103 protein-coding genes and 5 pseudogenes (1 of these 108 running past the window's edge) are annotated in these 115,343 nt (G+C 67.7%); 43 read left to right on the forward strand and 65 right to left on the reverse strand.

Features of this window, described 5'->3' with window-relative positions:
- Positions 1-1,568, reverse strand: a 1,568-nt coding sequence (locus GOAMI_RS06555; protein ID WP_006435642.1) for an AMP-binding protein, incomplete at its 3' end; no start/stop codon positions are given.
- 413 nt (positions 1,569-1,981) lie between these two features.
- On the opposite strand from GOAMI_RS06555, the pseudogene GOAMI_RS06560 reads away from it, so the two are divergent.
- Positions 1,982-3,221 (forward strand): annotated as a pseudogene (locus GOAMI_RS06560) (HNH endonuclease).
- 157 nt (positions 3,222-3,378) lie between these two features.
- Here GOAMI_RS06560 and GOAMI_RS06565 read toward each other — a convergent pair.
- Positions 3,379-3,987, reverse strand: a complete 609-nt coding sequence (locus GOAMI_RS06565) for a type III secretion system chaperone family protein (RefSeq protein ID WP_006435646.1) — start codon at positions 3,985-3,987, stop codon at positions 3,379-3,381.
- Between the two features lie 40 nt (positions 3,988-4,027).
- Positions 4,028-5,395 (reverse strand): D-inositol-3-phosphate glycosyltransferase, encoded by a 1,368-nt coding sequence (gene mshA / locus GOAMI_RS06570; protein WP_006435647.1) that lies wholly within the window; start codon positions 5,393-5,395, stop codon positions 4,028-4,030.
- A gap of 149 nt (positions 5,396-5,544) precedes the next feature.
- Here mshA and GOAMI_RS06575 point away from each other — a divergent pair, with 149 nt between their 5' ends.
- Genes GOAMI_RS06575 through GOAMI_RS06585 form a run of 3 tightly spaced genes read left to right on the forward strand, consistent with a single transcriptional unit; the run spans position 5,545 to position 8,164 of the window.
- Positions 5,545-6,489 (forward strand): metal ABC transporter solute-binding protein, Zn/Mn family, encoded by a 945-nt coding sequence (locus GOAMI_RS06575; RefSeq protein WP_006435648.1) that lies wholly within the window; start codon positions 5,545-5,547, stop codon positions 6,487-6,489.
- Between the two features lie 5 nt (positions 6,490-6,494).
- A complete protein-coding gene (locus GOAMI_RS06580; protein WP_006435649.1) occupies positions 6,495-7,298 on the forward strand; it encodes a metal ABC transporter ATP-binding protein in 804 nt (267 codons plus the stop codon).
- Entirely contained in the window at positions 7,295-8,164 is an 870-nt protein-coding gene (locus GOAMI_RS06585; protein ID WP_006435650.1) for a metal ABC transporter permease, read from the forward strand. Before GOAMI_RS06580 ends, GOAMI_RS06585 begins: the two co-directional genes overlap by 4 nt.
- A gap of 28 nt (positions 8,165-8,192) precedes the next feature.
- Here GOAMI_RS06585 and GOAMI_RS06590 read toward each other — a convergent pair whose 3' ends face one another.
- Positions 8,193-8,735: a DUF2599 domain-containing protein gene (locus tag GOAMI_RS06590; protein ID WP_006435651.1), complete on the reverse strand. Its 543-nt coding sequence runs from the start codon at positions 8,733-8,735 to the stop codon at positions 8,193-8,195.
- Between the two features lie 72 nt (positions 8,736-8,807).
- Between GOAMI_RS06590 and GOAMI_RS06595 the strand changes: the two genes are divergently transcribed.
- Positions 8,808-9,899, forward strand: a complete 1,092-nt coding sequence (locus tag GOAMI_RS06595; protein WP_006435652.1) for a hypothetical protein — start codon at positions 8,808-8,810, stop codon at positions 9,897-9,899.
- A gap of 6 nt (positions 9,900-9,905) precedes the next feature.
- On the opposite strand, the gene GOAMI_RS06600 is transcribed toward GOAMI_RS06595, so the two are convergent.
- The 4 genes and pseudogenes from GOAMI_RS06600 to GOAMI_RS06615 all read right to left on the reverse strand — a co-directional run bounded on the left by GOAMI_RS06600 (position 9,906) and on the right by GOAMI_RS06615 (position 16,605).
- The gene (locus GOAMI_RS06600) at positions 9,906-11,564 is read right to left on the reverse strand and encodes a glycosyltransferase family protein (RefSeq protein ID WP_006435653.1); all 1,659 of its coding nucleotides are present in this window, start codon (positions 11,562-11,564) and stop codon (positions 9,906-9,908) included.
- A pseudogene (locus tag GOAMI_RS06605) lies at positions 11,561-13,141 on the reverse strand (glycosyltransferase). Before GOAMI_RS06605 ends, GOAMI_RS06600 begins: the two are co-directional and overlap by 4 nt.
- Entirely contained in the window at positions 13,138-14,688 is a 1,551-nt protein-coding gene (locus tag GOAMI_RS06610) for a hypothetical protein (RefSeq protein WP_006435656.1), read from the reverse strand. Before GOAMI_RS06610 ends, GOAMI_RS06605 begins: the two are co-directional and overlap by 4 nt.
- Positions 14,689-14,694: 6 nt before the next feature.
- Positions 14,695-16,605 (reverse strand): hypothetical protein, encoded by a 1,911-nt coding sequence (locus GOAMI_RS06615; protein ID WP_040004631.1) that lies wholly within the window; start codon positions 16,603-16,605, stop codon positions 14,695-14,697.
- Between the two features lie 249 nt (positions 16,606-16,854).
- Here GOAMI_RS06615 and GOAMI_RS06620 point away from each other — a divergent pair, with 249 nt between their 5' ends.
- Positions 16,855-17,658: an alpha/beta fold hydrolase gene (locus GOAMI_RS06620; protein WP_006435658.1), complete on the forward strand. Its 804-nt coding sequence runs from the start codon at positions 16,855-16,857 to the stop codon at positions 17,656-17,658.
- A 16-nt stretch (positions 17,659-17,674) separates the two neighbouring features.
- Here the strand turns inward: GOAMI_RS06620 and GOAMI_RS06625 are convergent, their stop codons facing one another.
- Positions 17,675-19,228, reverse strand: a complete 1,554-nt coding sequence (locus tag GOAMI_RS06625; RefSeq protein ID WP_006435659.1) for a carboxylesterase/lipase family protein — start codon at positions 19,226-19,228, stop codon at positions 17,675-17,677.
- 64 nt (positions 19,229-19,292) lie between these two features.
- Here GOAMI_RS06625 and GOAMI_RS06630 point away from each other — a divergent pair, with 64 nt between their 5' ends.
- Positions 19,293-20,087 carry a LamB/YcsF family protein gene (locus GOAMI_RS06630; protein WP_006435660.1) on the forward strand — a complete coding sequence of 265 codons (795 nt, stop codon included), beginning with the start codon at positions 19,293-19,295 and terminating at the stop codon, positions 20,085-20,087.
- Between the two features lie 13 nt (positions 20,088-20,100).
- Here GOAMI_RS06630 and rlmB read toward each other — a convergent pair whose 3' ends face one another.
- The 6 genes from rlmB to GOAMI_RS06660 all read right to left on the reverse strand — a co-directional run bounded on the left by rlmB (position 20,101) and on the right by GOAMI_RS06660 (position 28,034).
- Complete coding sequence (gene rlmB / locus GOAMI_RS06635; protein ID WP_006435661.1) at positions 20,101-21,051, reverse strand: 23S rRNA (guanosine(2251)-2'-O)-methyltransferase RlmB; 951 nt, start codon at positions 21,049-21,051, stop codon at positions 20,101-20,103.
- Entirely contained in the window at positions 21,051-22,442 is a 1,392-nt protein-coding gene (cysS, locus tag GOAMI_RS06640) for a cysteine--tRNA ligase (protein WP_006435662.1), read from the reverse strand. Before cysS ends, rlmB begins: the two co-directional genes overlap by 1 nt.
- Before the next feature lie 82 nt (positions 22,443-22,524).
- On the reverse strand, positions 22,525-23,856 hold the full coding sequence (locus GOAMI_RS06645) for a condensation domain-containing protein (RefSeq protein ID WP_006435663.1): 1,332 nt from the start codon (positions 23,854-23,856) through the stop codon (positions 22,525-22,527).
- Positions 23,853-25,325, reverse strand: a complete 1,473-nt coding sequence (locus GOAMI_RS06650; protein ID WP_006435664.1) for a condensation domain-containing protein — start codon at positions 25,323-25,325, stop codon at positions 23,853-23,855. Before GOAMI_RS06650 ends, GOAMI_RS06645 begins: the two co-directional genes overlap by 4 nt.
- Positions 25,325-26,848: a condensation domain-containing protein gene (locus tag GOAMI_RS06655; protein ID WP_006435665.1), complete on the reverse strand. Its 1,524-nt coding sequence runs from the start codon at positions 26,846-26,848 to the stop codon at positions 25,325-25,327. The genes GOAMI_RS06650 and GOAMI_RS06655 overlap by 1 nt, the downstream gene beginning before the upstream one ends.
- A 157-nt stretch (positions 26,849-27,005) precedes the next feature.
- Positions 27,006-28,034: an alpha/beta hydrolase gene (locus tag GOAMI_RS06660; RefSeq protein WP_040004632.1), complete on the reverse strand. Its 1,029-nt coding sequence runs from the start codon at positions 28,032-28,034 to the stop codon at positions 27,006-27,008.
- 377 nt (positions 28,035-28,411) lie between these two features.
- Here GOAMI_RS06660 and GOAMI_RS06665 point away from each other — a divergent pair, with 377 nt between their 5' ends.
- Entirely contained in the window at positions 28,412-29,764 is a 1,353-nt protein-coding gene (locus GOAMI_RS06665; protein ID WP_006435667.1) for a condensation domain-containing protein, read from the forward strand.
- Positions 29,761-30,996 carry a nucleotide disphospho-sugar-binding domain-containing protein gene (locus GOAMI_RS06670; protein ID WP_006435668.1) on the forward strand — a complete coding sequence of 412 codons (1,236 nt, stop codon included), beginning with the start codon at positions 29,761-29,763 and terminating at the stop codon, positions 30,994-30,996. Before GOAMI_RS06665 ends, GOAMI_RS06670 begins: the two co-directional genes overlap by 4 nt.
- Before the next feature lie 33 nt (positions 30,997-31,029).
- Here the strand turns inward: GOAMI_RS06670 and ispF are convergent, their stop codons facing one another.
- From ispF to GOAMI_RS06685, 3 genes are read right to left on the reverse strand one after another with little or no spacing between them, the layout of a single operon-like run.
- Positions 31,030-31,494 (reverse strand): 2-C-methyl-D-erythritol 2,4-cyclodiphosphate synthase, encoded by a 465-nt coding sequence (gene ispF, locus GOAMI_RS06675; RefSeq protein WP_006435669.1) that lies wholly within the window; start codon positions 31,492-31,494, stop codon positions 31,030-31,032.
- Entirely contained in the window at positions 31,491-32,207 is a 717-nt protein-coding gene (gene ispD / locus GOAMI_RS06680) for a 2-C-methyl-D-erythritol 4-phosphate cytidylyltransferase (protein WP_006435670.1), read from the reverse strand. The genes ispF and ispD overlap by 4 nt, the downstream gene beginning before the upstream one ends.
- Positions 32,208-32,237: 30 nt before the next feature.
- Complete coding sequence (locus GOAMI_RS06685; RefSeq protein WP_006435671.1) at positions 32,238-32,726, reverse strand: CarD family transcriptional regulator; 489 nt, start codon at positions 32,724-32,726, stop codon at positions 32,238-32,240.
- A 323-nt stretch (positions 32,727-33,049) separates the two neighbouring features.
- Between GOAMI_RS06685 and GOAMI_RS06690 the strand changes: the two genes are divergently transcribed.
- On the forward strand, positions 33,050-33,760 hold the full coding sequence (locus GOAMI_RS06690; RefSeq protein WP_024500070.1) for a hypothetical protein: 711 nt from the start codon (positions 33,050-33,052) through the stop codon (positions 33,758-33,760).
- Positions 33,761-33,843: 83 nt separating this feature from the next.
- A complete protein-coding gene (gene radA / locus GOAMI_RS06695; protein WP_006435674.1) occupies positions 33,844-35,223 on the forward strand; it encodes a DNA repair protein RadA in 1,380 nt (459 codons plus the stop codon).
- Between the two features lie 7 nt (positions 35,224-35,230).
- On the opposite strand, the gene GOAMI_RS06700 is transcribed toward radA, so the two are convergent.
- Entirely contained in the window at positions 35,231-35,761 is a 531-nt protein-coding gene (locus tag GOAMI_RS06700) for a PaaI family thioesterase (RefSeq protein ID WP_006435675.1), read from the reverse strand.
- 105 nt (positions 35,762-35,866) lie between these two features.
- On the opposite strand from GOAMI_RS06700, the gene disA reads away from it, so the two are divergent.
- Positions 35,867-36,952, forward strand: coding sequence for a DNA integrity scanning diadenylate cyclase DisA (disA, locus tag GOAMI_RS06705; protein ID WP_006435676.1), 1,086 nt, complete (start codon positions 35,867-35,869; stop codon positions 36,950-36,952).
- 22 nt (positions 36,953-36,974) lie between these two features.
- Here disA and GOAMI_RS06710 read toward each other — a convergent pair whose 3' ends face one another.
- Both GOAMI_RS06710 and GOAMI_RS06715 read right to left on the reverse strand, forming a co-directional pair.
- On the reverse strand, positions 36,975-37,745 hold the full coding sequence (locus GOAMI_RS06710; protein WP_006435677.1) for a hypothetical protein: 771 nt from the start codon (positions 37,743-37,745) through the stop codon (positions 36,975-36,977).
- A gap of 124 nt (positions 37,746-37,869) precedes the next feature.
- Complete coding sequence (locus tag GOAMI_RS06715; RefSeq protein ID WP_006435678.1) at positions 37,870-38,520, reverse strand: carbonic anhydrase; 651 nt, start codon at positions 38,518-38,520, stop codon at positions 37,870-37,872.
- On the opposite strand from GOAMI_RS06715, the gene GOAMI_RS06720 reads away from it, so the two are divergent.
- Positions 38,519-39,412 carry an iron-sulfur binding domain-containing protein gene (locus tag GOAMI_RS06720; RefSeq protein WP_006435679.1) on the forward strand — a complete coding sequence of 298 codons (894 nt, stop codon included), beginning with the start codon at positions 38,519-38,521 and terminating at the stop codon, positions 39,410-39,412. The two genes, GOAMI_RS06715 and GOAMI_RS06720, sit on opposite strands and share 2 nt — an antisense overlap.
- 166 nt (positions 39,413-39,578) lie before the next feature.
- Positions 39,579-40,532, forward strand: coding sequence for a hypothetical protein (locus GOAMI_RS06725; RefSeq protein ID WP_006435680.1), 954 nt, complete (start codon positions 39,579-39,581; stop codon positions 40,530-40,532).
- 61 nt (positions 40,533-40,593) lie between these two features.
- On the opposite strand, the gene GOAMI_RS06730 is transcribed toward GOAMI_RS06725, so the two are convergent.
- A complete protein-coding gene (locus GOAMI_RS06730) occupies positions 40,594-41,421 on the reverse strand; it encodes an alpha/beta fold hydrolase (protein ID WP_006435681.1) in 828 nt (275 codons plus the stop codon).
- 83 nt (positions 41,422-41,504) lie between these two features.
- Between GOAMI_RS06730 and GOAMI_RS06735 the strand changes: the two genes are divergently transcribed.
- From GOAMI_RS06735 to GOAMI_RS06750, 4 genes are all read left to right on the forward strand, one after another.
- Entirely contained in the window at positions 41,505-41,813 is a 309-nt protein-coding gene (locus tag GOAMI_RS06735) for an antibiotic biosynthesis monooxygenase family protein (RefSeq protein WP_006435682.1), read from the forward strand.
- Positions 41,814-41,867: 54 nt separating this feature from the next.
- Complete coding sequence (locus tag GOAMI_RS06740; RefSeq protein WP_040004634.1) at positions 41,868-42,503, forward strand: LON peptidase substrate-binding domain-containing protein; 636 nt, start codon at positions 41,868-41,870, stop codon at positions 42,501-42,503.
- A 131-nt stretch (positions 42,504-42,634) separates the two neighbouring features.
- Positions 42,635-44,134, forward strand: a complete 1,500-nt coding sequence (locus tag GOAMI_RS06745) for an aldehyde dehydrogenase (protein ID WP_006435686.1) — start codon at positions 42,635-42,637, stop codon at positions 44,132-44,134.
- A gap of 190 nt (positions 44,135-44,324) precedes the next feature.
- Positions 44,325-45,929: an HNH endonuclease signature motif containing protein gene (locus GOAMI_RS06750; RefSeq protein ID WP_006435688.1), complete on the forward strand. Its 1,605-nt coding sequence runs from the start codon at positions 44,325-44,327 to the stop codon at positions 45,927-45,929.
- 6 nt (positions 45,930-45,935) lie between these two features.
- Here GOAMI_RS06750 and cydC read toward each other — a convergent pair whose 3' ends face one another.
- The 5 genes from cydC to GOAMI_RS06775 form a co-directional block, all read right to left on the reverse strand.
- A complete protein-coding gene (gene cydC, locus GOAMI_RS06755; protein ID WP_006435689.1) occupies positions 45,936-47,654 on the reverse strand; it encodes a thiol reductant ABC exporter subunit CydC in 1,719 nt (572 codons plus the stop codon).
- The gene (gene cydD, locus GOAMI_RS06760) at positions 47,636-49,360 is read right to left on the reverse strand and encodes a thiol reductant ABC exporter subunit CydD (protein ID WP_006435690.1); all 1,725 of its coding nucleotides are present in this window, start codon (positions 49,358-49,360) and stop codon (positions 47,636-47,638) included. The genes cydC and cydD overlap by 19 nt, the downstream gene beginning before the upstream one ends.
- Positions 49,357-50,439: a cytochrome d ubiquinol oxidase subunit II gene (gene cydB, locus GOAMI_RS06765; protein WP_006435691.1), complete on the reverse strand. Its 1,083-nt coding sequence runs from the start codon at positions 50,437-50,439 to the stop codon at positions 49,357-49,359. The genes cydD and cydB overlap by 4 nt, the downstream gene beginning before the upstream one ends.
- Positions 50,440-50,465: 26 nt before the next feature.
- Complete coding sequence (locus GOAMI_RS06770) at positions 50,466-52,046, reverse strand: cytochrome ubiquinol oxidase subunit I (RefSeq protein ID WP_006435692.1); 1,581 nt, start codon at positions 52,044-52,046, stop codon at positions 50,466-50,468.
- A 206-nt stretch (positions 52,047-52,252) separates the two neighbouring features.
- Entirely contained in the window at positions 52,253-53,122 is an 870-nt protein-coding gene (locus GOAMI_RS06775; protein ID WP_006435693.1) for an aminodeoxychorismate lyase, read from the reverse strand.
- Positions 53,123-53,196: 74 nt separating this feature from the next.
- Here GOAMI_RS06775 and ygfZ point away from each other — a divergent pair, with 74 nt between their 5' ends.
- From ygfZ to GOAMI_RS22525, 3 genes are all read left to right on the forward strand, one after another.
- The gene (ygfZ, locus tag GOAMI_RS06780; RefSeq protein WP_006435694.1) at positions 53,197-54,375 is read left to right on the forward strand and encodes a CAF17-like 4Fe-4S cluster assembly/insertion protein YgfZ; all 1,179 of its coding nucleotides are present in this window, start codon (positions 53,197-53,199) and stop codon (positions 54,373-54,375) included.
- Between the two features lie 5 nt (positions 54,376-54,380).
- Positions 54,381-55,058 carry an MOSC domain-containing protein gene (locus GOAMI_RS06785; RefSeq protein WP_006435695.1) on the forward strand — a complete coding sequence of 226 codons (678 nt, stop codon included), beginning with the start codon at positions 54,381-54,383 and terminating at the stop codon, positions 55,056-55,058.
- Between the two features lie 94 nt (positions 55,059-55,152).
- Positions 55,153-55,329, forward strand: a complete 177-nt coding sequence (locus GOAMI_RS22525; protein WP_006435696.1) for a DUF3073 domain-containing protein — start codon at positions 55,153-55,155, stop codon at positions 55,327-55,329.
- Between the two features lie 340 nt (positions 55,330-55,669).
- Here the strand turns inward: GOAMI_RS22525 and purM are convergent, their stop codons facing one another.
- The 3 genes from purM to GOAMI_RS06800 all read right to left on the reverse strand — a co-directional run bounded on the left by purM (position 55,670) and on the right by GOAMI_RS06800 (position 59,054).
- On the reverse strand, positions 55,670-56,782 hold the full coding sequence (purM, locus tag GOAMI_RS06790) for a phosphoribosylformylglycinamidine cyclo-ligase (protein WP_040004635.1): 1,113 nt from the start codon (positions 56,780-56,782) through the stop codon (positions 55,670-55,672).
- An 83-nt stretch (positions 56,783-56,865) separates the two neighbouring features.
- Positions 56,866-58,473 (reverse strand): amidophosphoribosyltransferase, encoded by a 1,608-nt coding sequence (gene purF / locus GOAMI_RS06795; RefSeq protein ID WP_006435698.1) that lies wholly within the window; start codon positions 58,471-58,473, stop codon positions 56,866-56,868.
- A 161-nt stretch (positions 58,474-58,634) separates the two neighbouring features.
- Positions 58,635-59,054: a sterol carrier family protein gene (locus tag GOAMI_RS06800; RefSeq protein ID WP_040004636.1), complete on the reverse strand. Its 420-nt coding sequence runs from the start codon at positions 59,052-59,054 to the stop codon at positions 58,635-58,637.
- Between the two features lie 46 nt (positions 59,055-59,100).
- Between GOAMI_RS06800 and GOAMI_RS06805 the strand changes: the two genes are divergently transcribed.
- Positions 59,101-60,609: a glutamate-cysteine ligase family protein gene (locus tag GOAMI_RS06805; protein ID WP_006435700.1), complete on the forward strand. Its 1,509-nt coding sequence runs from the start codon at positions 59,101-59,103 to the stop codon at positions 60,607-60,609.
- 9 nt (positions 60,610-60,618) lie between these two features.
- On the opposite strand, the gene GOAMI_RS06810 is transcribed toward GOAMI_RS06805, so the two are convergent.
- Both GOAMI_RS06810 and GOAMI_RS06815 read right to left on the reverse strand, forming a co-directional pair.
- Complete coding sequence (locus tag GOAMI_RS06810; protein WP_040004637.1) at positions 60,619-61,695, reverse strand: NAD(P)H-dependent amine dehydrogenase family protein; 1,077 nt, start codon at positions 61,693-61,695, stop codon at positions 60,619-60,621.
- A 22-nt stretch (positions 61,696-61,717) separates the two neighbouring features.
- The gene (locus tag GOAMI_RS06815; RefSeq protein WP_006435702.1) at positions 61,718-62,353 is read right to left on the reverse strand and encodes a hypothetical protein; all 636 of its coding nucleotides are present in this window, start codon (positions 62,351-62,353) and stop codon (positions 61,718-61,720) included.
- A gap of 35 nt (positions 62,354-62,388) precedes the next feature.
- Here GOAMI_RS06815 and GOAMI_RS06820 point away from each other — a divergent pair, with 35 nt between their 5' ends.
- Complete coding sequence (locus GOAMI_RS06820; protein WP_006435703.1) at positions 62,389-63,333, forward strand: glycerophosphodiester phosphodiesterase; 945 nt, start codon at positions 62,389-62,391, stop codon at positions 63,331-63,333.
- Here the strand turns inward: GOAMI_RS06820 and GOAMI_RS23420 are convergent.
- The 3 genes from GOAMI_RS23420 to purL all read right to left on the reverse strand — a co-directional run bounded on the left by GOAMI_RS23420 (position 63,322) and on the right by purL (position 66,577).
- The gene (locus GOAMI_RS23420) at positions 63,322-63,738 is read right to left on the reverse strand and encodes a DUF2752 domain-containing protein (protein WP_006435704.1); all 417 of its coding nucleotides are present in this window, start codon (positions 63,736-63,738) and stop codon (positions 63,322-63,324) included. The two genes, GOAMI_RS06820 and GOAMI_RS23420, sit on opposite strands and share 12 nt — an antisense overlap.
- A 28-nt stretch (positions 63,739-63,766) precedes the next feature.
- Entirely contained in the window at positions 63,767-64,135 is a 369-nt protein-coding gene (locus GOAMI_RS06830) for a CD225/dispanin family protein (RefSeq protein WP_006435705.1), read from the reverse strand.
- A 147-nt stretch (positions 64,136-64,282) separates the two neighbouring features.
- Positions 64,283-66,577, reverse strand: a complete 2,295-nt coding sequence (gene purL, locus GOAMI_RS06835; RefSeq protein ID WP_006435706.1) for a phosphoribosylformylglycinamidine synthase subunit PurL — start codon at positions 66,575-66,577, stop codon at positions 64,283-64,285.
- Positions 66,578-66,787: 210 nt separating this feature from the next.
- Here purL and eccA point away from each other — a divergent pair, with 210 nt between their 5' ends.
- The 3 genes from eccA to GOAMI_RS06850 are packed head-to-tail and all read left to right on the forward strand — an operon-like array spanning position 66,788 to position 69,582.
- Positions 66,788-68,569: a type VII secretion AAA-ATPase EccA gene (gene eccA, locus GOAMI_RS06840; protein ID WP_006435707.1), complete on the forward strand. Its 1,782-nt coding sequence runs from the start codon at positions 66,788-66,790 to the stop codon at positions 68,567-68,569.
- 51 nt (positions 68,570-68,620) lie between these two features.
- Entirely contained in the window at positions 68,621-69,028 is a 408-nt protein-coding gene (locus GOAMI_RS06845) for a hypothetical protein (RefSeq protein WP_006435708.1), read from the forward strand.
- Positions 69,029-69,042: 14 nt separating this feature from the next.
- Positions 69,043-69,582 carry a hypothetical protein gene (locus tag GOAMI_RS06850; protein WP_006435709.1) on the forward strand — a complete coding sequence of 180 codons (540 nt, stop codon included), beginning with the start codon at positions 69,043-69,045 and terminating at the stop codon, positions 69,580-69,582.
- 45 nt (positions 69,583-69,627) lie between these two features.
- On the opposite strand, the gene GOAMI_RS06855 is transcribed toward GOAMI_RS06850, so the two are convergent.
- The 13 genes from GOAMI_RS06855 to cysD form a co-directional block, all read right to left on the reverse strand.
- A complete protein-coding gene (locus GOAMI_RS06855; protein WP_006435710.1) occupies positions 69,628-70,041 on the reverse strand; it encodes a cytochrome P450 in 414 nt (137 codons plus the stop codon).
- Complete coding sequence (locus GOAMI_RS06860) at positions 70,020-70,541, reverse strand: cytochrome P450 family protein (protein ID WP_006435711.1); 522 nt, start codon at positions 70,539-70,541, stop codon at positions 70,020-70,022. Before GOAMI_RS06860 ends, GOAMI_RS06855 begins: the two co-directional genes overlap by 22 nt.
- An 86-nt stretch (positions 70,542-70,627) precedes the next feature.
- Complete coding sequence (locus GOAMI_RS06865) at positions 70,628-71,269, reverse strand: TetR/AcrR family transcriptional regulator (RefSeq protein ID WP_006435712.1); 642 nt, start codon at positions 71,267-71,269, stop codon at positions 70,628-70,630.
- A 102-nt stretch (positions 71,270-71,371) separates the two neighbouring features.
- On the reverse strand, positions 71,372-72,070 hold the full coding sequence (locus tag GOAMI_RS06870; RefSeq protein ID WP_210738011.1) for a hypothetical protein: 699 nt from the start codon (positions 72,068-72,070) through the stop codon (positions 71,372-71,374).
- 73 nt (positions 72,071-72,143) lie between these two features.
- On the reverse strand, positions 72,144-73,133 hold the full coding sequence (locus GOAMI_RS06875) for an MlaD family protein (RefSeq protein ID WP_006435714.1): 990 nt from the start codon (positions 73,131-73,133) through the stop codon (positions 72,144-72,146).
- 79 nt (positions 73,134-73,212) lie between these two features.
- Complete coding sequence (locus tag GOAMI_RS06880) at positions 73,213-74,121, reverse strand: MlaD family protein (protein ID WP_255219184.1); 909 nt, start codon at positions 74,119-74,121, stop codon at positions 73,213-73,215.
- A 56-nt stretch (positions 74,122-74,177) separates the two neighbouring features.
- Positions 74,178-75,272, reverse strand: coding sequence for an MlaD family protein (locus GOAMI_RS06885; protein WP_006435716.1), 1,095 nt, complete (start codon positions 75,270-75,272; stop codon positions 74,178-74,180).
- The gene (locus GOAMI_RS06890; RefSeq protein ID WP_006435717.1) at positions 75,272-76,216 is read right to left on the reverse strand and encodes an MlaD family protein; all 945 of its coding nucleotides are present in this window, start codon (positions 76,214-76,216) and stop codon (positions 75,272-75,274) included. Before GOAMI_RS06890 ends, GOAMI_RS06885 begins: the two co-directional genes overlap by 1 nt.
- Entirely contained in the window at positions 76,110-77,345 is a 1,236-nt protein-coding gene (locus GOAMI_RS22530) for an MlaD family protein (protein WP_006435718.1), read from the reverse strand. The genes GOAMI_RS06890 and GOAMI_RS22530 overlap by 107 nt, the downstream gene beginning before the upstream one ends.
- Positions 77,346-77,502: 157 nt before the next feature.
- On the reverse strand, positions 77,503-79,128 hold the full coding sequence (locus GOAMI_RS06900) for a PEP-utilizing enzyme (protein ID WP_006435719.1): 1,626 nt from the start codon (positions 79,126-79,128) through the stop codon (positions 77,503-77,505).
- Between the two features lie 384 nt (positions 79,129-79,512).
- The gene (locus GOAMI_RS06905; protein WP_006435720.1) at positions 79,513-80,292 is read right to left on the reverse strand and encodes a 3'(2'),5'-bisphosphate nucleotidase CysQ; all 780 of its coding nucleotides are present in this window, start codon (positions 80,290-80,292) and stop codon (positions 79,513-79,515) included.
- Positions 80,293-80,383: 91 nt separating this feature from the next.
- Positions 80,384-82,264 carry an adenylyl-sulfate kinase gene (cysC, locus tag GOAMI_RS06910; RefSeq protein WP_006435721.1) on the reverse strand — a complete coding sequence of 627 codons (1,881 nt, stop codon included), beginning with the start codon at positions 82,262-82,264 and terminating at the stop codon, positions 80,384-80,386.
- Positions 82,264-83,178: a sulfate adenylyltransferase subunit CysD gene (gene cysD / locus GOAMI_RS06915; RefSeq protein ID WP_085950440.1), complete on the reverse strand. Its 915-nt coding sequence runs from the start codon at positions 83,176-83,178 to the stop codon at positions 82,264-82,266. The genes cysC and cysD overlap by 1 nt, the downstream gene beginning before the upstream one ends.
- Positions 83,179-83,259: 81 nt before the next feature.
- Here cysD and GOAMI_RS06920 point away from each other — a divergent pair, with 81 nt between their 5' ends.
- From GOAMI_RS06920 to GOAMI_RS06925, 3 genes and pseudogenes are all read left to right on the forward strand, one after another.
- On the forward strand, positions 83,260-84,189 hold the full coding sequence (locus tag GOAMI_RS06920) for an IclR family transcriptional regulator (RefSeq protein ID WP_006435723.1): 930 nt from the start codon (positions 83,260-83,262) through the stop codon (positions 84,187-84,189).
- Between the two features lie 346 nt (positions 84,190-84,535).
- A pseudogene (locus GOAMI_RS23735) lies at positions 84,536-84,628 on the forward strand (MarR family transcriptional regulator); the annotation flags it as partial.
- A gap of 231 nt (positions 84,629-84,859) precedes the next feature.
- Positions 84,860-86,527: an FAD-dependent oxidoreductase gene (locus tag GOAMI_RS06925; protein WP_006435724.1), complete on the forward strand. Its 1,668-nt coding sequence runs from the start codon at positions 84,860-84,862 to the stop codon at positions 86,525-86,527.
- Between the two features lie 31 nt (positions 86,528-86,558).
- Here GOAMI_RS06925 and GOAMI_RS06930 read toward each other — a convergent pair whose 3' ends face one another.
- Positions 86,559-87,671 (reverse strand): Gfo/Idh/MocA family protein, encoded by a 1,113-nt coding sequence (locus GOAMI_RS06930; RefSeq protein WP_006435725.1) that lies wholly within the window; start codon positions 87,669-87,671, stop codon positions 86,559-86,561.
- Between the two features lie 217 nt (positions 87,672-87,888).
- Between GOAMI_RS06930 and GOAMI_RS06935 the strand changes: the two genes are divergently transcribed.
- The 5 genes from GOAMI_RS06935 (at position 87,889) to GOAMI_RS06955 (ending at position 92,588) form a co-directional block, all read left to right on the forward strand.
- Complete coding sequence (locus tag GOAMI_RS06935) at positions 87,889-88,359, forward strand: hypothetical protein (RefSeq protein WP_006435726.1); 471 nt, start codon at positions 87,889-87,891, stop codon at positions 88,357-88,359.
- 65 nt (positions 88,360-88,424) lie between these two features.
- The gene (locus tag GOAMI_RS06940) at positions 88,425-89,354 is read left to right on the forward strand and encodes an enoyl-CoA hydratase (protein WP_040004639.1); all 930 of its coding nucleotides are present in this window, start codon (positions 88,425-88,427) and stop codon (positions 89,352-89,354) included.
- Position 89,355: 1 nt separating this feature from the next.
- Entirely contained in the window at positions 89,356-90,522 is a 1,167-nt protein-coding gene (locus GOAMI_RS06945) for an acyl-CoA dehydrogenase family protein (protein WP_006435728.1), read from the forward strand.
- Between the two features lie 6 nt (positions 90,523-90,528).
- Complete coding sequence (locus GOAMI_RS06950; protein WP_006435729.1) at positions 90,529-91,497, forward strand: acyl-CoA dehydrogenase family protein; 969 nt, start codon at positions 90,529-90,531, stop codon at positions 91,495-91,497.
- Positions 91,494-92,588 carry an acyl-CoA dehydrogenase family protein gene (locus tag GOAMI_RS06955; protein WP_006435730.1) on the forward strand — a complete coding sequence of 365 codons (1,095 nt, stop codon included), beginning with the start codon at positions 91,494-91,496 and terminating at the stop codon, positions 92,586-92,588. The genes GOAMI_RS06950 and GOAMI_RS06955 overlap by 4 nt, the downstream gene beginning before the upstream one ends.
- A gap of 6 nt (positions 92,589-92,594) precedes the next feature.
- Here the strand turns inward: GOAMI_RS06955 and GOAMI_RS06960 are convergent, their stop codons facing one another.
- The 7 genes from GOAMI_RS06960 to hsaA all read right to left on the reverse strand — a co-directional run bounded on the left by GOAMI_RS06960 (position 92,595) and on the right by hsaA (position 99,232).
- Complete coding sequence (locus tag GOAMI_RS06960) at positions 92,595-93,221, reverse strand: TMEM175 family protein (RefSeq protein ID WP_006435731.1); 627 nt, start codon at positions 93,219-93,221, stop codon at positions 92,595-92,597.
- A gap of 182 nt (positions 93,222-93,403) precedes the next feature.
- Positions 93,404-94,546, reverse strand: coding sequence for a sulfotransferase family protein (locus tag GOAMI_RS06965; protein WP_006435732.1), 1,143 nt, complete (start codon positions 94,544-94,546; stop codon positions 93,404-93,406).
- On the reverse strand, positions 94,539-95,330 hold the full coding sequence (locus GOAMI_RS06970) for an SDR family oxidoreductase (protein WP_006435733.1): 792 nt from the start codon (positions 95,328-95,330) through the stop codon (positions 94,539-94,541). The genes GOAMI_RS06965 and GOAMI_RS06970 overlap by 8 nt, the downstream gene beginning before the upstream one ends.
- Positions 95,327-96,523: a hypothetical protein gene (locus GOAMI_RS06975; protein WP_040004640.1), complete on the reverse strand. Its 1,197-nt coding sequence runs from the start codon at positions 96,521-96,523 to the stop codon at positions 95,327-95,329. Before GOAMI_RS06975 ends, GOAMI_RS06970 begins: the two co-directional genes overlap by 4 nt.
- Positions 96,520-97,092, reverse strand: coding sequence for a 3-hydroxy-9,10-secoandrosta-1,3,5(10)-triene-9,17-dione monooxygenase reductase subunit (gene hsaB, locus GOAMI_RS06980; protein WP_006435735.1), 573 nt, complete (start codon positions 97,090-97,092; stop codon positions 96,520-96,522). Before hsaB ends, GOAMI_RS06975 begins: the two co-directional genes overlap by 4 nt.
- 1 nt (position 97,093) lies before the next feature.
- A complete protein-coding gene (gene hsaC / locus GOAMI_RS06985; RefSeq protein WP_006435736.1) occupies positions 97,094-98,005 on the reverse strand; it encodes an iron-dependent extradiol dioxygenase HsaC in 912 nt (303 codons plus the stop codon).
- Positions 98,006-98,047: 42 nt separating this feature from the next.
- Positions 98,048-99,232, reverse strand: coding sequence for a 3-hydroxy-9,10-secoandrosta-1,3,5(10)-triene-9,17-dione monooxygenase oxygenase subunit (gene hsaA / locus GOAMI_RS06990; RefSeq protein WP_006435737.1), 1,185 nt, complete (start codon positions 99,230-99,232; stop codon positions 98,048-98,050).
- Between the two features lie 225 nt (positions 99,233-99,457).
- On the opposite strand from hsaA, the gene GOAMI_RS06995 reads away from it, so the two are divergent.
- From GOAMI_RS06995 to GOAMI_RS07005, 3 genes are all read left to right on the forward strand, one after another.
- Positions 99,458-100,669, forward strand: coding sequence for a 3-ketosteroid-9-alpha-monooxygenase, oxygenase component (locus GOAMI_RS06995; protein WP_006435738.1), 1,212 nt, complete (start codon positions 99,458-99,460; stop codon positions 100,667-100,669).
- A gap of 2 nt (positions 100,670-100,671) precedes the next feature.
- Positions 100,672-101,067 (forward strand): hypothetical protein, encoded by a 396-nt coding sequence (locus tag GOAMI_RS07000; protein WP_006435739.1) that lies wholly within the window; start codon positions 100,672-100,674, stop codon positions 101,065-101,067.
- Positions 101,068-101,196: 129 nt separating this feature from the next.
- Entirely contained in the window at positions 101,197-101,733 is a 537-nt protein-coding gene (locus GOAMI_RS07005) for a C40 family peptidase (protein WP_006435741.1), read from the forward strand.
- On the opposite strand, the gene GOAMI_RS07010 is transcribed toward GOAMI_RS07005, so the two are convergent.
- Complete coding sequence (locus GOAMI_RS07010; protein WP_006435742.1) at positions 101,708-102,274, reverse strand: hypothetical protein; 567 nt, start codon at positions 102,272-102,274, stop codon at positions 101,708-101,710. The genes GOAMI_RS07005 and GOAMI_RS07010 overlap by 26 nt on opposite strands.
- A 510-nt stretch (positions 102,275-102,784) precedes the next feature.
- Here GOAMI_RS07010 and GOAMI_RS07015 point away from each other — a divergent pair.
- Positions 102,785-103,579, forward strand: a complete 795-nt coding sequence (locus GOAMI_RS07015; protein ID WP_006435743.1) for a VOC family protein — start codon at positions 102,785-102,787, stop codon at positions 103,577-103,579.
- 46 nt (positions 103,580-103,625) lie between these two features.
- Here the strand turns inward: GOAMI_RS07015 and GOAMI_RS07020 are convergent, their stop codons facing one another.
- Both GOAMI_RS07020 and GOAMI_RS07025 read right to left on the reverse strand, forming a co-directional pair.
- Positions 103,626-103,853, reverse strand: coding sequence for an Rv3202a family protein (locus GOAMI_RS07020; RefSeq protein ID WP_006435744.1), 228 nt, complete (start codon positions 103,851-103,853; stop codon positions 103,626-103,628).
- Positions 103,854-104,024: 171 nt separating this feature from the next.
- On the reverse strand, positions 104,025-105,122 hold the full coding sequence (locus GOAMI_RS07025) for a TDT family transporter (RefSeq protein WP_081598208.1): 1,098 nt from the start codon (positions 105,120-105,122) through the stop codon (positions 104,025-104,027).
- A gap of 108 nt (positions 105,123-105,230) precedes the next feature.
- Between GOAMI_RS07025 and GOAMI_RS07030 the strand changes: the two are divergent.
- Positions 105,231-106,147 (forward strand): annotated as a pseudogene (locus GOAMI_RS07030) (LysR family transcriptional regulator).
- Between the two features lie 4 nt (positions 106,148-106,151).
- On the opposite strand, the gene GOAMI_RS07035 reads toward GOAMI_RS07030, so the two are convergent.
- The 6 genes and pseudogenes from GOAMI_RS07035 to GOAMI_RS07060 form a co-directional block, all read right to left on the reverse strand.
- On the reverse strand, positions 106,152-106,658 hold the full coding sequence (locus tag GOAMI_RS07035; RefSeq protein ID WP_006435747.1) for a nuclear transport factor 2 family protein: 507 nt from the start codon (positions 106,656-106,658) through the stop codon (positions 106,152-106,154).
- Positions 106,655-107,515: an LLM class F420-dependent oxidoreductase gene (locus GOAMI_RS07040; RefSeq protein WP_006435748.1), complete on the reverse strand. Its 861-nt coding sequence runs from the start codon at positions 107,513-107,515 to the stop codon at positions 106,655-106,657. The genes GOAMI_RS07035 and GOAMI_RS07040 overlap by 4 nt, the downstream gene beginning before the upstream one ends.
- A gap of 2 nt (positions 107,516-107,517) precedes the next feature.
- Positions 107,518-108,366 (reverse strand): annotated as a pseudogene (locus GOAMI_RS07045) (SDR family NAD(P)-dependent oxidoreductase).
- Positions 108,353-109,447, reverse strand: a complete 1,095-nt coding sequence (dmpG, locus tag GOAMI_RS07050) for a 4-hydroxy-2-oxovalerate aldolase (protein WP_040004641.1) — start codon at positions 109,445-109,447, stop codon at positions 108,353-108,355. The pseudogene GOAMI_RS07045 and the gene dmpG overlap by 14 nt, the downstream one beginning before the upstream one ends.
- Positions 109,444-110,349 (reverse strand): acetaldehyde dehydrogenase (acetylating), encoded by a 906-nt coding sequence (locus tag GOAMI_RS07055; RefSeq protein WP_006435751.1) that lies wholly within the window; start codon positions 110,347-110,349, stop codon positions 109,444-109,446. The genes dmpG and GOAMI_RS07055 overlap by 4 nt, the downstream gene beginning before the upstream one ends.
- A 36-nt stretch (positions 110,350-110,385) precedes the next feature.
- A complete protein-coding gene (locus GOAMI_RS07060) occupies positions 110,386-111,174 on the reverse strand; it encodes a 2-keto-4-pentenoate hydratase (protein WP_006435752.1) in 789 nt (262 codons plus the stop codon).
- Positions 111,175-111,298: 124 nt separating this feature from the next.
- On the opposite strand from GOAMI_RS07060, the gene GOAMI_RS07065 reads away from it, so the two are divergent.
- The 4 genes in view from GOAMI_RS07065 to kstD are tightly spaced (at most 53 nt apart) and all read left to right on the forward strand, a layout consistent with a single transcriptional unit that may run on beyond the window.
- On the forward strand, positions 111,299-112,105 hold the full coding sequence (locus GOAMI_RS07065; RefSeq protein WP_024500134.1) for an enoyl-CoA hydratase-related protein: 807 nt from the start codon (positions 111,299-111,301) through the stop codon (positions 112,103-112,105).
- A complete protein-coding gene (locus tag GOAMI_RS07070) occupies positions 112,102-113,229 on the forward strand; it encodes an acyl-CoA dehydrogenase family protein (protein WP_006435754.1) in 1,128 nt (375 codons plus the stop codon). Before GOAMI_RS07065 ends, GOAMI_RS07070 begins: the two co-directional genes overlap by 4 nt.
- Positions 113,226-114,308, forward strand: a complete 1,083-nt coding sequence (locus GOAMI_RS07075) for an acyl-CoA dehydrogenase family protein (protein WP_006435755.1) — start codon at positions 113,226-113,228, stop codon at positions 114,306-114,308. Before GOAMI_RS07070 ends, GOAMI_RS07075 begins: the two co-directional genes overlap by 4 nt.
- A gap of 53 nt (positions 114,309-114,361) precedes the next feature.
- Positions 114,362-115,343: the 5' portion of a 3-oxosteroid 1-dehydrogenase gene (gene kstD, locus GOAMI_RS07080; protein ID WP_006435756.1), read on the forward strand. It continues 749 nt past the right edge of the window; 982 of the gene's 1,731 nt are visible here — the first part of the coding sequence; it begins with the start codon at positions 114,362-114,364; the stop codon falls past the right edge of the window.

Genomic DNA, 115,343 nt, shown 5'->3' on the forward strand with positions numbered 1-115,343 from the left:
GACTTCGGGATCGCCTCGATGAACTCCACCGCACGAACCTTCTTGTGCGGAGCCACCTTCGACGCCACGAACCCCATCACCTCATCAGCGGTGAGCTGCGCATCCGGCTGCCGCACCACGAACGCCTTGGGGATCTCCTCCCCCGACTCCGCATCGATCACCCCGATCACCGCAACATCGGCGACCCCCTCATGGGTCAACAACAACGCCTCCAACTCCGCCGGCGGCACCTGATAACCCTTGTACTTGATGAGCTCCTTGAGCCGATCGACGATGTAGACACACCCCGTCGGATCGACCTGCGCCAGATCACCGGTGTGCAAAAACCCCTCGGCATCGATCGTGTCCGCGGTGGCCTGCTCGTTGTTGAGGTAACCGAGCATCACATTCGGGCCCTTCACCCACAGCTCGCCGGGTTCCGAGAGCCCTTCCTGCGGCAGCGGGAGGTCCTCGCCGGTGGCCGGATCGACGATCTTGTTCACCGTGTTCGGCACCGGCCAGCCGGTCGACGACAACGGCGGATCCTCACGCCCCAGCGTCGCCTGGGTGTCGAACGGGATGGTGTGGGACACCGGGGAGAGCTCGCTCATCCCGTAGCCCTGCAACATGTGCAGATCCAGACGCTTCGCCACCGCCTGACCGAGCTCGTCATCCAACGGGGCCGCCCCCGACATCATCGTGTGCAGCGAGGACAGATCGTAGTTGTCGACGATCGGGTGCTTGGCCAGCGCCACCGCCACCGGCGGCGCGATGTAGGCCATCGTCACCTTGTGGTTCTGGATGTTCTCCAGGAACTCGACGAGGTCGAAACGCGGCATGATGACCAGCGATCCGCGGGCGGCCAGAGCCGCGTTGAGCAACACCGTCATGCCGTAGATGTGGAAGAACGGCAACACCGCGATCACCACGTCGTCGGCGGTCATGCCCTGCAGCGGACGCAGCTGGGCGACGTTGGCCACGAGGTTGCGGTGAGACAGTGCAACGCCCTTGGGATTTCCGGTCGTCCCCGAGCTGTACGGCAGCACCGCGACATGGGTCTTCGGGTCGAAGGAGACATCCGGGGCGGGGAGATTCGCACCCAGCAGATCCACCGCGTTCGGGTGACCCGAGGCCTCCTGCCCCTCACCGTCGAGGACGATCAGGTTCTCCGCGGGCAGCCCGACCTCGTCGGCGGCCGCCTTGGCCTGTTCGAACATCGGCGATATCGTGACCAGCATCTTCGCACCCGAATCCCGCAACTGCTTGGCGATCTCGGGCGCGGTGAACAGTGCGTTGATCGTCGTCGCCGTCGCGCCGGCCCGCAGGATGCCGTGGAACACCGTCGCGAACGCCGGAATATTCGGCGACAGGATGCCCACCACGTCCCCGACCCCGATTCCGCGCGACGCGAGGGCCCCGGCGGCGGCCTCGATCTGCCCGACGAGCTGACCGTAGGTGGTCGTCGTACCCGACTTCGGGTCCACCAGGGCAATCCGTTCGCGGTCCTCGTCGGCGATCGACCCGAACAGGTAGTCGAAGACACTCACATCGGGGATCTCGACGTCGGGGAAAGGACTCGTGAAGCTCATGGCACCTCCAGTGGTGGGTGGGTTTCGCCTGCGCATCGTATCAACACTCGTTAATACGATGTGACCTGGACCTCTTTCATCGCCCAGTCTTCCCGAATCACCTCCGCGGCGTCGAGTATTTCGGGACGAGTCGCGCGGCCGAGAGTTCCGGACGGCACCATGAGAACCACCCGGCCACCACAGCCTCCACAGTCAGGCCGGTGCCGATCTCTCGACATTGCCGCCTGCCCCCGCCATCACGGCGCCAACTTCGCCCGGAATTCCGCGACTCGTGCACCTCGTGCGACTGGTGTTCACCAGTGGCGCGAGCATCCTTCACGAATGCGAAACACCCTGACACAAGCATGGTTTCGCCAACCAATCGGTTGTGGAGAAGCCTGGCCATCGAACGCATGTTCGAGTACATTGGAGTCATGGCGGAGCTCACCACACTTCTCGACCAGCTCATCGAGATCACCCCACCCACCGACGACCCCACCGGCCGAACAACTCTCGAACAACTCGACACCTGGCGGTTGATACGCAACGTCGCCGACCACCAGATCGCAACGCATGCAGAAAAACTCGATGATCTACGCGTTGCAGAAAGGCTGGTTCCACCACCAAGAAGCTGCTGATCGAGATGGGATTCGCCCCCGCAGTATCAACACGCACCACCCGCATCGCCGACGCGATGGACACATTGGGCAAGGTCGAGGCCTGCGCGGCCGACGGACGTCTCTCCGCCGAGGTCGTCGACGCCATGGTGCGCGGAATGTCGACCATCAAGAAACGCTCCCCCACACAGCTCTCCGACGGCGACCACGCCATCTACGAGACCGAGCTCCTCACCCAGGCCCTGTCCGGCGCCACACCCACCGAAATACAGAAACACGCCCAGACCATCGGCAACACCATCGCTGACGATCAGGGCGGCATCCCAGCCAGCGACGACCGCACCCTCGACACCCTCTCCCACCACACGACCGATGACAGTCGAGTCGAAATCCATGCCAACGTGACGCAACTCGTGGGCGAGAAGTTCATCGCGATGATCGACGAACGCAGCTCCCCCAGCCCGAACCCGACGGGTCGCCCGATCGACGCTCGGCCGCCCAGATCCGCGCGGACGCACTGGAGGTGCTGTTAGATCAAGCTGCCGCAGGTGCGGCGATGGACACCATCGGCACCCCCAGAACCCAAGTGGCGTTGACCATCCCCGCCGACGGCGGCAACCCAGCATTCCTACCCTGGACCGGACCGGTCACCCACGCCATCGCCAAACAACTGTCCTGCGACGGGACCCTCACCGAGATCATCATCGACGGCGAGACCGTGCCACTGCAGATGGGCCGCGAACGACGACTCTTCCCAGCCCACCTACGCAAGGCGATCATCATCCGCGACCAGACCTGCATCAAATGCGGTGCGCCGCCATCCCATACACAGGTCCATCACATCCAACACTGGACCGACGACGGTGACACCGACCTCGACAACGGCTGCCTGCTCTGCCAACGCTGCCACACCCAAGTCCACCACAACGGCTGGGACATCCTCCTCGGCTACGACCGCCACCCCTGGCTCATCCCACCCGCCGACATCGACCCTCAGCGCCGACCGCTACCCGCCTACAACCGCCGCATCATGCGCCTAGACGACATCGCCGCCTGACAAAACAGACTCACGCGCAGCGGGTTTCGATACGGCTCGTCGCAAGCTCCTCACCTACTCAACCAGCAGAGGCACCCGGCCACCAGCCGGGACCGCATCCGTTCCTTGACAACTCCACAGTGGAAATCCGGTTACCCGAGGTGGCCAGGAGGATTCCTCAGGCGCCGGAATCCTCCTGGTCGCTGGAGGTCTGAGCCCCCTCGACCACGGATTCGCCTGGGACATAACGCCCTTCGAGCGGAGCGCCGGCCTCGGGTAGCGCGTCCTTGTCGATGAGGTGCTCGAAAGCCAGGAGGTTGCGCAGGGATTCGCCACGCGAGACGCGCCACGCCCATTCGCGCTGGATCGAGGTGAGGAACCCGAGTTCGAGCAGGGTGTTGAAGTCACCGTCGGCCGCCTCGAGGACCTGCCCGAGGACGCGGTCGAGTTCATCCGAGCCGAGCGCGTCGGCCGAGATCCGGCCGACCAGGTAGATGTCCCCGGTGTTGTCGATGGTGTAGGCGACGCCGTACAGCCGACGGTTGCGCTTGAGGAGGTATCTGTAGACGCCGGTGTGGTTCTCGTCCGGCCGGCGACACACGAAGGCCTCGACCCTGACCCCGTGCTCACTGGCGGTGAGCAGCACCGTCGTCTTGAGTTTCTGCTCACCCGGCAGTTCCAGGATGACGTGGTCGACGTCGGCGCCACCGCCGCTCTTCCGCGAGTAGGCGATCTCGTTCTCGGTCAGTGTCTTTTCGAGCAGGTCGACGACCTCGGTGCGACTCACGACATCCTCTCAGCTGGGGAACGGGGTTCGGCGAGACCGTTCAGACGGTCACCCGGTTACGCCGCCGACGCCAGCGCCGGCGTACTCGTGCGGGCCCACCCGGGCCTTGCGCCGCCGCCTGTTCGGCCTCTGCGTGGGCGGCATCCGACTGGGCGGCGAAGGAGTGCATTGCGTGGCGGTAGCTCTCGATCAGCTGGTCAACCGTGTGCTCCCAGGAGAACCTCTCGGCGTGCCGACGGGCGTTGCGGCCGAGTTCAGCCAGCCGATCGGGTTGCGCGAGAAGCTTTTCCAGCGCATTCGTCCAGTCACCGACCGCGTGACCGTTGACCAGCACGCCGGTGCGGCCGTCGTCGACGGCGACGCCAAGACCTCCCACGTTGGCGGCGATGACCGGCGTCCCACAGGCCTGCGCCTCGATGGCCACGAGCCCGAAACTCTCGGAATGGCTCGGCACCGCGACCACATCTGACGCGCGGTACACCTGGACCAAGCGGTCCGACGGCTGCGGCGGGAGGAAGGTGACGGACTCGGAGATCCCGAGTTCGGCGACCTGATCCATCAGCGCGGTCGGCCGCTGAAGCCCGGAACCCGAAGGCCCGCCGACGATCAGGAGCCGCAGCTGTCGCCCGGACGCGGACGCATCCTTGATCAGGGGCGCGATCGCCGAGACCAGGAGGTCGGGCGCCTTGAGCGGCTGGATTCGTCCCACGAATGTCACGATCGTCTCGTCGGGGTCGAGGCCGAGGATCGATCTGGCTTCCGCCGACGATCCGGGGGTATAGCACTCGAGGTCGGCGCCCGGCGTCACCACGTCGATGCGGTCGGCGTCGGCGTCGTACATCGAGAGAAGTTCCACCGCTTCGGTTTCGGTGTTCGCGACCAGCCGATCGGCCTCGCCGACCACCTGCTGCTCGCCGATGACCCGCAGCTGCGGTTCGGCGGTGTCGCCCTCGGCCAGTGCGGCGTTCTTCACGGCGGCCAGGGTGTGGGCGGTGTGCACCAGCGGCACACCCCATCGGTCGCGCGCGAGCCAGCCGACCTGTCCCGACAGCCAGTAATGCGAGTGGATCACGTCGTAGTGGCCGGGCGCCTGCGCCGCCTCGGCCCGCAACACCCCCGTGGTGAAGGCACACAACTGAGCGGGGAGGTCGCGTTTGTCGAGGCCCTCGAACGGTCCGGCGACCACGTTACGGACGGTCACGCCCGGAGCGGCCGCGACCGAGTGCGCATCGGACGACGACGTCGCCCGGGTGAAGATCTCGACCTCGATACCGCGCCGCGCCAGCCGGATCGCGGTCTGCCACACGTAGACGTTCATCCCACCCGCGTCACCGGTGCCCGGCTGCGCCAACGGCGAGGTGTGCACGGAGATCAGCGCGACACGCCGCGGCAACGGGCTGGAGGTCATGGCCTCCACCTTAGAGAAATGGCGTCGACGGTGACGCGCGCCCTCCGCTTCCACCAGCGCTCACCCGAGCAGTCCCGCGGCTTCGCGTCCGGCCCGACGATCCCCTACACTGTTTTCGGTAACGATTGTCATTTGCGAAAAAGGGTGTCATGAGGAAATCGCTTCTGGCCGCGGCCGGAGTTCTGTCCGCCGCCGCGCTGGTGCTCACCGGTTGCTCGAGCGACTCCGGGAACGGAGACGGCACCCCGACCGTGGTGACGTCGACCAACGTCTGGGGCTCGGTCGCCTCCGCGGTCGCCGGCGACAAGGCCACCGTCACCGCCCTGTACACCAGCACCGATGGCGATCCCCATGAGTTCGAGCCGTCCGCCGCCGACACCGCGACGGTCGCCGACGCCGACATCCTCGTGATGAACGGCGGTCACTACGACGCCTACATGGAGCAGGCCGCGAAGTCCTCGGACGCGACCGTCGTCGATGCATTCGAACTCGCCGGCAGCGACGAGCACGATGCCGGCGACCACACCGACCATGGCGACGCAGGTCACGACCACGGCACCGAGAACGAGCACGTCTTCTACGACCTGCCGGTGGTCGCGGAGGTCGCCGGCAAGATCGCCGATGCGCTGTCCGAGCAGGACCCGGAGAACGCCGGGACCTACCGTGCGAACGCCGAGACCTTCACCTCCGGCATCGACGGTCTGCGGACCGAGCTCGCCGGCATCCGCAAGGCGCACGACGGCACGAAGGTCGCCCAGACGGAGCCGCTCGCGGGTTACCTGCTCACCGAGGCCGGCCTGGTCGACGCGGCTCCCGCCGGGTTCACCCAGGCCGTCGAGGAGGGTCAGTCGCCGTCCGCCGCGGACCGCGCCGCCATGCAGGATCTCCTCGCATCCCGCGGCGTCGCCGTCCTGATCTACAACGTCCAGGCCATCGACCCGGTGACCCAGGCGATGCTCGACGTCGCGAAATCCTCGAAGGTGCCGGTTGTCGAGTTCACCGAGACCCTCCCGGACGGCGTCACCGACTACCTCGCCTGGCAGCGCGCACAGATCGACGCGCTCGCGGCAGCCCTCGACACCGAGAAGAGGTGACCGCGATGACGGTGGGCACCGACCCGGTGGTGACGTTCTCGGGTGCGCGACTCGGCTTCGGCGACCGCGTGCTCTGGGACGACCTCGACCTGACGATCCGCCCGGGTGAGTTCGTCGCCGTGCTCGGTCCCAACGGCTCCGGCAAGACGTCCCTACTTCGTGTCCTGCTGCGTCAGTACCCTCTCGACAGCGGCGCCGTCGCGACCACCGGCGCGATCGGCTACATCCCGCAGCAACACGCCGATGACGCCGACCCCATGGCGATCCGCGGCCGGGACCTGGTCGGTTTCGGCGTCGACGGCAGCCGGTGGGGTCTCGGCCTGCGCGGCCGGTCGCGCAGGCGCGAACTCGTCGACCGGGCGCTCGCCGCGGTGGATTCGCTCCCCTACGCCGACGCACCGCTCGGCGTCCTCTCCGGCGGCGAACAGCAGCGACTGCGCGTGGCCCAGGCCGTCGTCAGCGATCCCGCCCTCCTCTTGTGCGACGAGCCGCTGGCGAGCCTGGATCCCACCAATCAGCAGGTCGTGGTCGACCTCATCGACCAGCGTCGACGTCAGGCCGGGACCGCGGTCGTGTTCGTCACGCATGAGATCAACCCGATCCTCCCCTACGTCGATCGTGTGCTCTACCTGGTCGGCGGGCGGTTCCGCATCGGCACCCCCGACGAGGTGATGACCACCGAGACGCTCAGCGAGCTGTACGGCAGCGACGTCGAGGTGCTCCGGGTCAATGGTCGACTCATCGTGATCGGCGGCGAGGACGCACACCACTGCGTCGACATCGCCGACGCCGGAAGCCAGTCCGCATGAGCGTGACCTCGCTGGCCGTCGAACGTCGGTTCAGCGACCTCTGGGACTTCTCCGAAACCGTGAACCTGCTCGGCTACGACTTCATGCAGCAGGCGCTGCTCGCGATGATGTTGCTCGGACTGCTCGGCGGGCTGCTGGGACCGCTGATCGTGGCGCGGCAGATGTCGTTCGCGGTCCACGGCTGCAGCGAGTTGTCCGTGACGGGTGCGGCGGCCGCTCTGCTGATCGGCTTCAGTGTCAATCTCGGTGGTGTCATCGGTGCGGTGATCGCGGCCGCGGTATTCGGGTTCCTCGGCAACAAGGCCCGCGAACGCGACTCCGTGATCGGTGTCGTGATGGCGTTCGGCCTCGGAATCGGTGTCCTGTTCCTCGCCCTCTACGGCCGCATCGGTACCGGTTTCGCGCTGCTGACCGGACAGGTCGTCAGCGTCGGGATCGACGGTCTCGTGGCGATCGCGATCACCACCGCCGTGGTCGTCGCGGTGCTGGCGGTGATCTATCGACCGCTCCTGTTCGCATCCACCGATCCGCGGGTCGCGCAGGCGCATGGCGTGCCCGTCCGGACGCTGTCCGTCGTCTTCGCGGTCATCATGGGACTCGCGGCGGCCCAGGGTGTCCAGATCATCGGCGCGCTGCTGGTGATGTCGCTGCTGATCACCCCGGGTGCGGCGGCGGCGCGGGTGACCGCGAATCCGGCTCGGGCTCTGGTGCTGTCGGTCGTCTTCGCCGAGATCGCCGCGGTCGGCGGGTTGCTGATGTCACTCGCGCCGAAACTCCCGGTCTCGGTGTTCGTCACGATCATCTCGTTCGTGATCTACGTCGTGTGCCGCTTCATCGGCTCACGCCGCGTGCACGCCACGCGCTAGTACTCCTGGGCGCTAGTACTCCTGGGCGTCAGTACTCCTCGGCGAACCCCGGATTGCAGCGGGCGCCGATCATGTCCTCTTCGGTGACGACGGGGCGTCCCGGTTCGAGGTTCCAGCTCGGTTTCTCGGGTTCGACGATCCGCGCGAAGCGCCAGTGGCACTCGAACTGCGCCTGCATGCCGGGGGTGTCGGCGCCGGCGTCGAGTCCGACGACCTCCCGCCACGCCGCGGCCATGGCCGTGGGGTCCTGCGTGTACCGCCCGGAAGTGGTCGGGAACACCGAGAGGCTGGGACCGACCTCGGTGTCGGTCCATTCGACGCGTTCGATGAAGGGTGCCCGGTAGACCACCGTCGGAGTGGTCGGCGAGTCGCTCGCCCCGTGGGTCGTCGTGGCCGCCCCCGCCGTGACACCGCTGGGCGTGACACTGCCCGGCGTCGTACTGCTCGGGGTGGCGCTGATCGGGGCACCGGTACCGGCGGGTTCGGTCGAACCACATCCGCCGAGGACGATCGCGACGCCGACACCACCGGCGCAGGCAGAAGCGAAGATCCGCGCCCTCGTTTGTGCCATCGACGTACTCCTCATGACGCCACCCTAGGCGACGAGTAGCCTGCAGCTGTGAGACACCGGCGCACGATGCGGATGCTCGCCGCCGCCCTCGTCGTCGTGCTCGGCGGACTGATCTGCATGACCGGCTGCGCCCTCACCCCGCTGGCCGGTCCACCGGAGTCCACCCAATCCCACCGAGTCCGCGCCACGCCCACCGGCCTCACCCTCGACGGGAAGCCGTGGTGGCCCGTCGGTTTCAACGCCTACCAGCTCGGCACGGACTGGTCGGTCAACACCGGTTGTGGCGCGGAGGTCGATCTCGACGACTATTTCGCGCAACTGCCGCCGCGCGCGCTCACCCGTTTCAACCTGTATTCGTCCTTTGTCGTCGACAAGCGCAGTGGGCTTATGGATTTCGGACCGCTCGACCGGGTCTTCGCGGCCGCCTCCCGTCATCGGCAGCTGGTGTTGCCGGTGCTCACGGGCGGATCGGGAGACTGCGAGGACGGCCGGTTCAAGGACCGTGGCTTCTATGTGAACGGCTGGCGCACCCAGAAGTCGCGAAGTCACCAGACCTATGCCGAGTGGGTGCAGACGGCCGTGACCCGGTGGCATGACGAACCGTCGATCATCGGCTGGGAACTGGTCGGCGAACCGGAGGCCAGCAGCTGCGGCACCGCCTGCGACTGGCGGAACCGGGTGTGCCCCGACGACGCCACCGCGGTGCTGCGAGGCTTCTTCGATCAGGCCGGTGCGCACCTCCGTTCCTTCGACGACGCACGACCGATCTTCTCCGGACTGGTGGGTGGCGACCAGTGCGGAATCGCCGGGGACGCCTATGCGGAGGTCGCCGGGTCGAGCGGGATCGATGTCCTCGACTTCCACGACTACAGCTCCGGCACGCACTCCGGACCGCGCGGCAGCAATCTGCCCACACGCATCACCCAGTCGCGTCAGCTCGGAAAACCACTGGTGGTCAACGAGATCGGCGTCGAAGCCGGATCGTGCCTGCCGCTGTCCACCCGGGCGCGGCAGCTCGACGCCATCATCACCCGCCAGCGCGACGCCGGAACCGCGGGCGCACTGCTGTGGTCGTATGTACCCGACCCCCGCACCTCGGAATGCACCTACGACATCGGCCCACACGATCCCGCGTGGAAGGTCGTCCGCGACCATGCGCGCTGATCGTCGTCATCTCATGATCTGATAGACACGCCAATCCGGCAGGTCCGCACCGTCGTTGCGCGCCTCGAGGACGAGCGCCCCGATCTGGGCACCGTTCTCGTACATGGTCGGATAACGCTGGTTGATCGCATCGGCCACACCTCGACCCTCGACCGGAGCGGTGAGGAAGTACCTGACACCGAGGTCCGCGGGAGCGTTGAGCCGTTGGGCGAAGTCCCGGTCCGACGGGATGACGAACTGTCGCGGCCGCTCGGACTGCACGACCACCGCGAATCCGTAGACGGTGTCACACAGGACCGAACCGTCCGGTAGGGCAAGCCCGTCGAGGTACTCGGCCAGAGCACGTTCGGTGGAGAACGAGCGGACCACGCGTTGTTCATCGAGATACTTCTGCTGAACCGAATCCGGTTGCGGGTTCACCACCGATCCCAGCGCGAACTCCTGCGGGGCGTACTTCGGTGACGTCATCCCCATCGCGGTCACGGGCAGCGCCGACGCCATCACCACGATGGCCACCGTGCACGCGATCGTGTACCCCCACCGCGATGCGTAGGGCCGCACAGGCGCCGGGTCCGCGTGGGCGCCCGCGCGACGCATCGGGATCGGCCGGCGCAGCGGTACCGACATCAACGCCACGATGGCGGCCAGGAGGATCACCGTCATGTAGAACCGCAGGAAGCCGAAGGTCGAACCCCGCGCGTAGCCGAAGACCTGGAAGGCCAATACCGCCACGATCACGAGCCCCGGCAACAGGGGTGACAGCCGGTGGCGCCGCGCACGCACGCCGATCAGCCCCACGACGAGGATCGGCAACAGCGGCGCGAGAATGGCCAACTCGGTGATGGAGAACCAGATGGCTTCGCTCGTCGTCGACGATCCGCTGCCGCCGGATTGCGCGATGATGGCGGCGTTGCCGTACTCGGAGGTGAACTGTGCGAACGCGTTCCCGGTGATCAGCCAGCCGGTCGCCGCCCAGGCGAGGAAGGCCAGCGCGCTCGGGGCGACGACGAGGGTGATGTCGACGAGGCTTCGCGACAGACGTTTTCGCCCGTCGCGGCGGCGGTAGGTGACCCATCCGACGACGCATCCGGCGGCCAGCGCGGCCGCCCCGCCGTCGTAGCGGGTGAGGTAGGACAGTGCGAGCGCGATTCCCGCGACGACAAGCTCGTGTACGTCATCGGTGGAGACCCAGCGGATCAGGCGGCGCGACGCCCAGGCGAGAAAGAACAGGTACGGCGCCTCGCTCATCCCGTTGGCGCCGTACAGCACGACCATCGGATTCGCTGCGTAACAGATCGTGAAGACCGCGGCGACAACCGGATCGAGACCCCGATCGCGAGCGATACCCGAGACCTGGACGACCGAACCGGCCATGAACATCGACGACATGATCACCGCCGACAGCGCGTGGGTGGTCATCTCCGGCCACCACGGGCTCAACGCGACGAGGGGCAGTTGCACCACCGCGGTCAGCGGGGTGAAGACGAAGCCGATGGCCGACAGACGCGGTGTCCGGCTGAACAACACGCTCTGCGCCGACTGGACCCTGGACAACGCGTCACCGAAGAAGAGATGCACCTCGGTCGCCAGGTACACCCCGACGACCAGATACGGCAACCAGGCGGCCAGGAAGATCAGGACCCCGACCCGAAGCCGCCGGTTCACGTGGCGCCTCCGGGCTCTTCCCCACTCGTGCCGTGTGCGCCCTGCTCACCGGGATCGTCCGCCGCGGATTCCTGATGGCTGGTCGACAGGCCGTGGAAGGTCTTCTCCCAGTATGACGGATTGACCAGGATCTGCCACATGCCCTTGATGGCCGCGACGCTCATCATCAGCCAGTACAGCGGGATCAGCAACGCCGAGAACAGCAGTTCGCTCCGGTCGTCCTCCCGGATCGCGATCAGGTTCATGTATATCGCCGCACCGTTGCCCAGCAGCATCGAGACGAGCGCGAGGTAGTAGATGGGTCCCGGGAAGAGGTCGACGACGATCAGCGGCTGCCCCGCGATCCACAGCGCGAGGATCAGCCAGAACACCATGTTGACGCACGCGATCACCGGCGTGCCCGCGATGAGCAGCGTGAAGCGGACGAACGCAACGGGTCCGAGGATGTGCCACAGCTTGACCGGGTGACGCATGTGCACGAGCCAGGTCTGCATGCAGCCCTTGTACCAACGGGATCGCTGGCGCACCCAGTTGATGGCGTCGACGTTGGCCTCTTCCAGCGTGATCGAGTCCAGCACGACCGTGCGGTAACCGTGGTCGGCGATCCGCACCCGAGGTCGGCGTCCTCGGTGACGTTGAAGGGCTCCCACGCCCCGATCCGGTCGAGCACATCGCGTTTGAAGTGATTCGACGTGCCGCCCAACGGAATCGGCGCCCGACTCACCATCATCCCGGGCAGCAGGAAGCCGAACCAGATCCCGTAGTCCGCGGTGAACCACTCGGTGAGCATGTTGTCGCGGACGTTGTGGAAGCTGAGCTTGCCCTGGACGCACACGACCGACTCGTCGTCGGAGTTGTTCAGCACGTAGACCGCACGACGCAGTTGCAGGGGATCGGGTTTGTCCTCGGCGTCGAAGATGGTGACGATGTCACCGGTCGCGAAGTGCATGCCGAAATTGCACGCCTTGGGTTTGGTTCGCGGTTGTGCCGGCGGTGTGAGGACCACGGTGACAAGGCCATTCGCCTCGACCCCGCGTGCGGCTTCGATCGTCGGCTCGTCGTCCTCCTCGAGCAGCAGGAGGACCTGGAGCTTCTCGCGGGGGTACTCGATGGTCTCCATGGCGGCGACGAGGTCGCCGACCACTTCGGGCTCACCGTATGCGGGGACGAGGACCGTGTAGCGGGGAAGTTCCTCGTCGGGGATCGACCGGGCCTGCTCGTCGCTGACCCGGATTGCCCCGTTCACCGGTCCCCGCCGGAAGATCACCAGCCGATCGGCGAGAGTGACGACGTAGGCGACGGTCGCCGTCGACACCAGCGCCGCGCAGGTGCCCACCGGGAAGAAGACCATCAGCACGGCGATGACGCCGAGCAGCGTGAACCCGATGATCTTCTGAATCCGGTTGAACGCCACCGATGCCGACATGTCCGCATCGGCCTCGCGCAACCGGTCGACGGCGTCGCGGAGCGCTTCCGCACGGTAGTCCTCGTCGGCGAGCAGTTCGGCGACCGGCCGCCGGGGCCGCGTGCTGCGCGCCACCCCCCGGCGCGTCGGCGTCGCGTTCGTCGATGGTCACGGCTCGGCCCTCGCGACCTCGACGAGTTGTGACCGCACCAGCCCGCCGGCGAGCCCCACCAGGAGATCGCGATCCTTGTACTGCGGGTCGGTGTCGAGGAGAACCGCGTTGCCGCGCAACAGGATCGTCATGAGCGAGGTGAGGTTTTCCAGGAGGGTGATCCGCGGTTCCGGGAAGTACGCCGCCGGCTCGTGATCGTCGACGGCCCAGATCATCACCTGTTGCGTGCGGCGCCCGTTGTTCCACCACCACGAGACCACCGTGTACGTCAGGTATCTCGCATCGTCGACCACGCTGCACATTTTTCCGCGAACCCCGAACGGCAACGCCACGTCGACGGGTTCGTTCGAGCGTTCGTCGGACAGGTCGTAGCGGAAGATGTCGGGATACACCTCGAGCGCGAGCGGTCGCCGGCTGTCGACGCTGTCGACGACGACGCGGCGGGGTCGGGCGAATTTGTCGAATGCCCGTGTCCCCCGGCTCTGGACGAGCACCTGGCGGGTGAGGACCGCACCGGGACCGTACAGGCGGGACACCCAGCCGTAGACGCGAACCGATTCCTGACGCCAGCCCGGTGGGATGTTGAGCTGCCCGCCGATCTCGAGCTGCGGGTATGTGTTGCTCTGCCAGGTACTGCCCACCGGCGGGGTGGGGATGAATGCCAGCAGGATGGCCGCGAGGACCACCACCAGCACGGGCCGCCCGACGAAGCCGACCGTCGGATCCTTGACCTCCCCTCGCACCGGCGGTGACCATCTCCGCCCGCCGCGTCGCCGGTAACTGACCAGCATGATCCCGGAGGTCGCGACGGCCGCGATCAGAGCCGGTCCGGGGACGAGCACATTGCGCGGCGCCTCGAGGGCGTTGAGCACCAGCAGTGCGAGAAGGCCCACCGCACCGGCGATGAGCGCCGCGACCGCCTTGCGCCGCCAGGTACGTCCCACCGCGACGACCGTGGCGGCGACGGCCATCAGCACGAGGGCGAATCCGGCGGCCATCGAGGTGCCGCCAAGCGCCAGCACCAACCCCCGCACCGGGATGGGGAAGATGAGCAGGAACACCAGCCAGGCCCACTTGTAGCGGGAGACCGGCCGCAGACCGAACAGCAGGATCGACGCTCCGAGCACGAACATCCACAGCGCCAGCAGATCCATGTGCGACGTCAGATAGGCCCGGCCGTAGCGCGGCGTGACGAGAAGCTTGCCGGCCACCGCCAGGACGATCACCACGATTCCGACGATCACGTCGGTCTGCCGGTCGTGGATGGGTGGCTCGTCGAAGTCGCGCCACGAGACCCCGACGACGGCGATCAGGCTCAGGACCACGAGCACGGGCACGGGCACGGGCACGGGCACGTACAGGATGAGTGTCTGGGCCCGCAGTTCGTCGATCACCGCCGCGATGGTGTTCCAGAAGCCGAGCACCGTGCACGTCACCAGCAGCACCCACCGGAACGCGATGACCCGCCATGGGTGATCGCCGAACAGCGGCGTCTCGGGACAGGAGAGTGTCGCCATGGCGACGACCTGTGAGGCGGTCAGGGCCATGCGCGCTCAGCCCCCGGAGGAGGTCCGCCGCCGGCGCCGCAGCAGGAAAGTCGCCAGTGCCGTCGCCACCACGACGCCCGCCGCGACGACGGTGACGGTGACCCACGAGGTCCCGCTCGACGACTCGGACGGATCCGGTGCCACCTCGTCGGCGACCACGACGACCGGCTGCTGGCCGGCCACCTGCAGGACGGCGTCGCCGCCGAGTGACGGCCAGCGGTCGGGGTCGGCGTCCAGCCAGGCCAGTACGGCATCGAGGTCCGCGGCGGTCCCCGTGGACGTCGCCAGCAGGACCGTCCGCCCGTCCTCCCGCGCCACCTGCAGCGATCCGAAGCGTGCGGCCGGGGCGAGGACGACGTCGGAACGCTGCCCGTCGGCTCCGAGCACGGAGAGTGTGCCCCCGTCTGCCTCGATGGGCAGCGGGAGTTCGGGTACGTCCCGTCCGTCGGCGGCAACGATCACGACCGGCCCGTTCGTGGACATCGCGTCGGCGACCGGCATGACGTCGACGCCGAGCCGGACCGCCGACAGTCGCTGCAGTCCGGTCATCAGCGCGACCGCGCGGCGGACGTCGTCGACCCCGCCGTCGGTCCAGGCCAGCGCCGTACGGGGCATGAGGGCCTGCGGAAGTGATGCGAAACCGGACGGCTGCGGCGGGTCGGCGACCTCGGATCTGACCTCACCGGTCGAGGAGAGACTCAGCGATGCCCGCGTCCCGGTTCCGCATCCTTCGCCGACGTCGGGATGGTTGTAGGTCACCGTGACCTCGGTGAACCGCGCCAGGAGATCCGGCGGGATGTCGACCCACGTGTTGTACCTGCCGGACGGGTCCGCCGGCACGGAGGCGATCACCCGCGGCCCGACGGTCACCGCGATCTGACCGCCGAGCGGGGTGTAGGTGCCCGACAACTGGACTCGGACGTCCTCGGAAGGTCGTCCCAGTCTCGCCTGGTCGATCCCGAAGGAGATCGACGGCCATCCCGCGGCGGCGGTGACCAGTTGATCGCTGACACCCAGGTCGGCCAGTGTGTTGACCGCCGGCGCGAGTTGCGGTGCGGCAAACGGTGCTCCGGCCACGGCGGCCGAACTGATCGCGATGCTCGACAGCTCCGAGGTGAGGAACTGCACCTGCGTCGCCAGCTCCTCGGGGTTGCCGCCGATTCGCAACACCGGCCATCCTGCTCCCGGTCCGAGGCTCAGGCCGGCCGGCGCATCGGTACTGATGACGACCTGCCGTTCGAGCGGGCCGACGGCAGCGGCCGGCCTGGTCTCGTTCCGGGGCAGCGACGCGGTCCGGATGTCGACGGCCGCCGAACCGTAGTTCGCGACCACCGCGGTCGCGAGTTGCACGGCCGCGGCACCTTCCGCGGGTTTCACATCCTCGGGGACGTAGATGGTCAGGGCGCGCAGGATCGGGGGCAGGAATCCGGCGACTCTCGCCGGTGTCGCCTCGCGTCCGCCGTAGGCCACGACCGCGTTGACGATCCGGAATCGGTTGTCGGCGTCGAAGTCACAGGAACCGGCCGTGCGCAGGTAGGTGCGCAGGACGATGTCGGCGGAATTCCGGTCGAGGCGCACGCCTCGAAGGGGCAGGGCGATCGGCGAATTCACCGCCGGGTCGATCGGCGTCCGCGAGATGAGTCGATCACCTTGCAGCACATCGACATTCCCACAGGTGACGAACGACGGGAACTGGGCGGTCCCGCGGATCTCGGTGGGGGTGAGGTTCGGCGGCACGGCGAGCGAGAGGCTGACCTCTCCCTGTTGTCCTGGAAAAGCGATCGTCGACGACGAGCCGAGATATCGAAGACTCAACGGCGGTGGCGGGTCACCGGACGCGGCGGCCGCGGGTGGCGCAGAGAGGACCCCCACCGAGGCGCTACCCGCGGTCAGCAGGCCCGCCAACCCGACGCCCACCGCATGTTTCCAGCGACTTACGCAGGACACGTGCAACTCTCGCTTCTCCTCACGTGACCCCAACCACTCACATCACACCACCCCTGAGTACAGAAGCTAACGCAGGGAGTCCGTTTCGATACCTTTTCGCCCGATCTGAGCACCGATGTCGTTGCGAGTCGCGAACGTTCCACGGGGCCGCACCGATGTCTGCGACGATGGCCTCAGAGCACCCGAGAACACCCGAGAACACCCGACCCGAGGACCAGCATGCGCCCAGTTCACGTCGGCGACGAGATCGACGGCGGCGTGTATGTGGATGTCGCCGGGACGACGCTGTGGCACTTCATCGAAGGCAACCCTCAGGGCGCCCCAACCGTGCTCCTGCACGGCATCTTCGCCTCGGCGGCGTCCTGGGGCGCGCAGGTCCCCGATTTCCTCGATGCCGGGCTGTTGCTGTTCATGCCCGAACGGCCCGGTCACGGGCACAGTCCCGACACCGACAGCGATTTCACCTGTGCGTCCATCGCCGCACGCACGATCGCCTATCTCGAAACGGTCGTCGGACGTCCGGCGAATCTCGTCGGCTGGGGCGACAGTGCGGCCGTCGCACTCGTCATCGCGCGGGACCGTCCCGATCTGGTGAACCGCGTGGTGGCCGTCGGCGGTTACCTCAATCCCGGTGGTCGCCGGATCGACCGATTCGTCCAACTGGTGATGGACCGCAATCCGGTGACTGTCGAGTACCTGCGTACCCACCACGACGAGATATCCCCCGATGGTCCCGAGCACTTCACCGTCGTCTACGACAAGACGATCCGGATGCTCGCCTCCGAACCCGACTATGCGGTGGCCGATTTCGCCGACGTACCGGCATCGGTGCTGCTGGTGGTCGCCGATCGTGGGCTGGTACGCATGGAGCACGCGCTGGAGATCGTCCGAACGCTGCCGCACGCTCGGCTCGCGGTGCTGCCGGGGACCCACATCCTCCCGGTGGAGGCACCCGAAACGTTCAACCCACTGGTGCTGTCGTTCCTCGCGGCCGATCCGCCCACCGAGTGGCTAACGGAGTGACCGGTCGCGTCGGCGGTCAGGCCTGCGATGGTGCGTGCACCCGGTTCCAGGCCTGGCGCCGCAGGGTGTCGGGATCGGTGACGACGCGGTCCGGGTCGTTGATGACCAGGACCTTCCGCTCGGCGGTCGTGTAGGCCGGCCAGCCGAGACCGGGGTCGCCGGTGCGGGCGAAAGCAGCCCAGCGGCCCTGCACGCTGTCGGTGACACGACGCGTGCCCGGCCAGTCCGCGATCGCGAGTCCCGCGCCCATCGGCGCGCGGTAGGCACCGAACACGGTGAACAGTTCCGTCGCGTGGGTCGCGCCGAAGCCCGTCGCGTCCAGGACCTTGGTCCGATAGTCATAGCGGTACATGTAGGTCGGCGCGACCTTGCTGTGCCCGTCGGCGAAGGCACTCATCGGCGCCCAGAAGATCGAGTCACCGGCCAGGCGGATCCGATCGCGGTCGCCGTTGGAGTAGTGGGCGGCGATCTCGCGGCGGACCTCCTCGTCCTTCACCCGCATCAGCATGCGTTCGGAATCGGGCAGGACGTTCCAGAGTTTCGCGAAGAGTCTCCCCTCGTCCTTGTTGCTGCCGATCACCAGCGGCACCGGCAGCGTCAGGCCGTCGGCGGCCGCAGCGAGCGGCGAGCGCGGCAGCAGATCACCGTCGACGACGGGCGCGAACGGGATGGACCCGCCCGAGGACTTGGTCGCGAACCGCATGAGACGATTGCCCGCTTCGAGCAGCAATGCGGGATTGGGGGTGGTGAGAAGGCGTTGCGCCTCGGCCGGGTCGAGGGGGTCCTCGGTCCGCTCCATCGAGGTGTTCCGACGTTGCGGATCGCGGAGGATCCGGACGAACTCGTCGGCGTAGACGGTCGCGGCGTCCTGCTCGACCACGAGTTCCGGGGCGGGACTCTGCGCGATGGCGTGATGGAACAGGCCGGTGGCCTCCGGAGCGGACAGCAGGGCGAGCACCGACGACCCACCGGCGCTCTCGCCGAAGACGGTCACGTTGTCGGGGTCACCGCCGAACGCGGCGATGTTGTCCTGCACCCATCGCAGCGCGGCGATCTGGTCGCGCAGACCCGCGTTGGTGTCGAACGGCCGGTCGTCCGTGGCGAACTGCGAGAGATCGAGGAAACCGAAGGGACCGAAACGGTATTGGATCGTCACGACGACGACGTCCTGGGCACGGGCCAGGAAGGCGCCGTCGTAGAGCGGGGTCGCGGCGGTGCCGAGGATGAAGGCGCCGCCGTGGATGAAGACCATCACCGGCCGCGGCCTCGACGACGCGACGTCGGGTGAGAAGACGTTGAGCGTGAGGCAGTCCTCGGCCATCGGCGCGAACTTCCCCGGCGCGACGGCGGTGAACCGCTTCTCCTGGATGGCGGCCTTGGCGAGTTTGGTGCAGTCACGCACGCCGGGCCAGTCGTGGGCCGGTTCGGGTGCGCAAAACCGGCGGTGGGCCACCGGGGGCGCGGCGAACGGAATGCCTCGCCAGCTGATCGTGCCGCGGCGCAGCCGCCTTCCCCGTGCGCCACCGACGACGCCGTTGACCGTGGTGACCTTGGTGTCGAGCAGTGCCATACCCCCACCGTAGACGAATCGCCTGTTACGTCTGCTCAACCGGCGCAGATCTAGAATGTTGCCCATGACCGCCGACAAGGCCCGCTCCGACAAGGCCACCGTCGAACCGGCACGCGCTCGCATCGATCTCAACGCCGACCTCGGCGAGGGAGTCGGCGACGACGAGACGATGCTGACCATCGTGACCAGCGCCAACATCGCGTGCGGTTTCCACGCGGGAACTCCCGCAGACCTGCTGGCGACGTGCCGGGCGGCCGTGGCCGCCGGTGTCCGCATCGGCGCGCAGGTCTCCTATCCCGACCGCGCCGGCTTCGGCCGCCGGTTCATGGAGATGTCGACGCCGGACCTGATCGCCGATCTCGTCTATCAGATCGGCGCGCTCGACGCCCTCGCCCGATCCGTCGGCGGGTCGGTGACCTACGTGAAACCCCATGGCGCGCTGTACAACACGGTCGTCCACCACGAGCAACAGGCCGACGCGGTGGTCGCTGCGGTGCGCGACGTGAACCCGGGTCTGGCGATGATGGGGCTACCGAACTCGGAGATTCTGGCCCGTGCCGAACGCGCCGGGCTGCGGGTCATCACCGAGGCCTTCGCCGACCGCGCCTACACCCCCACGGGGACACTCGTTCCGCGCACCGAGCGTGGGGCCGTCCTCTCCGACAGCGCGGAGATCGCACGGCGGGTCGTCGAGATGACCACCACCGGACGCCTGACGGCGATCGACGGCACGGTGGTCGCGGTCGACGCCGATTCGATCTGTCTGCACGGCGACACCCAGGGCGCGGTCGGCCACGCCCGTGCGGTTCGCGAAGCACTCGCGCAGGCCGGTGTCGAGATCGGTCTCACCCGGTCGTGAACCGGCGCGCGGACTACCGCCGGCGCTGGCGTGCGAATTCGGCGAGCACGACGCCCGCCGCGACCGACGCGTTGAGGCTCTCGACCTCCCCGGCCATGGGGATCGACAGGATCGAGTCGCAGCTCTCGCGCACGAGGCGCGACAGGCCCTTGCCCTCCGATCCCACGACGATCACCGTCGGACCGGTGCCGTCGTAGTCGTCGAGGGTCACGTCGCCGCCGGCGTCCAGACCCACGAGCTGGGCCCCGGAGTCGGCCCAGTCCTTGAGCGTCCGGGTGAGGTTGGTGGCACGCGCGACCGGGAGTCGTGCGGCGGCACCGGCGCTGGTCCGCCAGGCCACCGCGGTCACGCTCGCGCTGCGTCGCGCCGGGATCACCACGCCGTGCCCGCCGAAGGCGGCCACCGAGCGGATCACCGCACCCAGGTTGCGCGGGTCGGTGATGTTGTCGAGCGCCACCAGCAGCGGCGGGGTGCCGCTGGCCTTGGCGTCGGCCATCAGATCGTCCGGATGGGTGTACTCGTACTCCGGCACCTGCAGGGCGATGCCCTGATGCATTCCGTTGGTGGACAACCGGTCCAGCTCCGGCTTGCCGACCTCGAGGATGGAGATCGCCTGATCGCCGGCGATCTTGACCGCCTCGGCGACACGCTCGTCTGGTTCGGAGTTGGTGGCGATGTAGAGCGCCGTCGCGGGCACGCCCGCACGCAGGCACTCGACGACGGGGTTGCGGCCGAGCACGTACTCGGGACCCTCGTCCTTCCCGCGCACGCCGCCCCGGCCGGTGCCCGACTTCGCCGCGGCCTTCGCCCGCTTGTGAGCGGGGTGGTACGGGCGGTCGACCGCCTTCGGGGTGGCGCCCCGGGCCTCGAGACCGCGTCGCCGCTGGCCGCCGGACCCGACGACCTGCCCCTTCTTGGTGCCCGACTTGCGGATCGCACCCTTACGCTTGGAATTTCCTGCCATCACGCCTCACCCTTCAATGCCCACTGTGCACCATCAGGGGTGTCGGTCACCTCGATGCCGGCCTCGGCCAGACGATCCCGGACCGCATCCGCGGTCGCCCAGTCCTTGGCGGAACGCGCGTCGGCGCGCCGTTGCAGTTCGGCGCGCACCAGCACGTCCAGTGCAGAGGTGGCGGCCGAGTCGTCGGCCGCACCGGCCCACTGATCGTCGAGCGGGTCGACGCCGAGGATCCCCATCATGCCCCGCACCGACGATGCGGCGGCCAGCGCGGCCGCCCCGTCACCCGATTCGAGTGCGGTGTTGCCCTGACGGACGACGTTGTGCACGACCGCGAGAGCCGCCGGGACGCCGAGATCGTCGTCGAGCGCGTCACCGAAATCGGGGTCGATGTCGCCGACGGCCACATCGCCCACGCGGGCGGCGACACGTTCGACGAAGGACTCCACCCGCCGGTAACCGGCGGCCGCCTCGGTGAGCGCACCCGGCGAGTACTCCAGCATCGACCGGTAGTGCGCACTGCCGAGGTAGTACCGCAGTTCGACGGCACGGACGCGCTGCAGCATCGCGGGGATCGACACCACGTTGCCCAGCGACTTGCTCATCTTCTCGCCACCCATGGTGACCCAGCCGTTGTGCAGCCAGTACCGCGCGAACGGGTCTCCGGCGCCGTGCGCCTGGGCGATCTCGTTCTCGTGGTGCGGGAACACCAGATCCATTCCGCCGCAGTGGATGTCGAACTCTGCCCCCAGCAGGCTGGTGGCCATCGCCGAGCACTCCAGATGCCAGCCGGGGCGTCCGGGACCCCAGGGGGTCGGCCACGACGGCTCATCGGGCTTGGCCGCCTTCCACAGCGTGAAGTCGCGGTGATCGCGCTTGCCGGTGCCCGCGCTCTCGCCCTGGTGCACGTCGTCGAGCTTGTGCCCGGACAGTGCACCGTAGTCGGGGAGGCTCCGGACGTCGAAGTAGACGTTGCCGTCGGCGACGTAGGCGTGGCCACGCTCGATCAGGCGCTGCATGTACTCGACCATCTGGGTCACGAACCCGGTCGCCCGCGGTTCTGCCGACGGCGGCAGGACGCCGAGCGCGCGGTAGGCGTCGTCGAAGGCGCGCTCGTGCGTGGCGGCCCACTCCCACCAGGGACGGCCCGCGTCGGCGGCCTTGCGGAGGATCTTGTCGTCGATGTCGGTGACGTTGCGGACGAACAGCACGTCGAGGCCCTGGTGGCTCAACCAGCGGCGCAGGATGTCGAAGGCGATACCGCTGCGGACGTGGCCGATATGGGGAACACCCTGCACCGTCGCGCCGCACAGGTACACCGATGCCTGGCCTGGGCGCAGCGGCACGAAGTCGCGCACCTCTCGGGAGCTGGTGTCATAAAGGCGCAGGGTCACGACCGGCCATCCTACCGGACCACGGACGGGCCACCGACCGCCCGAGTGGCCGGACCAGACCCGTTCCGCAGCCGGAATGCCATCAGCCCGCGTCGGCGGCGAGAACCGGCTCGAGGACGGTGCCGACCAGCGCTTGCATCGTGTCGAGTGTGTCGGTGAGGACCGCCACGGCCCGGTCGGTGTGCGGGTACCGCACCCGGACGTGGATGCCGTCGCGGTCACGCCAGAACCACCACTGGGCGGTGTCGGTCGGCTTCTGACTCGATATCTGCCGGACGACGACGTCGCCACGCGGCATGGGCAGCCGCGTGTAGTCGACGTAGGACATCATGAAGACGTCACTTCGGCCGGGGCGCAGGCGATCGCCGAAGGCCGCGTATACCGGCGTCAGTCCGATCTCCGCCAGCGGGAGCGCCGCCGCGAGGCGTCGCGTGTTCCGGTACATGGCCGCGTACAGGTCGCCGGTCGCGCTGATCAGCATCGGCGCGTTGCCCACCGACCAACTCACGCAGCCCGGCCCCGCCCCGGCCCCGGTGGGCACCACGGTGGCCACCTCATCGGGTCCGCCGGCGGCGTTGATGGCCATGCCGGCACAGGTGAGCACGGCCGGATAGGTACGGGCCCCGCGCCGGTGGACCGTCGAGCTGAACGTCGCGGCGTCGTCGCCGGACATCAGCGTCCGGACCATCGTGTGGACGGGGAGGCTCTCCCCGGCGGCGACCCCGAGGTCGAGCGGGAATTCGGGAACCGTCCAACCGGTCGCGGCGAGGAACTGCTCCCAGCCGCTCAGGCGGGGATCGTCGGCGGTCACCGATGCCTCGGCTTCCGCGACGATCCGGAGTGCGTCGAGGCCGGACTCCGCCGGTGCCGGCGCGCGACCGGCGAGCAGCTCGCAGATCTCGGTCGACACGACGGCCAGTGATCGCGCGTCGACGTAGCAGTGGTCGAAGGCGCACACCAGCGTCGTGCCGCCGGGGCGGGTCACCGCCGCGAGGAAGTGCGGCATCGGTTCGAAGGGATTGCAGGTCGCGCCGATGTACCCGGCCAGTCGCGAGACGAATGCCGATGCCGAGAGCCCGTCGTCCGCCTGCCGGAACTCTTCTTTGACGTCGACGCCCGGATGCAACAGGCGGGTGACGACGTCACCGGTCTGCACGTAGTGACTGCGGAGCGCGTCGTGGCGGGCGATCATCGTCCCGACGGCCTCGCAGATCTGGTCGAGATCGATTTGTTCCGGGAAATCCAGGGTGAGCGCCATCCAGCCCGGCTGCCCCGCGGCGATCGACGCGAGGTGGAATCGCTCGTTCTCCGACACCGGTACGCTCGACCGGGCGGCCGCCCCGCCCGGTACGGCACGCCAGCACACCAGTTCTCCCGGCTCGACCGCCCACGATTCGGAACTCGAGAGCTTCATCGCACAACCGATTCCGTCGCGTACCCGGCCGCATCCGCGTACTCGGCCAGGATTTCGCGCAGGGTCGCGAACTGCTCGAGGATCGACGTTCGCGCCACGTCGTTGTCGGGGATCTGCGACACCACGTCGAGTCCCGTCGCCGTCCGCGTGAACCAGAGGTTGGCGTTGCGCGTGGGACCGAGTCCGGTCAACAGCTGTGTCCCGTTCAGAACCGGGTCGTCACCGATCGGCAGGCGGCGGAGGTCGGTGTAGGACACCATGTACGGACTTCCGTCGAGTCCGCGGAAGACGCCCTCTCCGGCGAGTTGCGCGAGCACCGCGTGCGCGGGGATCTCGGCCGCGCCGCGGGCGAGTCGAACGCTCTGGGCGGCCGCGCGCACCAGGTCGTCGAAATCGACGTCTCCGATGTTCGGTACCTCGACGGCGATCGGCGCGAAGTTGCACAGCCAGCCCTGCGTCCAGAAGTGCTCCGGCGCACGGGTGGCCAGCACGGTCGACACGAAGAACCGGTCACGACCGGTCATTCGGCGGTGCCACTCCGCGAGCGCCGCGTAGATGAGCCCGGAGAAGCTGCCGTCGGTCGCGGCGATCCGGGCATCGCAGCGGGCGAGGGTCTCGGCGTCGAGCAGCACTGTCTGGGCCGTGACCGACGGCTTCGGCAGCCCGTCGGTCAGCCCGAGGTCGAGCGGACAGCTCGGCGTACGACCGTCGTTGTGCACCAGTGCGTCCCGCCAGACCGCGACACGATCGTCGGCGGGGTCGAGTGACGCCGCGATCCGGCGTTCCGCCAGTATCGCGTCCCCGAAGGAGCCGGCCGCCGCCAGCTCCGCGGGCTCGCCGGCACAGTGGCCCCGGTACAGCTCGACGATCTCGAACATCGCGAGGACCAACGAATATCCGTCGCCCCGGACATGATCCGTCGAGGCGAGGAACGTGAACCCGTTGTCGTCGCAGGTCGCGCCCCACCACGAACCCGGAACCAGATCGGACCAAGCGGTCTCGGCGGCCCGGCCGCCCACCCAGTCACCGAGTTCGGCGTCGTGCACGTGGACGGATTCACGGTCCGCGGTGACGATCTCGACCTCGTCCGGTGGCGACACCCATCGCTCGTGCCCTGCCGGACCCGAGCGATAGTGCGCGCGCAACTCCTCATGGCGCCGAACGAAGTCGGTCAGCGCGGCCGACATGGCATCGGGCACCAAGGGAGTATCGAATCGTGTTGCGGCCACGATGAATCCGTGGTGCGCCTCGCCCTCCCGGCGTTTGGCCGCCATCGTCGCCAGATGGTCGGATTGCAGGAACGACACCCCGTCGCCCCAGCGTTGCGCTGCTTTCGCAACACGGTCCGGATCGCGCAGCTCCCACTCGACGGCCCGCCCACCGGTCAGGTGTGGGCGGAGCCGAGCGACCAGCGACCCGGAATCGCTGAACCGGGGAGGGATGTCGCGTGACTGCAGCGTTCCCGACATCAGCTGCCGAGGACCCCTGTCGGGCTTCCGGCGGACAGGACCGCGCGGTCGATACCGGTGGGTCCGTCCACCGCACCCGCACGGTAGGAATACTCGCAATCGCCCTCGGCGACTATATCCTTCAGCGTCGCATGGAACGTGGACAGGAAGACCTCGACAGCAGGTGCGTTCGCGGCCGGGAAACGGGCGGACACGTTGACGCCGGTGGGGATGCGGTTGATCCAGAAGTAGACCTCGTCGGCGTCGCGGGTCGCGCTGCGCAGCACCCGTGCCGCACGCGGCTCCCACTCGGTCGAGCCCTCCGCGTGTCGAAGGTCGATGTGGGACACCACGAATCCCGGAGGTGTCACGTCCCCACCGATCAGCTCGGCGACCGGCGCGAACGGGGCAGCGCCCACATCCTTGTACTGGGCCGCGGTGGCCGCGACGGCGGTCAGCGCGTCGGTGAACTTCAGCGGCCGGCCCGGGCGGACGGCCACCGGGATGATCCCGACGAACCAGCCCACCGCCTCGCCCCACTCGATCGCGTTGCGGGTGTGGATCGGACTGATGAAACGGAGATCCGCGGAACCGGTCAGGGCCGCCGACGTCATCGACAGCGCGGTGTAGATGCCGGCGGTCATCGACGACCCGGCCGCCTTGCAGATCGCGTCGAACCGCTTGGTGTCGGCGGCGTCGAGCAGCCAGTGCGACAGGGTGGCCTGGAAGCCCTCCTCCGGGGTCCGCTGAGCCGCGATGGTGCGCGGTGCATCGGCGGGGACGTCGAACTGCGGGAACCGCGGGATCGACTCCGGCTGTACGGCGGTGGTGGTGTCGTCGAAGAAGGTGCGCCACTGGCTCACCGCGGCGTTGTTGGCGTCGATCTGCTCACCGAGACGACGCTCCGCGTCACTGAAGTCCAGGTAGCTGCCGAACGCCGCGAGTCCGTGCGGCTCGCCGGTGACCTCGGCGAGGTACAGCGCGGTCAGTTCGCGGATCGCGAACACCTGGGTGTAGGCGTCCATCACCGTGTGATCGGCGGCGAACACGACGAGGAAACCCTCGTCGTCGCCGGGCGTCTCGACCGTCACCGCAAGGCAGTGCGGCCACGTCAGCGGGGTGACGGTGGTGTTGAAGTACTCGGTGACGAGTTCGGAGACCTCGGCGGGTTCCAGATCGGACCCGAAGGCCCGCTCACGCACCGCGATCGTGTCGGCGGCGACGGTGATGCGGGTCAGGTCGCCCTGCGGGTGCCCGGCGTCGTGGACGCGCACCGAGGTCCGGAACGCCTCATGCCTGCGGTACCACGCAACGAGCGTGCGCGAGAACGCATCACGATCGAGCGGACGCTGAATCCGGAAAGCGGTCCCGATCCACTGGCTGTACCAGTCGGAGCCCTCACGAACCGCCCGTCGGGCGTGCTCGAGGTGCATGTACGACAGTTGTCGCGAATCGCTCTGCCACTCGGACGCGTCAACCGCGGGCTCCCAGGCGGTGACGGTTCCGCCGGGCATCGAGTAGTCAGTCAGTTCGGTGTATTCCATCACAACCTCTCGTGTTGTCACACGTTCTGGACCCCTGATGGTCCATGCTCGGCTCCTCCCCTGAAGCCGCCCCGGCGCATCGAGTACCGGTCAGTTCCGCCGGCGACAGCCGTCGGAGACCCACCTCCTCATCCGTCCGTAAACGATCCGCGCACGGTCACAAACCCAATCCGCGGGCAATCGTGGGCCAGGACTGGCGCTGCTGGTCCACCCAGTACGGCCACGAGTGCGTGCCGGGATCGACATATCGGATGGTGGCGGGAATCTTCAACTGTCCGAGTCGGGCCTGCAGCTGCTGCGTACACCACAGCGCGCCGAGCTCGATCGCACCACCCACGACCTGACGATCGGTCGGATCGTCGTTGCCAGGATAACCGGGAGCGTCGTACTTGCCAGGCCGTCCGGTCCCGGTGGAGACGTAGACCTCGGTGCCTCTCAGACCGGCGGCCCGCAAGAGAACGTCGTGCGCGGCCCAGGCGGGGTCGGACGGCGGCCCCCACATGTTGTCGGGGTTGCCACCGAAGGCGGTCACGATGCCTCGCGGGTATGCCTGACCAGCAGGTCCGGTGGTCGTGAAGCACCCGCTGTAGGCGGCGACCGTGTCGTAGAAACCGGGGTTCCGGACGGCGAGGACCAGCGCGGCGCCGGCCCCCATGGACAGTCCGGCGAGACCACGTGCACCGTTGCCGTCGAAGCGTTCGTCGATCAGCGGGGGCAACTCGCGCGTGAGAAATGTCTCCCATTTGTAGCGACCGAGCACAGGATCGTCGCGCTGCCAGTCGGTGTAGAGACTGCCGTTGCCCGCGATGGGCATGACGACGTTGACGTTCTTGTCGGCGTAGAAGCCCGCGACGTCGGTCTTCAGAGTCCAGATGCTCTTCTCCGGGTTCTCCTCACCCAGACCACCCAGCAGGTACAGCGACGGGCGGGGCCCAGCCGATGCCTCAGGTGTCACGACCTGCACCTTGACGGTCTTCTGCATGGCTGCGGAGTAGACGTACACACCGTGGGAGTGCGGGCCTTCCGCCACGACGCGCTCGATGGTCGAACGAGTCGGCGCCGCATTCGCCCCGCCCGCCTGCGCCAGACCGGCAAAGGCCGTCAGCGCAGCCGCCAGTATGGCGATGAGAGCGGTGGTCTGCGATGCCACGCGGCGATCTGATGTACGGCGGGCGGCACCCGTCATGTCGTCGCGTCCTCCGGATTCTGCGAAAGGATCAATGGAATGACCCGATGGCAACAAGATGCTGAAGGCCACCGAAGTTAGGCGCACCTCACAGTGATGACGACAGTAACCTGCTTCGCGGCGAATTGATAGTTGGACAAACGAAAAAACTCCCGGGCGATCAGCGAAAATCAGGGACGTATCGCCCGCTCGGGGTGATTCGACACCGAGCCGCCGTGGACCCGGAGAACCCGAGGGCCTCGGGTAGGGTTGCGGTGTCCTGTCGGCCTGTACGGCCGTGCGCCGCACCGCAGCCGCCGGGACCGATGACCGTGATTTCTGGACCATCGTCTACATCGATCACCGACTTTTTGCATGCACGAACGGCAGCTGCAGACATGAAACTCGCACCCTTCGGCCGGTCCACCCGGGTCAGCCGGGACGTCCCTGTGGATCGGCTCACACCCGACGACGACCTCTTCGTGAAGATGGACGTCGTGCTCGATCTTCCCGTCGTCACGCAGACGCTCTGGCGGTTCCCCGGCACGATCGACGTCGACGCCATCGCGTCGGTGGCCGAGCGACTGCGTCGTGGACGTCTCGGCCGGCTGGTCGGGAGTCACCGCGGGCCGGGACGGGCCTACTGGCGCTACACGCACGACGCAGGCGACTTCGCCATCGACACCGAGCCCCTGCCGGCCGGCGGAGAAGAGGCGTGGGGTCGCGCCCGGGCTCTCGACCCGCTCGACATCGTGAACGGTCCCGCCTGGCGGCTGTCCGTCGCCCGTACCGTCGACGATGCCTCGGTCGTGGTATCGCTGACGATCGCTCACGTCATCGCCGACGGCGGTGCGGGTACCTCCGCGATCGTCGAGGCGGTCAACGCCACCCCCTATCTCCCCGGAACCACGCCCGGGATCGCCGACGACGTGTTCGACGCAGTGGACCTGCTCCGCACCGCGGGCACGACCGCCTACCGCGTGTGGCGCGAGAGCCGGGGGGGATCACCGGAGTCACCCGCCCGGGTGACAGACAACCCCGCCCCCGACACCGACCTGACCGGGGCCGAAGCCACGCCGAACGCGACCGTGCTCATCCCGCACGCCGACTACGCGGCAGCGGCGACGTCGCGCGGTGGCACGGACAACAGTCTGTTCGCAGCATTGATGGTCGGCATCCTGAAACGCTGCGGCCGGGTTTCCGACGGCGACGTGGTTCCGGTGTCGCTGCCGGTCTCCACCCGTACGGATGGCGACCGACGCGCCAACGCGACCTCGGGTGCGACGGCTTTCGTCGAGGTTGCGCCCGGCCGGTACGAGGACTTGACCGATGTCCGCGTCGCCTGCAAAGAGGCCTACGGCCGTCTGGCGGAGAAGTCCAGCGCGGTGGCCAACAGCGCGGTCATCCTGCAGGCAGTGAACGACTCCATCGCCCGACGCCTCGCGGCCAACGCCTCTACCCCGCTGTGTCTGGCGTCGAACCTCGGTCCGATGCCCGACGAGTTCGTCACGCTCGGCACCGGCACCCGCGCCACGATGGCGATCCGGGCCGTCACCGTGACCGAGGACGTGACCCAACTGCGCGACCGCAAGGGCGGTATCAGCGGATGGCTCGGGATCAACGGCGACCACGTGATGTTGAGTGTCAGCTCGCTCGACCCGGTGCGCATCCCCGACGCCTCAGCGATGCGCGGTCTGCTGACCGACGAGCTCGCAGCCTGGGGACTGCACGGAACCGGTTGGGGCGCATGAGGGTTTCGTTCACTGTTCACGGCAGCCGCGGCGACATCCAGCCGGCGGTGGCCGTCGGCGCCGAACTCGCCCGGCGCGGGCACGAGGTCCGGTTCGCGGTCCCCGAGGATCTGGTCGAGCTGACGGCCGCCACCGGCCTGGACACCCGGGTGCTCGCGCCCTCGACGGGCGAGTTGTTGGCCAGTCCGCTGGTCAAGCAGCGACTGAAGTCGAAGAACCCGAAGGTGCGACTCGCGGCCCTACGCGAGGTCGCCGACCACGGTCGCGCCACCTCGGAGCAGGTGATGAGTGAACTCGCGGATGTCTCGGACATTCTCGTGACCGGACCGCTGGCACAGGACCGCGCCGATGCGATCGCCGAGAGCCGCGGGATCCCGTTCGCGCCGTTGCACTACTGCCCCTTGCGGCCCAATGCGGGAGTGGACGTCGGATACCGAAGCAACCCGCGCCCGGTCTCCCGGGCGTTGTGGTGGCTGGCCGACCAGACGTACTGGATGACCACGCGCTCGGCGGATCGCCGACTGCGAAGCGAACTCGACCTCCCGCCGGCGAAAGGCCCACTGGGAAGCCGACTTCGGCGTCAGGGCAGACCGGAGGTCCAGGCCTACGATGCCGCCCTCTTCCCCGGACTGGAGAGCGACTGGGGGCCGCAACGTCCGCTCGTCGGATTCCTGTTGCCGGACAAGGACACTCGTGCCGCACTCCTGAACGGCGACGACGCCACCTCACATGCGGTCGAGTGGGCGACCGCCGGCGAGGAACCCGTCTACGTCGGCTTCGGCAGCATGAAGATCACCGCCGAACAGATCGGAGGAATCGTCACCACTCTCCTCGATCGCGGGCTGCGGGTCATCGGGCACACCGATCACGAACTCCCCCGACGTGAGCGGCTTCTACACCTCGACCAACCGGTCGACCACGAGGCCCTGTTGCCCCGGTGTCGCGGCGCGGTGCACCACGGGGGCGCCGGCACCACTGCGGCGGCGACCCGGGCGGGTATCCCGTCGGTGATCGCCTGGCTCAGTGCGGATCAGCCGATGTGGGCGGCAGCCCTTCGGCGGGCAGGCGCCGGCTCCGGAAACAAGCTGGCACGTTTCGGTCCGTCCGACCTCGACCCGCTCACCGATCCGGCGGTGGCCGCCGCGGCCGCGCGTCTCGGCCGAGAACTCACGCCGCCGGCCGATGCCGTCGACCGTGCCTGCGAGATCTTGCTGGACGCGGCGTCACGCTGAGCCAACTCCCCGCGCTGCGGTCGACGAACCGAACTAGACGTCGTCGAGAAGCGCGGTGGCGACCGCGGCGATCCCCTCGCCCCGACCGGTCATGCCGAGACCATCGGTGGTCGTCGCCGACACGGACACGGGTCCGCCGACGGCCGCCGACAGCACTTCCTGCGCCTCCGCACGACGCGGACCGATCTTGGGACGGTTGCCGATCACCTGGACGGCGGCGTTCACGACGCGAAACCCTTCGGCGGCGATCAGCTCGGCCACATGGGTGAGCATCGCGACTCCCGAGACGCCCTCCCATTCGGGCCGTCCGGTGCCGAACACCGAGCCGACGTCGCCGAGTCCGGCGGCCGAGAGCACCGCGTCACACAGTGCGTGAGCGCCGACGTCGCCGTCGGAATGGCCCTCACAACCGGGCTCGTCGGGAAAGCGCAGGCCGACCATCCAGCATTCGGCCGAGGAGTCGACCCGATGCGCGTCGGTACCGATCCCGACCCTCATCGTCGGGCCTCGGGGCCGGATGCAGGTTCGCCGACGACGCTCCGGACGATACGGAGGTCCCACGGTGTGGTGATCTTCATGGCGAGAGGGTCTCCCGGGACGACGTGAACGGGGATTCCGCAGCGTTCGGCGAGGCCGGCGTCGTCGGTCGCGAGACCGGAGTCGTCGGCGTGTGCCCGCAGCAACGCCTCGCGGGTGAAACCCTGCGGGGTCTGCACGGCGCGGAGTTCCTCGCGGTCGACGGTCCGGGTCACGAGTTCGAGGCCGTTCGCGTCCGGCGCGACCTGCTTGAGGGTGTCGACGACGGGCAACCCGGGCACCACGGCTGGGTGACCGGCGGCCACGGCTTGCACGACGCTCGTGAAGACATGAGCGGGTGTGAGCGGCCGCGCCGCGTCATGGACGAGGAGTATCTGCGCAGCGTCCGCCGCGGCGATACCCGCGCGCACCGAGTCGGACCGGTGGGCGCCACCCGACACGACGACGACCCCGGGGAGCAGCTCTCGAGCACGCTCCACGAGGTCGGCCGGTACTACGACGACGATCGACGCCCCGAGCGAGTCGGGGATGTTGTCGACGCAACGCTCGATGATCGTGACGCCGCACAGGTCGACGAAAGCCTTGGGAACCGGCTCGCCGAGTCGGGTTCCCGACCCGGCAGCCGGGATGATGACGCAGACTCTTGCGCCGGAATCACCCGGCGTGGTGGTCAATTGGGTTCCTGAGCCAGGCACGACCCGACGTCAGGAGGCGGCAGCGAGGACCTCGTCCAGAATGCTGGTCGCCTTCTCGTCATCGGTGTTCTGCGCGAGCGACAGTTCGTCCACGAGGACCCGACGGGCACGGGTCAGCATCCGCTTCTCACCGGCCGACAGTCCGCGGTCCTGCTCACGACGCCACAGGTCGCGCACGATCTCGGCGACCTTGATGATGTCGCCCGAGATGAGCTTCTCCTGGTTCGCCTTGAAGCGCCGTGCCCAGTTGGTCGGCTCTTCGGTGTGCGGGGCCCGCAGCACCTGGAAGACCTGGTCGAGACCCTCCTGCCCGACCACGTCGCGGACGCCCACGTATTCCAGCTTCGTCGAGGGAATCTGAACGGTCATGTCACCGTCGGCAACCTTGAGAACAAGGTATTCGATCTGCTCACCCTTGATGGTCCGGGTAACGATGTCTTCGACCCGAGCAGCACCGTGATGGGGGTAAACGACGGTGTCGCCAACTTTGAAATTCAATGTTCCTTGCCCCTTTCGAGTGAACCCAGTCTAGCACGGGCGTTCCGGGGGCCCCACCCAACGGTGCAGGTCAACGCGGTGAACCGGTTTCAGTGCCGCCTCTTGCGAGGTGGCAAGGGGTGCCGTAGCAGCGTGTTGGGCATCACGCAACACCTGGCCCGGGGCAGCCGTCCGGACCCCTTCGCCGACCCGGTGGACACGCCCGTGCGGACACGAATCGGGCACCCGGGCGGACTTTTCCGCACGGCCCCCACTACGCTGCGTAGTGCAGGGTTTCGCGCGCTGCAATTCGACTTCGTTTGACCTGGGAGGATCGGGTGTCAGTGCTTCCACTATCCGCACGGCGGTCGGCGGTTCGGCCATCTCGTCTGGCCACCGCAGTAGCCACGATCGGCATCGCCGTTGCCCTGGGCACCACCGGTTGCGGTGCGGGACAGATCTCGCAGACCGCCAACCAGCTGCCCGCCGTCAACGGCGCGAACGTCAACATCGACTCGCTGCAGCTGCGGGACGTGCAGATCGTCTACCCGGAGAAGGACGCACCGACCGTCTTCGGCAACGGCGGGCCCTTCGAGATCGCGTTCGTCGTCGCGAACTCCGACCCGACGGTCTACTACCGCCTGAAGGAGATCAAGCCCGAGAAGGGGTCGATCGAGTTCGTCGAGGGCAGCGACTCCGCCGATCGCGTCATCCCGCCGGGCCAGGCCCTGCGCGGCGGCACACCCGTCGGCGCCACGCGTGACGGCGAGAAGAAGGTCACCGCCGAGCTGACCAACGCCGGTGACACCGTCGCCAGCGGACTGACCACCGAACTGACGTTCGTCTTCGAGAAGCGCGAGAGCAACGGCTCGTGGGTCCCCGCCGGTGAGACCACCGTGCAGACCCCGGTCGATGCCGGCGCGAAGCTCGAGCGCCAGGACGTCGCCCGCAACGCGGAGCCGACGTTCTACAACCAGGGCCACGGCGAGGGCGGCCACGGCGAGGGCGAAGGCGGCGCTCCGGAGACCGGAAACGAAGAGGGCGGCGGGCACTGACCCCTCCCCGGAACACACACGACGAGGCCTGGCATCCGCCGGGCCTCGTCTGTTTTGTCGGTGCGCCCGCCTAGGCTGACCGGGTGGCAAAACCCAAATCCTCGTATCGCTGCGCCGGTTGCGGTCACCAGGTCGCCAAATGGGTCGGACGCTGCCCCGAATGCGGCGAGTGGGGATCGATCGACGAGGTCGCCGGCGTGCCCACGTCCTCGCGGACGACCGCCGCGGTGGCACCGTCGAGCCCGGCTCTGCGCATCACCGAGGTCGACGCAGAGTCGTCGGCGGCGGTGCCGACCGGTATCGGTGAGCTCGACCGCGTCCTCGGGCGCGGCGTCGTCCCGGGGTCGGTCATCCTGCTCGCCGGAGAACCCGGTGTGGGCAAGTCGACGCTGCTGCTCGAAGCCGTCAAACACTGGGCCGCCAAGGATCGCGTCGCGCTGTACATCACCGGCGAGGAGTCGGCCGGACAGGTCCGGATGCGGGCCGAGCGCACCGGCGCGGTGCACCCCAACGTCTACCTCGCCGCCGAGACCGATCTCGCGACCATCCTCGGCCACGCCGACACCGTGCGGCCGACGCTGATGATCATCGACTCGGTCCAGACCGTCGTGGCCTCCGGCGCCGACGGCGTCACCGGTGGCGTCACGCAGATCCGTGCCGTCACCACCGCGCTGGTCTCGCTGGCGAAGAACCGGGGCATCGCGGTGATCCTGGTGGGCCACGTGACCAAGGAGGGCGCGGTCGCCGGTCCCCGCTCACTCGAGCACCTCGTCGATGTCGTACTCGCCTTCGAGGGCGACAAGCACTCGACGCTGCGCATGGTCCGGGGCGTGAAGAACCGCTTCGGCGCCGCCGACGAGGTCGGCTGCTTCGAACAGCGCGACGACGGCATCCACCAGGTTCCCGATTCGTCGGGAATCTTTCTGCACCAACGGGATTCGGATGTGAGCGGCAGCGTCACCATGGTGACGATGGACGGCAAACGCGCGCTTGTCGGCGAGGTCCAGGCACTCGCCAACGGCACCGAGATGTCCAACCCCCGTCGGGCGGTGTCAGGTCTGGACTTCAACCGGGTGGCGATGGTCCTCGCCGTCCTCCAGGCACGCGCCGGCCGCAAGGAACTGGCGAAGTCCGAGGTCTACCTCTCGACGGTCGGCGGCATGCGTGTGACCGAACCCGCCGCCGATCTCGCGATCGCGCTCTCGGTCTATTCGACCCTGACCCAGCGACCGGTCCCCCAGTCGACCGTCGTCATCGGGGAGGTCGGTCTCGGCGGCGAGATCCGTCGGGTCTCCGCGGTCGCTCGCCGCCTGGCGGAGGCCAAGCGACTCGGTTTCCGGGAGGCGATCATCCCCGCGGCCACCGACGAGGAACTCCCGAAGGGCATTCGCATCCTCCGGGTCGCCAACCTCGGCGACGCCGTTCACCTGCGCGACTCCGACCCGGTGGACGCGCCGTTCTGACCCCTCGTCAGAGCTGCGGTTTGCCGCCCAGATACTCCGCCGCCTTCGCACTGTTCTCGACGTGCTCGGCGAAGTGCTCCCGGACGTCGACGGTCACGAACACACCGTTCGCGCGCGCCACCGGCCGCCCCGGATCACCCAGGTGCGCAACACCTTCGGTGTAGATCTTGCGCCGCTGCCGGCCCAGGATCTCCGCGCGGATATGAAGCGTCTTGCCCACCGGGATCGGCTGCAAGAAATCAACCTGGAGGTGGACGGTCACCCCGGGCGGGCCGAGGAGTCGCGGCGTCATACCCATGACGTCGTCCAGCGCACTGGAGAGGATGCCGCCGTGGATCACGCCCGGCCCACCCTCCATCCACTGCTCGACAGGCATCTTCGCCTCCACGGTGAAGCCCTCGCCGGCGTACATCTCGAGGTGCAGACCGTGCGGGGATTCCGCGCCGCAGCCGAAGCACATCAGGTTGTGTGGTCGCATGACCTCACCGGGCTTGGCCGTCTTCGGATGACGCTCGAGCACGTCGAGCTCGTCGGGCACCACAAAACTGCTGTTCTTCACATCCCGGTACCCTAGTCACCGTCGACGACCCGCGCAGACGCGAGTCGCCCGTCCCGGGGAGACTCGGCTGCCGAAGGGGAAACAGTGCTGACCGATGCGGTGAAGTCCGAGCTCACGCGCGAGACCCTGGCGCGCGTCGCGCCGGGCACCCCGCTGCGCGACGGCCTGGAACGGATCCTGCGTGGCGGCACCGGCGCCCTGATCGTGCTCGGGCACGACTCAGACGTGGAGAAGATCTGCGACGGCGGCTTCCACCTCGACGTCGAATTCGCCCCGACGCGGCTGCGCGAACTGGCGAAGATGGACGGGGCGGTGGTGCTGTCGACCGACGGCAAGCGCATCGTGCGCGCCAACGTCCAGCTCGTGCCGGATCCGTCGATCCCCACCGAGGAGTCGGGTACCCGGCACCGCAACGCCGAACGCACCGCGATCCAGACCGGCCATCCGGTGATCTCGGTCAGTGCCTCGATGTCGATCGTCAGCGTCTACGTCGACGGCGCCCGCCGCGTCGTGGAGAGCCCCGACCCCATCCTCTCGCGCGCGAACGTCGCCCTGGCGACCCTGGAGCGGTACAAGGCACGCCTCGACGAGGTCATCGCCGCGCTGTCGCGAGCCGAGATCGAGGACTACGTGCTGCTGCGCGACGCCATGTCGACCGCACAGCGCATGGAGATGGTGCGGCGCGTGTCGGTGGAGATCGAAGAGTACGTCCTCGAACTCGGCACCAACGGCCGGCAGGTGAGCCTGCAGCTCGAGGAGCTCATCAGCGACAACGACACGATGCGCGAACTCCTCGTCCGCGACTACTTCGCCAGCCCCGAACCGGCCACCGCCGAGGATGTACGCCAAGCCCTCGAGGTCATCGAGGGACTCAGCGACGCCGATCTGCTCGACCTCACCCAGCTCGCCGGCGCCTTCGGCTACCCGACGACCATCGAGGCCCAGGACAACGCCATGAGTCCGCGCGGCTACCGGCTGCTCGCCCGCATCTCACGGTTGCAGTTCGCGCACGTGGACCGGCTCGTTCGCAGCTTCGGCACCCTGCAGGCGCTGCTTGCCAGCACGTCGGCCGACCTGCAGGCCGTCGAGGGCATCGGGAGCATCTGGGCGAGGCACATCCGCGAGGGACTGTCCCGCCTCGCGGAGACGAGCATCGAGCGCTACGACTAGCGGCCCGACGAGAACGAAACGATCAGGGCTCTTGCGCCGGGGCGACCACGTTGAAGGTGATCGGGAACGACTCGCGCTCCCCGATCTTGCCGATGGCCGAGTACGAACCGGCGGGCACCTGAGTCCGCGGGCGCTCACAGCCGGGGCTACTGGTGGTACCCGACCAGGTGATGGTGTCCTTGACCTGCTGTGCGGGCTTGAGAACCACGTTGTTCACCGTGTCCAGCGGTGAACAGTCCCGCGCCGACCACAGGGTGCGCGATCCGTCGAGAGTCCGGACGATGACGTTCTGGACCGACTTGCCCACGTCGCGGGTGCATTCGGACAGCCCGGCATTGGTGGTGACGATCGTGAAGACCGGTTGCTGACCGATCGTGTATGTCGGCTTGTCGGTGTAGAGGACCACCGAGATCGCCTGATCCGGACAGAGGTTGGGGCCCGCGGGACCTCCCGGTGCGCCGGCCGGACTCGCCGATTCCGGAGGTGAGGACGCCGATGCGGGCGCACCGCCCGGCGCTCCTCCACCCGCGGGAGCATTGCCGCCCGGAGCACCACCGGCACCGGCGTCGCCGGCGGCGGGCGGTTCGGACGACGGCGGTGCCGACTCCGAGGACGGAGCCGCACTGCTCGACGCGGACGAGGTGGCCGCAGTGTTCTGCGGAGCGTCTCCACCGGAGGTCATCCACACGATGAGGGCGACGACCAGCCCCACGATGACCAGCGCACCACCCCCGGCGACAACGCGTCGTCGCCAGTAGATCTCGGGTGGCAGCGGGCCCTGGGGTTCGATCACGCCCACAACGCTAACGGCCGGGTCTTGACTTCCGGTTGATCACGTGCGGCGTGTCGCGGCCGAAAAGCGGCCCCGAACAGGCAAAGTCTAGAGTTCGCCTTCAGGCTCGGGGCCGCTCGGAGGGTCAGGCGCTCTCGGGCACCGCTTCGGCCCGGGGATGCTCGCCGATGTCGCCGAAGACGCCCTGGAGGCTCACCCGGCCCTCGCTCAGCTTGTACGTCAAGCCGACGATCGCCAGGTTGCCGGTGCTGATGCGGTCGGCGATGATCCGGCTGCGCTGCATGAGCAGGCGTCCGGTCTCGACGACGTGACGGGCCTCGAACTCGTCGACCCGGGTCAGGCCCTCACTGCGTCCGGCCAGAATGCTCGGCGTGACGCGTTCGACGACGTCGCGGATGTAGCCGCCGGGGATCTGGAGGTCGTCGAGGGCGTCGAGGGTCGCCTTCACCGCGCCACAGCTGTCGTGGCCGAGGAGGACGATCAGCGGGACGTCGAGAATCTCGACGGCGTACTCGAGCGAGCCCATCACCGCCGAGTCGATGACGTGACCGGCGGTGCGGACCACGAACATGTCGCCGAGTCCCTGGTCGAAGATGATCTCGGCGGCCAGGCGGGAGTCCGCGCAGCCGAACAGCACCACGTGCGGGTACTGCCCGTCGGCGAGACGTGTTCGATCCTCGATACCCTGGCTCGGATGTTGAGATTCTCCGGCCACAAAACGGTCGTTTCCATCGCGCAGAATGCGCCAGGCCTCACGTGGTGTCTTTCCGATCATGCTCAATAGTGTGCCACCCGAGCGATTGATCGGTTGGTTCGATACCCACGAGCGCGACCTGCCGTGGCGGGATCCGGCCTGTACCGGGTGGCAGATCCTCGTCAGCGAGATCATGCTCCAGCAGACCCCGGTGTCCCGCGTCCTGGAGCCGTGGCGGGCCTGGGTCGAGCGATGGCCGGTGCCGTCGGCGATGGCCGCCGAATCCGCCGGCGAGGTTCTCCGTGCCTGGGGCAAACTCGGCTATCCCCGACGCGCGCTACGCCTCCACGAGTGCTCGAAGGTCCTCGCGAGCGATCACGACGACCGGGTGCCCGAGGACGTCGAGACGATGCTGACCCTCCCCGGAATCGGTGACTACACCGCACGGGCGGTCGCCTGCTTCGCCTACGGTCAGGCCGTTCCCGTCGTCGACACCAACGTCCGCCGGGTGATCGCGCGGGCGGTGCACGGTCGCGAGCAGCCGGGCAACCCGTCGCGCCGCGACCTCGACGACGCCGAGGTGCTCCTCCCCCGCTCCGCCGCCACCGGCTACGCAGCCAGCGCACCGCGGTTCTCGGCGGCACTCATGGAACTCGGCGCGCTGGTGTGCACGGCCCGGAACCCCAAGTGCGACAACTGTCCTCTGGTCGACTGCACCTGGGTCCGACTCGGCCGGCCCGCTCACACCGGCCCACCGCGGAAGACCCAGAAGTTCGCCGGCACCGACCGCCAGGTCCGTGGCCTGCTGCTGGATGTACTGCGCGGCACCACCGGTGCGGTGGAGCGGGCGAAGCTCGACGTGGTGTGGACGAGCGACACCGCACAGCGCGACCGCGCCCTCGACTCCCTGCTCGTCGACGGTCTCGTCGAGATCACCGCCGACGGCCGTTACTGTCTGGCGGGCGAGTGCTGAGTCCGCCCGACCACCGGCGTCACCGCAGGTCGGGAAACACCGGGCGACGCCGAGAAGACAGCTCGCCCACGAGCGCCCATAATTCGTGCCAACATCGATGACCAGTCATTTGATCGTTCGGGCATAGTCTCCCGCTACACCCGAATCGTTGCTAATGTCCCGATCCATGAGTCAGCCGCCGTATCCTCCTGTCCCGCCGTCGGACCCGAACCAGCCGGGCCAGCCTCCGCAGTACGGTCAGCAGCCCCCGCCCCCGCCCCAGTACGGGCAGCAGCCCGGGTACGGGCAGCAACCGCCTCAGTACGGCCAGCAGCCCGAGTACGGCCAGCCGCAGTACGGCCAGGCACCGCCCCCGCCGCCCCCGGGCGTACCGCAGTACGGGGAAATGGGCGCCTACCCCGGTGGTCCGGGCGTCCCCGGCACCAAGGTCGATGTGGGCGAGGCGTTCTCCTGGGCCTTCAACAAGTTCAAGAACAACGTGGGCGCGATGATCCTGCCTGGTCTCGCGGTGTTCTTGCTCGGTGCTGCACTCATCGCGGTGGGATTCTCGGCGGTGGCACTCTTCGGCACCACCGAGAGGGTCGACTACGGCAACGGTTTCTACTACGAGGAAACGTCGCTGGGCTTCGGTGGTTCGGTCCTGCTCGCGCTCGTGTACGCCGTGTTCATCGTGGGCCTCCTCTACATCCAGGCGAGCATCATCTCGGGCGCGGTGCGCGTTGCCAACGGCGAACCGGTGACCGCGAAGTCGTTCCTGACCCCGATCCGATTCGGGCCGGTCGTCGGCACCGCGATCCTGGTCGGCATCATCACCGCGATCGGCTACGCACTGTGCATCATCCCCGGCATCATCGCGATGTTCTTCCTGATGTTCTCGGTGGTCGCGACCATCGACAAGAGCCTCTCGCCCATCAACGCGATGAAGACGTCGTTCGAGCTGACCAAGTCGAAGGTCGGCGACTCGATCATCACGTTGCTCGTCACCTACGCCATCAACCTCGTCGGCGTACTCGTCTGCTACGTCGGACTGATCGTCGCCGCCCCGGTCGCCCAGCTGTTCCTGGTGCACTGCTGGCGTCGACTCAACGGCGCACCGATTGCACCCGCCGATCCCGCCTGATCCTCATCCACCTCTCGGGGCGCGCACGAGCCATCGTGTGCGCCCCGACCCATATGGCGGGTCAGGTGTCGAGCCCCGACAGAAACGCCTCCACCGCACCGCGATACACGTGCGGCGCATCGTCGTGGACGAGGTGTCCGGCACCGTCGACGCGCAGATACTGCGCGTGCTCGTTGACCTCGCACATGCGACGCATCTGGCCGGGCGGTGTCACCGTGTACTCGGCTTCGATGACCAGCGACGGCACCGCGACCGCCTGCCACTGCGACCAGAAGTCGCGGACCCCCCACTCGTCGGCGATCGCGCGCCACAACGGGATCCGGCCGTGCAGCCGGCCGTCGTCGAAGGCCTCGTAGAAGTACCGGCCGGCAACCGGGCCGAACATCGCGACCGCCTCGTCGACGGAATCGAAACGCTCGGGCCACGACTCGAACCACGGCGTCCAGTTGGTGGTGGTCCGGCCACGGAAGTCGGGGGCCATGTCCTCGACCACGAGCGCCGTGACGAGCTCCGGGTACTCGGACGCCGCGCACCAGGCGTGGAGCGCCCCCATCGAGTGCCCGATGAGGACCGCCGGCCCGCGGTCGATCCAGGTGAGGATCTCGGCGAGGTCGGCTACGAACCGTTCGGTCGCGAGTTCTGTTGCGCTGCCAGGCTCTTCGACGTCGGCCCCGGTGTGGAAGGCGGCGTCGTAGGTGAACACCCGGCCGTAACGACGCAACCACGGCACCTGCCTCCGCCACGTGCGACCCCGCCCCATCAGCCCGTGCAACAGCACGATCGGCCGCGTCGGCGTATCGACGTCGAGCGAACCGCGTGCGTCCTCCGCGACCCTCGGCCCGCCGTGGTCGCGGAGCCCGATCTCGCCGATCGCCTGGATGTCGAGCATGGCCGAAACTGTAGCCGCCCGAACCACCCCTCGGAGCCGGGCAACACCGTCACGGCCGCAACCACAACGCCTATGGTGGACGCATGTCTGTTGTGAAGATCAATGCAATCACCGTTCCCGACGGCGCCGGGCCCGAGCTGGAGAAGCGGTTCGCCAACCGCGCCCATTCCGTCGACGGGTCCAAGGGCTTCCTCGGGTTCCAGCTGCTCCGTCCGGTCAAGGGTGACGACCGCTACTTCGTGGTGACGCAGTGGGAGTCCGAGGAGGATTTCCAGGCGTGGGCATCCGGCCCGGCCCGTGAGGCGCATGCCGGCGAGCGGGCCAAGCCCGTCGCCTCGGGTGCCGACCTGCTCGAGTTCGAGGTCGTCCTCGACGCGCGCCCCAAGGCCTGACGGAGTGGCCCTCTGAGCCCGTCCATTCCGGCCGGCGAGCGATTCGTCTCGCCGATCTTTCCGCTCGGCACCGCATTGCTGCCGGGCGGCGAGCTGCCGCTGCGAGTCTTCGAGCCGCGCTACCGGCAGATGCTGACCGACCACATCGAGGAGTCCGACGGGCGATCGACCGTACGTTTCGGCGTCGTGTTGATCGCCCGCGGCTCCGAGGTCGGCGGCGGCGAGGTGCGTCGCGGGGTCGGCACGATGGCGCGCGCCGACGTCACCGAACGGCACCCGGACGGCCGGGCCCTGCTGTCCGGCAGCGGCACCCATCGTTTCCGGGTCGTCGAATGGCTGCCCGACGATCCTTATCCGCTGGCACGTGTCGAGGTGCTACCCGAGCCCTCCCCCACCGACGCCGATCTCGAACGCCTGCATTCGATCGACCAGCGCCTCCGCGCGGTCATGCGCCAGACCTTCGAGGCCGCGGGCAAGGACGTCGACACGATCTTCGCCGCACTCGACATCATCGACGCCGATCCGCTCACGGCCGACCTCTCACCCGTGTACCGCTGGGCCAACCGGCTCCAGATCGAACCGCACGATCAGCAACGACTCCTCGAGGCCGTCGATCCGTCCGGACAGCTGGACGTCCTCGACGACGTCATGGAGGGCCTCGAGGCCCGCGCCGCGTTCGGACGGGGCTGATTCCGCGACGCCCCTGGCGCCAAAGTTAGAACGTGTTCTAGTATTGCGTGTGCCGTAGTTCACACTTGCCCGCGCGGCCTGAATCCGCTGCTGACCGGCAAGGCCCCGTCCTCCTGAGGAGCACACGCGTAATGACCGAGACCGTGGAGTCCCACACCGCACCACCCACCGGCGGCGGGGATCAGCCCCAGTTGCTCATCGGCGGCCGATGGGTCGACCCGCATTCCAGCGAGACCCTCGAGGTCTTCTCCCCCGCCACCGGCGAACGTGTCGGATCGGTGCCGAACGCCGACGCGACCGACGTCGACGCCGCCGTACGGGCGGCCCGCGCGGCCTTCGACTCCGGCGTCTGGAGTTCAACGCCCCCGGCACAGCGCGCCGACATCATCGCCAAGGTCGCCGACCTCATCGACGAGCGTGGGGACGAGATCACCGCCCTGGTGTCCGCCGAGATGGGTGCGCCGCCCAGCGCCATCAGCACCCTGCAGCAGCTGCCCGGCACCGGCGTCCTGCGCGCATATGCCAACGCCGCCCGCGACTACCAGTGGGAGGAATATCGGACCGGCCTGTTCGGCACCACACGCATCACCCGCGAGCCGGTGGGCGTCGTCGGCGCGATCTGCGCCTGGAACGTCCCGCTGTTCATCACCTGCAACAAGATGGGCGCGGCGCTCGCCGCCGGCTGTTCGGTGGTACTCAAGCCCGCCCCGGAGACGCCGCTCACCGGTAACTACGTGGCCCAGCTCTTCATCGAGGCCGGCGTGCCCGCCGACGCCATCTCGGTCGTCACCGGCGGCACCGAGACCGGCCAGGCACTCGTCGCACATCCCGACGTCGACAAGATCACCTTCACCGGGTCGACCGCCGCGGGCAAGGCCATCGGCGCCGCGTGCGCCGAGACCCTGAAGCGCTGCTCGCTGGAGCTGGGCGGCAAGTCCGCGGCCATCGTGCTCGACGACGTCGACATCGCCGCGAACGCCTTCATGCTCACCTTCCTCGGCCTGTTCAACACCGGCCAGGCCTGTGTGGCGCAGACCCGAATCCTGGTGCCGCGCAGCCGCCAGGACGAGATCGTGGCGGCGATGGTCGATGCGGCGAAGGCCATGAAGGTCGGCCTGCCCTCCGACCCGGAGGCCCAGCTCGGCCCGCTGATCACCGAGAAGCAGCGCCAGAAGGTCGAGGAGTACATCGAACTCGGCAAGAAGGCCGGTGCGACACCGGCTCTCGAGAGTGAACGTCCCGCCGGACTCGACTCGGGATACTTCCTCACCCCGACGATCTTCACGGGTGTCACCAACGACATGGCCATCGCCCAGGAAGAGATCTTCGGTCCCGTCCTGTCGGTGATCGCCTACGACGACGTCGACGAGGCCATCGCCATCGCCAACGACTCCAGCTACGGACTCGCCGGCACGGTGTGGACCGACGACGTCGAGCGCGGTATCGAGATCTCCACCAAGATCCGGACGGGAACCTTCGGGATCAATTGGTACGCAATCGATCCCGAGTCACCGTTCGGTGGTTACAAGAACTCCGGCATCGGCCGCGAGAACGGCCGCGAGGGCTTGGAGTCCTTCCTCGAGCACAAGTCGACGATGCTGCCGATGGGTTACGAGGTCGCGAGCAGCTAGACCCTCCCCTCTCACAGGAGATCCGGGGCCGGACGCCATGCGTCCGGCCCCGATTCCGTTGTGCCCGGGGCTGCACAGCCTCTGTCACCGCACCTGTGGATGGACATCTGTTCTTGTCGGTGGGGTGTTCTACCTTGGTTGGTGACAGATTCGACCATCCAGGTTGGGCTGTAGACGTTGTGGGGGCAGCGTGTCAGACAAGTGGACCGATCTACCGGCCGAGTTTCTCGCCGGGGTCGATCCTGCCCATCCCGAATCGTCCGACACCGCAACCCATATGGAACGGATGCGGTCGATCCGCCACGGCGAAGCCTTCCTGGCCTGGTGTCGCTACCAGTCGATCGCCACCGTCTACGACCAACTCGTCCTCAACAGCCGCGGCGGGTTCTTCATCGACCGCTACACCGAGATGGTCACCCGAGTGTGCCGCGAAGACGCCATCACCCGCTACCAGGCCGATCAGTGGGTCGGCGAAGCACTCGCGCTGCGCGACCGGCTACCCAAAGTACTAACCACCCTGCGCGACGGCATCCTCTCACGCCAGTTGATCCAGACCGTCGTCTCCCGCACCGACCTCATCACCGACGACGACACCATCGCCGACCTCGACACCGAGATCGAACACATCCTGCGCAGCCGCAAGGGCGCGTGGACCACGGTGCGACTGCGCGACATGGTCGATCGCCTGGTCTTCCGTCACGACCCCGACGCGGTGCGGGAACGTCGCCGCGAAGCCTTGGACAAACGCGGCATGTGGACGGAGAACTTCGCCGACGGCACCGGCGAGATCACCGGCGTCATGGCCGCCGAAAACGTGCGCATCGCCGAGAAAGCAGTGAAAGCGTTGGCCGACACCGTCTGCGCCCAGGATGGTCGCACCCGGAACCAACGGAACTCTGATGCCATGTTCGCACTGTTGACCGGCACCGTCTTCGAGTGTCAGTGCCAGCGGGAGGACTGCGACGCCGACATCCCCGACCCGGCCGAGGTTGTCCGCTCGGTGAGCACCGAGATCGTCATCCACGCCGTCACCGACCCCGCCACCCTCGACGGTGCCCCCGGTATCGCCTGGGTCAACGGCCACGGCGTCATCTCCGACGAACACATTCGCGACCTCGCCAACCGGCCCGACGCCACCATCAAACCCATCACCCCAGTCCGTACCCCACCCATAGGTGTTGCCGCAGAACGACCCACGACAAACGCGTCAGACACTCCCGTCGAACCAAACCCGAGCAGTGCTCCGTCGACCGATGCCGTGATCGTCTACCCCGGTGCGCAATCCGCCGATCCGTACCGACCCACCACCGCCTGCGCCGACTTCGTGCGAGTCCGTGACGGCTACTGCACCGAACCCGGCTGCGCGTGTTCAGCCTTCGACAGCGACCTCGACCACGTCACCGAGTACGACCGCACCAACCCCACCCAGGGTGGTGCGACGTCGAGTGAGAACCTCAACGCCAAATGCCGGTTCGGGCACCTGCACAAAACCTTCGGCGACTGGATCGATGCCCAGTACCGCGACGACGACGGCCACCTGGTCACCGAATACCGCACCCCCGAAGGCTTCACCATCCTCGGTGACGCCGAAACCCTCGAAGACCTCTTCCCCAACCTGCGACGCATCCGCTACGAACAACCACCCCAGGCACCACCCACACCCCGAGTCATCACCGGGGACGACGCCCCCTCCACCGACAACCGGCTCGCGCGGAAACACGCACGCCGGCGGGCCGAACGCGCCCGCAACAAGAAACAACGCCTCACCGACCAGGCAGACCCGCCACCGTTCTGACTTCGGTCAGCGCGTGGAGACCGCCGGAGCCAACTCCACCACCTGCGCTCCACCGACATCCGCCGGAAGCTGGTGCGTCACGACCACCACGATGCGATCGGGACCGAAGAGATCGTCTTCGACACCGAGGAGCCGGCGGAGCAAGCCGGTGGCGTCGTCGGCCGAGAGGTGTTCGGTCGGTTCGTCGAGCAGGACCATCGGAGCCGGGTGGAGCAGCGCGCGAGCCAACAGCAGGCGCCGGCGCTCGCCGCCGCTGACAGCTTCCGCCCCGCCGGACAGTGTGGTGTCCAGACCGTCCGGAAGCCGCGCGACCCAACCGTCGAGGCCGACCGTCGTCAACGCGTCGAGAATCTCTTCGTCGGTGGCGTCACCCCGCGCAACCCGCAGGTTCTCGCGGACCGACGTCGAGAAGATGTGCGCCTCCTCCGCGAAATAGCAACCGGCCGAACGAAGCCCGACCGGCGAACGGCTCGACACGTCGACACAGGTGACGTTCCCGTCCACCGGGTTGAGCAGGCCCCCGATGGTGAGCAGCAACGTGGATTTCCCTACGCCGCTGGGTCCGACCACGGCCAGCCGCGACCCCGGTCGCAGATCGAGGTCGAGGCCGCCAGCGGGTCCGAGAACGTTCCGTTGCGCGCGCCCCCATCGCAATCCGTCGGCAGATACCTCGACCATCCCGCGGTGTACCGCCACGTCCGCGCCGGAGGGTTCGGACCCCGTCGGATCGGCATGGGCGCCGTCGACGAGCGCCATGACCCGCGCCGCGCTCTGGCGACTGCGTTCGATCTGGAGTCCGGCCTCGGTCAGCGGCGCGGTCGACTCGAAGGCCGACAGCGGCAGGAGGACCAGGACGCCGAGGATCATCGGGGTGAGCCCCTCCCCGGAGGCCACGTCCGCGAGCGAACCGGTTGTCTGCGAGGCCAACTGGATGGCGATCACACACGCCGCCACCAACGACGCTCCCATTGCGAGCGGGGTGGCCGCGGCGGCCGCCGCCTCCAGTCGTCGACCGCGGTCGGTGGCCGCGAGGTGCCGACGGTCGGCGTCCGCGGCGGTGGCGAGCAACGCACCGCGACGACGCGCGACGACGAGTTCTGATGCGTGCCACAGCGCCGTCGTCGTGGCCTCCGCCGACTCCGTGGCAGCGCGCGAGCCGTCCCGGAGCGCGGAGGCTGCACCGCGCGCCGCGAGCCACGGGGCGACACCGCCGCTGATGACGAGAGCGACCGCGAGCACCCCCGCGGCGGGCAGCGACACCAACGCCATCACGACGACCGCGGCCACCGCCGTCGTCACGCCCACACCGATGGGGATCAGACCGCGGATGAGGGCATTGCCGATCTCGTCGATGTCATCGCCGGTGCGGGTCAACAGATCTCCGCGCCGGAGCCTGACCGAGTAGGCCGGTGAACCGGTCGCGAGGGCGGTGTACACCCGTTCGCGGGCGGTCGTCATCGCGCGCAGGGCGAGGTCGTGGGTGGCGAGACGTTCGAGGTAGCGGAACAGACCACGAGAGATGCCCAGTGCGCGAACGGCGGTGATCGCGACCGACAGGTACAGCACCGGCGGCATCTGCCAGGCACGGGTGATCAGCCACGCCGACAGGGCCGCGAGACCGAGTGCCGAGAGCGAACCGCCGACGCCGAGCAGCAGGGCCTTGGTGACCGCACCCCGGCGCAGCCCGAGGAATCCCAGCGCCCGGATCAGTGGGTCGTCGCGCATGGCACACCTCCGTCGAATTCGACCACCTGGTCGGCGAACTCACGTGCGACGCCGCGATGGGCCACCACGACGACCGTGTCCCCGGCGCGCGCTCGCTCCCGGAGCGCGGTGAGCACCGCACGTTCGGAGTCCTCGTCGAGATGGGCGGTCGGCTCGTCGAGCAGCAGCAGCGGGGCCGGCGACGCCAGGACGCGGGTGAGGGCGAGACGCTGTCGCTGTCCGGCGGAGAGGCCGACGCCGCCCGCACCGAGCCGGGTGTCGAGCCGTTTCGGCAGTTCGAGCACCACGGAGTCGAAACCGCTTGCCACGGCCGCTCGTTCGGCGGCGTCGCGGTCCAGCACCCCGAAGAGTTCCACGTTCTCGCCGACCGTGCCCGGCACGACGACGGGCTGCTGAGGGAGCCACGCGATCTGTTCGTGCAGGGACTCGGGATCGGCGTGATCGACGGGGATGGACCCGATGAGTACCGAACCGTCGTCCGGTGCCAGCAGACCCATGATCGCGGCCAGCGTGGTCGATTTGCCCGACCCGTTCGGGCCGGTGAACAGGGTGAGCGAGCCGGGCTGGATCGTCGCCCGCAGGGACTCCGGAGCCCAGCCGTCGCGACCGTGCACCCCGAGGTCGAGGATCGTGATCGGCGCGCCCGCGACCGTGACGCCCCGGCCACCGGTGACCGGCATCGTCGCGGACCCCTTGGGCGAGTCGATCAGCTCCAAGACCTGACCCGCAGCGGTCAGACCGTCGGTGGAGTTGTGGAACTGTGCGCCGACGCGACGCAGTGGAAGATAGGCCTCCGGCGCCAGAATCAGTGCGAAAACACCTGCGTAGAGGGACATCTCGCCGAACACCAGACGCAGGCCGATGCCCACCGCGACCAAGGCCACGCACAGCGTCGCGAGCAGTTCGAGAACCGCGCCGGACAGGAAGGCCACCCGTAGCGAGCTCATCGTGGAACGCCGGTGCGACTCGCCGAGTTCGGCGACCTGGGCGGTCGGGGCCTCGGCGCGGTTCAACGCCCGCAGCGTGGGCAGACCCGCGATGAGATCGAGCAACTGCGCCGTCAGCCTGCTCATCGTCGCCAGCTTGCGGCTGGTGCGATCCCTGGTCATGAGGCCCACCAGGATCATGAAGATCGGGATGAGTGGCAAGGTGATCAGGATGATCAGCGCCGAGGGCCAGTCGGCGAAGGCGATCACCACGGTCACAGTGGGGGTGAGGATCACCGCGGTCACGAGCGCGGGCAGATAGCCGGAGAGGTACGGCCCGAGCGCGTCGAGTCCCCGCAACAACACGGTGGCCGCCTGCTCGCGCAGGAGGGTCAGCAGCGTGCGCGGCGAGGTACGACGCGGATCGGTGAGCACGTCGAGTGCCTCGGCGCGCAGCTCCGCGATCGCCTGTTGGGCCGCGCGGTGCGCGTACCGGTCGTGCCCGTAGGCCATTCCGGCGCGCGCCGCCATGGCCGCGATCAGGACCGCCAGATGCGCCCATTGCGCATCGAACGACCGCAGATCCGGGAGGACGATCAGCTCCGACAGGATCGAGGCCGCCATCGCCGCCGCGACGATGATCGCGATGACCTCGGCGATTGCGAACACCGCCGTGACCAGGACGTAGCGCTGCGTGGTCGGCGAGTACCGCAGCAGGCGCGGATCGACGGGCGGCCGGGCCCGCCGCCGCGTGTCCGCCGACGGTTCCTGCGGCGTCACTCGCCGAAGGCGCGCAAAGATCGCAACCCCGACGGCTTGGGCATGATCTCCACGGACAGACGCTTGCGGAACACCCAGTAGGTCCAGGCCTGGTACGCGATCACGACAGGTGTGACCAGAGCCGCGGCCCAGGTCATGACGACGAGGGTGTAGTGACTCGAGGACGTGTTGTCGATGGTCAGGTCATATGCCGGGTTGAGCGTCGACGGCAGCACCTCGGGGTAGAGCGACCCGAACAGGGCCGCCACGGTGCCCACGATGGCGATCGAGGTGGCGGCAAACGCCAGGCCCTCCTTGCGCACCTGCGTGGCACCCACCATCACCAGGGCGGCGACCGCCGCGATCAGCACCGGAATCCAGGTCCACGCACTGCCGTAGGCGAACTGTGTCCACAGCAGGAACGCCCCCGCGACGACCAGCGTCGGGATCGACAACCGCGACGCGTAACGCATCGAATCCTCGCGGAGCGCGCCGTCGGTCTTCAACGACAGGAAGACGGCGCCGTGCGTCAGAAAGGCCAGCAGCGTGGTCAGGCCGCCCAGCAGGGCGTACGGGTTGAACAAATCGAGGAATCCACCCGTGTACTGCGCGTCGGCGTCGATCGGCAGACCGCGGACGACATTGGCGAAGGCGATGCCCCACACGATGGCCGGGATCCACGAGCCGAGTCCGATCCCGACGTCGCACCACATCCGCCATCTCGGGTTGTCGATCTTGCCGCGCCACTCGATGGCGCAGACGCGCGTGATGAGGCCGATCAGGATCAGGAACAACGCGAAATAGAAGGCGGAGAACATGGTGGCGTACCAACCGCCGAATGCGGCGAACAACGCTCCGCCGGCGGTGATCAGCCACACCTCGTTGCCGTCCCAGACGGGGCCGATCGTGTTGAGCAGCACCCGCCGACGGGTGTCGGGATCGGCGGCCGGTTCATCGGGCGCCACCCGTGCATCGCCGCCGGTGTGGCTGCGGCCCAGGAAGGGCATCAGCATGCCGACGCCGTAGTCGAACCCCTCGAGGACGAAGTAGCCCACGAACAGCATCGCGATGATCAGGAACCAGAACTCCGGAAGTCCCACTGGTCTCTCCTATGGTTACGTGGCCGTCAGTACGCGAACGAGAGCTGTTTGGGCTCATCGCTGTCGGCGTCTGGGTCGGAATATCCCGGTGGCCTGGAGTCGTAGGTCGCCGGCCCCTCGATGACGTATCGCCGCTGGAGCATGAACCACACGACACCCAGCGCGCCGTAGAGCAGGGTGAAGCCGATCAGCGTCACCCACACCGTCGCCGACGTGTGGTTCGAAACACCGTTCTGGACGAGCATGTTGATCCGCAGCGGGTCGAGGTCGTTCTCCCAGTTGGGTGCGACGACCCACGGCTGACGTCCCATCTCGGTGAAGATCCAGCCGGAACTGTTGGCCAAGAACGGTGTCGGGATCATCCACAGCGCGAGAGTGCCGAACTTGCGGGATTCCACGACTCGCTTGCGACGCGTGAGCCACAGCCCCCCGAGCGCCACCACGACCGACCCGAGAGCCCAGGTGATCATCGCCCGGAAACTCCAGTAGGTGACGAACAGGTTCGGGGCGAAGTTCTGTCCTGCGGGCACACCCGGTTGTCCTGCGAGCGCCTCGGTGTACTGCTGTTGCAGCTCCTCGACGCCCTGCAGGGTGCTGTCGAAACTGTGATCGGCCAGGAACGACAGCATCTTCGGAATCTCGATGACGTGTTCGATGTTGTCGCAGTTGTTCTGTCGTCCGATGGCCAGCACGGAGAACCCGGCACCGGTCTGGGTCTCGCACAGTGATTCCGCCGCAGCCATTTTCATCGGCTGCTGGTTGAACATGATCTGCGACTGGATGTCGCCGGTGATGAACAGACCGACGCCGGAGACCATCACGACCCAGAGAGCCAACCGGGTGACCGGCCGCCAGAAGCGGCGGGCGTCGAGTTCGAGATCCTCGGGCGTGGCGTCGATGTGACTCGGCGAGGTCGTCTTGGGCATCTCCGAGGTGTCACCGGTCTCGATGGCCTCACGGAGTTTCTTTGCGCGCCACATGTTCCGGGCCATCCACCAGCAACCGATGGCGGCGACGAAGGTGCCTGCGGTGAGGAAAGCACCGGCGATCACGTGCGGGAACGCCGCCAGCGTCGTGCTGTTCGTGATCACCGCCCAGAAGTCGTTCATCCTCGGCCGGTCCCGCGTCTCGTCCCACACGACGCCCACCGGGTGTTGCATGAACGAGTTCGCCGCGATGATGAAGTACGCCGAGGCGATGACTCCCGCCGAGGCCAGCCAGATGCACGCCAGGTGGACCCTACGCGGCAACCGGTCCCAGCCGAAAATCCAGAGTCCGATGAAGGTGGACTCGAGGAAGAACGCGACGAGCCCCTCCATCGCGAGCGGGGCGCCGAAGACGTCCGCGACGAATCGGCTGTACTCGCTCCAGTTCATGCCGAACTGGAACTCCTGCACGATGCCGGTCGCGACGCCCAACGCGAAGTTGATCAGGAAGAGTTTGCCGAAGAACTTCGTCGCGCGAAGCCACTGTTCGTTGCCGGTCACATGCCAAACCGTCTGCATCACCGCGATCATCGGCGCGAGGCCGATGGTCAGCGGCACCAGGATGAAGTGGTAGACGGTCGTGATACCGAATTGCCATCTGGAGACGTCCAGAGCGTCCATATCTCCTCGAATCAGGTCACCGGCTCAGCCGGCAGGTGCCGAAGTCTCCTACTACTTCCGGTAGTAGGCACTGATCGCGACGTTACGCCTGGTCATCGGCCTCTTTCAAGCGCCAAAGGTCCCATCGTGCCGCCGCTCCTGGTGCATTCGCTCTCACCCGGGACCCGGTGTGACCCGGGCCCGGGATCAGATATGAGTGACCGGGATCAATTGTCTTCCACGGCAATGGCGCGGTCCACCAAACCGGAGAATCTGTCGGCGTCGGTCGGCACCGGCATCACGTACCGGTTGAGGTGAGTGACCCGGGCCGCGAGGGTCACACTGCTGACGAGCCAGACCGAGTCGGCCGCCACGAGATCCTCCGGGCGCAGGATCTCGATCTTCGTCTTCCAGCCCTCCGCGTCCGCGAGGTCGAAGACCGCGCGAGCGGTCGTCGAGGCGAGGATGCCGATCTCCGTCGGCGGGGTCACCAGCGTGTCCCCGTACACCGCCACCACGGTCGACCGCGGGCCCTCGAGAACCGCTCCCTCGCTGCTGACGAAGATGACGTCGTCGTAACCCTCGGAGGCCGCGTGACGCAGGGCGGCCATGTTGGTGGCATAGCTCAGGGTCTTCGCACCGAGCAGCTGCCACGGCGCCTTGGCGGCCAGGTCGATGGAGAAGCCACGCTCGAGGGTGATCACCGAGACACCGTCGGCCCGTGCGGAAGCGACACGTTCGGGCACCGCTTCCACGGTCAGATAGGCCGTCGGGGCATATCCGTGTTCACGCCCGCGGGTGTAGACCAGCCGCACCAGGGCCTCGTCCGACGTCCCGTGCTCCTCGCTCCACAGCTCGGCCGCCCTGTCGATGGCGCCGCGCCATTGGTCGAGATCGGGCGCCGGTAGCTCCATCGCCGTCGCGCTGCGGGCGAGACGTTCGAGGTGCAGGCGGACACCACGCGGCCGGCCGGCGCGGATGAGCAGGGTCTCGAAGACGCCGTCGCCGCGGACCACGGCGAGGTCGTCGGCATGGAGAAAAGGTGCTTCGGCATCGTGTTGGGTGCCGTCGAGAGTGAGCAGGATCGAATCCGACATGGGTATGAGGCTCCCACGAGGGCCCGCACCCTGCTCCACACACCTGGCGCCCAGCAGACCCGTAGAATCGACCCGTGAGCCGTTCACCCATCCTGACCAGGCATTCCGAGGGCGGGGCGGTCCCCGGCCCCGGCGAGTTCCACTCGTCGGAGACCCCGTGGCACTTCGGTGATCCACTCGGCGAGCAGCGAACCGCCGCCACCGGGGTGATCATCGTCGACCGCTCCGACCGTTCGGTCATCGAGATCCCGGGCGACGAACGCCTGAGCTGGTTGCACACCATCTCGAGCCAGCACATCGCCAAACTCCCCGACCGCCGGAGCGCGGAGAACCTCTCCCTCGACGCGAACGGCCGCGTGGAGGAGCACTTCGTCCTGACCGACATCGACGGCGTCACCTGGATCGACACCGAGGGCGCACGGGGCGAGGCGCTGATCACCTTCCTCACCAAGATGGTGTTCTGGGCCAAAGCCGAGCCGGCCACACGGACCGACATGAAGGTCCTCACCCTCGTCGGTCCCGGCGCGGTGACCGGCCCGGTCGCCGAGCTCCTCGAGATCGACGCCGACGCTGAGGTCTACCAGGCGGGCAGCCTGCCCGAGACGCATCACGAGGACGAGCCGCTGGGTTTCTGGCGACGCATGCCGCCGCTCGGCGAGCACCGCGATCTGCCCGTGGTCGACCTCGTCGTGCCCGAATTCGTCCTGCTCCGCTGGTGGGACGCGCTGACCGAGGCGGGCGCCCGGATGGCCGGCAGCTGGGCATACGACGCGCTGCGCGTCGCCGCCCGTCGCCCCCGCCTCGGCGCCGACACCGACGAACGGACGATCCCGCACGAGGTCGACTGGATCGGCGGCCCGGCCGAACAGGGCGCCGTCCACCTCGACAAGGGGTGCTACCGCGGCCAGGAGACGGTCGCCCGTGTCCACAATCTCGGCAAGTCCCCGCGACGCCTGGTGCTGCTGCACCTCGACGGCAGCTCGGATCGGCGCCCGACGACCGGCGACCCGGTCACCGCGGGCGGCCGGACCGTCGGACGTCTGGGCACCGTCATCGACCATTACGAGTGGGGTCCCATCGCGCTCGCGCTCGTCAAGCGCAACGTCGGCGCCGACACCGAGCTCATGATCGGGGCCGAGGAACCGGTCAGTGCGCGTATCGACCCCGACTCCATCCGAGAGGACGAACACGTGCAGGCCGGCCGCGCCGCCGTCGAGCGGTTGCGCAGCGGCGCCACCGGCCCCGGCCTCTGAGGCGCGTGGGCACCGGTACCGTTCTGGCCGTCTGCGCGGCCGGCCAGGACGTCGTCCTCGACGGCATCGGCCCGTCCGCCATCGACAAGCGTCCGCTGACCGGCCGCGCCGAAGTGCACGAGTTGGGGCTCGCCGCCGACCACCAGCGCAACCGCAAGTACCACGGTGGCGTCGACCAGGCGGTCTACGCATACGCCGAACGCGACGCACGACGCTGGGCCGGCGAACTCGGACGTGACCTTGCTTACGGCTGGTTCGGCGAGAACCTCCGCATCGATGGGATCGACGTCACCGACGCCTTCGTCGGCGAGCGGTGGCAGGTGGGTGAGGACGGTCTCGTCCTCGAGACCACCATTCCGCGCGTCCCGTGCCGCACCTTCGCGGTCTGGGCGGGCGAGCCCAGGTGGGTAAAGCGGTTCATGGAACAGGCCGATTTCGGCGCCTACCTGCGGGTTCTGCAGCCGGGAACGGTGGCGGCCGGCGATTCCGTGACCGTCATCCACCGTCCGGACCACGGCGTGCGTGTCCGGCATCTCCTCGCCGACGGCGATCCCGAGGCGATCCGCGGGCTCCTCGAGCACGACGATCTGCCCGCCAAGGTGCGACGTGAGGCACTACGCGTCGTGACCAGGACGGACACACGCCGCGGCGTGGCGAGGCAGGGCGAGGCACACAAATCCTAGAGGCGCGCTAGACTGGTCAGCACGACAGAATTTCTTCAAGAGAACGGGGCCGCCAAATCGTTGGCCGCCCCGTCATTTTGCGAGGGGGTCCCGAATGGGCCGCGGCCGGGCAAAGGCAAAGCAGACGAAGGTTGCTCGTCAGCTGAAGTACTCCACTCCGAACACCGATCTCGAAAGCCTGCAGCGCGAGCTGTCCGGGCAGACCAGCTCGGTAGATCGTCCGGATCCGGTGGATGAGTGGGTGGACGAGGACGAGTGGCGACGCGCCTGAGGCGCGCCACTCGTGGATGCCGTCCTCATCAGCGGCACCCGACCCCACCCCACGCACGACCTCTCCGCTCAGCGGACCCGCGGTAACGCGGGTTGATGATTTCGTACGTATCAGACGGCCGCATGTGAAGTGCGGCCGTCTGGTGCGTGCGGGGTCGTTCTGGAGCCAGACAGCGGTGCTCGTCGCGGTGACAACCGACGATGCGCATCGCTGCTGTGTGCTGCCCTCGGCGTGGGGGTGATGCGCGCCGACGAACCCACGACAAACCAGAAGCGGCGGGAACCGGAAGGTCCCGCCGCTTTGGCGTTGTCGTGCGAGAGATGTTGCGAGTCCGCGACTCTCAGAAGCGCGGGTGCTCGCCGACCAGCGAGACGCGCGCGCCGGCCTCGGTGTTCTTGGGTTCGTTGGAACGCTTGATCGTGCCCAGCACCCAGTTGTCGACGTGCCGCGCCGTCAGAACCGCCTGTGCGCGGTCGGTGTCCTCCGGGGCGACGACCGCGACCATGCCGACACCCATGTTGAAGGTGCGCTCCATCTCGAGCTGCTCGACGCGTCCGCGTTGCGCGATGAGGGCGAAGATCGGGGCGGGGGTCCACGTGTTGCGCTCCAACTCGGCCACGAGGCCCTGAGGGATGACGCGCGCCAGGTTCTCCGCGAGTCCGCCGCCGGTGATGTGCGCGAAGGTGCGCACGTCGGCCTCGGCGATCAGCGCCAGGCAGTCGCGGGCGTAGATCCGGGTCGGCTCGAGCAGTTCCTCGCCGAGCGAGCGACCGAATTCCTCGACGTGGCCGAACAGATCCATGTGGCCCCACTCGAGCAACACCTTGCGGGCGAGGGAGTATCCGTTGGAATGCAGGCCCGACGACCCCATGGCGATGACGACGTCGCCGGCCCGGACGCTGTCCGGCGTGAGGACCTTGTCGGCTTCCACGACACCGACCGCAGTGGCCGAGAGGTCGTAGTGGTTGTCCTGCATGAGCCCGGGATGCTCGGCCGTCTCGCCGCCGAGCAGCGCGCACCCCGCCTCCACGCAGCCGTCGGCGATGCCGGCGACGATCTCCGCGACGGTCTCCGGGACGACCTTGCCCACGGCGATGTAATCCTGGAGGAACAGCGGTTCGGCACCGCAGACGACGAGGTCGTCGACGCACATGGCGACGAGGTCACGTCCGACGGTGTCGTGCTTGTCGATGGCCTGCGCGACCGCGAGTTTGGTGCCCACCCCGTCGCTGGCGGCGGCGAGGACCGGTTCGTGATAGTTGCCCTTCAGCGCGAACAGGCCGGAGAATCCGCCGAGTCCGCCGAGGACCTCGGGGCGCGAAGCCCGCTTGGCGTGCGGTGTGATGAGCTCAACAGCCCGCTCACCGGCGTCGATGTCGACTCCGGCCGCCGCGTACGAGGCCTGCGGAGTACCGCCGGTCTTCTCGTCGGCAGCCGCATCCCGCTCCGTCATCTCCGCAAGCACCCCTTGGTCAAAAGTCGTTCTCGGCGTGTTCGCCGACGATCACACGGTACCGGAGTGCCCGGCCCCCGAATTCAGGGACGCATCACTGCGCTGACGTTGTCGTTGGGCTTGGTCAACGGGTCGACCGTCCCGTCGTGGGCAGCGGAGGCAAGCATCTGCTCGAGGACCGCCTTGCCCATGGAGGTCTCCTCGGGCAGTTCGATCGGGTAGTTGCCGTCGAAGCAGGCCGCGCAGAGCGACGAGGCGGGCTGCTCGGTCGCGCCGATCATCTCATCGATGCTGATGTAGCCGAGCGAGTCGGCGCCGATGGCCTGGCGCACTCCCTCGACCATGCCCTCCTCGGACTCCATGCCGTTGGCGATGAGTTCGGCCGGAGAGGCGAAGTCGATGCCGTAGAAGCACGGCCAGCGCACCGGGCTGGAGGCGATCCGCACGTGCACCTCGGCGGCACCGGCCTCGCGCAGCATCCGGATGAGGGCGCGCTGGGTGTTGCCGCGCACGATCGAGTCGTCGACGACGACGAGGCGTTTGCCGCGGATGACCTCACGCAGCGGATTGAGCTTGAGGCGGATGCCGAGCTGACGGATGGTCTGCGACGGCTGGATGAAGGTGCGGCCCACGTAGGCGTTCTTCATCAGGCCCTGCCCGTAGGGGATGCCGGAGCCCTGGGCGAAGCCGACGGCCGCGGGCACACCCGACTCCGGCACCGGGATGACCAGGTCGCCCTCGGCGGGGTGTTCCTTCGCCAGCCGGCGGCCGATCTCCACGCGGGTGGAGTGCACCGAACGCCCGTGGATGTTCGAGTCCGGGCGGGCCAGGTAGACGTACTCGAAGACGCAGCCGCGGGGTGTCGGCTCGGCGAAGCGCTTGGTCCGGACACCGTCGGCGTCGATGGCCAGCAGCTCACCGGGCTCGATGTCGCGGACGAACGAGGCGCCGACGATGTCGAGGGCGGCGGTCTCCGAGGCGACCACCCAGCCCCGGTCGAGGCGGCCCAGCGAGAGCGGCCGCACGCCGTGCGGGTCGCGCGCCGCGTAGAGGGTGTGCTCGTCCATGAAGGTCAGGCAGAACGCGCCCTTGAGGGTGGGCAGCAGTTCCATCGCGGCCTGCTCGATCGAGCTGTCGGCGGCACCGTGCGCCAGGAGGGCGCCCACGACGTCGGAGTCCGATGTCGCCGCAGAGCTCTTGATGCCCTTCTCCCGGGCGCGGGCGGCCAGGTCGGCGGTGTTGACGAGGTTTCCGTTGTGCCCCAGCGCGACGCCGGTCCCGGCATCGGTGGTGCGGAAGATCGGCTGCGAGTTCTCCCAGGTGGTGGAGCCCGTGGTGGAGTACCGACAGTGCCCGATGGCGACGTGGCCGCTCATCGCACCGAGTGTCTGTTCGTCGAACACCTGGCTGACGAGTCCCAGGTCTTTGAAGACGACGACCTGGCTGCCGTCGCCGACCGCGATACCCGCGGCTTCCTGTCCGCGATGCTGCAGCGCGTAGAGGCCGTAGTAGGTGAGTTTGGCGACATCCTCGCCGGGCGCCCAGACACCGAAGACGCCGCATTCCTCGCGTGGCTCGTTCTCGGGCTGGTCCGACGGAGCCGGGCCGGGCGCGCAGGCACCGGCCGCAGCGCATCCGCCCGCCGGGGTGGGAGCGAGCAGGTTCACGTTGGCGATCGGATGATCAGTCATCGACTAGCTCCCCTGGGCTGCGAATCGGACTACACGTCAATGGGTTGGGAGACAACTGGGAGTTTACGTGCCGGTTGCCTCGCAGTGCGAATCTTGCAGCGGTGTGGGACGGGGCGTAATTCCACGTCGGGCTCCCGGAGTGACCGATCACACTCGCCCGATCAGTCCTCTCGCCGGCCACCGGGTCCGAGCGGGATCAGGGGCAACAGCTCGGCTATCAGCTCGGCGCGGTGTCCCGAGGCGTCGACCCGACCGGCGGCCAGTGCCGCGTCGTACGTCAGCAGCCCGGTCACCAGCAGCAGCCAGGTGCGCGGCGAGGTCTCCACGACGTTGGGTGGCGTCCCTCTCGTGTGCCGCGGTCCCTCGATGCACTGCAACGCCACGAACGGCGGGACCCTGACCTCGACCGAGTTGCCCGGGGCGAGGTGTTCGAGCGTGCGGGCGGTGAGGCGGACGGCAGCGGCGAGGGCGGGCCGCGGCGGTGCGGGTGACGCCTCGTCGGCGAGCCAGTCCGCCACCGCGAGTACTGCGGCACGGACCTCGGCCGGGTCGGATCTCTTACGCGGGGGCACGCCAGTCATCTTGCAACAAGGTTCACGACGCCCGGATTGGGGCAGTATGTGACGCATGGGCGCGGAAGTGACCAAACAGGAGTTCACCGGCGAGGATCGCGTGAGGTTCCGCCGTCAGGTCAGTCGGGGGACCGACGCGATCGCGCGGATGCTGGCCGACGGGTTGTTCACCGACCAGGGGCGCCCACCGAAGCCGCTGCTCGGTATGGAGGTCGAACTCAATCTCATCGACGAGCAGATGCGTCCGGCCATGGCCAACGCCACCGTCCTCGAGGCGATCGCCGACCCCGACTATCAGACCGAACTCGGACAGTTCAACATCGAGATCAACGTCTCGCCCCGACCTTTCACCATCGATGACACGATCTCGCTGGAGCAGGCGTTGCGGACGTCGCTCAACCGTGCGGAGGAACGCGCCGCCCGCACGAACAACCACCTCGTCATGATCGGGATGCTCCCGACCCTGAAGTCCGAACACTTCGCCCACCACTGGATCTCGGCCAACCCCCGCTACGACCTGCTCAACGAGCAGATCTTCAACGCGCGCGGCGAGGACATCGAGATCGACATCAGCGGCGTACCGCTGGGCGACGGCCATCACACCGAGCGTCTGCACACCTCCACCGATTCGATCCTGCCCGAGGCCGCGTGCACCTCACTGCAGCTGCATCTGCGGGTGGCCCCGGAAGATTTCGCCGCACACTGGAACGCCGCCCAGGCGATCGCCGGGGTGCAGGTTGCGCTGGCCGGCAACTCCCCTTTCCTTGCCGAGACCGCACTGTGGCACGAGAGCCGCATCCCGGTCTTCGAACAGGCCACCGACACCCGGCCGCTGGAGCTGAAGAACCAGGGGGTCCGGCCACGCGTGTGGTTCGGCGAACGCTGGATCAACACCATCTTCGATCTCTTCGAGGAGAACACCCGGTACTTTCCCGCACTGCTGCCGGTGTCGACCGACGTCGACCCGCTCGCCGAGCTCGACGCGGGTCGCATCCCCACTCTCGACGAGCTGCGGCTGCACAACGGCACCGTGTACCGCTGGAACCGGCCGGTGTACGACATCCACGAGGGTCAGGCGCATCTGCGCGTCGAGAACCGGGTGCTGCCCGCCGGGCCCACGGTCGTCGACACGATGGCCAACGCCGCCTTCTACTACGGGGTCGTGCGCGGGCTCGTGGAGTCCGACCGTCCACTGTGGTCGCAGATGTCGTTCAACGCGGCCGCGGAGAACCTGCAGTCCGGCGCCCGTTTCGGCATGGAGGCGCAACTCTATTGGCCCGATGTGGGCTGGGTGCGCCCGGACGAACTCGTGCTCCGTCGCCTGCTGACCCTCGCCGAGAAGGGCCTTCGCGCTTACGGTGTCTCCGACAAGGCGCGCAAGAGGTACCTGTCGGTGATCGAGGGACGTTGCGTCACCCGCCGGACCGGATCGGTGTGGCAGCGCGAGGCCGTCGCCGCCCGGGAGAAAGCCGGCGAGAGCCGGGCAGAGGCACTGACCGGCATGCTGTCCGACTATGTGACGCACATGCACGAGGGTGAACCCGTCCACACGTGGGAAGTGTGACAGCGCAACCTATTCGGCGACCAGACCCCGTCCGGTGATGAGCGGCAGGTCGAGGGCGGTCACCAACCCGGGCTTCGCATCGACCACGGCGGCAACCGAATTCACCAGCCGCATGGCCGTGACGATCATCCCCGACACGTTGTGGTCGCCGTTCTCACCGTGATGGCCGAACTCGACGGTCATCTCCGGTTCGCCGGAGATGGCGATCCGGTAGCAGCCGTCGCCCTCGTGCGGGGTCGGCCAATCGGGGCACTGGTCCGCGTGTGTGCGCGTGTAGTGCTCCAGCACAACACGATCCACGCCATTGACCTGCCCGGCGACTTCGAACCGCAACGCCGCCATCGTGCCCTTCGGGATCTCCACCGACACCGTCGAGTAGTCGCGGTCCGCCTCGACCCGCTCGACCCGTTCGACGAGCGGCTCGTCGAGGGTGAGGTCGAGTCCGGCCGCGATCTGCCGCACCACACTGCCCCATCCCATCGAAAGGATTCCGGGTGACAGCAACAACGGCGTGGTGTCCATGGGCTTCCCGAATCCGAAGAGGTCCCGCATGACGACCGGCTGGTAGTACGTCGAGTAGTCGGCGATCTCCTGGCACCGCACCTCGTCGATGCGCTGCGAGAGGCTCGTCATCGACAGCGGCAGCACATCATTGGCGAAACCGGGATCGATACCGTTGACGTGAAGACTGGCACCGCCGGATGCGCCGGCCGCGGCGATCCGCTCCAGCAACCCGTCCGGCAGGATGCCCTGTGGGAACTGCAGCACCACCGGGCCGCTCGACACCACGTTGATCCCGCTCTCCACGAAGAAGATCAGGTCCTCGATCGACTCCATCACGCGGTCGTCGGTCATCGCGGTGTGCACGATGCAGTCGGGCGTCAGGGCGATCAGCGCGTCCCGGTCGTCGGTCGCGGCGACGCCGAGGTCGCGTCCGAGGTCCGCCAGTTCGCCGGCGTCCTTTCCGACCTTCTCCGGATTCGAGACCCACACCCCGACCAGTTCGAGGTCGGGATGGGCGTCGATCCCGGCGATCGCATGTCTTCCGACGGTTCCGGTCGACCACTCGACCACGCGCAGAGCCATGCCCCTCAAACTAGAACACGTTTCAAGTCCGCAAGGCGCGTTCGGTGAGAACGGGTCGTGACCGCCACCAGAGGCCGGTGACCACCGCGACGATCGCGGCCATGCAGACGCCGGCCAGGACGAAGGCGGCCGCCATCGCCACGGCGGGGGTGGACTCGTCGATGAACGGGCCGGGCAGGAAGGTGAAGACCAGCCCCACCGTCCAGGCGGCCGCATTCACCGGTATCCACTTCCACGCGCCGGGAAGCCGGTTCCGCAGGACGACGTACTGCGCCGAGGGGATGCTGGTCAGCAGTACCGCGGCGCCCGCACCGAACAGGAACCAGGTGAGGGGATTCCCGAAGTCGATGTCCGCTCCCAGATCGACGAGACTCGACGGCGCCATCCCCAACGACCACGCGAGCATCCCGCCGACCGCGGTCGCCGGGACCCATCGCGCCGGCGGGACCTGCCACGACGTACCGCGAAGGGCGACCGCCTGACCGAATCCGAGAAGCGCGCCCTCGCCGGCCCCGCAGGCGACCATGAGCAACCAGGCCCATCCGGGCGAGAGCCCGGCGGTGCCGGAGATCGCGAACCCGGCCACCGGGATGAGGAATCCGGTCGACTCGGCCGCCGTCACAACACCGACCCACCGGGGCATCGAGAACGCCGCCACGTGCCAGACCCTACCGAGACTAGGCTCGGAAGACGATGTCCCAGATCAGCACACCTGCTCCCGATCCCTCCTCGGCACCCCTGTACATCGACTTCGACGGGCACCGGACCATGCTCAAGTGGCACCGCGGGCGTCGACGCGCCGACGATCCGGCCTTCACCGCCACCCGCATCGTCGAGGGCATGCGGCACGGCGCGAGCATCGAGGTGGACCTGGTCATCCACGCCGACCGGGGCTTCGCGATCCTCCACGACCGCGTCGTCGACCACGCCACCACCGGCACCGGGGTCATCTCGGCACTGCCCGCCGCCTACCTTCGCGGACTGTCCTTGCGCGACAACCAGGGAAAGGCGCTCCGGGAGCCGGTCCTGCTCCTCGAGGACCTGACCGAATTGTTCTCGACGGTCGACATCGCGCCGACGTCGATCCTCCAGCTCGATTTCAAAGAAGACGACGCCGCGCTCGATCCACGGGCGGTGGACACCTTCGCGCGGAGCGTCGAGCCGTTGGCGTCGCACTTCATCCTGTCGTGCGGCGATGCGGCCGCCGTGGCCCGCCTGACGTCGGTCGCCCCCGGAATCCGCGTCGGCTACGACCCCTGCCACCACGGTGCCGCCGACGCCGCGATCCGGTCCGGGGAATTCGACGGCTTCGTCGCGCGCGCCCTGTCCGCATCACCGGACGCCGAGATGATCTACCTCGAGAACCGGCTGATCCTCGCCGCGGACCGGCGCGGCCACGACCTCGTCGGCGCATTCCATCGACACGACCGGCTCGTCGACGGCTACACCGTCACCCGCATCGGACCGCGCGCCGTCCCGGAGATCAAGCGGCTCTTGGAGCTACGGGTCGACCAGATCACCACCGACGACCCGGAGGGGCTCGCCGCACTCGATCTCGACGCCACCCCGGCGGGCACCGGGTCGCGGCTGATCCGCTGGTTCCGACGCACCGGATCAGCCGGCCGGTCAGACGTGTAGGGACCAGAATGGTTCCACCGGAATGTTCCGGACGACGAACCAGATGAGCACCACGACGAGCACGACGACGGCGGAATAGCGCATGTTCTGCCAGCTGCGAATCCTTCGTCCGGTCCAGAGCCGCAGACAATACGCACCAAAGGCGAAGAGCAGCAATCCGATCGCGGCCACCCCGGCCGCGTTGTAGTGCAGGGCCGCGGACAGGTCGCCGTGCAGGAGCGAGTAGAGCGCACGCTGCGAGCCGCAACCCGGGCAGGTCACGTTGAACACCAGCTTCGTCGGACACATCGGTAGTACCCCGCCAGGTGTGGTGGGGTCGCCCAACAGCACTGCGCCACAGCAGATCCCGGTCGCGGCGACAACTGCCGCCGGACCGAGGACCCGATGATTCGAGAGGGCCGACACCCGTGAGAGAACTGCCCTTTCGAACCGCTCAGTACGTGGACGTGGTCGCTGCTGTGCCGAAGAGGACGACAAAGAAGAGGACATAGGCCACGACGATCAGGATCGAACCGACAACACCGGCGATCGCACCCCACATCGCCCATTTCTTGGCATCATCGGCGGCTTTCTGGGCACCTGCGAAATCTCCTGCAGCCCACAGTTTGCTGACCGACGTGGACTTGACGATCGCCACGATGCCCAACGGCAGGCAGCACAGGACCGTGGTCAGGATCGCCCACACGAGGTTGTTGTCCGGCTCGGGTCCGGGCGGCGGGCCACCCACGTATGCGCCGTACGGCTGTCCGTAACCACCCTGGCCGTAGTTCGGCGGCTGGTTCGGATCATAGGGATAGCTCATCTGCGCCCTTTCGACTCTCTCTGAGAACCCCAGGAGCGTAACCGACCCTCAGCCTGTTGGGCGGTTCCGGAAATCAGATTGCTTCCAACGATGTACACGCAACGTTCCCGCAGGCGAGAACGTTGCGTGTGACAACGATCGGGGCTACTACGGGGTGTCGCCGAAGAGGCGAGGCAACGTCGCCTCGCGCACCTCGCGCAGCTCGGTCAGCGGCACCGAGAAGTAGTCCTGGACCTCGACCTCGTCGCTGCCCTGATCGACCACGCCTATGCGCGTCCACGGCATACCGCGGGCGTCGAGCATCGCGGCGAAGCGCGACTCCTCGGTACGCGGCACGGCGACCAGCACGCGTCCGGAGGATTCGGAGAACAGCCAGACGAAGGGGTCGGCATCCTCGGGCAGCAGGATTCGGCAACCGGTCTCGCCGGCGAGGGCCGCCTCGACGACGGTCTGGATGAGGCCGCCCTCGCTGAGATCATGTGCGGCCGAGATCAGTCCGTCGCGCGAGGCGGCGGTCAGGATCTCCGACAGCAGCCGTTCGCGTTCGAGATCGACCTGCGGGGGCACACCACCGAGGTGGTCGTAGGCGACCTGCGCCCAGATGGAGCCGTCGAACTCGTCGCGCGTCTCGCCGAGCAGGATCAGCGTCTCCCCCGGTTCGGTGCCGAAGCCCGCCGGGATGCGGCGATGGACGTCGTCGATCACACCGAGGACACCGATCACCGGCGTCGGGAGGATCGCCGTCGCGCCGGTCTGGTTGTAGAAGCTCACGTTGCCGCCGGTGACCGGGATGCCCAGCTGTGCGCAGCCGTCGGCGAGTCCACGGACCGCCTGCTGGAACTGCCACATCACCGCCGGGTCCTCGGGCGAACCGAAGTTGAGGCAGTTGGTGACCGCCTTGGGGGTCGCGCCCGAGACGGCGACGTTGCGGTAGGCCTCTGCCAGCGCGAGCTGCGCACCTCGATACGGGTCGAGGAAGGTGTAGCGACCCGACGCGTCGGTCGCCAGAGCGATTCCGCGTCCGGTCTTCTCGTCGATGCGGATCATGCCGGAGTCGGCGTTCTCGGCCAGGACGGTGTTGCCGCGGACATAGCGGTCGTACTGGTCGGTGATGAACTTGCGGCTGCACAGCGCCGGGCTGGCGAGCATCTTCAGTAGCGTCTCGCGCAGCTGATCCGGCGTGTCCGGACGCTGCAGCGGCTCCGTGGTCGACGCGATCACGGTGTCCTGCCAGTCCGGACGTGCCACCGGGCGCTCGTAGACCGGGCCCTCGTGGGCGACGGTGCGCGGCGGCACGTCCACCACGGTCTCGCCGTGCCAGGTGATGACCAGATGGTCACCGTCGGTGACCTCACCGATCACGGTGGCCAGCACGTCCCACTTCTTGCACACGGCGAGGAAGGCGTCGACATTCTCCGGGGCGACGACGGCGCACATGCGTTCCTGCGACTCGCTGGAGAGCACCTCGGCCGGGGTCATGCCCTCGGCACGCACCGGCACCTGCTCCAGCTCGATGTGCATGCCGCCGTCCCCCGCTGCGGCGAGTTCGCTGGTGGCGCAGGACAATCCCGCGCCGCCGAGGTCCTGGATGCCCACCACGAGTCCGGCGTGGTAGAGCTCGAGGCAGCACTCGATGAGCACCTTCTCGGTGAACGGATCGCCCACCTGAACGCTCGGCAGCTTCTTACGGCTCGGACCGCCACCCTCGGCATCGTCGAAGGTCTCCGACGCGAGCACGGACACGCCGCCGATGCCGTCGAGTCCGGTGCGCGCACCGAACAGGATGATCTTGTTGCCGGTGCCCGATGCGAACGCCAGGTGAAGGTCTTCGGTTCGCAGCACGCCCGCGCACAGGGCGTTGACCAACGGGTTGCCCGCGTAGCTGGCGTCGAAGACGGTCTCGCCGCCGATGTTGGGCAGTCCGAGCGAGTTGCCGTAGCCGCCGACACCGCGCACCACGCCGTCGACGACGCGGCGGGTGTCGGGGGCGTCGGCGGGACCGAACCGCAGCTGGTCCATGACCGCGATCGGCCGCGCACCCATCGCCATGATGTCGCGGACGATGCCGCCCACACCGGTCGCCGCACCCTGGTAGGGCTCCACATAGCTGGGATGGTTGTGCGACTCGACCTTGAAGGTCACCGCCCACCCGTCGCCCACGTCGACGACGCCGGCATTCTCACCGATACCGGCGAGCATGTTGGCGCGCATCTCCTCGGTGGTGGTCTCGCCGAAGTACCGGAGGTGGACCTTCGACGACTTGTAGCTGCAGTGCTCGGACCACATCACCGAGTACATGGCGAGCTCGGCGTCGGTGGGCCGACGGCCCAGGATCTCGCGGATTCGCGCGTACTCGTCGTCCTTGAGACCGAGTTCGCGGAACGGTTGCGGATGATCCGGGGTCGAGGAAGCGGCTGAGACGGTATCCACCTGGGCACTCACGCAGACAAGTCTAGGCGGGCCCGGGCCGTCGGAGGCGACGGGGCGGACCTCAGGCGTTCGGCGTGCCCTCTCCCCCTGGGAGATCTGTGGCCGGGACCGGCCCGGTCTCGGGATAGTCTGTTCACTCGAGCCGTGCAGGGCGCGGGACGTGCACGGGGGTGCAGGCACGCCGGCGACGCGCCGGGCACGACGTTGACACAGGGGGACGAGATGGCCGATGTCCGCAAGGCGAGGGCACTCTTCGAGCTGGGCGTCCTGTCCTTGAACATCCCCGTCGACGGTCAGGAGCCGATCAACAACCCCGCACAGGCCGCCAAGGCGTTCACCCGCGCCACCGAGTGGGATCCCTCGCTCGGTGACGCCTGGATCGGCCGCCTCGCCTGCGGGGACAGGAGCGACGAGGTCCTGCTGGGACTGTATCGGGCACGAGCGACGATCGGCGCCGAACAGCGTCGGCTCGGCCTTCCCCCGGGCACCATCGCAGGTCGCTGGGACACCGGACTGCACATCGACTACCCGGCGATCACCGCCGTCGACGCCACTGCCGCATTTGCGTCCAGTCTGATCCGCGGTGCCGACTACTCGGGCGCCGAGGAGGCGCTCGACGAGATCCCGCCCGCCCATCGGTTGCCGATCGTGGAGTTCGTCCGCGCTCACCTCCACTACCGAACACAACGATGGCCCGATGTGCTGACCGCCCTCACCCGCTCGGACCGGTGGGGCGACACGGTCATGCAGTCTGTGGCCGACTTCATGGCCGGATCAGCGTGCGTGCACCTGGGGATGCTCGGCGAGGGCATGCGTCGCCTGCAGAACGCCATCGACGGTCCGGTCGCGGGCTGTTCGGTCAGCGCGATGTACGCCTACGGCCTGGCGCTTCGCGAGCAGGGTCACGAGGAGAAGGCCAAGGCCATGCTCGAGCAGGTCTACGCGCGCAATCCGGCGCACACCGCGGCGGCGCAGGCCATGCGGTCCCCGACGATCCGCGTCCTCCGCACCACGCCCGAGGAGATCGCCGCACGCACCGACCGCTGGGACCCCGCCTCGGTGCCGGACCGCAATCAGACCACGGTGTCGCCGGTCGGAGCCGAAGGCGTCGAGAACGAGCTGGTGACCGATGCCCAGCGCGAACTGGAACAACAGATCGGACTCGAGTCGGTCAAGCAGCAGGTCGCCAAGCTGCAGTCGGCTGCCACCCTCGCCCGGGTCCGCGCCGACCGCGGACTCTCGACCTCGGCGCGCAGCCTGCACCTGGCCTTCACCGGGCCGCCCGGTACCGGCAAGACGACCGTCGCCCGGATCGTCGCCAAGATCTATTGCGGGCTCGGCTTCATCAAATCCGACAAGGTGGTCGAGGCGACCCGGCGCGACCTGGTCGGCGAACACCTCGGCTCCACCGCCATCAAGACGTCGGCGCTCATCGACTCGGCCATGGACGGCGTCCTGTTCATCGACGAGGCGTACACCCTGATCCAGAAGGGTTTGTCGGGTGGCGACGCGTTCGGTCGCGAGGCCGTGGACACGCTGCTGGCGCGGATGGAGGACGACCGGGATCGTCTGGTCGTGATCATCGCGGGCTACGACTCGGAGATCGACCGGTTTCTCGCTGCCAACGACGGACTCGCGTCGCGTTTCGCACGTCGGGTCCGATTCGACTCGTACACCCCTCGAGAGCTCGCGCAGATCGGCGAGTTCATCGCGCGCAAACGCGATTCGGTCCTCACCCCGGAGGCGGTCGCCGAACTGGAGCAGGCGTGCGCGCCGCTCTACCACGATGTCCGCGACCACGATGGCGGCACGCGTCGGGCCACAGATCTGGCCGGCAACGGCCGATTCATCCGCAACATCGTCGAGGCCGCCGAGGAGGAGCGCGAGTTCCGGCTCAGCACGGCCGGCGACCTCGCCTCGTTGTCCGCAGACGATCTGATGCGTATCGAACTCGACGACATCCGGTCCGCCATCTCCGGCGTGCTGTCGGGTTTGAGGCGCTAGCGGCCCTCGCCCGTCCGGCCACTTCCGCTCGTTTCCCCAGAGAGGTTTCCCATGCTCATGTCCTGCACCCGCTTGATCCGATCCGGCCTGCTCGCCGGCGCCCTCGCCCTGACCCTGTCGCTGGCCGGATGCTCGTCCGACGACGCCGAACCCGCACCGTCCGCGACCACCGCGAAACAGACCGCCGGCACCGAGCAGACCACCGGAGACACGGGGCAGCCCACAAGAGAACCTGCCACCTCGGGAGCACCGTCGAGCGCCGTCCAGAGTTCCACCGCCAAGGCCCTGAGCTGCCGCGACTTCCGGGCACTCGAAGACGATGGGCGTGCGGCCGCCGTGGCGGCACTCGGGGTGAAGTCCAACGCCGATCAGGTCGCCACCGTCGCGGCGACGGTCTGCCTCAGCCGTCTCGACGACAAGGTCGCCGATGTTGTCGGTGAGCTCGTGCCCACACGCTGATACGTTCGTTGACCATGAGTGTCCGACCGTGGTCCCTCCTGCACGGCCCGTTGTTCTCCCGCGGCCGTCCACTGGACCGCGAACACGCCGCGCCCCGCATCAGCGCGTACATCTACGGCAACATCCTGATCCTGGCGGCGCTGATCCCGCTGCACCTCAACGACGATTTCGTCGGCATCCTGATCGTGCTCGGCACAGCCGCGTCGACCTTCATCGCACATGTCTTCGCCGAGGCGGTGGCGCGACGGGTCCACGACGGCACCGTCCACCCCACGAAGACGACGGTGCTGCACCACCTTCGGGATTCGGTGCCGATCCTCTCGTCGGCGTCGGTGCCGTGTCTCATCCTGGCGGCGGCATGGGTCGGCTGGCTCGAACCGCGCACCGCCCAGCTCGCCGCCGAGATCGTGATCCTGCTGCGCATCGGCGGAACCGTCTTCGTCATCGACCGCCTGAACAACGAAAGACCCAACCGCGCAACGCTGATCGGGGCAACCGCGGTCACCGTGCTGGCAACCGCCATCGTCGTCGTGAAGGTGTTCCTGACGCACTGATGTTCATGGCGCACCGACCAGCGGTGTCTGCGGCCGACCCGCGGATCAGCTGCGCGCGGTGAAGCTCATCGGCATCGAATGCCAGCCCTGGGTGGGCCAGGTGCCGCGCTCGGGGGTCCCGTCGACCTTGAAGGTGTCGATGCGCTCCAGCCAGGTACTGAGGATCGCACGTATCTCGATGCGCGCCAGACCTTCCCCGAGACACCGGTGATTTCCGGAACCGAAGCTGGTCAGCTGGGTCTTGCCCGGCCGATCGATGTCGACGGAATCGGCGTCGGCGAAGACGTCCTCGTCCCGGCTTCCCGACGCCCACATCTGCAGTACGCGCTCGCCGGCGCAGATCGTCCGACCCCCGATCTCCACGTCCCGAGTCGCCGTACGCGCGGTGGCCTGCGTGGGGGCGAAGACACGCGCGAACTCGCCGACCGCCTTGGTGATCAGTTTGGGGTTGGCGCGCAACTGCTCTCGTAGCTCGTGATTCTCGGCCAGATGCGCCAGCGTGGCGCTCGTGACGTCGGCGGTGGTCTCGAACCGCCGACGATCAGCAGTATGAAGGTGCCGAAGATCTCCTCATTGGTCAGCGGCCGTCCGTCGATGTCGGCCTCCATCAGCGCCGACATCAGATCGTCGCCGCCGGGCTCAGCCTTGGTCTTCTCCATCCGGAAGAAGGGAGCGACCAGGGCACGGTAGTCGGCGTGCTGGGGCGGATCGGACTGGACCGGAAGCCATGGAAAGACTCCCCCGGTCCTGTCCGGAACGACGAACACCTCTGCTGCACTGAAGGTTTCCGGATCGCCGGCAACCTGTTCGATGTCGGCGTGTTTGAAGACCGCCCACGCGCCGCCGAACTGCTCGGTCCAGGCAACCGGGCACTTGCCGCGCATTTCCTTCTGGACCGCGAAAGGGTCTGCAAGGTTCGCCTCGGACAGCGGATCCCAGTCTGATGTGACATTGGCCATGAGGGGGATTCCTAAATCTATTGGGCTTCAACGACACACCTAGTGTGGCAACGATCACCCCAACAGTCAAGGGACAACTTTGTACCTTATTCGGCGGGGTCCCGGCCGGTGTCCGCGCCGAGCGAGATTCCGTGCATGATCAGCGACGACATGTGTCGCACAACGACTTCGTCGTCAGCGTCTATCGAACCCAGTACCGAGGAGTCCATACTGACGTAGCCCATCACCATGCTGATGAGCGCTCGCACCGTGATGTCGGCATGCTCCGCCGGATACCCGTGCGCGGCGATGGTGCGCACCGCGATCTCCAGCACCGCGCTCATGCCCTCATCGATCGTCTCCCAAACCTGCTTGCGCACTTCCGGTTCCAGCTGTTCGCCGGAGAACATCAACAGTCGGAGGACACCGGTGTGATTGCGGCTGTTCTCGAACAGGTCGGAGATGAACTCGTATACGAGCTCCAGTTCGGGCGGTTCCTCGGCTAGACGATCGGCCCAGCGGCTGGTCCAACTGTCGGCGAACTGCAGCAGCGGCTTGGTCATCACCTCCGCGAAAAGATCGGCCTTGGTGGCGAAATGCCGAGTGAGGACCGACCTGGTGACGCCGGCACGACTGGCGATGGCCGCCATCGTCGCACCCTTGTAGCCGAGGTGACTGAACTCCTCCTCGGCCGCGACCACGATCAGGGCCTGCAGGTCCGACGAACGTCGCCGAGTGGTGGGGCTCATGGATTGACGACGTTGGCTACTCATGGATCCGATGATGCACCACGCCGCCGTCCGCTGTCATCGACGCCGATCACACCGGTCCCAGATCATTCCGTCACCGATTCATCGGCCTCCGGTCGGCAGTTCGGCATTGACTCCGGAGATGTCGATGATCTTCCAGTCCTTCGACTTGTCCAGTCGCAGCTTGTATGTCGCAGTCGACTGGATACCGTCGGGAGCCTGGGTGTTCTTCGTGGTGACGCCGACGAAACAGTCCACGGAGTACACGTCGCCGTCGACCGACGTGGTGACCGCGGCTATCGGCTCCGCCGTCGACGTCCACTGCAACGGTGTGACGATCTGCTCCATCGACGTGGCTGCCTGGGTCAATCGGGCGGCCATCTCCTCCGAGGTCCCCTCGGTCAGTCGGGATCGCCAGGCCGGCAGGTCCTTGAAGTCGATCGCGGCGGCACCCTTCGCATAGTCCAGAGCAACCTTCTCGGCCTGCGATTCCGCCGTCGCAGCCGCCTGCGTCGCGGCCAATTCCTCACTGCGCGAGTGCAACTGCCAGCTGACGAAGGCAAGGGCCGCGACCAGGGCGAGGATCACGCCGCCGACGATCACCGACCGCAGGGACACCTGATGCCCGCGCGCCCGGTCCCCCGCGGCGTCGCCCGGCACTTCCGTACCGGAGCCGCGAGCACCGCCGGCAGAGGTCGCCGGTTCCGATCCTTTCTCCAGCACTGCGATACCCGACGTCGTCGTGCTCGCTGTGCCGTCCTCGCCCTTCGTGTCGTCCCTGCGTTCTGGGTCGTTTTCCATGGTCCGCACCATTTCTCATCCGTTCGTGTGGCTGGCTGCTGTCATCTGCCGAGTTCTTCCGGCAGGTCGTGTATCAGGACCCGGGCACCCCCACTTCGACTTGGAGCGACCCGTTCCGGACCGCGCCCAGCGCACGGCCGAGCACCGCGCTCGGGTCGACCGTGCGCAACGCGCCGGCGCTGGCGCTGACCGTCGGCAGGAGGTTGTCGCCGATCACCTTGAGATCTGCGGCGGTGTTGTCCAGGAACTTCTGGAGTTCCATCAGGAACGGTCCGGCACCATCCTCGATTCCGGTGGCCAGCGGCCCGCCGCGGAACACCGCGAACTTCAGCGCGTCCTGGAGGACACCGAGATTCCGGCCGAACCCCTCGGCGGCCGGGGCAGCCCCGCGGAACGCGGCCGGGATCTCTCCGCTCCTCATGAGCAGCGGCTGCAGGGCGCTGAGCAGCGTGGTGAGATTGTCGGCCTGACCACCGATCGGCGAGGCCAGACGCTCACCGGCGCGGTTGATACTGCCCAGCACGTACTGTTCGTCATCGGTGCACACCCCGCCATCCGTGCACGGACCGGGCAACGCCACGTCGAGGGTCTCGAAGATCTTTCCCACGCTCTTGGGGTCGACCTGTTCCAGCAGTCGGGTGACACGCTCGGACAGATCCTTGAACGTGGACGGATCATCGACCTGCGACCGGCCGATCACCGCATCCTCGGCGATGTACGGGCCGGTCGCCACCGCCGGGGTGACCGCCACGTAGGGCTCACCGAGCGCCGACAGGGTCTCGATCCGGAACGTGCTCTCGGTGGGGATCTGATACTCCGGACGGTATTTCATACCGATCGTGACGCCACGCGCAGACGGACGGACCGATGCCACGGTGCCGATCTCGACGCCGCGCAACAGCACTCGTGCTCCGGGGACGAGACCGTTGCCGTCCGAGACCTCCATGGTGGCCCTCCGGTCGTCGCTCTCCCGGCTGACCGGGAGCCCGAGGGTCCCCATGTAGACGAAGGCCAGAACACCGATCACGAGCATCCCGGCAATCGACAGCATCGACTTCTTCATCGCACCGCTCCCAGCATCCGCAAGAGGTTCTCCACATCGCCGATCAGCTGTTCACCGCCACCTCGTGCCGTCACCGACGTCACATCGACCGATGGGTTGGATGCGAACGGAAGCGACACATTACGGAGGAAGTCCGAGGTCTTGATCGCCAATCGCGGTCCATCGTCCACGATCCCACGGACGCCGTCGGACGTGGCCGCGAGAGAAGCATCGGCACCAGCCAGATCCCGCCCTCGAAGATGCTGCCGATCGAGGGCAGCAGATAGGCGATGTGGACCAGGAAGCTGTCGGCATCACGCCGCCAGTAGGTCGCCGCCTCGGCGCCGAAGATCTTGGTCAGCTCGTCATGGCGCTCACCGATCGCCGCGGCCGAAGCGTTCATGCCGGTCAGGAAACGATCGATTTCACCGGTATTGCGTCCCAGGTCTCGCAGATCCACCGACGTGACCGTCGCGAGCCGGCGCAGATCCGGGCGCTTGGGCATCACGTTGTTGATACGCGCCATCGCGTCCTGGATCTGGGTGATGGTTCCGCCGTTGACGAAGTTGGCCAGTACCGCCAGTGTGTCCTCGAGCGGGGGTGGCGACACCGTGCGTTCCACGCCGATGACCGACCCCGGCTCGAGATACCCCCGGGCACCGGTCGAACCGTCGTCTCCGCCGCCCGCCGGCGGGACGAAGGCGATGTAGGTGTCACCGAGAAGGGTGTTCTGCCGGATGACGGCATCGGTGTCAGCAGGAATGCGCGTGCCCTTGCGGATTCGCGCCACGACCTCCACGTAGTCGTCGGTCAGCTCGGGCCCGGTCACCTCGCCGATACGCTGTCCATCGGCGACGACATCGGCACCGTTCGGCAGCGACAGGACACTGGCGAATCGGACCGACACCTCGTAGCCGTCGCCCGTTCCGGGACGTACCGACGGCAGGTCATCGGGACCGATCGCGCACCCCGCGAGCACGATCGTCATGACCATCGCCGGAATTGCCACCGGCACACCCCGGCGGATCGTCCGCCGACCCAGGCGAGAGAACCATGCACTCCGTCTCATGACCGACCCCCCAGCAGGACCATGTCCAACAATGCGTCACCCCGGAACTCGCTGACCGCACCACGTCTCGTACAGGTGTTGGGTCGCAGCCTGTTCGCCTGAGCGCACAGTTCCGGGGAGACGTCGGACACGCGAACCGTGGGCGGTGTGTAGCGGACCGAGAATCCGCGCCCCTGGCCGTGTGTCTGCTGGCGCACCGCCTGCGCAACCGCGGGGATGGTCGAGACCAGCGACGAGATGTCCGGCGCGCGAGCGGCCGCCAGGGAGATCGCCTGGGTCACCGGACCATGCACGACCGGCCAGATGTCACCACCGTAGTTCCGCTCGATGTCGTACAGGGTCGCCACGGTCCAGGCGACGCCCTTGGTCAGTTCCGTCGCACCGGTCCAGAGTTCGGTGCCGACCTCGAGGATGTTCGGCGCCTGGGTGAGGATGGACTCGATCGCACCCCAGTTCTTCAGCGCATCCTCGCTCAGCGGTGCCATGTCGGAGATGACACTGCCGATGTCGGCGATCACCTTGTCCGGGTTCTGCGCCGCCTCCGCCGCATTCGTCATGACGTCGCGGGCGTGCGGCCCCACCCCGCGGAGCGCGTCGGCGAGTCCGGTCACGGCTCCCCGGACATTCTGGCCCTCACCTGCGGGGGCCAGGTCGTCGACGAAATCCGCTGCGGAAGCGGATATCTCCGAAATCGTCTTGGGCGTGTAACTGTTGGTGAGGGCGATGCATCGGTCCCCGGTGAGCCGAGGACCCGAGGCATAGTTCCCCACGAGCTCCAGACTCCGGTCGGCCAGCAGCGACTTGGACCGGATCACCGCCTTCACATCCGCGGGAATCGCACGGGGCGTGTCGATCTCGAAGGTGACCAGGACGCGGTCGCCACGTGGCTGCACCGCGGCGACCCGGCCGATGCGGTATCCCATCTGTGTGACCGGATTGTCGGCGTACAGACCGGTGACATCCGGCATCTCGGCGCAGAATTCCCCGGTGGTGGGCGGGAGTTCATCGGCGGCCAGCGCGGTGCCGGCACAGCCGGACAGCGCGAGAGCTGCCACGACCCCGATGATTCCCAGGTTCGGACGTCGCATCATCAGCACTTCCTCCCGGCGACCGGGATACAGATATCGGAGGCGAGCACGGTCCCGCCTTTGAGTTCCTTGATCCCCTCGGGACCGAGCCAGCCCGCCAGCTGATCTCGCAGCGCGGTCAGCTTGTCGACGCCCGGTCCCATCGTGTTCTGCGCGGTCTCGGCGATCTGCCGGAACTGATTGATCGCCGCGACGACCTGATCGCTGTGATCCAGGTAGTAGGCCTCGAGCGGTTGGATCGACATCAGAATCCGTCCGAGCCGCGCATACGCCTCGTTGAACCCCACGTGAGTGTTGTTGTAGGTCGAGAGCACGATGTCGGTCTGTCGCAGCAGATCGAAGATGAATGCCCGGTTGGCCTCGAACACCTCGAGGTACTCGGTGCTCAGCGCCGCGATCGCGTCGACCTGTGATCGCTGGCGGGCGATGACACCGGTGACGCTCCGCATTCCGTCGACCATGTCCCGCAAGGACGGCGACTGCCCGTCCAGGGCATCGGCGACCTGACCGAGATTGCCGTCGATGTCCGTGGCGTCGACGTTGTCGGTGACCGTCGGCACCTCTTGGATCACGTCCCCGATGCTGTAGGGAACGCTGACCGCACTGGACTGAATCCAGTTGTCCCCCAGTGGAACATCCCCCAGCGGAATGAGCGTCGCGGCGTAGCCGCCGACCGGTGTCAACATCCGGACCTCGACACGGGAGCGATCCCCGATGAAGATCTCCTCATCCACCTCGGCGGTCACCCGGACCTCGTTGGCGCCGAGTTCGAGGCCGGTCACCTTGCCGACGTTGAGCCCGGCGACGCGCACGTCCTGCCCGACCGCCACCGACGACACGTCATCGGTGAGGAAGGTGAACTGCTTCTTCCCCGGGGGATTGACGTAGACGACGACGATCACGGCGGCGACGACGATCACCGCGACCAGCAGCGCCGCCCCGATCATGACCTCCCGCCCGACCCGCTTGGTCAAACGTCCCAGCATGGCCGGTGTCATCCTGCGCGCATACGACGACCTCGCTTCCGTCGAGCAGCAGCTCGACATCGGACGGCAGATCCGCGAGCCCGTTCGCACAACTGCGTCCGGAGTGATCGATGCCGGCCGGGACCTGGAGACCGGCAACCGCCACCGGGATCATCCGGAGCGCCTCGGCGGCTTGCGGAATCGAGCTGAACGCATCGGTGAGCAGCTTGTCGACGTCGAGCCCGGGCCGCAGTCCGAGGTTGCCCATCAGCCGGTCGATCGGCTCGGTGAAGGCGGGTCCGTAGCGATCCGTCTTGTAGAACTCCTCCAGAACGGTCATTCCATTGGCGACCGGGATCTTGACCGAGTGAAGGAACTCCATGACCTCCGGGGTCCGGCCTCCCATGGTGTCGGCGATCCGCGCCATGTTGGCGGTGAGCGTGGAGATCAACCGTTCACGGTCCGTCGCGAACCGGGACAGTTTCGCCACGTTGTCGAGCATCGGCGCCAGTCCGCTGCCGTCTCCCTGCAGGATGGCCAACGCGTTGTCGGTGAACTCGTTGACCTCGTCGGTGCGCATCGTCGCGAGTACCGGCTGCAGGCCGTTGAACAGTTCGGTGATGTCGAAAGAGCCCGTCGTGCGGCTGAGCGGGACCGTGTCCACCGGCCGTCCGGCCGGCCCGAAAGCGACGTCGACATATCTTGCGCCCGTGAGATTCTGGTACTTCACGGTCAGCCGCGAGTTCTCCGTCAGCCGATACGACTCGTCGAGGGTGAAGTCGACCTCGGCCACGCTGCGCCCGTCGACGCGGACGATGCGCGTGTCGGTGATCTTCCCGATCCGCACCCCCTTGGTGCGCACGTCGCCGTTGATCCGCAGTCCGGAGATGTCGGAGAACTCGGCCCGGTAGGTCCTCGTCGGCTGCTCGACCGGCCGCCCCAGCGTCGCCAGGCTCTCACGCGGTGCGCGCCGTAGATACTTCACGATGGGCGTCAACGGGTTTCGCACGCGACGCCGCCGTCCGGCGCGCTTCTCCTCGTGCGTCGGCGAGTCGACCGGCAGCGCCGGGCTCACCGGCGCAACCGACCTCAGGGCGGTCGTGGCTGTCATGGTCACCTTTCCGGGAATGGGCATCGACAACTGGTCGTGCGCTGGGACTGTTCGAGCACGGCTGGATGAGAATCGGGATGTATGACGAGCGGCTTCGGCGAGTGTGCGTCTGCCTCGCGGACGGGCGTGATGCCCCGGCGTGGGGCGGGTTCTCCGGTCAGCCGGCGGCGACCGCCTTGCCATCGCGAGCACGCTCGGTGACCTTGACCAGATTGCGTTCACCGTCGACCAGGATCCGGTCACCCTCGCCGATTCTCCGGGTTCCGCTCTCGGTTCCGATCACGTAGGGAACCCCGAGCTCGCGGGCGACGACCGCGCCGTGACTGGCCGATCCCCCGATGTCGATGACCAGGGCCTCGGCCATCGCCATCAGTGGCGCCCAGCTCGGATCGGTGAAGCGGCACACGAGGATGTCGCCGTCGTCGAGCTCGATGTCCTCGGACGGGTCCGACAGGACCCGAGCGCGGCCCTCGACGACCCCACCGCCACTGGCAGCACCCGAGAGTTCAACCGCGCCAACGTCATCGGCGTCGTCGTCGATCCGCTCCGGCTCGGGCATGCCGTAGAACGCGACCGGAAGGACCATCGCCTTGTAACCCTCGCGCGTGGCTCGACGGGTGTCGACGATCCGCTGGGCGTCGGACAGGCGGCCCGCGGCGAGATCCTCACATTCCTCGACCGTGAGGAAGAAGACGTCGTCGACCTCCCGGAGCGCGCCGAGGTCGACCTGCTGGCGGCCGAAGGTCCGGGCGGCGGCGCGGGCGCGGTCGATCGCGATGAGGTAGGCGGCCTTTCCGACCTGCAGTGATCGGATGACGTCACGCATCTTGCGGACGAGCCACCGCGTGACGGGTCGCTGCAGAGCCGGGGTCGCCGCGAGCAGCCGCGCCTCGGCCGCGGACCCGACCTGCTGCGTGGCCGACGCTCGCGCGGCCGGCCGTTCGGCGCGCTGCGCGAGTGACGCGGCGAGTGATCGCACCGCTCGAGGGTCCTCACGCCACACCGTGGCGAACAGATTGCCCTCGTTGGGGCCGTGGTATCCCCACGAGGACAAGAACTCCGCCTCGCCGATCTCGCCGCGCCCGAGCCGCCACAGGTCATCGGCCATCCTGGCTTCGTTGAGATCGCCCACGCCGGAGAGCAACTGGTCGACGAGTCCCGGTTCGCCGAGCTTCTCGGCCGCCCCGGTCACCGCACTCTGGGCTCCCTGGAAGATGAAGCGCCACACGCAGTGCACGCTGAAGACCCGTTCGAAGTCAGCACGGGTCTGCACCAGACGCTCGATCGGGGTCTGGCTCGGCTCGCCGTCGACGACCGTCGCCAGCCAGTCGGCGTACATCTCCTCGTAGAGACGTTCCAGACGCTTCCGCGTCCGCATGAGCGCGACCGGCGCCTTCGCGGCGATCACCGGGACGCGGCCCGGACTGCCGGAGAACTTCGGCGCGTCGGGTCGCACCGAACCCATGAGATCTCGCTCGAAGTCGTCGGCACTGAGTCCCGGCACCGCCGCCATCGTCTTCTTGATGACGTCCACGTTCAACGCCTGACGCCCGTAGAAGCAGCTGACGCCCAGTTCATTCGGATCGTCGGACACCACGAGCTTGCTCCGTGGGATCACTCCGAACGAGTACATCGGATACAACAGCCCCTGCTCGGTCGCCGGGCCCCACAGGCTCCAGCACATCGGTGACATGACCTCTGGGCAGGCCTCGCCGAGATTGGTACTCGTCCAGTAACGGCCGGGCTCCGAGGAGCCCTTGATGGGATCGGTGGGTGTGGGCACGACTGCTCCTTCACGGCTTCGCACAGTGTGACGCCTGTGATCGGCTTCCCCCGGGGAAGGCAGCTCCCTCGCTGAGATGTGACGCCCTCGGGAAGGTGACTGTGATCGCTGACACAACAGTTTTACTCTCGCAATAGACTGTTTGTCTATAGATAAACGGGAATTTAGGGGCAATTTTGTCCCTTAGGCATTTCTGGGGCCGTGACGTGCGATAACTGCACCGTCCGACTGGTCCCCGATCACTCAGGCCGGTGCGAACACGTCCCGACCTCCGCGAATGTGGATGCAGAATCCGCGATCGTAACGATCCCCGGCCGGGATCACCTACGAATCACACCACGAACCGTGGGAACTCGTGATCACTTTCCGAGTACGCGCCGGCGATCAGCCGCCGGCCCCCTCGGTCGTGACGGTGAGGATCGCCTCGGTGAACTCGGGACGGCAGATCACCAGGTCGGGCAGATACGTGTCGTCGTTGTTGTAGACGAGCGCCGAACCGTCGATGCGTCCGCACCACAGCCCCTTCGCCCGGGCGACGGCCACCGGCGCCGCGGAATCCCACTCGTACTGGCCGCCCGCGTGCACGTAGGCGTCGGCCTCACCGCGGACCACCGCCATCGCCTTCGCTCCCGCCGATCCCATCGGCAGCACTTCCCCCGCGACCGCCGCCGCGACCTCGTCGGCGAAAGCCGGCGGCCGTGAACTGCTCACCACGACGCGGGGCACGTCGCTGCGTGGTCGCGACGCCAGTCCCGACGTCGGTTCGACCTCGGTCTCGTCGTCGAGGTAGGTGACCCCGAGAGCCGGGAGCGCCACGGCCCCGGCGATCAATCCGCCGGTCGCCGACCACAACGCCACGTGCACGGCCCAGTCCGCGCGGCCGGCACCCGGCTCGTACGTCCCGTACTCACGCGTGCCGTCGACCGGATCGACTATCCAGACCCGGTCGGCGTGCAGCCGGGACTTGTCGTCGGCCGATTCCTCCGACAGCACCGCGTCGTCCGGCCGGGCCTCCGCGAGGCGTCGCAGGAGGAACTCGTTGGACCGTGCATCTCCGGCCCGGCCCAGTTCCTTGCCGGTCAGCCCACTGGTCCGGCGGATGTCCAACAGGAGTTCCCCTGCCGCGGTGGCCAGTTCGCCTGCGAGTGCTCGATCGTCGGTCACGCTGTGTCCCTCTCTGGCGGTTGGGCTGGTCCACCGGCGCCCCGGTGTCCGGTCATGACATACCCACCGGCATCGCGGGCGAACCAGGGCGTCACAGTCCCAGGTTACGGAGGACCATCTCGGCGACGTCGGCAGGCGCGCCGTCCTCGGGGGTGATGACGAGTTCGGCGTGCGTCGGCCGTTCGTAGGGCGAGTCGATGCCGGTGAACTGACTGATCTCGCCCCTACGGGCCTTGCCGTACAGCCCCTTCGGGTCCCGGCGCTCACATTCCTCGAGCGGGGTGTCGACGAAGATCTCGTAGAACGGCAGGCGTCGCTGTGCGTGGATCTCCCGAGCGCGCTGCCGTTCCTCGGCGAAGGGACTGATCAGCGAGACGATCGCAACCGCACCCGAATCGGCGAACAGGGCCGCCACCTCACTCGTCCGGCGGATGTTCTCGCGCCGGTCGTCATCGGAGAAACCCAGATCGGAGTTGAGTCCGTGGCGCAGGTTGTCCCCGTCCATCAGGTAGGCGGGTCGGCCCTCGGCGACGAACCGTCGCTCGAGTTCGACGGCGAGGGACGACTTCCCCGACCCCGACAGCCCGGTCAGCCAGATGGTGGCACCGCGATGCGCCCGGTGCTCGCGGGCGACCTTGCCGGACTGCCACACGACGTGGCTGTCGTGGCTGACCGGCGCGGTGATCATGCCCGCGCCGACGGTTCGGTTGGTGACCTCGTCGATGAGGATGAAACTCCCGGTGTCACGGTTGCGGCGATAGGAGTCGAACATGACCGGCTCCTGGGTGTGCAGGGTCACCCGCCCGATCTCGTTGAGCGACAAGACCTCGGCGTCCTCGTCGCGATGCAGCGAGTTGACGTCCAGCCGGTAGTTGAGCCCGGTGATCTGCGCGCGGGTCAGCCGCGTTCCACACAGGAGCTGATAACGGCTGTGTCCGCGGAGCTCGGTGTCGTCGTCGAACCAGCAGACCATCGCATCGATCTCGCGCCCGACGTACGGCCGGTTGTTGGGCCGGGCCAGCATGTCGCCACGCACGATGTCGATCTCGTCGGCCAGTTCCACCGACACCGCCATCGACGAGAACGCCTCGTCGACGGCGGCTCCGCCCGGACCCCAGATCTCGGTGATCGTCGTGCTGAAACCGCTCGGCAGGACCACGACCTCGTCGCCCTTGGCGAAGACACCGCCCGCCACCGTGCCCGCATAGGCACGATGGTCGGCACCGTCGCTGCGTTGCGGACGGATCACGTACTGCACCGGCAGTCGCGCGTCGATGAGATTGCGGTCCGACGCGATGTAGACATGTTCGAGATGGTCGAGCAGCGGCCTGCCCCCGTACCACGGCATCGCCGCCGACTGCTCGACGACGTTGTCGCCGCGCAACGCCGACATCGGGATGAAGGTGAGGTCCACGACGTTGAGCTTGGTCGCGAAATCCGCGAAGTCCGCACAGATCTCGTCGAACCGTTCCTGAGACCAGTCCACGAGGTCCATCTTGTTGACGCAGACCGTCAGGTGCGGGATCCCGAGCAACGAGGAGAGAAACGCATGCCGCCGAGTCTGTTCCAGCACTCCCTTACGCGCATCGACGAGGATCAGCGCGAGGTCGGCCGTCGACGCGCCGGTCACCATGTTGCGCGTGTACTGAACGTGACCCGGGGTGTCGGCGATGATGAATTTCCGCTTGGGCGTGGCGAAATACCGGTATGCGACATCGATCGTGATGCCCTGTTCCCGTTCGGCGCGCAGTCCGTCGGTCAGGAGGGCGAGGTCGGCGTATTCGTCACCCCGTTCCGCACTGGTCCGCTCGATCGATTCGAGCTGATCGGTGAAGATCGCCTTCGAGTCGTAGAGCAGCCGGCCGATCAGCGTCGACTTCCCGTCGTCGACCGATCCCGCGGTGGCGAGCCGCAACATCTCGGTGGCGCCCCTGACGTCTGGAACGCCCCTGCCGGCATCGACCCCGTGCATCAGAAGTAGCCCTCCTTCTTGCGATCCTCCATGCCCGACTCGGAGATCCGGTCGTCGGCGCGCGTGGCCCCGCGCTCGGTCAGCCGGGTCACCTCGATCTCCTCGATCACCTTGCCGACGTCGTCGGCCGTCGACAGGACGCAACCGGTGCAGGTGGCGTCGCCGACGGTGCGGAACCGCACGGTCTCGGTCCGCACCTCCTCCCCCGGAAGTTCTTGCAGGAAGCGTGTTCTCGCCAGCAGCATGCCGTCCCGGGGGATCACCTCCCGCCGGTGGGCGTAGTAGATCGACGGCAGATCGATGTTCTCTTCGGCGATGTACTGCCAGATGTCCAGCTCGGTCCAGTTCGACAGCGGGAACACCCGGATGTGTTCGCCTTTCGAATGACGACCGTTGTACAGACGCCAGAGTTCGGGGCGTTGATCGCGCGGGTTCCACGCGCCGAACTCGTCTCGGAAGCTGAAGACCCGTTCCTTCGCGCGAGCCTTCTCCTCGTCGCGCCGAGCTCCACCGAATACGGCGTCGAAGCGGTTCTCGGTGATCCCGCGCAGCAGCGCCGTGGTCTGCAGGCGGTTCCGGCTCGCGCCCGGCCCGGTCTGCTCGACGACCCGTCCGGCGTCGATGTCGTCCTGCACGGAGCTGACGATCAGCCGGACGCCGGTCTCGGCGACCACGCGATCACGGAACCGGATCACCTCGTCGAAGTTGTGTCCGGTGTCGACATGCATGAGCGGGAACGGGACCGGCGCCGGCCAGAACGCCTTGCGTGCGAGGTGGAACATCACCACCGAGTCCTTGCCGCCCGAGAACAGCAGGGCCGGGCGCTCGAAGGTGGCCGCAACCTCCCGGATGATGTGGACCGCCTCGGCCTCCAACGCGGCCAGGTGGGACAACTCGTACCCGTGACGTTCCATCCGGTCGGGCGTGTCGGTCGTGCTCGCCACAGTGCGCAACCCCCTTGACATGTCGAATATTCGACACTAAGTGTTGATAATGTGACATCGACGGTAGGCGACTTCTCCGAGGCGCGTCAACCGGCACGCGCCGGGTCGCCACCGACCGCACGCGTGGTGGCGATCGTCGAACTGCTCGCGGAGGCGAACCAGCCCGCACTCACCCTCGCCGAGATCGTGCGCCGCACCTCATTGTCGCGCGCGACCGCCCACGCCATCGTCTCCCAACTCGTCGAACACGGCTGGCTGATCCGGGATCAAGCGGCCGGCACCTTCGCCATCGGCCCGGCCTTCGCCATGCTCGCCCGCAACCTGGGCGGCGCCGACCATCTCTTGCGGTGGGCCACACTCACGGTGCGGGAGCTGTGCGCACGGTTCGATGTCCCGTGCTTCGTCGCGCGCCGCACCGCACCCGACGTCGTGACCCTCGCCGCGCACGCCTTTCCGCCGCATCTCACGCCCGACGCCGGACTGCATCCGTGGTTGCGCGACGGCGCCCGCATCCGCCTGCGCCCACCCATCAGCCGGGAGTTCATCGCGTGGGATTCCGCGCAGGCACAGGCGGCCTGGATCGCGCGCGCGCCCGAGTCGAGCCGCACTCGCCTCCGGCTCGCCCTCGACGCCGTGGCCGAACGCGGGTACTCGATCGAACGGATGACCGCCGACCACGGGGCGATCATCGATGCGCTCGGCTCGCTGGACACCGTCTCCGACAGCCTGCGGGCCCGGGTCGACGACCTGCTGACCGAACTGTCGGTCATCGATTATCTACCCGACGAACTCGACGCGTTCGCCGCCGCCGGCGCCGAGGTGCCCGTGGTCACCGTCGGCGCACCCGTCTTCGACGCCGCCGATCACGTCACCGCGGCAATCGTGACCTGCCCCAACACCGCGCTTCGAGCCGACGAACTACGCGAACTGGCCGAGGCCACCCGTGACGCGGCACGTGGGATTTCGGCGCATCTCCACTGAATCTCACGACTCGATTCGGCCCGATCGTGATGTACACTACGTCTCTATTATTTATAACTAGAGAAGTTCCGTGGTCCATCCCCGCGCCTCCTCCTGCCTCACGGCAGGTCCCGCGCGTCACCCCGATCGCCGAGGAGGCTCCATGTCGATCGACGACAGAACCCCCGACGTCATCTCCGACCCGGTCGATTGGGCTGCCCATTTCTGGGATCAGCAGGCCCTCGACGGCGATGAGAGGCGTTTCCTGACCCTGACGTCGCTGTTGCGTTACCAACGGATCGTCGCCGATGCGGTGGACGTGAAGCTGAAGGCACACGGCCTCAACATGACGGACTACCTCCTGCTCATGACGCTTCTCCTGTCCGAGACCGGCACCCGCCTGATCTCCGCGCTCGCACGCAACCTCCTGGTCCACGCGACCACCGAGACCCTCGCCACCGACCGCCTCGAGTCCAGGGACCTGCTGGAGCGGAGCCCCCACCCGACCGACCGCCGCGCCACCTGCGTGACCATCACGGACAAGGGACGCGACGCCGCGCGCGGTCACCAGTGCACTCACCGCCGACGAGTTCGGCATGCACGGCGGCACCGATCAAGACGTCGAACAGCTGCGCGCCGCTCTGACCGCGATGCGACAGTCCGTCGGCGACGCGTAGAAACGAGCCTCCAGATGCCCGACGTGATCACCAGACCCTGCTGCAACGACGCATCGTGCGTGAGCGTGTGCCCGGTCAACTGCATCCGCCCGACGCCCGCCGATCCCGACTTCTTCACCGCGGAATCCCTGTACATCGATCCGGACACCTGCATCGACTGTGGTGCCTGCGTCGACGAATGTCCGGTGGACGCGATCCTGCCGGAGGAATCCCTACAGCCCGCCGACGAGCCCTACCTGCGGATCAACGCGGACTATTACCGCGATCACGACGTCGAGGGAGGGCTGGTCGACAGCCCACGGCAACCGAAGCTGCCCCCGGGTGACCTGCACGTGGCGATCGTCGGCGCCGGACCCGCGGGCCTGTATGCCGCCGAACAGCTCGTCCGCACGGCGCGGATCTCCGTCGACATGTTCGATCGCCTGCCCACACCCCACGGCCTCGTGCGTGCGGGGGTCGCACCCGATCATGCGCTGACCAAAGGCGTCGAGAAGAACTTCGACCGCGTCGCGGCCAAGAAGAACTTCCGTTACCTGCTCAACGTGACCGTGGGGCAACACATCCGGCACGAGGAACTCGCCGCGCGCTACCACGGGGTGATCTATGCGGTCGGAGCCGCGCACGATCGTCGGCTCTCGATCGCGAGTGAGGATCTCCCCGGATCAGCGTCGGCAACCGACTTCGTCGGCTGGTACAACGGACATCCCGACCACGCCGGCGCGACCCACGACCTGTCCGGCGACCGCGCCGTGGTGATCGGCAACGGCAATGTCGCACTCGACGTCGCCCGCATCCTGGTCACGGCACCCGAGGTGCTGGCCACCACCGACATCGCCGATCACGCACTGGAGCAACTGAGGTCGTCGTCCATCACCGAGGTGGTGGTGCTGGCGCGGCGTGGTATCGCACACGCGGCGTTCACCAACAGCGAGTTCCTGGCGCTGGGCTCCATCGACGGTGTCGACGTGGTCATCGATCCGGAGGAACTGGTACTCGACGCGACCACCGAGGCGCAGCTCGCCGCCGGCACGCTCGATTCCACCGTGGCCACCAAGATCCGTCTCGCGCAGGAGTTCTCCGCACGTCCGCGGGTCCCCGGCCGTCGTCGGATCGTGTTCCGCTTCCTCGCCGACCCCGTCGAGATCGTCGGCGAGGGAAGGGTTTCCGGCATTCGAGTCCGAAAGAACCAGTACGCCGCGGACGGTACGACGGTGACGCCCACCGACACGGTCACCGAACTCGCCACCGGGCTGGTGTTGCGCTCGATCGGCTACCGCTGCGTCCCCGTCGACGGTCTGCCGTTCGACCCGGACCGTTCGGTGGTCCCCAACGAAGCCGGCCGAGTCACCGACGCCGACGGCGCGGTCATCCCCGGTCTGTACGTCACCGGCTGGATCAAGCGGGGTGCCACCGGCGGCATCGGACGGAACCGGGCCTGCGGCCAGGAGACGGCATCGGCGTTCCTCGACGACGTGGTCGGGGGGAAGCTGCCCGAACCGTTCGCCTCACGCGACGACATCGAATCCCTCGTCGCCGACCGCGGCGGCCACCCGATCGACCTGGAGGGATGGAAGCGCATCGACGCGACCGAACGGGCGGCGGGCAAGGCCGCGGGACGACCGCGGGTCAAGCTGGTCGACGCGGCCGCCATGACCGCTCTGGCGAGTCCGGTCACGGCCTGACGACCGGCCGGCGGTGCCGGCCGGTCGACGATCACACCGTCTCGATGCGTTCGGTCCCACCGGAGCGCATCGAACGGAGCATCGCCATGTGCACCGCCGTGTTGGCGACCCCGTCGTCGAACGTCGCCGGCCCGGCCGCGGCAGGGTCGTTGCCACCGGACAGAATGCGCTGCCGCACAGCCTCGTACATCACGCGCGTGGGTTCGCGGAGCATCCCCGAGGCACCGGAGAGGGCACGGGACAGCGTGTTGGTCGACACCAGATCGGTGATCGTGGGATCGGTGGCAGCAGCGTCGCGGGGTGCCGCAGCGGCCAGGACCCGCCGGCCCGAACCGTCATCGACGACGATCGACCCGTCCGGGTCGGTCCATATGCAGCCATTTGTTCCGCTGATCCGCTGAACGCTCAGGCCGGAACCCGCGGTCCCCACGGAGCTGAGGATGGTCCCGACGGCCCCGGCACAGGTCACGAACTGCGCCGCGAACGTGTCCCCGACATCCCAGTTCCGTTCGGTCACCTGCTGCTCGAGAACCGTCACAGAGGCCAACTCCCCGAGCAGCCCGCGGATCTCGTCGATGAGGTGTTGCACCTCTGCGTTGAACCATCCACCGAACGCGGCCCGCTCACCGAACCACCCCGGGACCGTGGCGCCGACCCCGGCGAGGGTGCTGCTCAACCGGGTGTGGGTGAACAGCTTCGGTGCACCGATCAGCCCCGATCCGACCGCCTCGCGCGTCGCGATCCGGTCGCCGAGGAAACGGAACTCGTGGCCGACCACGCCGAGCACACCGGCCGCACGCACGGCGTCACGCATCCGCTTCGCATCGTCGAGCGAGTGTGCAAAAGGCTTCTCGCACATCACGTGCCGTCCGGCTTCGGCCGCCCGGATCACGAGCGGGGCGTGAGTGTCCGGAGGGGTTGCCACCACGACCAGGTCCACAGCGGGGTCGTCGAGCACCTCGTCGAGGTCGACGGTGGCGCGGTGCACCCCGGCCGCTGCCGCCCGCTCCTCCGCACGTTCCCGATCACGGCCGACCAGCCAGCGGACGTCGATCCCGGCGTCCCGCATCGCCGGCGCGTGAGTGAGCAGGCCCCAACCGGTGCCGACTATCGCCGCACCCACAGGTCTGTCATCGGATACCACTCGACCTCCGTCCACCACTCCGGGGCCTGGCGCGCCGGATTTCTGCACATCGCAGATTAGTCTACGTCTAGATATTCGTTATCTAGATGTTTCGGGGGTACTCCACCATCGCCCGACCCCGATTCGCGAAGAACGTGACGAAAATCCGCCCCCTTAGCGAAAATCGCCAGGAGTCGGATCGACGACCGACCGCCGCCGACACGCGAGGAGATCGAAGATGGCACGGACGACGGCGTTCACCAGGCTGGCCGCGGCAGCCCTGGCGCTGGCCGCCGCCGCAGGCCTCGGACTGTCCGGCACGGGCGAGGCCGCAGCGTCCCGTGAGTTCCCGGTCTCCACCTGCATCGGGCCCAGCCCGAACGTCATCGACCTCCCGTTCATGGTCCGCCGCGCCATCGTCGACACCTACGCCGGGAACGCCTACATCGCGGCCGACTTCCCGAGCTACTTCCCCGGCGGCTACCAGTCGTCGTTGCGGACGGACTGGCACAACCAGTCCACCGGCAAGCGTGGATCGAAGCTCAGCAACACCCGCGTCCGCCCGCCCTATCAGGGTGTCCACTACTTCGTCATCCCCGTATCGCAGATCGGCCGGGGCCGGGTCGACGTCACGTTCAGCGCGGTCAACAGCAACGCCCTGTGGAGCGTGCCGTCCACCAGTTGCCGCGGGACCATCGTCGTTCCCTGATCCTTCGGATGCGACGCAGCCTCCCCCACTACCAACCAAGCACTTGCTAGGTTACGCTCGTGGACATGAGTGATGCCGCCATCCCGCCCGCACTCGGACCCGATGACCTCGGCCCGGACACCACTCCGGTCGCCTATGAGGTCGGCGGTCCCGAAGGTGCCGTCGCGTACGTGACCCTGAATCGTCCCGAGTACCGCAATGCACAGAACTCGGTCATGACGTATTCGCTCGACGCCGCCTTCCGCAAGGCCGTCGAGGACACGGCCGTGAAGGTGATCGTCCTGCGTGCCAACGGCAAACACTTCTCGGCCGGGCACGACATCGGCACCCCCGAGCGCGACTTCGACACCTACTACGAGAACGCCGCCGTCCTGCACTGGGATCACACCGACAAGACCGGCGCCGATCAGCGTCTCGCCCGCGAGATGGAGGTGTACATGGGGATGTGCCGCCGCTGGCGTGACATCCCCAAGCCGCTCATCGCGCAGGTCCACGGGGCGTGTATCGCGGGTGGCCTGATGCTGGCCTGGATCTGTGACTTCATCGTCGCCTCCGACGACGCGTTCTTCTCCGACCCGGTTGCGCGCATGGGCATTCCGGGCGTCGAGTACTTCGCGCACGCGTACGCCCTCGGTACCCGCCGTGCCAAGGAGATCCTGTTCACCGGTGAGCGCTTCACCGCCACGCAGGCCGCCGACTGGGGCATGGTCAATCACGTCACGCCGCGGGATCAGCTCGAGTCCAAGGTGAACGAGATCGCCGAGAAGGCGGTCGCGATGCCGATGCAGGGCCTCTTCCTCAGCAAGAAGGCCGTCAACATCTGCGAGGACCAGATGGGTCTGCGCAATTCGATGGACTCGGTCTTCGGCTGGCACCACTTCGCCCACTCGGCCAACGCCGAGGCGTCGGGCGGCGATTCGCTGGGCGGGATGGACGCCAAGTCGATGAAGGCCGCGGGGTCGACAGCGAACGCGGCGTCGGGATCGGATAGCTGACATGGACCTTCTGTTCGACGACACGGCCCAGCAGTTCCGGTCCGATGTCCGCTCCTGGCTGACCGAACACGTTCCGCGCGAACCACTTCCGTCCATGGACACCGCGGAGGGGTTCGAAGCCCACCGCGAATGGGAACGCACGATGGCAGCCGACCGCATGTCGGTCGTCAGCTGGCCCGAGGAATACGGCGGACGCGACGCCCCGCTCCTCCACTGGGTGATCTTCGAAGAGGAGTACTACCGGTCGGGTGCACCGGGCCGGGTCAGCCAGAACGGCATCTTCCTGCTCGCACCGACGCTGTTCGAACACGCGAGCCCGGCACAGCTGGACCGCATTCTGCCGAGGATGGCTCGCGGTGACGACATCTGGGGTCAGGCGTGGAGCGAACCGGAGGCCGGCAGCGACCTCGCGTCGCTCCGTTCGACGGCGGTGCGCACCGACGGCGGCTGGCTGCTGAACGGTCAGAAGACCTGGAGTTCACGGTCGAGCTTCGCCGACCGGGCATTCGGACTGTTCCGCACCGACAAGGAAGCCCAGCGACACAAGGGCCTGACCTACTTCATGTTCGACCTGCGTGCCGAGGGCGTCACCGTCCGCCCCATCGCGCAACTCGACGGCGAAGCCGGGTTCGCGGAACTGTTCCTGGAGAACGTCTTCGTGCCCGACGATCCGGCCGATCCCGGCGAGTCCGGTGTCATCGGCGAGGTCGACAACGGCTGGCGGGTCGCCATGAGCACCGCGGCCAACGAACGCGGACTCTCGCTGCGTGCTCCTGGTCGCTTCCTCGCCACCACCGATCGGCTCGTGGAGCTGTGGCGGTCGAAGCGGGACGAGGTCCCCTCGACGGCCAACACCGACTCGCGAGTCGCCGATGCCTGGATCGGCTCCCGGGCCTACGAGTTGTCGACGTACCAGACGGTGAGCCGTCTCGCCGCCGGCGGACAACTCGGCATGGAGTCCTCGATCAACAAGGTGTTCTGGTCACAGTGGGACATCGCCGCCCACGAGACCGCTCTCGACCTGCAGGGACCGGATGCCGAGCTCGACGACGCCTGGATGGACGGCTACCTGTTCTCCCTGTCCGGTCCGATCTATGCCGGCACCAACGAGATCCAGCGCAATGTCATCGCCGAGCGACTCCTCGGCCTTCCTCGTGGAGATCGCTGATACCCCATGGACTTCCAACTCTCCGACATCCACACGGATCTCGCCGCCACCGTCGACGCCATGCTCGGCAAGGCCGACATGCCCGCTGCCGCCCGCGCCTGGGCGGCCGGTGACCGAACGGCCGTCGCCAAGGTCTACTCCCAGCTCGCCGACGCCGGGGTCTGCGGCCTGCTCATCGACGAGTCGCACGGGGGCAGCAGCGCCGGCGCCGTCGAGATGGTCGTCGCGGTCGAGCAGCTCGGACGCCATTGCGCACCCGGACCTATCGTGGAAAGCGTTGCCGTCCTCCCGATCCTGCTGCGTGACGCGGACGTGACCGGCCCGCTCAACGGTCTCGCCGAGGGCCGGCTGGCGACCTGTGCCATCGCCCCGCTGCAACCGCTCGCGCCCGACGTCGAGTCCGCCGACGTCTACGTCGTCTCCGACGGTGTCCTCTCGACGGCCACCGTGCTGAGCACCGAGCCGTCCGTGGACACCACCCGCACGCTGTCGCGGGTCGCACCGGACAAGACTCTCGCCACGGGGGTCGACCCGTCCGACGCCGTCGACGCAGGAGCACTCGCCACCGCGGCGGAACTCCTGGGACTCGGTCAGGCGATGCTCGCCCAGGCCGGCGAGTATGCGCAGTCCCGCAAGCAGTTCGGCCGCGCCATCGGTTCCTTCCAGGCGGTGAAGCACCACCTGGCCGATGTGGCCATCGCCCTCGAGATGGCCCGTCCCCTGGTTCATGCCGCGGCACTGGGAATCGACGGTCAGGTACCCGAGGAGACGAATGTGTCGCGGGATGTGTCGGCGGCGAAGGTCGCGGCCGCCGACGCCGCCCACCTGTCGGCCCGGCGCTCCCTTCAGGTACTCGGGGCGATCGGTTACACCGCCGAACACGACATCTCCCTGTACATCACCAAGACGCGAGCACTCCTGTCCGCCTGGGGTTCGCCCGCCGTCCATCGTCGACGCATCCTGGAGACACTGTGACCGCCGACCTGTCGATCTCGGCCGAGGAACGCGAAGCGCTGGCCGAAGCCGTCCGTGATCTGCTCCGTCGCCGGGGAGACTCCGCGTCGGTCCGGACCGCGATGACCTCCGCCGAACGCATCGACACCGGACTGTGGCAGACGCTGTGCACCGAGATCGGCGTGGCGGCGCTTCCCATACCGGAGGACGCCGGCGGTGCCGGGGCGTCGTGGATCGAACTGGCCGCCGTGCTGCAGGAACTCGGTGGGGCGCTCAGTCCGGTGCCCGCCTTCGGGTCGTCGGTGCTGGCGACCGGCGCGATCCTGCTGGCGCAGGACGACGACATCGCGTCACACCTCCTTCCCGCACTCGCCTCAGGTGAGCAGACGGCCGCGTTGTGCTGGGCCGGTGAACGCGGATGGAACACCCCGGGCGTGCACGCGGACGCCGGATTGCTGTCGGGCACCGCGCACTACGTCGTCGATGCCGAATCCGCGGACACGCTCCTCGTGCTGGCGTCGGGACCGGGTGAGCACGTGACCCTCCATTCCGTCGCGGCTGATGCCGCCGGTGTCACGGTATCGCCGTTGACTCTTCTCGATCCGACGCGCGCGTTGTCCTCGGTGCGGTTCGACGAGGTCGCGTCCACCGTGATCCCGACGCCGTCGGACCTGGCCGACAGTCTGCGGACACTGGGTTGGTCGTTGCTCTCGGCCGAGCAGGTCGGCGGCGCCCAGCGCGCGCTCGACCTCACCGTCGAGTACACCAAGTCCCGCAAGCAGTTCGGACGCACCATCGGCTCGTTCCAGGCGCTCAAGCACCGCATGGCCGACATGTATGTGCTCGTCGAGACCGCACGCTCGATCTCACGTGCAGCGGTGGCCGCGGTCGCCGTCGAGGATCCTGACGCGGCGGAACTCGCACTCGCCGCTCACGTGTACTGCTCGGATGCCTACCGGCGAATCGCCGGCGAGGCCATCCAGTTGCACGGCGGCATCGGCATCACCTGGGAGCACGACATCCAGCTGTACTTCAAGCGCGCCCAGGCGTCGTCACAGCTGCTGGGTGCCCCGCACACCGCGGTCGCCGAAGCGGCAGCGGGCCTTCGGTAACGGCTCTCAGTCGGGGTTGCGCACGCGCGACAGCAACCTCTCGATGGGGTCGGTGAGGACGAGCAACAGGAGCGGCCAGTTCCCGCTCTTCGGGTACACGAGGGCGATGGCCAACGCGACCGCGAGCGCCAGCAGGGTTCCCCAGCCACCCGACGACCTCGTCCAGCGATCGGTGGCCTCGTCGTCGACGAGCAGATCCCGATGCCGATGCCCCCACTGCCCGATCGCGACGAGCGCGGCCACCGAGATCGCGAGTACGCCGATGTAGAGCACGGTCGCCCACTCCACCCGGCTGTCGTCGACCATCGCCGTGGCGAACGGCAGGACCACGATGGTGAGCAGCCAGACGAAGGTGAGGTTCACCAGAACCCGGTCGTAGGCGCGGAAGTACTCCATCGTCTGATGGTGTTGGCGCCAGAGGATCCAGATGACCACGAAGCTGATGAAGAAGCTCGTCAGCTCGAGGGAGTGATCCGACACCACCTCGCCGATCGAGGTCTCCTCCGGCAGGTCATTCGCGATGTCGACCAACGGGAGCACCAGCAGCGTCAGCGCGATGGCCACCACCGCGTCCGCGAACGCGATCAGCCGGCTCAGACCTTCTTCCGACTTCCGATTCTCCGGTGCGGCCATGGGTTGAATGTAGAACCGTCGCCGGCGGCTCGCTCGGCAATCGCAACGGCCGCCCGGGATCGGCGGTGTTCCCGCTCGACCGTTTCCCTCCCGCCCCCGCCGTTTCCTTCCCGCTTATCGGATCCAACAAGCGGGAAGGAGACACGCCGACGGGAAGGAAACCCGCCCGCGGGAACGTTCCGCTATTCGCCGAACGCCGCCTCGACCATCGCCTCGTCGAGCCCGTAGTCGGCGAGCTGGTAGCGGTGCTGCGGTTTCCGGGCCCCGGCCTTGCTCTCCTCGTCGAGTGCGGTCACCGCCGCGCGGGCCGCGTCGGACATGGGTGTGTCGAGAGCCGCGTAGACGCGTTCGACGGTGCCCATCGGGTCCGAGCGGAGGTCGGCGAAGTCGATGTCGAGGAACTGTGCGGGATCGTATTTCGCACGGGCGCGGGAGAACTCACGCACCCCCCGTGACCACAGATCGAGCTGGTCGCGGCCGATCTGGTCGCCGATGAAGGTCGTCGACCAGCCGGGGGTGGCGTGCTCGGCGAGACTGCACATCGAGGCGATGATGGTGCTGGGCGCGCGGTGGGTCTGGATCACCAGCGCATCCGGGTAGGCGGCCATCAATGCGTCGAGCGCGAACAGGTGGCTCGGGTTCTTGAGCACCCACCGCTTGCCCGGGTCGTTGAGGCCGATCAGCTGGAGGTTCCGCCGATGACGGCGGTACGCCGGCGTCCAGTCCTGCTCCGCCAGCCAGCGCGAATAGGTCGGGATGTGTGCGAGCGACTCGTAGGAGATCGAGGTGACGCTCTGCCGCAACAGCTGCCAGCATTCCTCGACCTCGCCGGCGTCCATGTAGTGCAGGCCCATGAACTCCGGGTTCTCGACGTGGTGCTGCTCGAAACCGGCCTGGATCTGCTGGTACACGGGGTTGTCGGCCCACGTGTCGCGGGGCGGCCGCGGCTGCGGGAACTCCGCGAGCCACATCTCGAGACCCTGATGATCCGGGTCCGCGGCCAGGAGCCGGTGCAGGGCAGTCGTTCCCGTACGCGGGAGCCCGGTCACGAAGATCGGCCGGGTGATCTCGACGTCGGCGTGTTCCGGGTTCGCCTTCCACGACGCCTCGCTCAGCAGCCGCGCGACGAGCGCCCCCTTCAGGAAGAAGCGGAACATCTTGCTGCCCAGCTCGGTCAGCCCGGCCTCGGAACGGTAGGAGTCGAGCAGGATCCCCAGCGGCTCGAGGTAGTCGGTGTCGCCGAAGTCCTCGAGACCGGTCGCACGGGTGGCCGACGCGTGCAGGTCTTCGATGGTCCCGACGTCGGTCCGCTGCGCACTAGTCATGGTATTCACCACAATTCACGTCCAGGGTGTGCCCGGTGATCGCCCGCGCCATCGGTGAGGCGAGAAACACGACGGCGTCGGCGATCTCGTCCGGCTCGGGCAGTCGTTTGAGATCGGATTTCGACGCGGTCTGCTCGTAGACCTGCTCGGGGGTGATCCCGTACTTCTTGGCAACCTCGCCGAAGTACCACTTGAGCTGGTCGTCCCAGATGTAACCCGGCGCCACCGAATTGATGCGAACACCCCGCTCCCCCAGCTCCGACGCCAGCGTCTGCGACATGGCGAGCAGGGCCGACTTGGCGATCTTGTAGCTGCCGTAACGCGGTTCAGAGTGCCGGATGACCATCGAGTTGATGTTCACGATCGACCCGTCCGACTCGGCGAGCGCATCGGTGAACGACTTGATGACCCGCAGCGTCCCGACGACCGTCACCTCGATGCTGTTGGTGATCTGGTCGAAGTCCGTGCGGCCCAGCGGCTTCATCGACGGCAGGGCGAAGGCGTTGTTGACCAGGACGTCCACCCGGCCGAACTCGGCGAGCGTGGTGGCCACCAGGTTGTCGACGCCGGTGTCGTCGGTGATGTCGGTGGGAACGACGAGGCTCGTGCCTCCCGCGGCATCGATCTCCGCGGCAACCTCTTTCAACCGTGATTCGGTACGTGCGGCGAGCACCACCCGCGCACCCTCGGCGGCGGCGCGATGACAGATCGAACGCCCCAGCCCCGGACCCACACCCGAGACGACGACCACCTTGCCGTCGAGAAGGCCCGCTCCAGCACTCATCCCAGCATCCTCTCGGCGAATGCGCGTTGCCGTGCCGCGATCCGCTCGGACCATCCGGCCTGATCGATCTTGTTGTGTTCGAGGTGCGGCAGGTGCGCGGCCACCTCGTCGATGCCGACGACCGTCGCGCTCGGTCCGAGCTCCGGTCCGATCGGCGAGTCGCTGCGCTGCCAGCGGAACTGGAGGATGCCCTGCTGACGGCCGGTCGTCTCGATCCAGTTGGCGACGCCGGGATCGCGGTGGGACACGACCATCCGGATCACACCGTCCGGATCGACCTGCGCCTGTGCGGGATTGAGACTCGTCTGGTGGTTGACGTAGTCGAGCGAGATGTACCACATACTGCCGAGCTGGAATCCCTGATAGGGCGCATCGGATTTCGGGATGGAGATCACCATCGCCTCGTCGGGACCCAACCGGTAGTGGCCCACCGAGGAGAACTGAGTGCTCAACCCGCCCGGGGTCTGGCGGGGCGGGGTGAAGGTGTTGACCGGTTCGTCGAGGTAGAACCACTTGGGAAAATTGAACCAGGTGTGGATGCGAGCGGTCAGCATTTTTCCCGCGGTCGCGTATCGGCGTGCGACGCGGGCGAGATCGGCCTCTTCCGGCGCGGTCCCGACCGTGTCGACACGTTCGATCGTGATCGAGCCCTTGCGCTCGGTCCAGTCGGAATACACTTCGCGGACCGCCAGCATCGACGCCCCCTCGCCGAGGGCGAAATAGTTGTCGGGCGGGTCGGGAATCGCCGGACCGAAGGTCAGCTCGAACGTGCCGTCGTCGGCGATGGTCAGGCGACGGTCGTCGAAGGCGTCCTCCCCGCCGGGCACCGCGGACGGCGTGTAGTCGCCGCGCAGGACCTGGAAGCTGAGATCGGTTGTGGTACCCCGGCGTCCGCGGACCAGATAGGTCCCGGTCGGCTCGACATCCGCGTGGTAATAGAGCGTGTCCGGGTTGTCCAGGCCCATCTTGGTCGACGGTCCGGTCGAGGTCACGAAGTTCGGATGCGAGAGGGACCGCCCGCGGACCAGCTGGATGATCGCGGCGATGCTGCCCGCGAGATAGTCGTAGCCCTCGGCGAGATCCTGCTCCGTCTCCGCGAACTCCGCGGAGGCGATCAGCCTCTCGGCCGCGGCGATCGAATCGGTGAGGGGTTTCGTGATGTCCTTCGGTACGGCGATCACTCGCGAGCTCATAGCCAGGTGTCTCCGCCCGTCCACGTGAGGAAGTTCTCCAGTTCGGCCTGCGCCGGTGTCACCCGCGGATGCTCCGTCGACAGGTAGCCGCCCCGATAGAAGAGCAACGGCTTGTCCTGCAACACCTCTCCGAGCGTGAGCGCACGGCCGATGACGATGTGGTGATCGCCGCCGTCGGTCACCCGTTCGACGTCGCACTCGACCCAGGTCAGTCCGTGCCGGATGACCGGCAGACCGGCCGGTGACGGGTCCCAGATGATATTGGCGAACTTGTCGTCACCCGGGGCGCCGAAGGCCGCGCTCACGTCCTGCTGCCGGTTGGACAGCACGTTGACGCAGAACTTGCCGGTTTGTTCGATGACCTTCCAGCTCCGCGAGGTCTTCATCGGGCAGAACAGCACGAGTGGCGGGTCGAGGGACAGCGCAGCGAACGACTGGCAGGCGAACCCGACCGGTTTGCCGTCGTCGTCGAGTGTCGTGATGACCGTGACACCGGTGCAGAACTGCCCCATCGCGGTACGGAACTGCCGGGAGTCGAACTCCGCCGACCCGTATGGCGTCTGGGCCATGTCAGTTCTTGAACCCGACGCTGAAGTCATGCCCCCAGAGACTGACCGCGGTGCTCTCGCGTGCGATCCACTCATCGTCGTTGACCGTTCTTCCCTCGCAACCGAACTCGACGTCGAAACCGCCCGGCGTCTTCATGTAGAAGGAGAGCATCAGGTCGTTGACGTGCCGGCCGAGCGTCGCCGACATCGGCACCTTCTTGCGCAGTGCGCGGTCGAGACAGAGCCCCACGTCGTCGGAGTTCTCGACCTCCACCATCAGGTGGACGATGCCGGTGCTGTTGGGGATCGGCAGGAACGCCAGGGAGTGATGACGCGGGTTACAGCCGAGGAAGCGTAGCCAAGGCACCTCGTCGCCCTCTTCGCGTCCGACGACCTGCGGGGGCAGGCGCATCGAGTCGCGGAGCTTGAATCCCAATACGTCTCGGTAGAACTCGAGAGCCGCCTTGTCGTCCTCACAGGTGAGGACGACGTGGCCGAGCCCCTGCTCCTCGGTGACGAAACGGTGGCCGTACGGGCTGACGATGCGACGGTGCTCGAGCGCGGCCCCGTGGAATACCTCGAGGGTGTTGCCGGCGGGATCGTCGAACACGATCATCTCGGCGACGCGACGATCGGCGATCTCCTCGTCCTTGCCCTCGCGGAAGACGACGTGCGCGGCGGCCAGCCGGTCGCGGACCTCCTGTAGCGCAGCGGCATTCGCGACCTCCCAACCTGCACAGGACAGGCGGTCGTGCTCGGCGGGCACGATGACCAGGCGGGCGGGGAAATCGTCCATCCGCAGGTAGAGCGCGCCCTCGGTCAGTCCGGAGCCCTCGATCATGCCGAGGACCTTGAGACCGTAGGTGCGCCACGCCTCGACGTCGGTCGCCTCGATCCTCATGTATCCCAATGAACGGATCGGACTGTCACTCATCTGCTCGACTCCTGTTGTCTCGTCGCGTCACGAACGGAATGCCTATACCATCGTGTCGCCGATGGGAATCCCGAACTCGCCGTTGCCGTATGCGACGTAGGCGCGTTCCGGGTCATTGGCGGCGTGCACGCGGCCGGCGTGGGCGTCCCGCCAGAAGCGCTGGATCGGGGTCCCGTTCTCCAGCGCATGGGCGCCCGAGTTCTCGAAGAGACGGTCGATGGCGGAGATCGCCCGACCGGTGGCGCGCACCTGGTCGCGACGGGCCGACAGACGCAGTTCCATCGGGATCTCCTCACCGGCGAGGATCAGGTCGTATTCGGCCTGCAGGTTGCCCGACAGCTGTCGCCATGCGGCGTCGATGTCGCTGGCGGCCTCGGCGATCCGGACCTTGGCGAACGGATCGTCCTTGGCCTTCTCCCCGGCGTAGGCGGCGCGGACACGCTTCCCCTGATGTTCGACGTGAGCATGGTAGGCGCCGTAGGCCATGCCGACGATCGGCGTCGCGATGGTACTCGGGTGGATTGTGCCCCAGGGCATCTTGTATACCGGCGCGGTGTTCTGCTCGAGGCCCGGGCTCCGCCCCATCGACATCGTGCGCATGCTGAGCATGCGGTGGCGGGGCACGAAGACGTCCTTGACCTCGATGGTGTTGGACCCGGTGCCGCGCAGACCGACGACGTTCCACACGTCCTTGATCGTGTAGTCCTCGCGCGGGATCAGGAAGCTGACGAAGTCGACCGGCTTGCCGTTCTTGATGACCGGACCGCCGACGAACACCCAGTCGGCGGTGTCGCAGCCCGACGACCAGGCCCACGACCCGTTCACCTTGTAGCCGCCGTCGACGACCTCACCCATACCCATCGGCGCGTACGACGACGAGATGCGGACGTTGGTGTCTTTGCCCCAGACATCTTCCTGCGCCTGCTGGTCGAAGAGCGCCAGGTGCCAGTTGTGGATGCCGATGATGCCCGACACCCAACCCGTCGACCCGCATGCCGAGGCGATGCGTCGCACGGCCTCGTAGAAGGTCACCGGATCGACCTGGTATCCACCCCACTGCTCGGGCTGCATCAGCCTGAAGAACCCGGCCGTCTCGAGGCTGGACACGGTCTCGTCGGGGATTCGACGCAGATCTTCAGTGGCCTGTGCACGCTGTTCGATCTCCGGGAGCAGCGCGTTGATCTTCTCCAGGACCTGCTCGGCGGCTTCGCTCCGTTGTGCTGGCATCTCGCCTGCTCCTACCTGTCTCTCCCTCGGCCGGATGTACCGGCCGCTTACTCATCGAGTTCGAGATTAGAACACGTTCTCATTTCTGTCGAGCACTGGGACTTTATGCCCATGTACAGCACCTATCGCCGATCTGGGGGACGATCCGTCCAATGTTTTTGAAACGTGTTCTAGTATTGGCAGCAGAGGTTCGATGCGACACCAGTCACAGACAGGAGAGGGCTTATGTCATCTGCACCCGACACCGAGGTGGGTATCCGGGAGATCGACACCGGCGCGCCGCCCACCCGGTTCGCCCGCGGGTGGCATTGCCTGGGCCTGAAGAGCGAGTACGACGACGGCGAACCCCACTCCGTCCAGGTCTTCGGCACCAAACTCGTCGTCTGGGTCGACACCAAGGGTGAGCTGAACATCCTCGACGCCTTCTGCCGTCACATGGGCGGTGACCTCTCGCAGGGCAAGCTCTCCGGCGACAACGTCGCGTGCCCGTTCCACGGTTGGCTCTGGAAGGGCAACGGCCGCTGCGCCGGCGTGCCGTATGCCAAGCGCAACCCCAAGCTGGCCAAGACCCGGTCGTGGCCGTCGATGGTCCGCAACGGTCAGGTCTTCGTCTACAACGACCCCGAGGGCAACCCGCCGCCGGACGAGGTCATCATCCCCGAGCTGGCCGAGTTCGGCTCCGAGGAGTGGACCGACTGGACGTGGAACCGGATCGTCATCGAGGGCTCCAACTGTCGCGAGATCATCGACAACGTCGTCGACATGGCGCACTTCTACTACGTGCATTTCGCTTTGCCGGACTATTTCAAGAATGTCTTCGAGGGCGAGATCGCCGCCCAGTACATGAATTCGCATGGGCGCCCTGATGTCACGCTCGGCACCAACTACGGCGACAGCCGGCTCGAATCGATCGCCGCCTACTACGGACCGTCTTACATGCTGAACCCGATGGTCCAGTACTACGGGGGTTACGCCGTCGAGACGATTCTGACGAATTGCCATTACCCGATCGACGAGAACTCTTTCGTCCTGATGTACGGCGTGATGGCGAAGGTTCCCGAGGGACTCACCGCCGAGCAGGCGGCGAAGATGGCGACCAAGATCAGCTCCGGCGTCGAGGTCGGCTTCCTGCAGGACGTGGAGATCTGGAAGAACAAGACCCGCATCGACAACCCGCTCCTCGTCGAGGAAGACGGCCCGGTGTACCAGCTCCGACGCTGGTATGAGCAGTTCTACGTCGACAAGGCCGACGTCACCGATGAGATGACCGGCCGGTTCGAGTACGAGATCGACACCTCGAAGGCGCTCGAGAGCTGGAACGCCGAGATCCAGGAGAACCTCCGGCGTCAGGAAGCCGAGAAGGCCGAGTCCGACAAGGCAGGGACCGAGACATCGCCAGACGGCGCCGCGGACTCCTCGGAGAAGGCGCAGGTCTGACGATGACCCGGGCCGCGGCACGCGCACACTGGGCCAAGGCACCCGATTTCGGCGACGATCCCGACCGGGCGGCCCGGGTCCATGCGGCAACACAGCGCGATCGCGAGCACTACCTGCAGGGCGGCATGCGCGAGATCGAATGCCGCGCCTGCCACGCGTGCGTGCTGGTCAAGAAGACCAGCTCGTTTCACACGAGCGTGCAGTGGAACGCCGACGCCCGGAGCCGATGCCTCGGCCTCGAGCAGATGCGTGCCGGCGGCGACGACGGGAACGGACCTCTGCTCCCGGGTGCGATGATGCCGACCTGCGTCCGATTGTCGGCGAGTATCGATCATGGGGTCGCGGAGGGAATCATTCCCGCCGAATCGCCTACGACCGATCCCGACGGATATTGGTGACATGCCATTTTTGAGCCTCATGTGGAACATTGATTAACACTCATCCCACGCATCACAACGGTCACACCTTCATCACACGTCGAGAACTATCGGCGACACGCGGGCATCCGGTCGGCCAATCTGATCATCATGTCCGATTTGCGAACCCGCTGTACGCGGGTCACCTGTGCTGGTGCTCTTTCCGCCGCGTTGGCTGTCGCGGCACCGTTCGCCGGCTCGCCGTTCGCTGATGCCGGAAAGGCCGCAGCAGCGGGTTCCAGTTCCGGCTCCAGCGATTCGACGGGATCGGTGCCGATCTACCTCCCCGTGCCCACCCCCACCGGCTTGACCGCGCTCGCCGCGTCGATGACCCAGATCGGCAAGCCGTACCGCTGGGGTGGCACCGGACCGCACTCCTGGGACTGCTCCGGACTGGTGCAGTGGGCGTTCTACACCGCAGGCGTCAAACTGCCCCGGACCAGCCAGCAACAGGCGAAGGTCGGCAACGCGATCCCGTTCAACGCCCTCGCCCCCGGCGACATCATCATCTTCGGCCGCGACGCCGGACACGTCGGCATCTACGCCGGTGGCGGCCGACTGTTCAACGCCTACACCACCGGCAAACCCATCGGCTTCACCAAGGTCAAGGACATGGGACCCATCAAGACGATTCGTCGTTTCGGCTGACCCGGTCGGCATCAGGCGACCGTCCGGGCCACACCGAGGTCACCACCGCGAACCCCACGACGACGAGCAACAGCACCGCGACCACCACGGTGCCGATCAGTCCGTAACCGGGCTGCATCGTCGGGAGTTCGAGGTCGAGGGCCTCGGTGACCCGGTCGGAGAACAGGTGCGCGGCCGGATCACCCAACGTCCGGATCCCGACGACCGCGGCGATGACCGAGGCCAGGCCGATCACACCGATCGCCGCCGGACGGAGACGTGCGCGCCACCACCCCAACGCGGCGACAACTGCGATGACCGCACCGAGGACGACCACGCTCAGACCGGGCCGGTCGGTGTTGTCCTCGAAGAAGAAGGCCACGTCCTCATCGCTCGCCCCCGGGACGGTCACCCGTCCGAGCCCGGTGATGGACGGTTGCACGCCCTCGTCGGTGCTTCCCCACTCCACCTGTGCGAACAGCACCAGGAGGAGTCCACCGACGAGGGCGGCAGGCCACACCAGAATGCGAAGTCTGGCGACGATGCCCGGTTCTGTCGTCATGCCACCCAGGTTGCCATCTCCCCCGACCCCGCTGATCGAGCCGGCACCGCGCGACCTCGATACGCGGCGTCCTCGCTCCGCTCGGTCGGCGCTACTCGGCCGGCAGAGGAACGCCACCCCCGCTGAATGAGTAGGCGAGGAGCCTGCCACGAGCCGCTCCCCCCGCTGATTGAGCCGGCACCGAGCGCAGCGAGGCGCCGTTCCCCCGCTGATTGAGCCGGCACCGAGCGCAGCGAGGCGCCGTTCCCCCGCTGATTGAGCCGGCACCGAGCGCAGCGAGGCGCCGTTCCCCCGCTGATTGAGCCGGCACCGAGCGCAGCGAGGCGCCGTTCCCCCGCTGATTGAGCCGGCACCGAGCGCAGCGAGGCGCCGTGTCGAAATCACGCCCCGATATCGGTCTCCCGTCAGCGCCCGAACCCGCTGTCGCAGCGATGAGATTGCGCGACGCTGAGAGTCTCCACCTCAGTCGTTCAGCAACACTCCGCATGGCAAACGAAGGGACACGAGAACATGGCCGAGTACGCAGCCCCGTCCGGGGCGCCGATCTGGTTCGACCTCATGAGCAGCGACACCGCGAAGGCCGAGCAGTTCTACGGGGAGATCTTCGGGTGGGAGACCGAGGAACCCAGCGAGGAGTTCGGCGGATACCGGAACTTCACCAAGAACGGGAAGCCGGTCGCCGGATTGAGTCCTGCGATGGAGGAGGCCGGACCGCCGAACATCTGGTCGGTGTACCTGCACAGCGAGGACGCGAACGCCACCGCGAACGCCGTCGAACAGGCCGGCGGCAGCATCATGGTCCCACCGATGCCGATCGGCGAAGAGGGCACGATGATGGTGGCGACCGATCCGGCGGGCGCGGTCATCGGCTTCTGGCAACCGAATCAGCACAAGGGGTACTCCGAGTACGGGGATCACGGCACCCCGTACTGGTTCGAGTGTCAGTCCAAGGACTACGCCAGATCACTCGACTTCTACCGGACGGTGCTCGGCGCGCGCATCGAGGAGGTCGGCACCGGCGGCGACCCCGACGCGATCGGGCCCGACCACTACGGACAGATCTTCTACGGCGAGGAGTCCTACGCCGGGATCATGGACGCCGCCAAGCTGTTTCCCGAGGAGGTGCCGTCGTTCTGGCAGATCTACATCACCGTCGACGACGTGGCGGCGACGGTCAAGCAGGTCGAATCCCTCGGCGGTGAGATCCTGATGCCCGGTGAGGACACCCCGTACGGGACGCTCGCGGCGATCAAGGACCCGATGGGCGCGCTGATCTGCTTGGGACATCCGCCGGCCGGGATGTGACACGGCGCGATCGGTGGAGGTGATGCGCGCTCTGTGCGTGTGTTCTCTACCGATCGCCCGGCGGGTATTCGTCGGAGTCGTCGGGGCCGACATCGGTGGCTTGTTCCACGACGTCCGCGACGTTGGCTTCCAGGGCGATGTCCGGCCCTTCGGACTCGGACTCGGACTCGGAGTCGGCGGGAGCCTCCTCGTCGACGGGCTCGGCCGGCATCGTCTGCTCGACGACGTCGGCGTCGTTCGCTTCTCCTTCGGTCCACGGTTGTGCGGCTGCCATGGGGACTCCTTCCGGTAGCTGGGTGCTCGGCACAAGGTGTGTCCGGGCGCGACCTTCCGGTGGTGCGTCTCCGATGATCCTGTCGTACCCGGCAGGCGTCAACCGTCCTCGCAACGTCAACCCGCCTCGCGGCGTCAACCGGCCTCGCAACACAGCGCCCGGATCGCGGGACTATCCCGGCAGGCGGAGGAGTTCGCCGGAGACGACACCTCTGGCGGTCCGGGCGGCGACGACGAGCCAGGCGGCCACCAGCACCGAGAACCCGGCGATCGCCGCGATCTCGAACACCGTCCAGCCCAGGGTGAGCATCAGCGCGGAAGAGCCGGTCACGTAGGTACCCACCGGGAAGGTGAACGACCACCAGGTCATTGCGAACGGCATCCCCGCGCGCGCCGTGCGGACGGTGATCCGGGTGGCGACACCGATCCACGCCGTTGCCGCCACCCAGACGGCCAGACCGTAAGCGACCGCGAACTCGTGCATGGCACCCGCGACCGGTGCGGGCACTGCGTGCTGCGCCGCATGCGCGAGCAGGCAGGCCGCCGTGACCGACTGCCCGAGCGGGCCCAGCACGATCCACCAGGTCGGCACCATGTGTGCGACGCCGTGGTCCCCGGTGCGGAACCGCCGGACGAGCATGACCAGGATGGGCGTGGCGGCGAGCACCGCCAGACCGAACATCGCGCATCCGATGCCGAGTACCAGGTCCCGCGTCCACCCGGGGTCGAGCTGACCCGACAGGATCGCCGCGGCCGACGCCGACACCATCGGCGGCACGACCGGCATCAACCAGCCGCCGAAAGCGTCGTCGACGCCGGCGCGACCGAGGATCAGGTGGCTATACGGGATGACCAGCGCGGTGACCACGCCGCCGACCGTGCCGACGATCCAGCACACGATGTCGACGCCGAGGGCGAGGTCGGGGCCGACGATCCCGGCGCCCACCACGAGGGTGCTGGTCCCCACGGTCATGATCGCCATCGGCACCGCACCGTAGAAATGCGCGACGATGTGGTGCTCGTGGTGGCCGCGGGCGATGTCCGGGTCGGCCCTCCAGTGGCCGATCGTGGCCGCGACCACGCTTCCGAGGATGATGCCGGCCAGCAGCCAGAACCCGACGGCCACGGCACTCAGACCGGCCGGTTGCCACGGCAGGCCGTGCGCGGCGATCGCGATGACCCCCGTACCCATCACGGCCGCGAACCAGTTGGGCGGGAACCAGGTGGTCCGGGCGGGTATGCCGGTCGCCGACGCGGTCATCGTAGTCATGTCCACCACGATCCCGGCGATGCCCGACGGCCGGTAGCACCCAAATCGTTGAGAGGATACAAACCGGGCTTGTAGCCGGGGTACCACGAACGGTTGTACCCTCGGTCGATGGTGCTCAGTCCCCGGATGCCCGACCTCGCATCGCTGGAGACCCTGCAGACGGTCGTCAGCACCGGCAGCCTCAATGCGCGGCGTCGGAACTCGGTATCACCCAGCAGGCGGTGTCGGCACGCATCCGTGCGTTGGAGACCCAGCTCGGCGTCGGACTACTGACCCGAACGCCGCGCGGATCGGTACCGACTCAGGCCGGGCGGCTCGTCGCCGAGTGGGCGGACCGATTGCTCACACTGGCTGGCGAATTCGATGCCGGTCTCTCCGCGTTGCGCCTGGAACGACGCGATCAGCTGCGGCTGGCCGCGAGTCTCACCGTCGCCGAGCATCTCCTTCCGCGATGGCTCGTGTCGTTCGCGGCCCAGCACGACCCCGCGCCGAAGGTGTCGTTCACCGCCGCCAACTCCGACCAGGTCTGCACGCTGGTGCGCGACGGGGAGGTCGAACTCGGGTTCGTCGAAGGACCTCGCGTGGCACCGGGTCTCAGAAGCCGGACGATCGCGCGTGACGAGCTGGTCGTCGTCGTGCCGCCCGGTCATCCGTGGACACGCGTCCGCCGTCGCATCGTGGCCGCCGACCTCGCCCACACCGCACTGGTGACGCGCGAAGAGGGTTCGGGCACACGCGAGTTCTTCGAACGCGCACTGACCCGAGCGCTGGGACCCTCGCGCGAGGTCACCGCTCCGGTGCTGGAACTGTCGACGACGGCATCTGTTCGCGCGGCGGTCATCGCGGGTGCCGGCCCGGCGGTGCTCAGCAATCTGTCGGTCGCCGACGACCTCGACCGCCGGCTGATCCGCATCCCGGTCGACGATCTCGACCTCGAGCGTCCGTTGCGCGCGGTGTGGTTGTCGGGTCCACAGCCCACCGCCGGCGCCGCGCGTGACTTCCTGTCACACATCGGGCGTTCCTGAGCACTCAGGGCACGTTTCGGTCCCCGACGTCGGTCCCGTGCACCCCCTGGTTGAGAAGCCGGTGCGCGTCCGGGGTCCCGTCGAGAGCACGACTCGTTCGCCGTGCGACCTTCCAGCCCGCATCGGTGCGCACGAACCTCCAGTGGTGCGCGGTCGCGCGGACGACGCGAAAACCCTTGTCACCGGCGATGACCAGGAGTGAGTGACTCGCGGCGATCGCCTCGTCGCCTTCGACGTTCACGTGGACCGCGCCCTGGAGGTGGGTGCATCCACGGGCGATGAGACCCTGATGGGCATCGGAGCGGACCATCGCGACGATGTCGTCGCGGCCGTGCATGAAGAGGCCGTCGACGTCGTAGATGCCGTCCGGTGTCCACAGTGCGGCCACCGCGTCGGCGTCCCCGCTGTCCACGAGTGGCCCATAGGCGGTGACCAGTCGCGTGATCTCCCGTTCGTCGGCGAGAAGCCGCACGGTGTCCTCGAGCTGCGCCAGTCGCTGTTCGACCGTCACGGTGATCGCCCCTCCAGTCCGGCCAGCTCCGCGAGTCGTCGCAGTTGGCTGATGTAGTGGTCGGCCGACGATGCCCGGATCGTCACGCCGACGATCGTGGCACCGGCGGCGTGGATCTTCTCCAGGTCGACGGTCGTGCGGTCGGCATCCTCGGGATCGAGTGGCCCGGCACCGAGAACGATCTCGAAGCGGTCCGGCACCTCGACCGATTCGAGCATCTCCCGGAGCCAGGATCGACTCAGCCCGAAAGGAACCCAACCATCTCCCAGATCGATTGCCCGGCGGAGCGACCGCTGCGTTCGCCCGCCCACCCAGATCGGGAGACGCTCCTGCATCGCGCACGGTTCGACGATCAGTCCTCCGAACCGGTAATGGGTGCCCGCATACTCCGGCTCGGATGCCGACAGCGACGCCCGGAGAGCGCGCAGGGCGTCGTCGGCACGTTCGCCCCGGCCCTCGAACTCGACGCCGAGGAGCTCGAACTCCTCACGCAGCGAACCGACTCCGACACCGAGAGTGACGCGGCCACCACTGATGGCGTCCAGGGTCCCGTACCGTTTCGCGATGGCCAGGGGATGATGGTAGCCGAGGACCAGCACCTGGGTGAGGAACCGGATGCTCCGGGTACGGCCGGCGAGAAACCCGAAGGTGGACAACGGGTCCCAGTAGGTTCCACCACGCTGCGCGGCGATCTCGGCGGGCACGGCCACGTGTTCACTGCAGCTCAGGTACTCGAAACCCAGTTCGTCTGCGGCGGCGCCGATATCGGCGAGTTCGGCGATCCCCGCCGTCGCCTCCCATTCACCGGCGACACCGGGCAGCCGCGTGACGATCGGGCTGGTGATGCCGAGGCGCACTCTCAGCTCCGCGTCGGCGCCGCGGAGGCGGCCGCCTTCTGCGGGAACAGTTTCAGCATCGCCTCGTGCTGGGCCAGGATCAGGCTGCGGCGGTCGGGACCGTTGATCTTCTACACTCGACGCGCGTTGCCGCCGGCCACCCACACCGGGCCGTCGGCGAGATGTTCGAGTCCTTCGCGCGCGACGTCCTCGGGCTCGCTCGCCTTCAGCGGCCCTCCGAGGTTCATCCCCGCCCGCTCCATGGCCGGCGTGCGCGTCACGCCGAGCACGAGCTCGAGCACGTCGACGCCGTGGTCACGCAGCTCGAGCCAGAGCGACTCGGCGAACACGCGCCCAAAGGCCTTCACGGCACCGTAGATCGAGAGATGCTTGCCGCCGAGGTAGCCGCTCATGGAACCGACGAGCAACAACCCGCCACTCCCCCTCGCCCGCAACCGCGCACCGAAGTGGTGCACGAGCGCCAGCTGGGCGGTGATGTTGAGATCGATGACGGTCTGGAACCTCTCGAGGTCGCCCTCGACGAAGTCGTTGCCATATGTGTTGGCACCGGCGTTGTAGATGAACAGGCCGACATCGAGATCGTCGGTGACGGAGATGATCTCGTCGATGACCGACGGATCGGTGAGATCGGCCGACAGGGTCAGCGCCTGCACACCGCGGGCGCGGACCTCCTCAGCCGTCTCCTCCAGGGGTCCGGGCTTGCGCGCGATCAGTACGACGTTGATCCCGGCGTCGGCGAGCTGGTGGGCGAACGAAGCACCCACACCCTCGGATCCACCGGCGATCACCGCCCACGGGCCGTACCGCTTCGGGTCGAAACCAGAACCGTCGGCGTTCTCAGACACCGGCATTGGCGTCTTGCTTCTTCCTCAGCTCGAGCGCGATGTCGATGAGCTGATCCTCCTGGCCGCCGACGAGTTTGCGGGCGCCGGCCTCGAGCAGGATCTCTGCCGCCGAGACGCCGTAGCGTTCGGCATGGCCCTCGGCATGCTTGAGGAACGAGCTGTAGCAGCCGGCGTACCCCATCATCATCGCCGGGCGGTCCACCAGGCACTCCGACGGCATCGCCGGGCGAACCACGTCCTGCGCGGCGTCGGCGATCTTCATGAAGTCGACGCCGGTCGTGATTCCGAGCTTGTCGCACACCCCGACGAAGGCCTCGGTGGGCGTGTTCCCCGCGCCGGCTCCGAAGCGTCGGATCGACCCGTCGATCTGCTGGGCGCCGGCACGAATCGCGTTGACCGAGTTGGCGACCGCGATGTCGAGGTTCTCGTGACCGTGGAACCCGACCTGGGCGTCGTCGCCGAGTTCGGCGACCAGTGCCTCCACCCGCACGGTGACGTCCTCGAGCACGAGCGCACCCGCGGAGTCCACGACGTAGACGCACTGACATCCGGCGTCGGCCATGATGCGGGCCTGCTTGGCGATGACCTCCGGCGGCTGGCTGTGGCTCATCATCAGGAAGCCGACGGTCTCGAGTCCGAGATCGCGTGCGAGACCGAAGTGCTGGATGGAGACGTCGGCCTCGGTGCAGTGGGTGGCGATGCGGCAGATCTGGCCGCCGTTGTCCTGCGCGGCCCGGATGTCGTCCTTCGTGCCCAGGCCGGGCAGCATCAGGAAGGCGATCTTGGCGCGCTTCGCGGTCTCCGCGGCCGCCTTGATCAGCTGTTGCTCCGGGGTCTTGGAGAACCCGTAGTTGAACGACGAGCCGCCGAGTCCGTCACCGTGGGTCACCTCGATGACCGGCACACCGGCCTCGTCGAGCGCACCGACGATCGCGCGCACCTCCTCCTCGGTGAACTGGTGACGCTTGTGATGACTGCCGTCACGCAGCGAGGAGTCCGTGATGCGGATGTCGAGGGTGTCGGAGTACTTGCGCGCGTTGGCCATCAGCTTCAGGTCGCGCGGGGTGGTGACCACGTTGGTGCTCATGCGGGGACTCCCAACTTCTTCTTTGCGAGTTCTTCGCCGACCTTGGTCGCGGCGGCGGTCATGATGTCCAGGTTTCCGGCGTAGGGCGGCAGGAAGTCGCCCGCTCCCTCGACCTCCACGAAGATCGACACGCGCGCGAAGCCGCCGTTCAGGACGCTCGGCGGGTCGAACTGTGGGTCCTGCAGCAGGCGATAGCCGGGCACGTAGGCCTGGATCTCCTTCTCCCGACGGTGGATCGACTCCGCGATCGCATCGGTGTCGGCATCCTCGGGGATGGCGCAGAAGATGGTGTCGCGCATGATCATCGGTGGGTCGGCCGGGTTCAGGATGATGATCGCCTTGCCACGCTGCGCGCCGCCGATCGTCTCGACACCGGCCGACGTGGTGGCGGTGAACTCGTCGATGTTGGCGCGCGTGCCCGGACCGGCCGAGACCGAGGCCACGGATGCCACGATCTCCGCATAGGGCACCGGCACGACCGACGAGACGGCGTGCACCATCGGGATCGTCGCCTGCCCGCCGCAGGTGATCATGTTGGTGTTCGGGGCGTCGAGGTGTTCGCGCAGGTTGGCCGGCGGGACCACGGCGGGTCCGACGGCCGCCGGGGTGAGGTCGACCGCGGTGATGCCGGCCGCCTCGTACTTGGGTGCGTACTCACGGTGCACGTACGCCGACGTGGCCTCGAAGATCAGGTCGGGCTTGTCCTGCGACCCGAGGAGTTCGTCCGCGCCGCCGCTCATCGTGATGAGCCCGTGGTCGGCGGCACGTTTCATACCCTCCGACTCGGGGTCGATGCCGACCATCCAACGGGGTTCGATGACCTCCGAACGTTCCAGCTTGTACATCAGATCGGTGCCGATGTTGCCCGATCCGATGATCGCCGCGGTCAGTTTCGCCGCCACGTGGATCCTCCTTCTGCTAGTGAAGTCTGTTGTATGTCAGGTGAAGTCGAGGGTGACCGAGCCGAGACCGGCGAACTCGGCCACGAAGTGATCACCCGATGAGATGTCGATGGCCCGCGTCGCCGTGCCGGGCAGGATGACGTCTCCCTTGCGAAGCCGGACGCCGAAGCTGTCGACCTTGCGTGCCAGCCACGACACCGCATTCAGCGGATGTCCCAGCACCGCAGACGAATTGCCCTTCGCCACGATCTCCCCGTTACGATGCAGGACGGCGTCGATGTCCGCGGTGTCGATCTCGCTGATCGGGACTCGCTGATGCCCGAGAATCCAGCCGCACGACGAGGCGTTGTCGGCGATGGTGTCGCACAGCGTGATCTTCCAGTCCTTGATCCGGGAGTCGATGAGTTCGATCGACGGCACCACCCACTCGACTGCCGCGATCACGTCCTCGTTGGTACATCCCTCGCCGGGCAGATCCTCGCCCAGGATGAACCCGACCTCCACCTCGACCCTCGGGAAGCACAGCTTCTTCGCGTCGATGGGGGTCTCCTCGAAATACTGCATCTCGTCGAGGAGGTGGCCGTAATCAGGTTCGTCGACGCCCATCATCTTCTGCATCGCCTCTGATGCGAGGCCGACCTTGTGCCCGGCGACCTTCGCGCCGGCGTCGAGACGCTTGCGGATGTTGATCAGCTGGATCTCGTAGGCATCGACCACATCGAGTTCCGGATGGGAGTCCGTGGGACGGTCGATAGCCGTCGCGGAGACCTCCGCCTGCCAGAGCTCGGCAGCGATCTTCTCGCGAACCTGCTGGTCAACCGCCATTGTGCCCTCACCTTCCCAATGTGAACGTGTTCTAGTTTAGAACATGTTCCACTCGTGCAGGAGCCCCGTGCGCAATTCGCGTGGCGCCTACGCGAGCGCCCCGCGGACGACTACCGTTCTCCCCATGAGTCCCGACGCCCCGAATCCCGAGAGCCCCACCGCCGACGCCGCCGTGCTCACCTCGTTCGACGGCGGTATCGGCCGGTTGACGCTCGACAACCCGCGCCGCAAGAATGCGATCACCCTCGAGATGGCCGCGGCGATCGAGCGGTTCTGCGATCAGGTGGTCGACGACGAGACCATCGGCGCGGTGGTCGTCGACGCCACGGGTTCCTATTTCTGCAGCGGCGCGGACACCCGAATCCTCGCGGGCGCCTCGGCCGATCCGGCGGCGCCGGAGTCGGTGAAGCAGTTGTCGGCCGTGTACGCCGCCTTCGTTCGTGTCGGTTCCCTTCCGGTCCCCACCATCGGGGTCGTCGTGGGCGGTGCCGTCGGTGCGGGCCTCAACCTGGCCCTGGCGGTCGACCTGCTCGTCACCACCCCCGACGCGGTTCTGGACAGCGGATTCCTTGCCCGCGGCATCCATCCCGGCGGCGGTCACCTGACCTTGCTCAACCGCGCGGTGGGACGTGCCGACACGATCGCGCTCGCAGCCTGCGGTCAAGCGCTCACCGGCAACGAAGCCGTCGCTCGAGGACTCGCCTACGCGGCGGCCCCGGTCGAGGAGATCCCCGCGATCGTGGACGGTCTCACCGGTCCCGCGGCCCGCGACCCGGAACTGACCCGAAAGGTCATGTCGAGCGTGCGACTGGAGCTGGGTCCGCCCGCGGTGACCTGGGATTCGGCGATCGAGATCGAACGCGGCACCCAGATGTGGTCGATGGCGCGCAAAGGCCAGAACTGGTCGTCGCGGGGGCCCGGCCGGTCGTGACCGACGCTCAGCTCTCCCCATTGCGCGCCGAGGTCCGCGAGTTCCTGCGCGCCGAGATCGATTCGGGTGCATTCACTCCCGACGTCGACAGCTGGATGACGGGTTTCGACCCCACCTTCAGCCGCCGGCTCGGCGAACGCGGCTGGCTGGGTATGACGATGCCGACCGATTACGGCGGCCGGGGACGCACTCCGGTCGAGCGGTTCGTCGTCACCGAGGAGATGCTGGCGCACGGCGCCCCGGTCGCCGCGCACTGGATCGCCGACCGGCAGATGGCGCCCGGCATCCTGTCCAACGGGACCGAGCAGCAACGACGCCGCTACATCCCGGGGATCTCGACGGGCACCGTTTACTTCGCGATCGGCATGAGCGAACCCGATGCGGGTTCCGACCTCGCCGGCGTCCGGACACGAGCCACCGACAACGGTGATTCGTGGACGATCAGCGGCACCAAGGTGTGGACCACCGGCGCCCACATCGCCCACGCGATGGTTCTGCTCGCCCGCACGGACGGCACGCCCGACGACCGGCAGCAGGGACTGTCGCAGTTCGTCGTCGACCTGCCCCATCCGGACATCGAGATCCGGCCGATCCGGAGCATCGACGGGCAGGCACACTTCAACGAAGTGGTCTTCCACGACGCGGTCGTGGATTCGTCGGCACTGCTCGGACGTCGCGGACACGGCTGGCAGCAGGTGATGAGCGAACTGGCCTTCGAGCGTTCCGGACCGGAGCGCTACCTCAGCACACTGCCGCTGCTGCGCGCGTGGAGCGATCATCTGCGGGAGCACGGAGCCACCCCGAACCAGCGGGTGACGCTGGGCCGACTGACGGCGCAGGCGTGGGCATTGCGCCAGATGTCGCGGCAGGTGGCGCGCGAGCTGTCGGACGGAGGGAAGCCGGATGTGCTCGCCGCCATGGTCAAGGATCTCGGCTCGACGTTCGAGGGCGATCTGGTGACGGCCATCCGCGACGCCTCCGGAATCGTGCCGCGCCGCGAAGGCGGTACACACCTCGAACGTCTTCTGGCCCAATCCGTTCTGCACACACCGGCGTTCACGCTTCGCGGCGGGACCAACGAGATCCTGCGCGGGATCGTCGCGCGCGGATTGGGGATTCGATGACCGACCTCGCCGCCGATCTCCAGGCGACCATCGCCGCGATGCTCCTCCGCATCCCGGCCGACACGCAAACACCGGTCGCCGCACCCGACGCGGCCGTGTGGGCCGCCGTCGTCGAGGCCGGGTTCACCGGCGTCGACGTCCCGGAGGACGCGGGCGGGCACGGTGGTGAGCTCGGTGATGCACTGGCTGTCCTGGAAACCCTCACCGAAGCCGGGGCGGTGACCCCCTATCTCGAACACGCGCTGCTCGCGTCGTGGCTGGCCGGCGGCGTCGGACATCCGCTCGGCGACTCGACGGCGACGGTCGCAGTGATCGACGACGCCGGCGTCCGCACCGACGGGGATCGAATCCTGGTGTCGGGCACGGCAACAGGTGTGGCACATGCCGACGGCAGCGATGTGATCGTGGCCCTCACGACCGGACCCGACGGCCCGCTGGTCGCCGTCATCGCCCGCGAAGCCGCCGGGGTCGAGATCGAACCGGGAACCGACCTCCAGGGAGTGTCGTACGGCGACATCGTCTTTCGGGATGCCGAGGCGACGTTCTCCGCGCCCTCCCCCGTCGGCGTCGACGACCTGCACCGGCGCGGTGCGCTCGCCTACACCGTCGCCTTGGCCGCGGCTGCCCGCGCGGTCCGCGAGCTCACGGTCCGATACGCCTCCGAACGCACCCAGTTCGGGCGTCCCCTGGCGAAGTTCCAGGCCATCCAGCAGCGGCTGGCCGAGATGGCCGCGCAGACCACACTCATGAAGACCGCTGCGCGAGCCGCGGTGGAGTCCACGTCGGGAGACCCGGCGCGAGCCCGCACTGCCGTCGCGGCGGCAAAGGTCGTGACCTCGCGGTACGCCACCGAGGTGGCGTCCGCCGGACACCAGATCCACGGCGCGATCGGCTTCACCTCGGAGCACAGCCTGGGGCGGTTCACCACCGGACTGTGGACCTGGTCGGACCGATATGGCACCGATCAGGACTGGGCGGAGTCCCTCGCCGGCGAGATCCTCGACGACGGCGAGGATCCGTGGGACGTGATCGCCGGTCACACACTGCACCCGGCCACCCCTGGCGCCCCATTTCTGTAACGTGTTCTAATTCAGGTAGAACACGTTCCAGCTGCGCGCACGAAGGGGACCCCATGGCCGGCTCGACCGATCCACAACAGACCAGCACCGAACCCGAGATCTACGACGTGGTCGTCGTCGGCGCAGGTGGTGCAGGTCTGGCCGCCGCGATCACCGCGGCCCGCAAGGGCCTGAACACCGTCCTGATCGAGAAGTCGCCCTACTGGGGCGGTTCGACCTCGCGGTCCGGCGGCGGCGTGTGGATCCCGAACAACTCGGTGCTGCGGCGCGACGGCGTCAGCGATACGCCGGAGAAGGCGCGCGAGTACGTGCACGCCATCATCGGCGAGCACGCACCGGCGGACCGCATCGACGCCTACATCGACCGCGGACCCGAAGCACTCGACTTTCTCCTCGAGCACGCACCCCTCGACCTCGAGTGGGTGAAGAACTACTCGGACTACTACCCCGAGGCACCAGGTGGACGTCTCGGCGGCCGGTCGATCGAACCGCGGCCGTTCGATGCGCGCCGGCTCGGCGATGATCTGAAGACGCTGCATCCGCAGTACACCAAGGCGCCGCTGAACATGGTCGTGCTGCAGTCCGACTACCGCTGGCTCAACACCGGCCTGCGTCACTGGCGTGGGCCGCTGCGCATGGCCAAGGTCGGCAGCCGGTTCTTCTGGGCACGCAGCCGCGGCAAGAAGCTCATCGCGATGGGTGCGGCGCTGGCCGCCGAACTCCTCATCGGCGTGCGCGAGGCCGGGGTCCCGCTTCGCCTGAACACGGGTCTCGTCGACCTCGTCACCGAGGACGGCCGGGTTGTCGGCGTGATCGCGGAATCCGAGGGCAAGCGATTCGAGATCCGCGCGCGCCACGGCGTGATCCTCGCCTGCGGCGGGTTCGAGCACAACGAGGAGATGCGCAAGAAGTACCAGCGGGAGCCGATCGGCTCCGACTGGACCACCGGCGCACCGAGCAACACCGGCGACGGCATCAACGCCGGGCTCAAGATCGGTGCCGCCGTCTCGCTGATGGACGACGCCTGGTGGGGTC

It is taken from the genome of Gordonia amicalis NBRC 100051 = JCM 11271 (assembly GCF_000332995.1).
GTDB classification, from domain to species: domain Bacteria; phylum Actinomycetota; class Actinomycetes; order Mycobacteriales; family Mycobacteriaceae; genus Gordonia; species Gordonia amicalis.

Bases quoted from the DNA above. Each gene is read 5' to 3' on its own strand.
- mshA (WP_006435647.1), bottom strand. From the start codon at position 5,395: ATGACCTCCAGCCCGTTGCCGCGGCGTGTCGCGCTGATCTCCGTGCAC.
- GOAMI_RS06575 (WP_006435648.1), top strand. From the start codon at position 5,545: ATGAGGAAATCGCTTCTGGCCGCGGCCGGAGTTCTGTCCGCCGCCGCG.
- GOAMI_RS06580 (WP_006435649.1), top strand. From the start codon at position 6,495: ATGACGGTGGGCACCGACCCGGTGGTGACGTTCTCGGGTGCGCGACTC.
- GOAMI_RS06585 (WP_006435650.1), top strand. From the start codon at position 7,295: ATGAGCGTGACCTCGCTGGCCGTCGAACGTCGGTTCAGCGACCTCTGG.
- GOAMI_RS06590 (WP_006435651.1), bottom strand. From the start codon at position 8,735: ATGGCACAAACGAGGGCGCGGATCTTCGCTTCTGCCTGCGCCGGTGGT.
- GOAMI_RS06595 (WP_006435652.1), top strand. From the start codon at position 8,808: ATGCTCGCCGCCGCCCTCGTCGTCGTGCTCGGCGGACTGATCTGCATG.
- GOAMI_RS06610 (WP_006435656.1), bottom strand. From the start codon at position 14,688: ATGGCCCTGACCGCCTCACAGGTCGTCGCCATGGCGACACTCTCCTGT.
- GOAMI_RS06620 (WP_006435658.1), top strand. From the start codon at position 16,855: ATGCGCCCAGTTCACGTCGGCGACGAGATCGACGGCGGCGTGTATGTG.
- GOAMI_RS06625 (WP_006435659.1), bottom strand. From the start codon at position 19,228: ATGGCACTGCTCGACACCAAGGTCACCACGGTCAACGGCGTCGTCGGT.
- GOAMI_RS06630 (WP_006435660.1), top strand. From the start codon at position 19,293: ATGACCGCCGACAAGGCCCGCTCCGACAAGGCCACCGTCGAACCGGCA.
- rlmB (WP_006435661.1), bottom strand. From the start codon at position 21,051: ATGGCAGGAAATTCCAAGCGTAAGGGTGCGATCCGCAAGTCGGGCACC.
- GOAMI_RS06645 (WP_006435663.1), bottom strand. From the start codon at position 23,856: ATGAAGCTCTCGAGTTCCGAATCGTGGGCGGTCGAGCCGGGAGAACTG.
- GOAMI_RS06650 (WP_006435664.1), bottom strand. From the start codon at position 25,325: ATGTCGGGAACGCTGCAGTCACGCGACATCCCTCCCCGGTTCAGCGAT.
- GOAMI_RS06655 (WP_006435665.1), bottom strand. From the start codon at position 26,848: ATGGAATACACCGAACTGACTGACTACTCGATGCCCGGCGGAACCGTC.
- GOAMI_RS06660 (WP_040004632.1), bottom strand. From the start codon at position 28,034: ATGACGGGTGCCGCCCGCCGTACATCAGATCGCCGCGTGGCATCGCAG.
- GOAMI_RS06665 (WP_006435667.1), top strand. From the start codon at position 28,412: ATGAAACTCGCACCCTTCGGCCGGTCCACCCGGGTCAGCCGGGACGTC.
- GOAMI_RS06670 (WP_006435668.1), top strand. From the start codon at position 29,761: ATGAGGGTTTCGTTCACTGTTCACGGCAGCCGCGGCGACATCCAGCCG.
- ispF (WP_006435669.1), bottom strand. From the start codon at position 31,494: ATGAGGGTCGGGATCGGTACCGACGCGCATCGGGTCGACTCCTCGGCC.
- GOAMI_RS06720 (WP_006435679.1), top strand. From the start codon at position 38,519: ATGCTCAATAGTGTGCCACCCGAGCGATTGATCGGTTGGTTCGATACC.
- GOAMI_RS06715 (WP_006435678.1), bottom strand. From the start codon at position 38,520: ATGATCGGAAAGACACCACGTGAGGCCTGGCGCATTCTGCGCGATGGA.
- GOAMI_RS06725 (WP_006435680.1), top strand. From the start codon at position 39,579: ATGAGTCAGCCGCCGTATCCTCCTGTCCCGCCGTCGGACCCGAACCAG.
- GOAMI_RS06730 (WP_006435681.1), bottom strand. From the start codon at position 41,421: ATGCTCGACATCCAGGCGATCGGCGAGATCGGGCTCCGCGACCACGGC.
- GOAMI_RS06735 (WP_006435682.1), top strand. From the start codon at position 41,505: ATGTCTGTTGTGAAGATCAATGCAATCACCGTTCCCGACGGCGCCGGG.
- GOAMI_RS06745 (WP_006435686.1), top strand. From the start codon at position 42,635: ATGACCGAGACCGTGGAGTCCCACACCGCACCACCCACCGGCGGCGGG.
- cydC (WP_006435689.1), bottom strand. From the start codon at position 47,654: ATGCGCGACGACCCACTGATCCGGGCGCTGGGATTCCTCGGGCTGCGC.
- GOAMI_RS06770 (WP_006435692.1), bottom strand. From the start codon at position 52,046: ATGGACGCTCTGGACGTCTCCAGATGGCAATTCGGTATCACGACCGTC.
- GOAMI_RS06775 (WP_006435693.1), bottom strand. From the start codon at position 53,122: ATGTCGGATTCGATCCTGCTCACTCTCGACGGCACCCAACACGATGCC.
- GOAMI_RS22525 (WP_006435696.1), top strand. From the start codon at position 55,153: ATGGGCCGCGGCCGGGCAAAGGCAAAGCAGACGAAGGTTGCTCGTCAG.
- purM (WP_040004635.1), bottom strand. From the start codon at position 56,782: ATGACGGAGCGGGATGCGGCTGCCGACGAGAAGACCGGCGGTACTCCG.
- purF (WP_006435698.1), bottom strand. From the start codon at position 58,473: ATGACTGATCATCCGATCGCCAACGTGAACCTGCTCGCTCCCACCCCG.
- GOAMI_RS06800 (WP_040004636.1), bottom strand. From the start codon at position 59,054: ATGACTGGCGTGCCCCCGCGTAAGAGATCCGACCCGGCCGAGGTCCGT.
- GOAMI_RS06805 (WP_006435700.1), top strand. From the start codon at position 59,101: ATGGGCGCGGAAGTGACCAAACAGGAGTTCACCGGCGAGGATCGCGTG.
- GOAMI_RS06810 (WP_040004637.1), bottom strand. From the start codon at position 61,695: ATGGCTCTGCGCGTGGTCGAGTGGTCGACCGGAACCGTCGGAAGACAT.
- GOAMI_RS06820 (WP_006435703.1), top strand. From the start codon at position 62,389: ATGTCCCAGATCAGCACACCTGCTCCCGATCCCTCCTCGGCACCCCTG.
- GOAMI_RS06830 (WP_006435705.1), bottom strand. From the start codon at position 64,135: ATGAGCTATCCCTATGATCCGAACCAGCCGCCGAACTACGGCCAGGGT.
- eccA (WP_006435707.1), top strand. From the start codon at position 66,788: ATGGCCGATGTCCGCAAGGCGAGGGCACTCTTCGAGCTGGGCGTCCTG.
- GOAMI_RS06845 (WP_006435708.1), top strand. From the start codon at position 68,621: ATGCTCATGTCCTGCACCCGCTTGATCCGATCCGGCCTGCTCGCCGGC.
- GOAMI_RS06850 (WP_006435709.1), top strand. From the start codon at position 69,043: ATGAGTGTCCGACCGTGGTCCCTCCTGCACGGCCCGTTGTTCTCCCGC.
- GOAMI_RS06860 (WP_006435711.1), bottom strand. From the start codon at position 70,541: ATGGCCAATGTCACATCAGACTGGGATCCGCTGTCCGAGGCGAACCTT.
- GOAMI_RS06865 (WP_006435712.1), bottom strand. From the start codon at position 71,269: ATGAGCCCCACCACTCGGCGACGTTCGTCGGACCTGCAGGCCCTGATC.
- GOAMI_RS06870 (WP_210738011.1), bottom strand. From the start codon at position 72,070: ATGGAAAACGACCCAGAACGCAGGGACGACACGAAGGGCGAGGACGGC.
- GOAMI_RS06875 (WP_006435714.1), bottom strand. From the start codon at position 73,133: ATGAAGAAGTCGATGCTGTCGATTGCCGGGATGCTCGTGATCGGTGTT.
- GOAMI_RS06885 (WP_006435716.1), bottom strand. From the start codon at position 75,272: ATGATGCGACGTCCGAACCTGGGAATCATCGGGGTCGTGGCAGCTCTC.
- GOAMI_RS06890 (WP_006435717.1), bottom strand. From the start codon at position 76,216: ATGATCGGGGCGGCGCTGCTGGTCGCGGTGATCGTCGTCGCCGCCGTG.
- GOAMI_RS22530 (WP_006435718.1), bottom strand. From the start codon at position 77,345: ATGACAGCCACGACCGCCCTGAGGTCGGTTGCGCCGGTGAGCCCGGCG.
- cysC (WP_006435721.1), bottom strand. From the start codon at position 82,264: ATGCACGGGGTCGATGCCGGCAGGGGCGTTCCAGACGTCAGGGGCGCC.
- cysD (WP_085950440.1), bottom strand. From the start codon at position 83,178: ATGGAACGTCACGGGTACGAGTTGTCCCACCTGGCCGCGTTGGAGGCC.
- GOAMI_RS06925 (WP_006435724.1), top strand. From the start codon at position 84,860: ATGCCCGACGTGATCACCAGACCCTGCTGCAACGACGCATCGTGCGTG.
- GOAMI_RS06935 (WP_006435726.1), top strand. From the start codon at position 87,889: ATGGCACGGACGACGGCGTTCACCAGGCTGGCCGCGGCAGCCCTGGCG.
- GOAMI_RS06940 (WP_040004639.1), top strand. From the start codon at position 88,425: ATGAGTGATGCCGCCATCCCGCCCGCACTCGGACCCGATGACCTCGGC.
- GOAMI_RS06945 (WP_006435728.1), top strand. From the start codon at position 89,356: ATGGACCTTCTGTTCGACGACACGGCCCAGCAGTTCCGGTCCGATGTC.
- GOAMI_RS06950 (WP_006435729.1), top strand. From the start codon at position 90,529: ATGGACTTCCAACTCTCCGACATCCACACGGATCTCGCCGCCACCGTC.
- GOAMI_RS06960 (WP_006435731.1), bottom strand. From the start codon at position 93,221: ATGGCCGCACCGGAGAATCGGAAGTCGGAAGAAGGTCTGAGCCGGCTG.
- GOAMI_RS06965 (WP_006435732.1), bottom strand. From the start codon at position 94,546: ATGACTAGTGCGCAGCGGACCGACGTCGGGACCATCGAAGACCTGCAC.
- GOAMI_RS06970 (WP_006435733.1), bottom strand. From the start codon at position 95,330: ATGAGTGCTGGAGCGGGCCTTCTCGACGGCAAGGTGGTCGTCGTCTCG.
- GOAMI_RS06975 (WP_040004640.1), bottom strand. From the start codon at position 96,523: ATGAGCTCGCGAGTGATCGCCGTACCGAAGGACATCACGAAACCCCTC.
- hsaB (WP_006435735.1), bottom strand. From the start codon at position 97,092: ATGGCCCAGACGCCATACGGGTCGGCGGAGTTCGACTCCCGGCAGTTC.
- hsaC (WP_006435736.1), bottom strand. From the start codon at position 98,005: ATGAGTGACAGTCCGATCCGTTCATTGGGATACATGAGGATCGAGGCG.
- hsaA (WP_006435737.1), bottom strand. From the start codon at position 99,232: ATGCCAGCACAACGGAGCGAAGCCGCCGAGCAGGTCCTGGAGAAGATC.
- GOAMI_RS06995 (WP_006435738.1), top strand. From the start codon at position 99,458: ATGTCATCTGCACCCGACACCGAGGTGGGTATCCGGGAGATCGACACC.
- GOAMI_RS07000 (WP_006435739.1), top strand. From the start codon at position 100,672: ATGACCCGGGCCGCGGCACGCGCACACTGGGCCAAGGCACCCGATTTC.
- GOAMI_RS07005 (WP_006435741.1), top strand. From the start codon at position 101,197: ATGTCCGATTTGCGAACCCGCTGTACGCGGGTCACCTGTGCTGGTGCT.
- GOAMI_RS07010 (WP_006435742.1), bottom strand. From the start codon at position 102,274: ATGACGACAGAACCGGGCATCGTCGCCAGACTTCGCATTCTGGTGTGG.
- GOAMI_RS07015 (WP_006435743.1), top strand. From the start codon at position 102,785: ATGGCCGAGTACGCAGCCCCGTCCGGGGCGCCGATCTGGTTCGACCTC.
- GOAMI_RS07020 (WP_006435744.1), bottom strand. From the start codon at position 103,853: ATGGCAGCCGCACAACCGTGGACCGAAGGAGAAGCGAACGACGCCGAC.
- GOAMI_RS07025 (WP_081598208.1), bottom strand. From the start codon at position 105,122: ATGACTACGATGACCGCGTCGGCGACCGGCATACCCGCCCGGACCACC.
- dmpG (WP_040004641.1), bottom strand. From the start codon at position 109,447: ATGAGCACCAACGTGGTCACCACCCCGCGCGACCTGAAGCTGATGGCC.
- GOAMI_RS07060 (WP_006435752.1), bottom strand. From the start codon at position 111,174: ATGGCGGTTGACCAGCAGGTTCGCGAGAAGATCGCTGCCGAGCTCTGG.
- GOAMI_RS07065 (WP_024500134.1), top strand. From the start codon at position 111,299: ATGAGTCCCGACGCCCCGAATCCCGAGAGCCCCACCGCCGACGCCGCC.
- GOAMI_RS07075 (WP_006435755.1), top strand. From the start codon at position 113,226: ATGACCGACCTCGCCGCCGATCTCCAGGCGACCATCGCCGCGATGCTC.